Here is a 115,041-nt window from a genome sequence, read left to right on the forward strand (position 1 = left end):
ACGGGATATGAATAAAAAGCTCGCGTGGATGGGGTACGATGTGACTTGGTGGATTGGCCGAACGTTCCTGGGCATCGGTCCTAAGCACCTGCAGGCGTATCTTGATCAATTTTGCTATTATTACAATCGCGGCCGATCTACCCTCTACGTTCAATTACTCGCCGATTGCATCCATTCTTCTAGAATCACCTACCCGGAGCTCACTAAGACTGCCGGCGGTTCCCGATCTGGCAGACTGACGCGTGCCTCACGGCAACCATCGCTTAAACTCGGATGATCTGTTCCTTTCCGAATGGAACGAAGCCATTCCCTCACACTCCACAATCTCGTCTTTTTCAAAATAGGGCCTCAAACTGAGTCAGCGGGATACCCAACAAGCCGCTGAACGCTAATTCGCAGCCGGGAGGATGATCAACTGATTAAACGGGATACCCATCGCTAAACGCTATACCAGATTTCTGAGCTGTCGGGATACCGACAAATGAAGGATAGATCATAGTCGATCTCGCAGGAGGCATCCGACCAACCTGACTGGACGGGATATCGGCAAAAGGACGGAAATGGTACTATCGTACCTATTCAAAATGCGGCGCGGAAAAGCTGAGCGAAAGGGATAGCGGCAAAAGAAGAGAAAAGACACTACGTGCATATGCAGAATTTGGCGCAGGTACTTGCCGAATCGTGTACATAAGCCCCGCGGCTCTTGAATTTGGAGCTTCGTCCGATTACAGTAAAATTATCCCTAACGAGGTGAGCTCATGAATCTGCAAAAACGCAAAGACCGCGAAGAGCTTGAACGGCGCATTCCGGCCATGCCCTGGTATGTCGACAAGTTCATTAATTATAAGCTGGCCGATCTCTCCCCGTCCTCCCTGCTCGAATACGTCAGGGACTACGAGATTTTCCTCTCTTGGCTGATGGGCGAAGGGCTGACTTCGGCGTCGAAAATGTCGGACGTGCCCCTGGAGGATTTGGAGCGCCTGCATATGGACAGCGTTGATCATTTTCGGATGCATCTGGCGACGAAGCGCGACCACGCCAATACGAAAACGACGATCTCCCGCAAGCTGTCTTCCCTGCGATCGTTGTTCCATTATTTGAGCCAAATTGCCGAGGACGATAACTTCTACCCGCTGCTTAAGCGCAACGTGATGGCCAAAGTGTCGGTCAAGCGCACGCATAAACCGAAGGATACCGCCGCTAAGCTGGAAGGCAAGCTGCTGCAGGAGCAAGAAATCATCGAATTCATTAACTACATTAAACAAGATTACGCCCACGACGTCGCAACCAACAAGCAAGCGACTTATTCCCATGAGCTGAACCGGATCCGCGACTGCTGCATCGTCAGTCTCATTCTCAATTCCGGCTTGCGCGTATCCGAGTTGGTCAACCTGAATCTGGACGACGTGGACATCAAGAAGCGGCTCGTCTACGTCTACCGCAAAGGGAAAAACGACGATACGTTCAAGACGCCCGTCTATTTTCGCCAGGACACGATTCCCGATCTAGAACAATACATCGCCCAACGAGATACGAGATACAAAGCGCCCAAGCGTGAAAAAGCGATGTTCCTGGCGATCGCCAACGGCAAAAAGGAAGGCTCGCGCATGACGAAGCGGGCGATCCAGGCGATGGTGCTCAAATACGCCAAGCGTTTCGGCAAGCCCTACTTGTCCGTGCACAAGCTGAGACACTCCTTTGCCACCGATTACTACCTGAGCAACGATCTGTACAAAACGCAGGAGCAGCTCGGCCACGCCTCCCCGGAGACGACGCAAATCTACGCCCATCTCACCGACAAAACGATGGCCGAAGCGATCGATCGCCGCAGAGAAGAAGCATAAAAAAGGGAAAAGCGGCCAGACGATCGCTTTTCCCTTTTTATGCATTTCTGAAATAACATTTCGTAAAATAACACTGTATCTATCCAGGTAGCTTATTAAAAATAAAACTGTTTGTCATCTCCATTCAATATTTCATCGAATTCTTCTAACTTTGTTTTTAAAAGGTGGTATCCCCCCTCTTCATCTCCTACTTTCTCTAGTTCATTGAGGGAAATAGGAACAATTATCTTACCACCAAATAGTTGATGCTTAATCTCGTCTATTGCAACGGAAGTAAAGCCTGCTCTGCTAATAATCACCGCTCCATGAATTCCTTTAGCCTCCATTGTTGGGGCCAGATTTCGAATATCTGACACCTCAACTTTGGTTTTTCTATTTTTGCATTCGATTAGTATCAGCGCCCCGAGTCTCCAAAGCCAGGAATCATAAGAGATATTACAACAGTAGAGATCTACCTCAGCTCTGCCTCTTTTCGATCTAACGTCAACTACTTTTAAGCCTGGAATTAACCTAAAAAAATACTGAGCCAGCTCCTCTAATTTTTTTCCCTTTTCAAAAGCTTGGGGTTCTTCCTTCAATTGACGAAGGGAAGTTTTCCAATAAACATGATCAAACATTACTGAGCCCGTTTTATTCTTCACTGAAAGACCGGAAATATCACGAATAAACTTATTAACCGTTGGTAAAAAGGCATGTCGATTTCGCATCATCAGTAAAATGTTTTTGGAAATTCCCGGCTCTTCTTCCCCTTTTAGATACTCTCTTATTTTGATTAATCTCTTTTTTAACCCTGAAACAAATAGATTTACTTCTATGATTCTTGGTTTTATCAAACTAAAAGGACAAATATGTTTCCCTAGGTATTCACAATAACGGCAATATAGATGGCCGAGATCAATTGTTGCTAAATCTTCATCATCCATAGTAGCCAACGCATAAAGAAACACATAGATCCACTCGGAAATTAAATCTATGTTGTTGAAATAGTAGCCAAATGCGTAGACAGGGTTAAGCAATATTTCTTCTACTTCTCCTGCAGTCCATTGACCAACATGCTCACTTTTTAGTTTGCTTAGGTCATCTTCGAAATTGTCCGATAGAGGTAAGAACACTCCTCCTTCTAACAATGTTCCCCAGTTGCCCTGCCGATCAGGAAAAGTTCCCAATACTTTGCGACCGATCATGTTGCGTAAAATAAAGGGACGGGTTAAACACTGGTAACCCTTCAGTATTAGCCGTTCATTGTTTAACCAAAAAGTGAGCGATTGCTGCACTTCAGCTTTCAAGGTTTCATTTGGGTTGGATGACCAGTAAAAAACCAAAACCTCTAGTTCCTCTTGCTCTTCGTGTCTCACTTTAGTCATCTGAGGATAATAGATAGCTTCTGTTGTCATCAACTCTGACAAATAGAGCCAAAACATTGATTCTAGACAATAGCGATCCACTTCATTCACCTTATTTTTCACTCTTCGGAGAATCCGTTCACTCTGCAAATATTGCTCGAACGCCTGTTGGATTTTTGTTCTCCAAGCTTGCTCTACATAACTAATCTTATCCTTGTGCCCAGCAGTAACATACAGCCTTGGAGTTTGCACACCATTTTCAGTATCATCAACGGGAATAAGATGATTTGAACGAGCCTTCTCTACAAAATCACGAAAAGGATAATGGTAATTATCAATACATTGAATCATCATTTCCTCTTCCTTCATAACGCCATCGATAATGTTAAGCAATAATCCTGTGTCATTTGGGAATCTCATGTTTCCTCCTAGTATTAATCTGTCGAGACAAACTTATCCGGGCATAGTGTTTCCAGACAAATCGTGTATACTCAGTTGGATTTCATATTATAACAACAGGGTTTTATAAAAAATAACATAAATCACATAATTTCATTACTTTCATCCTTGAATAGAAAATTTCATAAGTTAAGTCATCTTAATTTAATTTTATATCTAAGGCTGACCAATTGGCATACATGGACAGGTGTCATTGAAGCTCTTCGCAAATCCAGATGTTCTAAAAAAATGGGACACCGTCTCCCGAATGGTGCCCTGACGGAGGACGTTGTTCTAAAGAGTCGCACATTAGCACTCAGACGTGATTCTGGCGAAAGGTTCTCGATATTTCGTCCCCCTCTCTCCAAGAGCTCACGGCGAAGAAGCTGTACGTCAATTGTACAGTCGTAGTTTTATACTTCAAACCATTCCCCTTTTCGCATAACGATGCTGGAACTCATCATGAAATATGGTAAAATGGTGTAGATGAGTTTCATTTTCATTTACATTTTGGCGGCCATGGTTATTTTGCTTCCAGATGTTAGATGCTACATCCGTGGTCGTGGCAGTTTCAGCTCAATTATGTAGAAGTCGAGGTGCATGAAGATGGATTACCGGATTGAAAAAGACTCGCTTGGCGAGGTGCAGGTTCCCGCGGATAAGTTGTGGGGCGCGCAGACGCAAAGAAGCTTGGGCAACTTCCGGATCGGCACGGAGAAAATGCCGCTGGAGCTCGTGCGCGTGTTCGCCCTGCTCAAGAAGAGCGCGGCTCTCGCCAACGCGGATCTGGGCAAGCTGCACGCGGACAAAGCGCAGGCGATCGTGGACGCGGCCGACGAGATCGTGCGCGGCGACTGGGACGAGCACTTCCCTCTCGCGGTGTGGCAGACGGGCAGCGGCACGCAGTCGAACATGAACGTCAACGAAGTGATCGCCAACCGTGCCAACCAACTGCTGGCCGACCGAGGCTCCGAGCAGCGCATCCATCCCAATGACGACGTCAACAAATCGCAAAGCTCCAACGATACGTTCCCGACCGCCATGCACGTCGCCGCGCTTATCGCCGTGGAGGATCTCGTGCTGCCTGCGATCGGCAAGCTGAAGTCGACGCTGCAGGCCAAGAGCGAGCAATTCGCGGACGTGATTAAAATCGGCAGGACGCATCTGCAGGACGCCACTCCCCTCACGCTCGGCCAAGAGATCGGCGGCTGGGTCGCGATGCTGGACAAGTCCGAGCGGATGATCCGCGATTCCGCCGAATATTTGCGCGAGCTGGCGATCGGCGGAACCGCTGTCGGCACCGGCATCAACGCCCATCCGCAGTTCGGGGACAAAGTGGCGGAGAAGCTGAGCGAGCTGAGCGGCAAGCAATTCCTGTCCGCGGCCAACAAGTTCCACGCACTGACGAGCCATGACGAACTGGTCCACGTTCACGGCGCGTTCAAGGCGTTGGCTGCCGATCTGATGAAGATCGCCAACGACGTTCGCTGGCTGGCCAGCGGTCCCCGCAGCGGCATCGGGGAGATTACGATTCCTGCCAACGAGCCGGGAAGCTCGATTATGCCAGGCAAAGTGAACCCGACACAATCGGAAGCGATGACGATGGTGGTCGCCCAAGTGCTGGGCAACGACGTCACGGTCGGCTTCGCCGCAAGCCAGGGCAACTTCGAGCTGAACGTGTTCAAGCCGGTCATCATCTTCAATTTCCTGCAATCGGCCCGCTTGCTGGCCGACGCGATTCATTCCTGGAACGACAACTGCGCGGTCGGCATCGAAGCCAATATCCCCGTCATTCAAGGACATCTCGAGCGCTCTCTCATGCTCGTGACGGCGCTGAATCCGCACATCGGCTATGAGAATGCGGCATCGATCGCCAAGACCGCGCACGCGGAAGGCTTGACGCTTAAGGAAGCCGCCCTGCGGAGCGGTCTGCTGACGGAGCAGCAATTCGACGAGATCGTCCGTCCGGAGCACATGATCCATCCCCAAGCCTAATCGGGATTCCGACGAGCATAATAAGAGAGCAGGAAGCAAGGCATCCTAGCCTTACTTCCTGCTCTTTTTGCTTGCGATCCAGAAAGCCAAAATAATGACCGGAATGAGAATGAACCACGGGACATTAATCGTGCTTTGTGTAATTGCCGCCAGAATCATCACCAGTACGACAAAACCGATCAAATAAAGACAACCTCTGCCGAACGTTTCCAAGCCCTCTCTCCTTTCCCGGAGATATTCCAAGGAAAACAGGTGACAACATGACCCGACAACTCGGAAAAATCGCGCTCCTGCTTGCGCTCTGCCTGATCTCCCCGCTCTCTCCGCTCGCGCTCCATCCTTCGTCCGTGAACGGACAAGCGGTCCAGCCCGAATACGCCAAGTGGGGCATCGTGGCGATGGAAGCGACCAAGGCCAAGTATGGCGTCCCTATCGTCGATTACCGTCACATCGGAAGATTCGCCTCCGCTCCGGGCACGGCCGAAGAAAGATTCAAGCTGTGGCTCAAGGACGGGAACCGGGAGTTCGGCGTTATCGTCTCCGTTCAATTCTATACGGCGAGCGACCGGCTTATCACCGTCAAGTTCCGGGAGACCGACCGTCCAACCTTTCGAAGAACGTAAGGCGGTTGCCGAACGGATCGCCGACCCGCACTTCCAGACAGCCGAAAGCTTTCTCCAAGCCGGGCCTGGCGTAGCCGTAATTTTTCGCTTTCAAGTACTCGTGATAGGCGGTCAAGTTCGACGTCTCGATGCGCAGCGCCGAGCCCGGCGTACAGTCTCCATGATGCTCCGTCAGATGCAGCGCGCAGCGGCCCAGCGACACTTGCGCGTACAGCGGCATGTCGGGCTCGTAGCGATGCTCCCAGTCCAGATTGAACCCTAAGTAACCGACATAAAACTCCTTCGCCTTTGCTACGTCGAAAATCCGCAGCAGAGGTGTTACCGCCGACAATTCGAATGCGGGGACTTCCATCCGCTCACCCTCTTCGCACTGGGTAAAATCGCCAATCGCATGTCAAGCCCATCGTACCATGCAAGCGACGGCAGATCAACGCCGCCGGCCGCGATACAGCAAATAGATGAAGAACGGGGCGCCTACTCCCGCCGTAAACACGCCGACCGGCAGGTCATACGGAAGGAACGCCGTGCGAGCGACGAGATCGGCGGCGACGACGATCAAGCTGCCGCAGATCGCCGCCATCGGGATCAGCCTGCGGGCTCCCGGACCGACGAGCCGCCGCGCGATATGGGGACCGATCAGGCCGACGAAGCCGATGACGCCTCCGATGGCGACCGCCGATCCGGCCAGACCGACGCTGATGGCGATCAGGATGAAGCGGCTGCGGCCGACGGCGTTGCCCACGCTGATGGCCGAATCATCCGTCAGCGCCAGCACGTTCATATTTTTCCCATGATAGATCGCCAACAGCAGAAACCCGATCGTCCACGGAGCGAGCATCAGCACGTGTTTCCACGAGCTGGCGTAGATCGTGCCGGTCAGCCATACGTAAGCGTCGGCAGCGGTGTATTGGTCGCCGAACACGAGCAAGGCGTTCGTGTACGCCCCCGTCAGCGCGCCGATGCCGATGCCGACGAGAATGAGCCTGCTCGGCGCGACTCCCTTCTTCCAGGCGAACAGATAGATGAGCATGGAGACGACGCCCGCACCGCACATCGCCGCAGCCGGCAGCCAGTGAATGCTGACCGCCGCGGATCTGAACGTCAGGAATGAAGCTGCCGCTGCCGCGGCCCCTCCGGTAATGCCGATCAAGTCCGGCGCGGCAAGCGGATTGCGGAAGACGCATTGCAGGATCGCGCCGGCTACGGCCAGAGACGCCCCGGTCAACACGGCCACGACAAGGCGCGGCGCGCGCAGCTCGCGAACGACGAGTATCTCCTCCGCCAATCCTCTGCCCAGCAGCGCCTTAACGACATGATCGATGCGAATCCGCATATCTCCGAATGCGATATAGAGAACGGCGAAGGCAATCAGAGCGCAGCCCAGCGCCATGAACCACCTGGCGGAACGGCTCATGCCCTCACCTTCCCTCTGCGAGCGATGTAGATGAAGAACGGCGTGCCGACCGCCGCCGTCATGACGCCGACGGGAAGCTCCTGAGGCGGAATGACGAATCGGGCCGCGAGATCCGCCAGCAGCAGCAGCGTCGCTCCCAGCACGGCCGAATACGGAATGAGCCAGCGGTGGTCCAGGCCGGCCAGGTAACGCGCCACATGGGGGACGACGATGCCGATGAAGCCGATCGGTCCGGCCACGGCAACGGAGCTGCCTGCCAGCAGCACGACGCACAGACCGCCCGCAATCTTAACGAGCGACGTTCTCATCCCGACGCCGACGGCCGTCTCCTCCCCTGCGGCGAGCACGTTCAGGTGCCTGGACAGCAGCCATGCGCCCAGCCAACTGATCGCCATATACGGGAAGACGTCGACTAGCAGTTCCAGCGGCCTGCCCGCGATCGAGCCGGCCAGCCAGAACAGCACGTCCTGCAGCGAGCTCTGGTTGCGCACGAGCAAGCCTTGCGTGGCGGACATGAACAGAGCGGACATCGCCGCGCCCGCCAGCACGATGCGCATCGGCGTCATCCCCTCGTAGCCGAGCGCGCTTAATCCGTATACGGTTGCGGCCGCGACGGCGGCTCCGGCGAACGCGAACCAGACAAGCGTGCTCTGGTTCTGCACTGCAAGCGCCGTCACGCCGAGGACGACTCCGAGCGCCGCTCCCGAATTGATGCCGAGTATCGAGGGCGAAGCCAGCGGGTTGCGGCTGATGGCCTGCATAATGACGCCCGCCACCGCCAGGCTTGCCCCTATCGCGGCCGCGATAAGCGCTCTCGGCAGCCTCGTCAGCTTCACGATCACTTGGTTCATCGAGCTCTCGTCGTAACGAAACAGCGCCGCCATCGTGTCGTTCCAGCTCAGACTCGTAAATCCCCACCGAATATTGGCGATAAAACCGAATGCAAGCAGGACCGCTCCCGCGAGCAGCCCTGCCAGCTTGTACCCGGATCCGGGCAAACCTTGTTCTGTCATTGCTCAAGCTCCTGTTCGTCGATAGGGAAAGACGCCGAAGAACGAGCGCTTGCGCGTCTCGTCCCCCGGCGATCCGTGAGATCGTCTAATTGCTATTCAAGATTGAAATAGAAGTACAGATCGTCCAGCATTTTTTGCGCCGCGAGCGGTCCGCCGGACAAGTTCCAGTTGACGGCGTTCACTTTGTAATACTTTTTGTTTTTGACCGCCTTCAGGTTTTTCCAGAGCGGATTGTCGATCCATTCCTTCTGCAACTTGTAGACGGCTCCGTCTCCATCCCAATCCACGGTGAAGTCGAAAATGTAATCGGCATCCAGCAGCGGCGTTTGCTCCTTCGTTGCCACGTTCATAATGTCTTGCGTCAGATCCGTCTGGGTTTTCGGGAATTTGAAGCCGAGATCCAGCAGGATGTTAGGCGCGAAACCTTCCACGTAGAAGCGGGCTGTGCCGTTCGGGTTCGTGCGAATAACCGATACTTCGGTCTGCGATACTTTCGAGCCCATTTTCTTCTTGAAATCCGCGACGCGTTTGTTCCAGTTGGCCAGGTAAGCGTCCGCCAGCGGCTGCTTGTTCAGCACGTCCGCCGCAAACTTAAGGTTGGCCTGCCAGCTGAATACGTCTTCCGTATGTACGGTAGGCGCAATTTTGCTCAGTTGATCGTTAATTTTCTCGTGTCTCATCTTGGAGGCGATGATCAGATCCGGCTTGAGCGCGGCGATGCCTTCGAGGTTCGGCTGCGTCTCGTCGCCCAGATCTTTGACCCCGATCAGGCTAGGGCGCAAGTATTCGTAGAAAGGCTGCTGCAGGTACGACTCCACCGCTCCGACCGGCTTCACGCCGAGCAGGACGCTCGTGTCCACCATGCCGTTGAACAGGATAACGACGCGTTGCGGAACTCCGTTCAGTTTCGTTTCGCCGAGAGCGTGCTTGACCGTTTTTGTACGGTTCAGATCTACCGTTTTCTTGGAGCCGCTCCAGGATACCCAGATGCCGAACGCGTCGCCGATCGAGCGAACCGGCACGAGCACCGACTTGTCTTTGGAGACCGGAGCGCCTTCCAGCTTAACCGCTTTGCCGTTGATCGTCGCGTTGACGGTGCCCGGCGTGAAGACGATCGATTTGCCGTTCAGGGAGATCGTCGTTTTTTTCGAAGCCGCATCCGTCTTGACGGTAGCTTTCAGCTGTGCAGCGAGCGCAGCGTAAGGAACGAAGATTTTGCCGCCGATCAGTTGGGGCTGGGCTCCGGTGAAGGCGACCTTCTTGCCGTCCAGGTTCAGCGTCACGTTCTGCGTCGTTGCGGCCGACGCGGCCGTAAACGGGATAAGTCCAAAGATCAGGGCCAACGACAGAGCGAAGCCCAGCAAACGTTTGTTCATGCGAATCATAATGCGAACTCACCTTTCTCAGGGGTAGATTTCCGAATCTTCGGCTTCGGGGACCGTTTCTTCATGCGGGAGAGAGCCTTCCGCCTTCTCCTTCAGGTCTCGGATCATCTGATAGAGGCTGTACGAAATGTCGACGAGCTGATCTTTGTTCTTGACCTCGCCGGATTGCTCCAGCAACAGGAACAAATCTCCGCGAACCGTCTCGGCGCGCTGCCCGTCCAGTTTCGCCGCCTCCTCCTCGATCGCTTTCCACGTTCCGGCAAGATCTTGCGCGGCTTGCTGCGCGGCGGACGTATCGTCCTCCTCGATCGCTTGCTTATACGCTTTGACGAATCCATTCATCTTCGTCAAGCCGTCCGCCGCGTCCGTTGACGGTTGCGGCGCTATCGCTTCGTATAGATCCTCGCCCTTGGAAGCGGGTTCGGATGTCGGAATCGCGGATACGCCGCTCTCCTTCGCGCTGCCGGAGGACGATGCGCATCCGGAAGCCAAGCCTGCGAAGGCGATCGCAAGAACAACCGCGCATAACAGTCGATGCTTTCGTGACAAACGTTAACCTCCGTCTCATGTTGATAATGATTTTCAGTATCATTTTATAGAGGGAGTGGCCGTATTTGTATACACGAATTTGTCATCTTCCCATGGACAAAATTTCCGAAAACCGTCAATAAGCGATTGATTGACGTCGCGCGTATTGATAGAATGTAATTGATAATGATTCTCATCGTTTTGTTGAAAGGAGCCTCCCTCTTGAATCGCATAGTCGATTTGATCCAGGCCTACCCGTTGTCCTTGAAGACGCACGAGCTTTCCGTTCGGGCCCGACGGAGAACGGTAAAGCTCGGCCAAAGCTCCATCGTCTATATACAAAAAGGAACCGGTCTTCTGCGCACCTCCGACGGCGCGGAGTTCCGTCTCGAGCCCGGCACCTGCTTGTCGTTCAAGGGCGCGGTCTCGTTCGATTGGAGCAACGACGACGGCATGCCCTTGCGGCTTACCCTGCTGCAGTACCGTACAATCGGAATCGTCGGCGATCGTTCCGGCTTAAACGCCCGTTGGGAAGAGCCCCAGCCGTATCCGGAGGCCGATCGCCTGCCGCCGGCTTTGGCCGCGCAAGCGGGCAGATTGCTCGAGAACGGCAAGCCCGCCCGGGACAACGATCCGCGCATGCATGTCCTGATGGCCGAGCTCTCCCTCCTGCTGCGCGAAGCCGAGTCGCTCTCCGCCTCGCCGTCCGAGGACCAGGGCATGCTTCGCAAAACGATGGAATACATGAGAGCGCACTATATGAAGCCGCTGCAGATGGCCGCGCTCGCCAAGATGGCCGGGCTGACGCCCAGCTCCTTCAGCCGCGGATTCAAGCAGCTCGCCGGCAAGACGCCCGGCGCTTTCCTGACGCAGCTGAGGATAGAACGCGCCAAGTCGCTGATGCGGGAGCCGGACATGAACTTCAAGCAAATTTCCGGTATCGTCGGATTTCAAGACGAGCTGTATTTCAGCCGGGTGTTCAAAAAACTGGAAGGCGTATCTCCCACGATCTATATGAAACGCAATCAACAGCGCGTCGCGATCGTAAGCGGGTTGAATTTGCAGGATCAGATGCTCGCGCTCGGCATCCGCCCGATCGCCGCTCCGAGCTTTCCGACCTTCTACGGCACGGCATCGGGTTTTCCGGTCTATCTGGACGAACTGCTGAAGGCGACGAAGCCGATCAACGCCGAACGGACGATTGCCGCCGACGAGGTGATCGACCTGTCTCCCGACCTGATTCTGAAAGCCGATTTTATTCGCAACTGGCACGACCCGGAGTGGAACGGAGCCGCGAACATGGTGCATCTGCAGGAGCGGGACAGCTGGGAGAGCTACCAGCGGGACATTGCCAGCCAGTTGAACAAGGAGCGGGAGCTCGAACGAATCGAGCGTCAAGTGAAGAAAGCCGAACGCGCCGGCGCGCGCGCCCTGTCTCCTTTCTCGCGCCAAGGCTCCTGGACGATCGTCCGTCTGCTGCCCGGGGATTGCCGCGTGTACGGCAGAACCGGCCATGCGTTCACCGACCTCTTTTATCGGGATCTTCATTTTCAACCGGACGACGGCCTCGACTATCGCTCTTACCGCAGCCGCTCGCTGGAAGAGCTGGTCGCGATGAATCCCGATCGGCTGCTCATCATCTGGAGCGATCCGGACACGGTCGCCGCCTTCGAGGCCCATCCGCTGTGGAGGGAGATGCGGGCGGCGCGCGAGCAGCGGGTGTATTTCCCGAACAGCAAACAATGGGACCCGTGGGGTCCCATTGGCCGGCAGTATATGATCAGAGAGATGACGAACTATTTCTTATCGCGTGCGTAGAGTATGCGCCTTCCTCATAGATGAGGCAGTTGAGCTGCGCTCCGTAAGCGCAGCCTCCGTCTATGGCGATCTTGTCTTCCTGGAACCACACTTCCGGCGCGCCGTGAATTTCTTCGGCTCTCGTATGTCCGAACACGACGGTGCGGTCGACCTTCGTCCTTGAACGGAAGAAATCCTTCTTTATATACATAAAATCGCGGGCAGGCTGTTCCTTCCAATTCGGGTAGGCGGGATTCAGCCCGGCGTGAACGCAAATATGCCGGTCGTCCTCGTAATACAGAGGCAGCTTGCCCAGAAAATCGATATGATGCCCGTAGTGGCGTTCGATATAGGAGATCGCTTCGCTGAGGGTGTCTCCGTTCATTTCGTCCCTGCCCAGCCCGCAGTAGCTGAAGATCGTCCGCTTGCCGCCATGCTCCATAAACTTCGATCGCACGTATGAATCGTTCGTCCGAATCAAGTCGACCAGCCTCTGATCGTGATTCCCCCTCAGCGCCACCGCCCCGTGACGTTCGACCAGCTCCATCACTTTGTCGACGACGTCCCTGCTCCTCGGTCCTCTGTCCACGTAATCGCCCAGCAGTACAAGCCGATCCTGGCCGGGGTCGTAGCGGATTTCCTCCAGCAGGCGCTCGAACGGCTCCAAGCAGCCGTGAATGTCGCTGATCATCAGCGTCCGCTTCATATCGTCACCTGCCCTTCGACGGGAATGCTCATTCGGATTCCCGCCAATTTGCGCGGCCCTTCCTGCAGACGGACTTCGTAGGGCGCAAACCCCAGGCCGGCGTAAAAAAGCAGTGCGCGCGTATTCGTATTGTGGCAGATGAGTCTGACCGTCTTGACGCGATGCTCTTCGGCCGCGCGGTTAATGAGTGTCTGGATCAAGTAGCCGGCCGCCCCCGAGCCTCTGCTCGAAGGGCTAACGATGACGTTGCCGATCCAGCAATCTTCCCCGTCGTTCACCTCGTATAGATTGCCGTATGCGATCACGGAGTCGGCATCGGTAACGACGGTCGGGCAGCTTCTGCCAGCGGCGGCTGCGCGAAGCTGTTCCGCGGTCAACGGGTAAGTCGCTTTCGGATACATGTAGAAAGCCTCGTCTTCGTTTTGCGGAAAAGATGCGATCACCGGGAAATCCGCGTCTGCAGCGTTGCGGTATTGAAACATAGCGGCCTCTCCCTTCTATTAACGTTATTAATTACCTACTATAACATTCTGCGCGCTCCCTCCCCATTCCTTTTTTCGTTTAATGGATTTTTACGCCGCGCAACGCCGAATAAGACCGCGAGCATCGCGGCCTTGACGTTGACGATCGATTACTCTTCGGGAACGAACGCGGCTCTGTCTCCCGAGCTGTCGTACGCTTCCAATTCCGAGATGATGTTCAACCTCGCCCTTCCCGACGTCGCCGCGGTTCCAGCGAAGCGTTGCGCTTCCCGATGCGCTCTGCCGCTTGGCTGCGGCTCACCGAAACGACGGCCATGATCAAGCTTAACACAGCGGCGGCGCTCGCCATCCAAGGGTGATATTGCACGGAGGACGCGGCTTCTGCGGCCAAACCTCCGATTCCCGCGCCGGCGGCGACGCCGAGATGAAGGATCGACGTATTGAGGCCGATCACCAGATTGGAGCGATCGGGCGCTTGCTGAATGAAATACGTCTGGATAGCGGGAATGACGAGCGCCATCGAGAACATCCAGAGCAGCAAGACGGCAAGCGCCGGAATGGCCGCTCCTCCGAGCGCAGGCAGCAGCGCAAGCGTCGCGGCGAGCGATACGAGCCCGCCGAAGAGAAGCCGCTTCGTTCCCCAGCGATCCGTCCATGCGCCTCCCGCCCGCGAGCCGATGACGCTGAGCACGCCCAGTGCCAGCATCATGTAGCCGAGTTCGACCGTATTCAATCGAACGACGCTTTGCAGATATGGCGTTAAGTAGCTGTTCATCGTGGAACTGCTCGTGCTGAAGAAGAAGGAGAAGACGAAGCCCGTCGCCAGCACGGGCGACTTCAATACCGCGAACTGGCGCAGAAACGGAACGGGAGCGTCTCCTGCGACGGCCGGGAACAGCTTGGCGATAAACAGCAGAGCGATTGTGGCCAGCAGCGCCAAGCCTGCGACGATGACGCGCCAGCTCGACCACTCCGTCAGCGCGATGCCCAGCGGAATGCCGATGACCATCGAGACGCTGACTCCGAGCGCTATCGTTCCGACCGCTCTGCCGACCTGCGCAGGCGCTACCAGCTTCGCCGCCGCGCCGAACGCAACGACGGTGAACACGCCCGCCGCCAAACCTACGACCGCTCTCGAAAATAAGATCATGCCGAGATCCCTGCTTGCAAACGAGATCAAGTTCCCGAGCGCGAATACGGCTAACGAATAGATCAGCAAAGTTTTGCGTCCGACGCGGGACGTCAGAGCGACGACGATCGGCGTGCCGATCGCGAACGCCAGCGAGAACGCCGTAATCAACTGCCCGGCCATGGCGATGGAGACGCCCAGATCGTCCGCAATCGGCCTCAGAACCCCGCCCACGACCAGCTCTGCCGTACCCGCCACGAAGGCGCCTATCGCAAGCAGCAGTACGCCTGTATTTTTCATGGATAACACCCTTTCAATGCTCTATTTTGTCGACTAACGGATCCGTTAATTGACATTATAGAATCGGCGCTATCATAATGTAAGAAGGCAAAGTCGTTTGATGTAATCCAGTGAAATTGATCAACTAACATTTTGTAAGCAGGTGATCGAATTGGCGAACAAACGCGCAGAGTCCGCTGAATCCGCTGTCCCCTTCCCCAATATTTGCAACGCGTTAATCATTCTGGGTTCCAAGTGGGCGTTTCCCGTATTGGCCGAACTGACCGCCGGTCCGCTTCGGTTCAAGCAGCTGCAGAGAAATACGAAGGTGATCAATACGCAGTCTTTGACCGATACGTTGCGCTTGCTGGAAAAAGCGGGCGTCGTGCGCAGGGAAGTATTCCCCACCGTCCCGGTTACCGTGGAGTACTCGCTGACGGAGAGCGGCAACGATTTTCGTTCGGTGCTCGGAGAAATGGATCGTTGGGCGACGAAGTGGGGCGCGCCTCGCGCGGAATTGCAATAAATCGCTGCATACGAATAAGCAGTCCCTCATGCCAATGGTCTTGACTTGGCCTGAGGGACTGCTTTGTTAATCCGAGCTGCCGGAATACAGCTCCGCGGGTTAGTCGAACAACGGGACTACTCGAACCTTTTCGTCCACATTGCCCACTCGACGAGCAGAGTCTCCGCCGACTTGAAGGAAGTTTGCTGGCTAGCGTTAGCAAAGTCTCCTCCAGCTTGAGGGAAGTTTGCTCGCTAGCGTTAGTCGAAAAATTAGAACAATTTTGTCTTGAAAGCGCTTTACATTGGGCCGTTAATCGAAAATTTAGAACAACGCGAGTTTGACAGCGCTTCATCGTCTGGCGTTACTCGAAAATCTAGAACAACACCAATCTGGAACCCCTTCGCTGGAGAGAGTTGCTCGAAAACCTGGAGCATCGCTAATCCAATCTTTCGAGAAATGACGATTCCGGCACGCTCTCCCGGCGCCGCCACTTCTCGATTGTCTCAGCTCCTAAATCATTTCAAGCTTCCGGGAACAAGCCGGAGGACAAGTACCTTTCTCCCGTATCCGGCAAAATGACGACGATCGTCTTCCCCTCGTTCTCCGGCCGCTTGGATAGCTGAAGCGCCGCGAACGCCGCTGCGCCGGAAGAGATGCCGACCAACAAGCCTTCGCTCTTGGCCAGCTGCCTCGCGGTTTCGAACGCCTCTTCGTTCTTGACCTGATAGATTTCGTCGACGACCGACGGATCGTAGTTGTCCGGCACGAAACCCGCACCGATTCCCTGAATCTTGTGAATGCCCCTGGAGCCGCCCGACAAAACGGGAGAATCGTGAGGCTCGACTGCCACGACCTGCACCTGCGGACGCCGCTCCTTCAACGCCTGGCCGACTCCGGCAATCGTCCCGCCGCTTCCCACTCCGGCAACGAACAGATCGACCTCCCCGTCGGTGTCTCTCCAAATTTCCTCCGCCGTCGTCGTTCTATGAATCTCCGGATTGGCCGGATTTTTGAATTGCTGAGGCACGTATGCGTTCGGATTTTCCGCGGCGATCTCGTCTGCCTTCCGGATCGCTCCGGCCATCCCTTCGTTTGCCGGAGTCAGCACCAGTTCCGCGCCCAGAGCGACAAGCAGCTTGCGGCGCTCGATGCTGAAGCTTTCCGGCAGCGTAATGATCAGCTTATATCCGAGCGCCGCCGCAGCGAACGCCAGACCGACGCCCGTGTTGCCGCTCGTCGGTTCGACGATGACCGAATCCTTGTGCAGCAATCCCTTATCTTCCGCGTCTCTGATCATCGCGTATCCGATCCGGTCCTTGACGCTGCCGGCAGGATTAAAGTATTCGAGCTTGGCGACAATTCTCGCACCGGCTCCGTTAACGCGCGCATAATTGGCAAGCTCGAGCAGAGGCGTATTTCCGATCAGTTCGGTCAAATTTCCCGCTATTCTGGACATCGAATTCCTCCCAAAGACGAAATTCCAACTAATATTGTCGGATATATACCCCATAGTAACATGGTTACCCCGGCTAAGCAACCTGGCCACTCGTTTGCGGCATAGTATCAAGAAAGAGACACCCTCAGCGGGGTGCCTCTCGTTTCCTGTTCATGTAGGAGTCGTCGATGACTTCCACGCGTACATGCCGGCGAATACCGCCAAGGCGCAACGCAGTCCTAGAGGGATTCTGCCCAGACTCAATACAGAGTCCGGAGGGATTCCGCCTTGAACGTCTGCAGCTCTTCGAAACGGCCGTCGCGAATTTTCGCCGCCCAGTGCGGATCGGCGAGCAGCGAGCGGCCGACGGCGACGAGGTCGAACTGCTCCTGTTCCAGCCGCTCGATCAGCTCGCCGATGTCGGCTACGTCCGAGTTTTGCCCGCGGAACGCTCCGTTGAATTCGACGTCCAGGCCGACGGAGCCGACCGTGATCGTCGGTTTGCCGGTCAATTTCTTCACCCATCCGGCGAGGTTCAAGTCAGACCCCGGAAATTCCGGTTCCCAGAAGCGGCGCGTCGAACAGTGGAAAATGTCGACGCCGGCTTCGACGAGCGGCGCGAGAAACTGCTCCAGCTCCTCCGGCGTCTTCGCCAGCTTGGCATCGTAAAATCCCGACTTCCATTGGGAAATGCGCAAAATAATCGGATAGTCCTCGCCCACCGCGCGTCTGCTCGCTCTGACGATATCGGCCGCGAACTTCGTGCGGGAGACGAGATCGCCTCCGTACTGATCGCCCCTGCGATTCGTCTGCTCCCAGAAAAACTGGTCGATCAGATAGCCGTGCGCGCCATGCAGCTCGATGCCGTCGAATCCGAGACGCTTGGCCTCCCCGGCGGCCCGGCCGAACGCTTCCACGATCGATTCGATCTCTTCTACCGACAGCGGCTCGTTCGTCTTCTCCCCCGTTAAAGTAAGACCCGAAGGTCCGACCGACGGCGCTTCCGGGTTCGGGAGCGAGCCGTTCTGGCGCGTCATGCCGACATGCCAGAGCTGCGGCACGATTTTGCCGCCGGCCTCGTGCACCTCGGAGACGACCTTCGCCCAGCCTTCCAACGACGCGTCGCCGTGGAACAACGGAATGTTGGGGTCGCCCGTCCCCGCCGGGTGATCGATGATCGTGCCTTCGGTGACGATCAATCCGACTCCGTTCTCCGCCCTGCGCCGGTAATAGGCCGCCACGTCCGGCCCCGGTACTCCTCCCGGGGACCGGCTCCGCGTCATCGGAGCCATGACGATCCGATTGGACAATTGAAGCTTCTCCGACGCGAATGGCTTAAACAACGTCTCTGCCGCACGCTGCTGCGCGCTATAGGTTTCTTTGCTCACTCCATAACCTCCAATTTAATTAATCTCTATATACATAAATATAGATATACACGAAGAAAAAAAGATACAGCCTGGGGCGTGCATGCAACCTCCGAGGATAGCAGATATGGCCGAATTTAAGGCGGTGAAAGATGCCCCTGAGCGGGTTTGCTTACACGCCCTAGAGGCAATCTTGAAGCTGTGCGATAAATTGACGGATTCCCTCTTCGTTGCGCCGATAGTACGTCCATTGGCAGTGCCTTCTGGACTCCAGTAAACCGGCCTGCTGCATCTTCACAAGGTAGCCCGATATGACCGATTGAGCGAGTCCTGCTTTATCCGCGATTGATCCTACGCATACCCCCCCTTGAAAATCGCAGTCCGCAGGCATATGGCTTTGCGGGCCGAAATGCCGTTCAGGCTCTTTCAACCACTCCAGTATGCGAATTCTCGTCTCGTTCGACAGCGCCTTGATGATCGATAAAGTATCCATGAGCTTAGTATATCTATTTTTCTAGAAATGTAAATATGTTTGGCTCCTAGCTCGGATTACAGCGCCTCGACGATATCGCCCGCAACGAGCGAACCGATCGAGACGCGGTTGGAGGCGGCGAGGTCTCCGGCCGCTCCGTGCCAGTAGACGCCGACCGCAGCGGCCTTCTCGGCCGAGAATCCTTGGGCGAGCAAGCTGCCGATTATGCCCGCGAGCACATCGCCCGAGCCGCCGGTCGCCATGCCGGCGTTGCCCGTCGTGTTAACCCACGCCGTCCCGCCGCTCCCAGTCGATCGAGCCTGGCGAATACTCCTCCTGAGCCAGTCCGATGCGAGACGCGATGTCCCGCTGCAGCGCCGCTTCCCCGGTCAGCGACTCTCGCGGCACCGCGTATACGATCCGCACTTCGCAGCCCCGATCGGCCAGATGCCTCGCGCAGACGAGTCCATCCCCGCCGTTGTTCCCTTTGCCGGCCAGAATGAGCCACCTCGGCTGTCGGCCGCCATGAATGGCCGCATGCGCTTGCGTCGTTCTCACCGCACTCGCTTGCAGCTTCTCCACTTCGTCCGCCACGGTTCTTCCTGCGTTCTCCATCAGCGACATGGCGGGAATGCCGATCGTATCGATCGCGTATCGGTCGATCCGCCGCATCTCTTCCGCAGTAACCAGGTACATTTCGGCTTCCTCCTCATTCCTGAGAGACGACAATTTATGACATTAAATACTTCCCGACCTTACTCGCCAACCGTTCGCTCTCTTCGTTCAGCTTCAGCAAATTCCGCGCCGCCGAAGCCGTCTGCTCCTTAACCGTCCCGATGCCGTCGACTCCGTCGAAGTACCGGTTCAGGAAGTGCAGGAACACGTCGAGCGTCCGCAGCCGGATCAAGCCCGGAACCGCCTCGGCTTCTTCCCGGCTCAGCCGCAGCCGTCTTCCCGCGCCGCGCAGAAACGCGTCGATCATCTCCGGCCCGTTGTCCGCGTCAAGAAATCCGGAGACGACGACGGCGATCTCCATCGCCCGAAGATCCCGCGTGCAAAACTCGAAGTCGAGAATCGCGCCGATCGTTCCGGCATCGTCCGCCGAGGCAAGACAGTTGGAGAAGTTGATATCCCCGTGGATCAGTTGATGCGGAAGCGAACGAAAGCGCGGCAAATACGCCCGGAAAGCGGCCAATTCCTCCCCGATCAGCCGCAGCGCGGCCGCTTCTTCCCGAAGCTCCGCAGGCGGCTCCCCGCAAAATGCGGCCACCTTGTCCGGCGTGCACCAGGAGTACGACGACTCCATCTCGTAGTACGGGGCGTAAGCAGGAGCTCCGGGCAGCTCCAACGCGGCCAAGGCATGCGCCAGCTCGCCGGTCGACTCGCCCAAGCTTTCCGCCGCTGCCACCTCTCCCTCCGCCGGCCGCTCTCCTTCAATGTAAGCGAACAAGCAGGCCAGCCGCTCCGTCCCATCCTCCAACCTAACGATCGTGCTCCCGTTCTCGCACACCGACGGATTCGGTACCCGAAACGAAAGATTAACCTCATTAAGTTTCTTCAGCAGCAAATGCTCGAAGCCGATTTTCTTCTCGTCCTTATGCGTCTCGTAAATTCTCAGCACCCATCTGCGCCCGTCCGCGCGGACGAAACGCGTCGTATTGTTCCAGCCCGAGTGCCCTCGCTCGACCTCCCAGCTTCCGTCCGGGAAGTAGCGTCGCAAAATTGCATCGAATGGCAAGCTTGTTCCCACTTTCCTGCGTTTTCTTCGTTTGATCACCGCTGATGATCGCGCCCCGCCGTTACCCCTCGTCCGAAGTGCCGTCCGAAGGCTCGCCAAGCAGCGGCGAATACATCATCAGCGCATCGTTTTGCGCGATTTGCTCCTCCTTCAGCCATTCGCCTTCGGCCGTATAGACGTCGCGGTAAAGCTCGTTGTGCCGAACGTAGCCGCCCCATGGCTCCAGCGTGATACGATGATTTCTCTCCCGCACCTCGTACCGGTAACGCCCCGGCTGCTCCGCATACCAGGCTCCGTGCAAATATTCGCTATCCATGCTTAAACGGAGCTGATACGTTGACGACGTGCGATTTGTAATCCGCAAATCCAAATAATTATAAGAGCAAGTGGCGCCGCTTCCGAAAGGCTGAGTCCGCGAAGCGTCGGGAAACACGTCGTAGCTGTGCCGGTGCCTCTCCGTCACGGTCAACTCGGTATGCAGCGTCATCCAATAGATCAGGTTGGACAGCTGGCACAGACCGCCGGCGAGTCCCGTGCGCACCTGGCCGCAGAACAGAATCATGCCGTCCACGTAGCCTTTGCGCCTCGTCGGCCTGCCGATCGAGCGCCAGTAGGACAGCGTCTCTCCCGGTTGCAGCACAATCCCGTCCAGCCGGGGCACCGCCGCCCGCAAATTGACGACTTTGCTGCGCTGCAGCTCCATGTCGGTATCGGCGAGCTTCCGCATAAGCGGCGTCCGGTGCTGCGCAACGACAAAAGGCAGCCGATCCAGGCTCCTCCGCTTGGCGAATCGAACTCCTCCGAACATCCATTCCCCATAGCGGCGCATCGTATAGTACCACTTGCCGGCTTTTAGCCGCAGAGGCGAACGCGCGATCGGCCGAAGCTGCGGCTTCACGGTCCATTCGCCCCTTTTTTCCAATCGGACCTCAGCAGCCCCATCTGAATGACGTCCCAGTAACGGCCGTTCTTATACTGGCGCTCGCGCAGCCGTCCTTCCTGCACGAATCCGCAGCTTGCGTAGCACCGGACGGCGCGCTCGTTGAAGTCGTACACTTCCAGCTCCAGACGGTTCAGGTTCATCTCGCGAAAAGCGAAATCCACCAGCAGCCGCATCGCCTCCGTGCCGTAGCCGCGCCCCATATGCTCGGTCGATCCGATGACAATGCCGATTTTGCCGACGCGGTTTTTCCAATCGATCGAATCCAGATTCACCTGTCCGATGTAGGCCTCCGTGGCGAGATCGGCAATGACGAAGCCTCTGGCGTCCGTATTGCCCTCCAGCATCGCTTCCAGATAAGCCTCGGTCGATTCCTGCGCATGGGGGTACAGAAAAATGTCCGACAGATGACAGACGATGTCCGGATCGTTCACCCATTGGCGAATCCACGGCAGATCGTCCCTGCGATACTCTCTCAGCATCACGTTTGTTCCCGGCAATCTCGGCATACTCAGTCCTCTCCCCTCTTCGGATCGTCGAGCAGCAAGCCCTGATCGATCGATTTTTGCACGATTTCCTGCGTAAACGCCCACAGCGTCTCCGACGTCTGCCGAACGGGCTCTAGCCGCTTCAGCACCTGCGAGCGCACGATGCCGTTTTTGCGCCAGCTCACGCCTCCGGTATAGTAATTATGGATGACAGGCTGCAGCCGGTCGAGCGCGGAAGCGTACCTCGCCTCCGCCGTCTCCTCGTCCTCGAACTCCCGCCACAGCGTCGTCCATTCCTCCCGCTGATCGTCCGGCAGCAGGCCGAACAGCCTGTCCGCCGCCGCTTTTTCGCGAGCCTCTTTATCTTCGTAACCCCGGGTGTCATAAGCGAACGTGTCGCCCGCGTCGATCTCCACGAGGTCGTGCAGCAGCAGCATCCGGATGACGCGATTCAGATCCAGCGACGGATCGTCGGCGTGCTCGAGCAGCAGCGCGGACCATATGGAGACGTGCCAGCTGTGCTCGGCCGAATTTTCAAGCCTGCTCTTGTCGATCAGATACGTTTTGCGAAGCACCGATTTCAACTTGTCGATTTCCACCAAAAAAGCGAGCTGAGCGCTCAACCGATCGTTGCCGATCCATACGTCTTTCGTCATCTCTATTCCCTCCGCTCTCTATTGCCCTATTGTACCATGCGAGAATGCGCCCGGCCCATCCTGCGGCCATGTTCATATTCAGTTCATATTCTCGGCGCACAATAGGAGCGAGATTAGGATCAATCTCCTGCGCGTGCCGATGGTGGCATTTCGGCTTCGTTAAGCGGATAATGAAACATATAAGGCAAGTTCGCATCCCAAACCGATGGAAAAAGGAGGCGCTGTCCATGACCCGAATACTCGTCGTCGACGACGACCCGCACATTCGCGAATTGGTGGAAGTGTTCCTCGTTCAGGAAGGATTCGAGGTCGTTACGGCGACCGACGGCATGCACGCGCTCGAGCAGCTCGAGTCGAGTCCGGCCGATCTGGTCATTCTGGACATCATGATGCCGCGCATGGACGGCTGGGAGCTGTGCAAGGAGCTGCGCGAGCATTACGATATGCCGCTGCTCATGCTGACCGCCAAAGGAGAAACGATGCAGAAGGTCAAAGGGTTCCAGCTCGGAACGGACGACTACATGGTCAAGCCGTTCGAGCCCGTCGAGCTGGTCGCGCGGGTCAAAGCGCTGCTGAAGCGCTATCGGATCTCGATCTCCCAGAACGTCACGGTCGGAGCCGTTGTACTGAACCGGCAGACATACACGCTGCAAGCCGGCGAGCAGGCGCTCACGCTTCCTCTTAAGGAATTCGAGCTGCTGTTCAAGCTGGCCAGCTATCCGGGCAAAACCTTCTCCAGAGAGCAGTTGATCGAGCAAATCTGGGGCTTCGATTACGAAGGGGACGAACGGACGGTGGACGTCCATATCAAGAGGCTGCGGGAGAAATTTCCGGACGGCCAGCACGGCTTCCGCATCGCGACGATCCGGGGCTTGGGCTATCGCTTGGAGGCAACGCCATGAGGCGACGTGACGCTCCCCCCAGGGGCAGGCCCGAATTTTCCGGGCACGGACGCGGACGCGGACGCCAGCATTTTAACGTATTCCGGGAAAACATGGAGCATAGACGCCGAATGAGGGAGCTGGGCAAAGATTTCCGGCCCTCCCGCAAATGGCTGATCCTCATCTTCGCGCAGCTCCATATCGGGCTGGCGATCTGCTGGCTGCTCTCCCACCTTGTGCTCGACGCCGTCTACGCCAGATGGTTTCCGCAATACGAGGATACGCTGCTTCGCCAATATTTCACGTTCGTGGTGACCTTGTTCTTCCTGTTCGTCGGCGCGAATCTGATTCGGCTGTTCTTTGCGCCCATCCGCCGCCAGATGGAATGGTTCATGCAGATGATCAATGCGATGAATCAGTTGGCCAAAGGCAATTTCAACGTCAACCTGGAGGCGAATCCGCGCTTCATGGGCCAATTCGGGCCTCTGGTCACCAGCTTTAACGAGATGGCCAGCCAGTTGAACCATATGGAGCAGATACGACAGGAGTTCATCTCCAACGTCTCCCACGAGATCCAGTCCCCGCTCACGTCGATCGCCGGCTTCGCCCGGGCGCTGCAGCGCGACGATCTGGCTCCCGAGACGCGCAAGCATTACCAGAACATCATCGAGACCGAGAGCAAGCGGCTGTCGCGGATGAGCGACAACCTGCTGAAGCTGACGTCGCTCGAATCCCGGCAGCATCCGTTCGAGAGAAAAGCCTATCGGCTGGACAGACAGCTCCGTCACCTCATTCTCAGCTGCGAGCCTCAGTGGCAGGACAAGAAGATCGAGATGGACGTCGACCTGCCGGAGTGCACGATTACGGCCGACGAAGACCTGCTGAGCCAAGTGTGGGTCAACTTGCTTCATAACGGCATCAAGTTTGCTCCCCAGGGCGGAACGATCGGCGTCCGCGTGTCGAAGGTCAACGACCGGATCCGCGTGCTCATTACCGACGACGGGCCGGGTATTTCCGAAGCGGCTCTGCCGTATATTTTCGAACGGTTCTACAAAGAAGACAAAGCCCGGACGCGCGCGGGAGGCGGCAGCGGTCTGGGACTGTCCATCGTCAGGAAAATCGTCGAATTGCACGGAGGAGAAACGTTCGCTTACAACCTCTCCCCTTCCGGCGCCGCTTTCGCCGTCGACTTGCCCTTCTCCCGGGCGGATTCCCCGCCATAAGGGGCTGTTCCATAAGTAAGAAGAGACATACCAAACAATTATCGATAGGTGAATGGTAATGGGCATCTATCTCCTTCCGCTGCGAGACACCCCACAAAGTGACGTTAAGCTTCGAAGCCTATTCCGATTACTTTGCGGGGGCCCCAAGAGCGTGATCCTGAAATGGGAACGGTAAACCCGTTAAGCGGTGATTTCAGGATCGTATGAGGCAGTCTCCAGGAGATAGATGCCCTTCTTTTTTCATCGATAATTTTGTACGTCCCTACTTATGGCCAGCCCCTTTGTCGGAGACGATGCAGACAATAAAAAATCAGGCTTCCGGCAATCTAGGCCGGAAGCCTGTTCAGCATATAACGAAGGAACAAAGCTTGAAGCTCCCGCGAGGTTCGCGTTCTCGTCTTGCCCATCATGCAGGCCAGCCGATCGCTCAACGCTTCCGGCTCCATTTTCGCGTACATCACGATCTCCTCGTCCGACAACCCGTACAAGAGACATAGCTTAAACGCCGTTGTCTCCCCTGCCGTAAACCCGTATCGTTCTCCGAACTCCTCGCACAATCGGACGGATCGAGCGTCATCCGTCGTCACGACTTCCCAATCCGTCATCATGGTCGCCACGATACCGAATCTCCTCTCGAATTTGCAAGATAAATCTGTCGAAATCTGTCTTCATTAGATATGATAGAATCAATGTATTAGAAGATTTAGGCAGGATGTATTTGTTTTGTATGAAATTGTCTAATAATTTTCCAACGATATCCTTAAATACGGGGGTTCACGACATGTTCCGCTCTCTTCGCTTCAAGATCGCCGTCGCTCTTATCGTCCTCAATTCGATCTCGTTCGTCGCGATGAGCTTTATCAACTACGAAACCTCCAATAAACAGATGAACGACCAGCTCGTTCGCCATCGGCTCGCCGGCTTAACGAGCACCGTCAGCAACTTGAGCGCCATGCTCTCCCTTCGCATGAAGGAAGCCGAGCTGCTCAGCCACTCGATTCCGATGCGCCTGCGAACCCCGGAAGAACGGCTCGCTTACTTGAACAGCGCGGTGTCTCGGACCGATCTTCCGGCCAGACATATCGGCTTCGCTTCCCTGACGGGCCGAATGACGTTAACGAACGGAGAAGTGCTACAGGTATCCGAGCTTGCCGCCTTTCGCCAGGCGCTTGACGGCAAGAGCGCTTTCGCCGCAATGATGCTGGACTCGACGGGGTATCCCGTGCTGTGGCAGATGGTTCCGTTCCATGACCCGGATAATCGTCTGATTGGCGTGATCGGCTTCGCGCTGGACGCCCCCCTGCTATTCTCCAGGCATCTCAACGTGGAATCGGGCGATTACAAGGACAGCTCGATGATCCTGATCGACCGGGACACGAACTTGCTTCACTATACGGACACCTCCCTCATTCTGAGAAGAAACTACATCACCGACGAACCCGCCGTTGTCGAATTCGCGAGACAGCTCCAGAACAGCGAGCAAGGCTACGGAGAATCGATGCTGTTCGGACGCGTGCTGAAAATGTTCTACGTCAAAGTGCCGAACACGGAATGGTATGCGGTCTACTCGGTGTCCAAGAGCGAATTCGAAGCGCCACTGCGCCATTCGCTCTGGCTGAACATCGTTCTGATCGCCGCCACGGAACTCCTTTTGGGCTTGTTCCTGTATGCCGTGACGCATCGATCGATTCTGCGAAGGCTCAAACAGGTCGTCGCCGTGACCCAGAAAGTAGCCGCCGGAGATTTCTACCCGAGTCCCTTGTCGATCAAGAGCAAGGACGAAATGGGCATGCTGGCAAGCTCGGTCAACGGCATGATCGACAATTTGCAAGAGCTGTTCGAACCCTATCAAGCTTTCATCCGGCACAATCAGTATGCTATGATTGTAACGGATTCCCATTTCGTAATTACCTCTTACAATCAACGCGCAGAGGAAATGCTGGGCTACGGAGAGCACGAAGTCATCGGAAGAAAGTCCCTGCTCCTCTGGCACGATCAAGATCAGTTGCAAGAACGCGCGACCTACTATTCGCACAAGCTGCAAATCCGGGTGAACCCGGATGAATCCGTTCTGTTTCTCATGCCGCGCAAAGGCTTTTTGCCGGATTGGGAATGGACCTGGATCAACCGCGAAGGCGCGCGCATGCTCGTATCGTTGAACACAAGCATCATCCGCCATCCGGACGGAACCGCCAAAGGCTATGTGCTCATCGCCAGAGATGTCAGCGAGATCAAACAAGCGGTCGCGACGAACACGAGGCTCTTCGAAATTATGGACAGCGCGCACGATATGATCGCTTCCTTCGACGTGCGCGGCCAGATCTTCTATTTGAACAAAGCCGGCCTCACCTTCCTCGATATCGCCGCTTTGAACGAGAACAACAATCGGCTCAACCAGTATATGCCCATTCCGATGACGGTCCGCTTCGCGGAGGGATTGTCGGCGGCGCGGGTGCACGGGTACTGGCAGGGAGAGATCGATTTCACGACCGCAAGCGGCCGCATTCAGACGACTTCGATTACCGTCGTAGCCCATCAAACAGATGACGAAAAGGAAATCTACTATTCCACGATTGCTCGGGATATTTCCCAGCAGAAGGAAATCCAGCTGCAGCTTCTAGGCGCCAAGGAAGAAGCCGATCGGGCCAACGAAGCGAAGAGCTCCTTTCTTGCGAGGATGAGCCATGAGATTCGCACCCCCCTGAACGGAATCATCGGCTTGACCCACCTTCTTCAACGGCTGGAGCATACCGAGCTGCAAGCGAACTATCTGAAGCAGATTGCCTTGTCCTCCGACAACCTGCTCAGACTGCTTAACGACATTCTCGACTACTCCAAGCTGGAGGCGGACAAGCTGACGATCGAGAACGTGCCGTTCGAGCCCGAAGATCTGCTGCAGAAGCTGAGCGGCCTGTTCTCCGTGCTGATCGGTCCGAAGCCGGTCGACTTCATTATGCGCGCCGATCCCCGTATTCCGGATTGGTTGATCGGCGATCCTACGCGCCTGAAGCAAATTTTGCTCAATTTGGGCAGCAACGCGATCAAATTCACGAACATTGGACTGATCGAGCTTTCCGTATCCGCGGTCCGCGTCGACGAGCGGCAGGCTAAGCTTGCCTTCTCCGTGAAAGATACCGGCATCGGGATGACCGAGGGGCAACGCGAGCGCCTGTTCGAGCCGTTCATGCAGGCCGATGAGAAAACAAGCCGCAAGTACGGCGGCACCGGGCTCGGACTCGTCATCTCCCACACGCTGGTCGAACGGATGGGCGGCACGATTGCCGTGACGAGCGAATACCAGGTCGGAAGCGAGTTTACGTTCGAACTGGAGTTTCCCGTGAGCGTGGATCGGCCGATTGCGGTCAAGCCGCAGTTTCCGGGACTGAAGGTCATCGTGCTGGAAGATCACGACCAAGTCGCCGAGCACTGGCGCGTTCTGCTCACCTCCTTCGGATGCGAGACGGTCGCTCTGTCTTCCTGGCGACAAGCGCGGCTGCTGCTGCAAGAATCCCGCTGGGACGCGATTGTCGTCGACATGGAGTGCGGCGATATGCACGGGGAAGACACGTGGATGGAATGGAAAACGGAGCTGGACGCGGCAGGCGTGAAGGCGATCGCGTCCACGACGCTCTCCGGACGCGATGCCCTCTATCAGCTTCCGGACGCTTATCGTCCAGAGGTCGTGCTTGTCAAGCCGTCTTCCGCGCTGCCGATTCGGCAAGCGCTGCAAGTCGTCACCAGTTCGTCTCGAACGTCGGCCGATCGCCGCTCCGTTCTGCCGGCTGCGGATTCCGGCAAGGCGGCGGGGTCCGCAGCCGACGCGAACGCCCGCATCTGGGTCGTCGACGATCAATCGATTAACCGGATCGTCGTGAAGCAGCTGCTGGATTCGCAAGGTTATGAGGCTTTATTGCTGGAAAGCGGAGCAGAAGCCGTCGAGCTGATCGAGTCGGATCAGGCCGAGGCCGACTTGATTTTGATGGATCTGCACATGCCGGACATGGACGGCATCGAAGCGACTGTGCGCATACGCAAGCTGCACGGCAAGGAACGCTTGCCCATCGTCGCCGTAACCGCCGACGTAACGCCCGAGATGCATGCCCGCTGCCGCGACGCGGGCATGAACGATATCGTGACGAAACCGATCGATCCTGGCGTCCTGTATGCCTCTATCGGCCGATGGCTGCTCGGCGCGGGCCTCTCTCCGTCCCTGCCGAGCCCGGTTGTCCCGGTCGGCGAGGCCGTCGGGCCGTGGCCCAATCTGCCCGAGCTGGAAGCCGGAGTCGCTGTGCAGCGGATCGGCGGCAAGGAACAGCTCTATATGAAGCTGTTGGACAAATTCATGGCGCAATATTCCGATTTTCAGCAGCAGCTGGACCGGCTTCGGGAGGACGGGAAGATGAACGATGCGATCCGGCTCGCCCATTCGCTGAGCGGTTCCGCGGGACACCTCGGAGCGTTGGCCATTCAGGAAGCCGCGGCGACGCTGGAGCGCTCTCTTCGCGACGAAGATCGGGCAGCGGAAGCGGAGGAACGGCTCAACCAGTCGCTGGAAACCGGATTAAAGACGATGAATCGTCTTCTTAATGAAAAAAGGAGTTAGACGAACGACTGACCGCATTATATAATAGACATGCGAGGGCAAATGTTAGCAAAATATGAGTATTCCTAACATTTTACTTAAAGGGTGTGACACGACGTTGACAAGAGTGCTTGTAATTGAAGATGATCCAATCATCGGAGAGATGCTCACCCTCTACCTCACCGAAGAAAATTTCGACGTTCAACGCGTGGAGACCGCGCGCGACGGCAAGCAAGCGCTCGACACCTTTCAGCCGGACATTTTGTTGCTCGACCTGATGCTGCCCGATGCGAGCGGGACGGAGCTTTGCGCGGAATTCAGGCAGCTGACCGCTATTCCGATCATCGTCATTTCCATGAAGCCGTCCGTTACGGTTCGCATTCAGGCGATCAGCTACGGCGCGGACGATTTTCTCGTCAAACCGTTCAGCATGCAGGAGCTTAAAGTTCGCATGGAAGCGGTGCTCCGCCGGACATTGAACATGACTCCGGGTGCCAAGGCGGTCGCCTACCTGCAGCCGCACGACCCGCATCAATCCGCCTCCTCCCCCGGAAGCGGATTGACGCTTGATCTGGAACGGCGCACGATCGTGCTCGACGGCGAACATATCGAGACGACGTTCTCCGAGTACGAGATTATGAAGCTCTTCTATCAGCATCCGAATCGCGTCTTCAGCAGAGAGGAATTGATCAACGCCGTTCGCGGCATCGACTCTTTCATTAACGATCGGGCAATCGACGTTCACGTCACCAACCTAAGGCGCAAGCTGGAGAGAAATCCTAAAGAACCGCAATACATCAAGACGGTTTGGGGAGTAGGCTACAAATTCATGAATCCATAGATCCATCGACTACATAGTTGCAAAAGAACTTCCGGATTTCGCCTTCGGGGTGCGAATCTGGAAGTTCTTTTCTTTTGTTAACGGCGCACATCTTTTCCTAACACTTTCCTTAATACTTTTCCTGTAATTTCCTTAATGATTAACGTTCAAACTGAAGTGGGCTTTCTATGTCCGCGACTCCGCCGGATTCGCACGCGGCGGATGCCGTTCATGCTTGGGGAGTGATGACTGTTGATGAACTGGCTTAATCTGATCGGGCTTATGCAGCATATGGCCGTCGTCATCCTGTTTCTCGTGATCGGTAATCGCCTGTATCCTTCGGTGATTCACCGAACGGTCGCGCTTAAGAACGGAATGCACGGTCTTCTCTTCGGCACCGCGGGCATTCTGACGATGCTTATTCCCTTCCAGGGAGGGGCCGGAACGCTCGCTCCCATGTATCATATCGTCGCCGCGTTGGCGGCTTGGGTCGGCGGACCGTTGTCCGCGCTCGTCTCCGCCGGACTGATGCTCGGCGTGCGGGTTGCTCTGGGCGGCGTAGGCTTGGAGACCGGCATCGTCGCGGTCGGGCTCGCCTCCGCGATCGGACTCGTCTACCGGCGTCTCCGACCGGCCGACCGCGACAGCTCCCTCGGCCTCGTCCACCCTGCGCTGATCGGCGTGCTCGTCTCTGCCGCAAGCATGGGCTTGGCCGCGATTATGCTGCCCGAAGAAATCCGTTCCGTGTGGCTCTGGCACAGCGCTCCGAGCACGCTCGTCGTCTTCCCCGTCTCCTCCATGCTCTTTCATTACTTCATGAATTCGGAATGGACGAGAAAACGCCGCTACGCCATCGACGAGAAGAGCGGCCTGATGTCCTCCGCGCTGTTCCTCCAACAGATCCGCAAATGGATAGACGCGCGCACACCTTTCTATCTCGCCTTGCTCGATATCGACGGATTCAAGATCATTAATGCCATTAATTGTGAGTCGTCGAGAGCCCATCTGCTCAATCAAGTCGGTCAGCGGCTCAAAAATTGGATGCCGGACAACGCTTTGGTATGCAGACTGGAGCGCGAAGAGTTTCTGATCGTCATGACCGATCCTTCCTTCCGCAAGCTTCCCGACGTCTCGCTGGAAATATGGGACGAATTGCAAACGCTGTTATCGTCCCCCTATTCAATGAACAGACAGCTCTATCATCTGACGAGCCATATCGGAGTGACGGCCTATTGGAACGAAGCCATTACGGTCGAGGAGCTGCTCCCGAGAGCCTATGCGGCGCTGCAGCACTCCAAGGATTCGGGCTTGCAGCAAGTCGTTCAATACCACGAGAAGCTGACGACGCAGATCCGGCGCCGCACGATGATCGAAGTGCACGTCCGCACGGCGCTGCAGCATAATCAGCTGCATCTGCAGTATCAGCCGCAATACGAGGTGCATTCGGGGCGGCTAAGAGGATTCGAAGCGTTGTTGCGCTGGGAGCATCCGGAGCTGGGCAGCGTCGAGCCCAAAGAATTCATCCCGCTCGCCGAAAGCACCGAATCGATGCTCGCGATCGGCGAGTGGGTAGTTCGGCAAGCGTGCCTGACGCTGATGCGGGTCGCTCCGTCCCCCTCTTCTCTGACGATATCTGTGAATCTGTCGGCCTCTCAGCTGCTTGATCCGGGATTTGCCGATATCGTCGAACAGGTGCTCTCCGATACCGGAATCGAACCGCAGCGACTGGAGCTCGAGATCGCGGAGCACACGCTGGCCGGCTCCTTCGACAAGGCCGAGCTGCCGATGAAGCGGCTCCGTGCTTTCGGCGTCAGACTTGCGATCGACGATTACGGACTCGGAGCGACGACGCTCCCCCACCTGCGCAGGCTGCCCGTTCAGGCGATCAAGATCGACAACCGCCTCATGCTGGAAACCGCCGGAGCTTCCGATCGGGAGCTGAACGATTCGTTGTTCGAATCGCTTAAGCTGCTTCCCTGCGAGATCGTCGCGACGAGATTGGAAACGTACGAGCAGCTCGCCTTCTACAAAAAGCACGAATGCCATTTCGCGCAAGGGAATCTGCTGGGACGGCCGATGGACGGCGAACGGCTGCCGGCTCTGATCGGCGGCGTGCAGCTGGCGTAGCCGCCGGCTCGCGCCAACCGTCTAGAGCCAGCCCATCCTCTCACGCAGAGACGTAATGTGCGCGACATGGTGCCGGCCGTGCCAGGCATACATTCCGATCGCATAATCGAGCCGGGAGACGGATTGCGACGCCGGGTGGAAGAACGTTCTGGCGAAATCCGCTTCTCTCATGCCTCTCAGCAGGAACACCCACCTGGCGTGCAGCGCCGTCGCGAAGTCGACCGACAGCTCAATCGGAGCCTTGAACGTATCCGGAAGATCGGCCCAAGCCCCCTCGTCATAGGGACGGATCGTCGGCTGCTCTTCCGTCAGCGCCAGCTTAAACCTCGCGAAGCTGTTCAGGTGGCTGTCGCCGATATGGAACGCCACCTGCCGCACCGTCCACCCTTCCGGCCGGTAGGGTGTATCGAGCTGCCGATCGTCCAATCCTTCGAGCGCCGAAGCCAGCTCCGATGGCAAGTCCGCGATGTCGGTAATCCAGTTTTCCCTCTGTTTCCCCGTAACCTCTCCTTCGGCATCGAAGCGCCCGATCGGATATTTCAGCTTCTCCATATCCATCTTCCTCTCCCCTTCGCTCTCGTGCTCGCCTGAATTAGGCGGCAAGTTCCCGCAACGCGTCCAGGAACGCATCCATCTCCTCGTCCGTGCCGATGCTCACGCGCAAGTAGCGGTCGATTCTCGGCTTGTTGAAGTATCGGACAAGGATGCCCCGTTCCTTCAACGCCGCGAACAGCTCGCGCGCTTCCTTGACCGGATGGGTCACGAAGACGAAGTTCGCCAGCGAATCGATCACTTCGAAGCCGAGCTCCCTGAGAGCTGCGGTCGTTCTGTCCCTCGTGGCCACCACTTTCCGGTTCGTCTCTTCGAAATATGCCCGGTCCTCGATCGCCGCGATCGCGCCGGCCAGCGCCAGCCTGTCCAGCGTGTACGAGTTGAACGAGTTTTTGATCCGGTTCAGCCCTTCGATCAGGTCGGGATGTCCGAAGGCCATACCTACCCGAAGTCCGGCCAGCGATCTCGACTTGGACAACGTCTGAACGACAAGCAGATTCGGATATTCGGCAACGAGCGGCACGACCGATTCCCCGCCGAAATCGATGTAGGCTTCGTCGACGATGACGACTTGCCCTCTGTTCGCCTCAAGAATTTCTTTAATGCCATTAGTGATTAAATAACGGGCCGTCGGAGCGTTCGGATTCGGCAAAATGACACCGCCGTTCGGTACCGAATACGACTTCGGATCGATTCTGAACTGTTCGTCGGTCGGTACCGTTTCGTATGGCAATCTGTACAGCTGCGCGTAAACCGGATAGAACGAATAAGTGATGTCCGGGAATAAAATCGGGCGCTTCGCCGAGAAGAACGCCGGAAAAGCGAACGCCAATATTTCATCCGAGCCGTTCCCGACGAATACATGCTCCTTCGTCAAGCCGTAATGCGCCGCGATCGTCTCGCGCAGCGAGTCGCAGGTCGGGTCGGGATACAGACGCAAGTCCGCTCCGGCCGCTTCTCTGATCGCTTCCAGCGCTTTCGGGGAAGGCGGATACGGATTTTCGTTCGTGTTCAGCTTGATGTAGGTCCGGTCCTTCGGCTGCTCTCCGGGTACGTAGGGCTCCAAGGATTCGGTCAGTTCGCTCCAGTATGTACTCATCGTCAGAACCTCCACTCTATTTTCTCCCTGATTATACCTTCAGCCGCTTTGCGGGTCTATATGGCGCATCGTCGTCGTCCCGCGCTAACCAAACGCTATTCATTGACGAAAACAAAACATTACTGTATATTGTCTATCATAAATACAAACGTAATTAGGATGTGTTTGCATAATGAGTAACTCAGATGTTTTCTGGAACAGTTCAGTGGAAGAGTTGAAGCAAGGTTACGTTCGCGAGGATGAACACTTCGTCTGCCTGCTGTGCGGAGAACGCACGGAGCTGGGCGTCGTCTATCCGGAGGACGGCCGTTATTACGATGCCGAGAAAGCGATCCGCAGCCATATCGGCAAGGCGCACGGCTCGGTGTTCGAATACTTGATCGGCCTCGACAAGAAGCTTACCGGCTTGACCGAGCACCAGAACAGCCTGCTCCATCTGTTCTATCAAGGCAGATCGGACGACGAGGTGCGCAAGGAGCTGGGCATCGGCAGCGCCTCGACGATTCGCAACCACCGATTTGTGCTGAAGGAGAAGGAACGCCAGGCCAAAGTGTATTTGGCTTTGATGGAGCTGCTCAAGGAGAAAGACCGCCACGCCCCCGACATCGTTCCCGTGCACAAAACCGCACGAATGGTCGACGAACGCTACCGGATTACGGCGGACGAAGCGGAGCGCACGCTGGATAAATATTTTCCCGACGGCCCCGACGGCAAGCTGACCAAGTTCGCCATTCAGGAGAAGCACAAGGTCATCGTCCTGACGGAAATCGCCAAGCGGTTCGAGCCCGGGCGCACGTATTCGGAGAAGGAAGTTAACGAAATTTTGCTGACTGCCTATGAGGATTATGCCGTCCTTAGAAGATATTTGATCGAGTACGGTTATATGGACCGAGAGCCCGACGGAAGCCAGTACTGGCTTAAATAGGTAGTTCATAAAGTCCGCCAACTTTACTTTACAGAACGGAGAGAGAAATAAGATGAAACCGAAAAGCAAAGAAGAACGAGCGCAGCTGATCGCGCAATATAAGGAGATTCCGATCGAAGCGGGCGTCTTCCAGATCCGCAACAATATCAACGGCAAGGTGCTCGTCGACACGACCCCGAATCTGAAGTCCTTGAACGGAAGGACGGCCAGCCTGAATCTGGGCACCTATCCGAACAAGGAGCTTCAGCGGGAATGGACCGAATACGGAGAAGAAGCGTTCGCGATGGAAGTGCTCGAAGTGCTGAAGCCAAGCGATAATCCGTTCGTGAACGTCAAGGACGAGCTAAAGCTGCTGGAGGACAAATGGATCGACAAGCTGCAGCCGTTCGGCGAGAAAGGCTACCATAAACTCAAATAGGCGACAAGTAGCGGCCCCCGGAGATGCCGGTTTCCTCGAAGCGATCGCCTGACGAGCGCAGAACCGTGAGATTTTCTCCCTCGGCGCCCAGCCACTGCACGCCCAGTACGATGCCGTCGTCGGCGCCGCGGGCGGCGAACAGGAACCGGAACATATCCGGCGAAATCTCGCCCCCGTCGTCGACTCTCCAGGTCGAATTCTCGTTGTATGCGGCCGGATAGTCCATCCATACGAGCCGTTCGCCGTCCTCCCATACGAGACTTGCCAGCATATCCTCGCCTTGACGTTGGAACTCAATGACGTAGATTCGCCGGCCGTCCTGAGCGTGGGCGAGCAGCCAGCCGTGCTCGATCGCGCGCCCTTTCGCCTCGGCGATCTTCTGCGCGACATCGTCCGGCATCTCGTGATCGGCGGATGGCTTAAGCGGGATAAGCGCCTGAACGTCGAACTGCTCTTCGGTCACGAGGTAGTAGCTCTCGTTGGGCGTCGCCTCCCCCTCTTCGATCGCGTAAATATCCCCTTCCATATTGTCGAAGTTATACGCCGCCTGTCTTCCGTTGTCCTGCTCCGAACGGGCTTGATGCTTCTCGTAGCGGATGCGCAGCACCTGACGGCCGCCTTCCCCGATCGCCAGACGATAGTCGCCCAGCGTCCCTTCCTTCACCGCGTCCGGCTCCTCCATCCCGTCTGTCAACGCCATCAGCCGCGTCCCCTCCTCGTCTGCGAATGCGAACAGCGGCGACAACGACTCCGTATTCAGCACGGCTTCGGGCGACTCGCCAGCCTCGGACGCGATCGGCGATTCGGAAGGAGATTCCGATGCCGAGCTTGTTGCCGTGCCGGTTGGCGAAGCCGTCGGTGATTCCGCGATCGGCGTTGCCTCGGGTGTATTCCCCGCTCCGCTGCACCCTGCGACGATCAATGCCAACAGGACAATCATTCCCTTTTTCATTCGCATATCCAGCGCCCCCTGAGTTATCTGTTTCTTTCATTATAACCATCAAGCGATCGAGAAGTAACTTAATTAGCGGGCTGCAGCCCGGGTGGTTCGCTAGACTTTTTCGACAAAGCCGTCGAAGCCGTTGAGTTTTTCGCCGTTCACCGCTTATAATGGAACTTAGTGTGTCAATAAAGGAAAAGGTGTCTGATTCATGAGCATATTAACTGTAACCAACCTATCGCATGGCTTCGGCGACCGGGCCATCTTCAACGACGTCAGCTTCCGCCTGCTCAAGGGCGAGCATGTCGGCCTCGTCGGCGCGAACGGCGAAGGCAAATCTACCTTTATGAACATCATCACGGGCAGCCTCGAGCCGGACGCCGGCAAAGTCGAATGGGCCAAAAAAGTCCGCGTCGGCTACCTCGACCAGCATTCTGCGTTGGAGAAAGGGATGACGATCCGCGACGCGTTGCGCGGCGCATTCCGCTATCTGGTCGATCTCGAAGTTGAAATGAACGACATGTACGAGAAAATGGGCTCCGTAGAGCCGGACGAACTGGAGCGGCTGCTGGAGGAAGTCGGCACGATTCAGGACATTTTGACGAATAACGACTTTTATCTGATCGACGCCAAGGTGGAGGAGATCGCACGCGGTCTCGGACTGGGCGACATCGGCCTCGACCGCGACGTGCACGACCTGAGCGGCGGACAGCGTACGAAGGTGCTGCTCGCCAAGCTGCTTCTGGAGAAGCCGGACATTCTGCTCCTCGACGAGCCGACCAACTATCTCGACGAGCAGCATATCACTTGGCTTACTCGTTTCCTGCAAAGTTACGAGAACGCCTTTATTCTCGTCTCTCACGACATTCCGTTCCTGAACAGCGTCATTAACCTGGTGTACCACATGGGCAACCAGGAGCTCAATCGATACGTTGGCGACTACGACAACTTCGTTCAGCTTCACGAGGCGAAGAAGCAGCAGTTGGAATCGGCCTACAAGCGCCAACAACAGGAGATCGAAGATCTGAAGGACTTCGTCGCCCGCAACAAGGCGCGCGTCTCGACGCGCAACATGGCGATGTCCCGCCAGAAGAAGCTCGACAATATGGACATTATCGAGCTGGCGCGCGAGAAGCCGAAGCCGGAGTTCAACTTCAAGGAAGCCCGCACGTCCGGGCGTATGATCTTCGAAGCGAAAAACCTCGTCATCGGCTACGACGAGCCGCTCTGCCGTCCGATCGACCTGCTGATGGAGCGCGGTCAGAAGGTCGCCCTCGTCGGCGCCAACGGCATCGGCAAGACGACGCTGCTGCGCAGTCTGCTCGGCGAAATCCCTTCCCTGTCCGGCGAAGCCAAGCAAGGCGACAATCTGTTCGTCGGCTACTTCGAACAGGAGGTCAAGGAAACCGCCGACGAGACGTGCATCGAGGCGGTATGGAAGAACTTCCCGGCGATGACCCAGTTCGAAGTTCGCGCGGCGCTCGCCAAGTGCGGCCTGACGACCAAGCATATCGAGAGCAAGGTCACCGTGCTGAGCGGCGGAGAGAAAGCAAAGGTCCGCCTGTGCAACCTGATCAACAAGCAGACGAACTTGCTCGTGCTCGACGAACCGACCAACCACCTCGACGTCGACGCCAAGGACGAACTGAAGCGCGCGCTTAAGGCGTACAAGGGCAGCATCCTGCTCATCAGCCACGAACCGGAATTTTATCGCGAAGTCGCGACCGACGTCTGGAACTGCGAGACCTGGACGACCAAAGTGTTCTAAATAGACAAAAAACCGATACGCCCGGGGGTTATCATCCTCCCGGCGTATCGGTTTTTTTCTGCTGTTGACCCATTCTCTTACATGGTCAATTGCCACTAGTGTTCTGGCGGCGCTGAAACGTCGGGCGTTGCTCTAAACTTTCGAGTATCGTCTCCCAAATTGTGCCCAAACGGCGAGCGTTGTTCTAAACTTTCGAGTATCGGCACTCCGACAAGCCCGCTGCAATGACAGCAAGTCGATTAAACAGCCGAAGGTTTTATCGCGTTCTCTTCCCCTCAGCGCCCTTCCCGCGAACGAATGGCGTCCCGGATTTCCTCCAAAGTCTGCTGCATCTTGTTCATTCTTTGCAGCCCGGAATACTGGTTGCCGATGATGCCCGCCAGGCCGATGATAAGCACGATTGCGATAAACAGCGTCACCGCGCTCCCCCCTCTCCTTTAGTTACTGCGGAGGCACTTTCAGCCCCATGTAGACGAGATCGCGGTCGATGCCGTCCAGCGTCGCCACGCCGGGCAGCAGCCCCCATTGCTCGAAGCCAAACTTCCGCAGCAGCGCCAAGCTCGCCTCGTTGTGGCCGAACACGAGCGCAATAACGTTGCGGATGCCCAGACGCGGACACTCCTCGATCGCTTTCCGGAAAAAGAGGCTGCCGATTCCCCGGGAGCGGTAAGCCGGATCGATATAGACGCTGATCTCGGCGGTCGCATCGTACGCGGCGCGGCTGTGGAACCTGGAGAAGCTGAGCCACGCGATGATCGCCTCCCCGTCCTTCATAACCCAGATCGGCCGATGATCCGCCGAATGCTCTTCGAACCATTGCATTCGATCTTCCGCCGTGACCGGTTCCAGATCGGCTGTCACACTGCGGCTGGCGATTGTGGTGTTATAGATGTCGACGATTCGTTCAAGATCTTCTTTCACGGCGTGTACGATTTCATACGATTGCTGCACGGGAACGGCCTCCAAGCTATGGATCTGATTGCGAAACGTTGTTACCTAATTATAACGCGTCCCGACAAGCAGGCCAATACGCCGACCCTGCGCACCGTCCAGCCGCAAGCCCACCGCGAAGGCAGCCGAACGCCGCGTCCCCCTGTCTCTCTCTTCTATCGCAGCGATTCCCCTAACTCCTGTAAGCTTTTCGTAAAATCTTGTCCAAACCATTCCATGCTCAGTTTGGCGATCGTGCCGTCCGCTTTCGCCGCTCTGACCGCTTCGTCCAGCTTTGCCGCGAGCTCGTCTTCTTCTTTGCGGAGCACGTAGTGGACTCCGCCCTCGAACAGCGGTTCTCCGACCAGCTTAAGCGCCTGATTGCCTTCCTCGTCGGTCTCGAACCGAACGGAAAAGTCCGTCTGAAGCGTCGCGTCGACCCGCTTCGTACGAATGAGCTCGACCAGATCGTGAGCGGCCCCGTTCCCGTACATGACTTCAATCTTTCGCTCCTGCCGGTTATTTGTAGTCTTCGATGTAATACGCGTTGTTGCTGGTGGATGAACCGAGATACAGCTTCCTTCCTCGCAGATCGTCGATCGAACGGATCGTATCGTTATCCATCCCGACGGCCACTCTTGTCATAAAATAGCTGTAGGGTTCCGCGGCAAACAAATACTTGGCTTCGCGCTCGGGGTTGCGGTTCATATGTTAAGTTTCTTGCGCACGGCAATCTCCTCCGGGTAGCCGCCCCATGCGACCGGAGCCAGCTCTCCTTCCGGTTTCAACGCCTCCAGCAGCCATCCGCCGCCGTTTCCTCCGACCGTATCGAGCACGACATCGACGGCCTTCTCCAGAGCGGCGGCCTGTCCCTCGCGGTCGTATGCCGCATACTCGTCCGCTCCAAGCTCCCGCACGAACGCTTCGCTCGCGGATGAAGCTGCCCCGATCACGCGAGCTCCGGCTTGTTTGGCAAGCTGTACCGCAAAATGGCCCACTCCTCCCGAAGTCCCGTTCACCAACACCGTCTGTCCCGGCCCGACGCTCGCCTGCTCGAATAACGCGTGCCAGGCCGTAAATGCCGACATCGGAATCGCTGCAGCCGCATCGTCGGCGAGGCTTGAAGGCTTGATCGCGAGCTGCGACGCCGGTACGGCGACGTATTGGGCTCAACCCCCGCTATTGGCCGTCATTCCGTACACCCTGTCTCCGGGCTTAAACCCCGTCACCTTTCCTCCCGTCCTCGCTACGATACCTGAAATGTCCCAGCCGGGAATGTAAGGCAAAGGGAAACTTTCCCCGGCCAGCCCCGACCGAATTTGCCAATCGCCGGGATTAACGCCCGTCGCCAGCACTTTGACGAGCACTTCGTCCTCCCCGATCTCCGGCAAGGGAACCTCCTCCAACCGCAATACCTCGATGCCGCCTCTCGCATGATAGCGAATCGCTCTCATCCGCTCGTTCGCCCGATTCCCCATCCCTGTTGCCTCCCCGTCTTTTTTCTCATGATCCTCTCGCAATCTGTTGTCGCCGAGCGGTTCATTGATTACAATCGTATTTAACAATACAATTCCGATCAATAAACAATGAATTTCACATTTCGTTTAAACGACAAAACCGACCGAATGTCGGAATAAGGAGGCTGCAACGTTGCGTACCCCTATCGAATCGACGGACAGACGCGTTCGAAGATCCAGTCGCATGCTGAAGGAAGCGTTCTTGGAGCTGATGAGGGAAAAAGGGTTTTCCTCCATCACCGTACAGGACATCGCGGATAAGGCGGATATGAATCGCGGTACGTTTTACGCGCATTTCCCGGACAAATACGCGCTGCTGGAAAGCTCGATCCGCGACAAGTTTCTGAAGGCGCTGAACCGCGAACTCCCTCCCGTCGCCGGATGGAACGCGGCACATCTGCGCTGCTCGTCCGATGCGTATTGGAACATTTCAAGAGCATGCACGGACGCTGCTATCCGGCGGATACGGTGAATCCGTTATTCGAACATGTCGTTCAGGAGGAATTGCGGGCGCTTCTGGCGCACTGGCTGCGAGAAGCCCGGGCGGACAGCGCGGAATGGCCGGTATCGACCGACGTGCTCGCTCTGATGACGAGTTGGGGAATCTTCGGGGCCGCGGTGGATTGGTCCAGAAGAAACGGCGGGCGGACGGCGGAAGAAATGGCGGAGAAAGTCGTCGAGGCGATTATGGACAGCGGAGGTTTAACGGAAGAATAGAAGGAGCTCCGATCAGTTCGACCGGAGCCCCATGTTCACAATGCTTCCGCGGAAATCTCCCTTATGGAACGAACCACGCGATCGGCCGCCGACAAATCCTGATTGCCCGAATTTTCGTTGACGTATCCGATGCAGGTCATGCCGGCCGCCTTGGCCGCGGCAATGCCGTTGCGGGAATCCTCCAGCACGACGCAGTGCCGGGGGTCAGCTCCGAGCTGGCGGGCGGCTTCCAGGTAGACGTCCGGCGCCGGCTTGCCTTTGTCCACTTCCTCCCCGCTCACCACGCAGGCAAAATGCGGGGCAATGCCGAATTTGGCCACCACTTCCTCAATAAACGATCTGGGCGACGAGGAGGCAATGCCGACCGGAATGCCTCGCCTTTTCAACCCGTCCAGCAGCTCCGCGATCCCGTCGATCGGCGTGTAGGAACGTTCGCGCAGCGCTTTGATTTTGGCCGCCAGCTGGTACTCGATAATCTCCTCCACCGTCTGGGGAAGGGACCGCTCTTGGCGAAGCGCCGCCCACATCTCCGGATTCGTCATGCCGACGAACCGTTCCAGCTCCTCCTTCGTAATCTCCGTGCCGAGATAACCCATCGTTTCCATATCGACTTCGAAATGCAGCGGTTCGCTGTCGATAATGACTCCATCCATGTCAAAAATAAAAGCCTGTATCATTCGAATTGTTCCTCCATTGAGATTGTATTGGCAGCTTGCATACATAGGCGTGCGAATCTGCATGCTAATCGGGAGTATGTTCGAGGAGCCGTGAACCGCATGACGACCGCTTCCCAAAACTGCGATTTCTCGCCCATGAAGAAGATGATCGCGGCCGACATTCGGCAAATGATCTCCAAGCTCGAAGTTCTCGCCTCGACGCTGGATCATGAAGGGAACTGCTTGCTGGGCGAACTGGAGCAGATCAAGAAGAACTTCCTTCAGATCGAGTCCAATGCGGCGACGTTTTATTTGAACTGCTATCTCTCCCCGTTCATCGAACGGTATACGGACTTATCGCTTACGATTCAGAGCTTGTCCGACAGACGCCACGGCGCGTTGATCGTCGTCGAGCGCAGCGATCCGCTGGAGCCGCTCCTGCAACCCGGCATTCCGGTCGGAGCGCCGATCAGCCACACGCTGCTCGAATCGATCTTCTATCCCGGCAGCCCGCTGCACGACGGAGCGGTGCTCATTCGCGCCGATCGGATCGTTTCCGCCAAGCACGTACTTCCGCTCGCCTCTGCCCAGAACGACGAGCGAATAACCGGCACGCGCCATCGCGCGGCGGTCGGATTGTCCGAGCGATGCGACGCCATCGTCCTCGTCGTGTCCGAAGAGACCGGCAAAGCCTCCTTCGCCAGCGAAGGTCAGCTGTACCCCGTCATTACGCCGTAGACGACGAGTAACCGGGCAATCGAAAGATCATACTAGATGCATTGCCTACTTAATCGACCGGATTATCCTTCATTTAAATGTCGAGATGTCTTACGGCCGCTTCATTCAGGAGGACTGCATGGAAAAGCGCAAAAAAAGAGATATTCTCTCCATCGCCACGGTCCCGCTCACGATGACTTTGGCCAATTCGATGCTCATTCCCGTCCTTCCCGCCATGCAGAAGGCGCTTCGCATCACTTCTCTGCAGGCGAGCTGGATCATTACCGCCTATGCGGCGGTGGCGATCTTGTTTATCCCGTTAGCGGGATACTTGTCCGACCGTTACGGCCGCAAAGCGGTCATTCTTCCGTCGCTGCTGCTCGTATGCGCGGCGGGAGCGGCGGCTGGCATCGTCGCAGCATGCGGCCTTCGCAACGCTTATGGGCTCATTCTCGGGGCGAGATTGCTGCAGGGTCTCGGCTCGGCGGGCTGCTTCCCGGTCGTGCTGCCGCTTGTCGGCGATCTGTTCAAGAGCGACGAAGACGTCAGTCAGGGACTCGGTCTGATCGAGACGGCGAACACCTTCGGCAAAGTCGTCAGCCCGATTCTCGGCTCGGCGCTGGCGATCTGGACGTGGTATGCTCCGTTCTTCGCCATCCCGGCCTTCGGCGCGCTCTCCTTCCTGCTCGTGCTGCTGTTCGTGAAGCCTCCCAAGCGTTCCGCGGAAGGCGGCTCGACCGCGCGGGTCGGATTGGGGGCCTTCATTCGCTCGGTGCTTGCTCTGATCAAGGCGGAAGGCAAGTGGCTTTACAGCATTTTCGCCATCGGCGGAATTGCCATGTTCGCAATCTTCGGCAACTTGTTTTATTTGTCCGAGACGCTGGAGGATCGCGGCATGAAATCCATATACAAAGGCTTGATGCTGGCGATTCCTCTCGGCGGCCTCTGCCTCGTTGCTTATCTGAGCGGCAAATGGATCGGGCAAAATAAAACCCGCATGAAGTGGACCAGCCTGGCTGGATTCGCGATCGCGACGGCGGCGCTGCTCGCCCTGGGGCTGATGAAGCGAGACGGCACTTGGTGGATTACGTCGATGCTGACGCTGATCTGTTCCGGCATCGGCGCCGCGCTGCCCAGCTTGGACGCGCTTATTACCGAAGGCATTGACAAAGATCAGCGCGGCACCGTAACGTCGCTGTACAGCAGCATGCGTTTTATCGGCGTCGCCGCCGGGCCTCCGGCGAGCGCTCTGCTCATGGACGTATCGAAAGGCGCGCTGTTCCTCGTCGCGGCGACGGCCGCCCTGCTCGCGACGCTGCTTAACTTGTTCGCGATCCGGCCCGAACGAGAACGGCAAGACGCTCGCTCATAGGATGAAGTCGCCGATCGTTCGATAGAGAAGCTCCTTCTCCGTATTCCGGAGATCGTGACCGGATCTTTCGAACTTGGCAAAAGAGACGTCGACGCACAACCGTTCGTACCGCCGGCAGTCTTCGTCGCTGAGCAAGCTGCCGGGCAGCTTGCCGCGCAGTACCATCAATTTCTTGTTGATGCCTTTGGACAGCCGGAGCTGCGTCGATTCCCGTTCGATTCCTCTGACCGCTTCGGGTCGAATGTTCCGTTGCCTGGAGAACTGGACCAGGTACCGGAGCAAGTAATCTTCCGCCCACCCTTCCGGCAGAGCCTTATGCTCCGCCGGATATTCCTGCAGAATGACCGACATGACGGCCAACGATTGCTTCTGGACATAGCCGAGCGCGTATGCGACTCCCCGGGAATTGGCGTATAGATGGAATCGGTTAAGCTGCGCCGCCTCCACGACGGACGCGATATCCGAGACATGGTGCTCCAGGTCGTACCCGCGCTCCGGCGTTCCGCTCTGTCCCCGGCCCCGGAACGACAGCGCGACGCACTTGCGGGGAGACAAATACTCCATCAGTTCGACGTACTCCTCGGCCGTCTCGGACAAGCCCGGGCAGATGAGCAGAGGAACGGACGTATCTTGTTCATTCGAGACGAGATAGTGGATTTCCACCTTGCCGTTGTTCGCGCGATACGATCTTACGTCCATGCCGTCCCACCGCCCGTTCGTTGGATTAGATAGCCGGCATAACGTTGCCGCCGTTAACGGGAATGTAAGCGCCCGTAATAAAGCTGGCCAGGTCGGACGCGAGGAAAGCGACCGCGTTGGCGATTTCCTGATCCGTGCCTCTCCGTCTTAACGGAACGGATTGCTCGTACGCTTCATTGCGCTCGGTATGGTTCTCCCGATCTCTCTCGCTGATCGTCCAGCCCGGAGCCACTTGATTCGCCGTGATGCCGTGCTCGCCGATTTCCTTGGCCAGTACGCGATAGATGCCGTCCATTCCCCGTTTGCCCGCTATGTACGCCGACTGCGTCGGAAAATTTTGCATCGCGCATTCCGTGTTGATGCCGACGAATCTGCCCCACTTCCGTTCGATCATGCCGGGCGCGAACGCCTTGGCCAAGTAGACGCTTTGCATGACGCAGGAGTCGAATTGGCTGGCGTAGTCCTCGGGAGCCTGTTCCAATATGCTTGTCCATTGATATTGGGCGACCGCATTGGCGACCACAATGTCGATCGGCGCGAGCTTGGCTTCAATCTCCTGCTTCATGCCGGCAATAGACTGCCAATCGGTAATATCCGCCTTGACGATCGCTGATCTCACGCCCAAGCTTGTCAATTCCTCTTGCAGAGCCCGCGCCTGATTCTCGTTGCTGCGATAATGAATCGCGACATTAGCGCCGCATTGCGCCAGAGTCTTCGCCATCACTCGTCCCAACTGTCCGGTCGCTCCGGTTACCAGCGCGGTTCGTTTGCCCAGATCGATCTTCATCTGCTGTTCCCCCTTCGTCACTCCCCTTCATCATAGGCAACATCCAACGCGTTGACAACAACAAATAAATCGTTTTCTTTTCGTCCGGCACGGCCTTCTGGACCCTTTGTTTCTTCGTGTCAAGAAAACGGAAGGCTTGAAGCATCGTACAAGAGAAAGCAGAAACCCGCCCCGAGGTTCAAGCCCCAAGGCGGGTTTCTGTCCCATTCATCTTCCGCGTTCTCGCAGCTGCGCAAGAGCAGCTTGTTCAAACATATTTCTCAAGCAAATTTTCGTACGCCGATTTCGGTCTGAGGCCGACCAGCTTCTCGACCGGTTCTCCATCGCGAAACAGCATCACCGTCGGCATCGACATGACGCCGTACTTGGCGGCCGTCTCCGGGGATTCGTCGCAATCCACTTCCAGCACGGCCACTCGTTCCTTATACTCGGCCCCGATCTCGATCATGATCGGCTTAAGCGTCTTGCAGGGCGGGCACCAGGCCGCACCGAAATCGACGAGCGCCAATCCATGGCTCGCAAGGCTCTCCGCCAAGCTTGCATCGTTAACTCGAATCATCTTTCAGATTTCCCTCCTTTCGCTTGCTCGTTTTGTTCCCGGATCGACCGAATGCGGTCCGTAAGGTTGGCGCGAATCTGGCTCAGCTCGACAAGCTGCGCGTCGATTTCCCGCAGTTTGCTTTCGTACAACGGAAGCACTTCCCGACAGAACGCCTCCTCATTTTTAAGCACACAATGAAGAAAGCTCGCAATCTGCTCCGTCGTCAGCCCCAAAGCCAAATAAAGCCGAATCGTGCGCACCTGCTCCACGGCGAGATCCGAGTATTCCCGGTAACCGTTGCTCCCTCGGACCGAGGTCAACAGCTTTTGCTTCTCGTAGTACCGGAGCGAACGTACGCTGACCCCGGTCTGGGCCGACAATTCGCCGATTTGCATGGCAGCTCCTCCCTTGACGGTCGATTCCAAACAAGCATAAACCCTGACATCAATGTCAGGGTCAAGGGAATTTTAATCCCGTTCGTAGATCGATCCGGAGCGGCTGGCGAAGAACTCGGCGTACACCTTCTCCGCGTAAGCGTCCGTCATGCCGGAGATATAGTCGGCGGCAAGCCGTTCCCACGGCCATTTCGCTTTCTGCGCCTCGTAGCTCTCCAGCCAGTCCCGGGGAACGATCAGACGACCTGTCTCGTAGGTTTTGAAGCTTCCCCACAGCCGTTCTATCATGACCTCGCTGCGCTTATGCAGCCGCTGTACGCGAAAATCCTTGATCAAGGTCACCCAGGCGAGCTTCTTCAAAATTTCCATCGTCCGCTGCAGCTCCCAATCCCGCTGTCCGTCGCGAACGAACGTCACCATTTTCCACCCGCTCGACGGCTCGTCGATAATACCGACCTCGCTGGCGAACTTGCGTACCCAGCGGGCCTTCATTTCCCGGCGGGTGCGCGAAGGCTCGCGATCGCATTCCAGGTAGATTTGCGCCCACTGCTCGTAGAAGTCGATCAGCACGCGCTTGACCATCGACTCCTGATCGACGCCCTGCCAGTTCGCCGCGGAGTAATTCGGATCTTCCGTGATTTCCTGCAGCACGTGCGCAACGACGCGATCGTCCTCGAAGAAGGCGCGGTCCATCAAAATTTTCCCGGCGCGAATGCCGTCCTCCAAGTCGTGCGTCGAATAAGCGATATCGTCGCACAAGTCCATCAACTGCGCTTCCAGCGTTGCGCAGCCTTTCGGCATTCCCCACGTATCCCGAAGGAATCCGATGCCTTCCCACTCCGTGCTGTAGACCCCTTTATGCCTGTCGGGATCGTCGATGCAGTACGGATATTTGTTGATCGCCAACAGCACCGCCGCCGTCAGATCCAATCCGCTGTCGCTGCCCGCCCGCTTCTCCAGAAACATGAGAATGCGGAAGTTCTGCGCGTTGCCCTCGTACTTCAGCCCGTGCTCGTCGCGAAGAAGGCGGTCCAGCACCTCTTCTCCCTTGTGCCCGAACGGCGGGTGGCCGAGATCGTGGGCGAGCGAAGCGCACTCGACGACCTCGGGATCGATCGTCAGGCCCGGATGTTCCTTCAGCGCCAGGAACGGATACAGCTTGCTGAGCCGTCTGGCCACTTCCCTGGCGATCTGGGACACCTCCAGCGAATGGGTCAGCCGCGTCCGGTAGTAGTCTCCCGAACCGGCTCCGAATACCTGCGACTTGCCCTGCAGCCTGCGGAAAGCCGGCGACTGGATCAGCCTCGCGTAATCCTTCTCGAACTCGTCTCGGTCATCGCCGGAATGGACGTTCTCCGTATCGTACAATCTCATCTTTCTGACGTTCATGCGATGACCTCCTTGCACACAGTTTCACTCAGAAGTTGAAAATGCTCGTCTTTTTCTCCATAAACTGATCCTGAATCAAATAAGTCCACGTTCGCGAAGGCGGCTTGAACCCCATCCGTTCCCATTCCGCGCGATCGCCGGAATCGGTTGCGCCCAGCCTGCCGAGCGCCCTGGCCGTCTCCTTCTCCAGTTTATCCGGAAGCTGCTCGAAGGCGTGAATGATCCGATGATGAAATTCGTCGACGGGATTGCGGTTCGCCAGGCTCTCCAGATGAATGCCCTCGCGAATGTAAGAGACGTAGGCGAGATGATCGGCCCATGCCTTGTCCATGAAATACAGGCGGATATGCTTCTCGCGCTCGCTCATGCCGCTTCGATCGCGCAGCACCGCTTCGCGCTGGTCGTGATGAATGCGCCGCTGCTCCTCCACCATGTCCGAGTATTTGTTAAGCGTCTTGCGCATCTCGAAATTTTGGCCCATCACGACGCGCTGGATATGATCCATCTTCTTGCTGAACACCGAAGCCGACAGTTCCTCGTCCTGCTTCCCGGTCCGATAAGCGGCCGGAATCGCCTTCTCAATGCCGAAGCGGTTGATCAGCTCGTCCTCCAGACAGACGTAGAACCGGGAAGAGCCGGGATCTCCCTGTCTGCCCGCGCGGCCTCTCAGCTGGTTGTCGATGCGCGCGCTCTCGTTCATGTGCGTGCCGATGACGTACAAGCCGCCGAGCTCGGCCACCGCTTCCGCTTGCGCGGCGTCGTCCGCGCCGAGACGGATGTCGACGCCGCGTCCGGCCATGTTCGTGGATACCGTCACCGCGCCCAGCTCTCCCGCGCGCGCGATAATCTCGGCTTCCTTCTCATCGTTTTTGGCGTTCAGCACGTGGCAGGCGACGTTCGCCTTGCCAAGCTCCTCCGCCAGCTGATCCGACTCCTCGACGCTGCTCGTGCCGATCAGAATCGGCCGCTCCGTTGCGTGCACTTCCGCGATCTCTTTCACGAGCGCTTTGAGCTTCGCTTCCTTGTGCGTATAGATGCGGCTCTCGTGATCAATGCGGATGCGCGGCCGGTTAGGCGAAATCTGCACGACGCTCAGCCCGTACGTCTCCTCGAATTCTTCCGCGGAGTCCTGGGCCGTCGCCGTCATGCCGCTGATTTTCGGATACAGGCTGAGCAGATGCTGCAGCGTGATCGTGCCGAGAATTTTGCCGGACGACTTCGTCTCGATCCCTTCCTTGGCCTCGACGGCGGCCTGCAAGCCATCCGGCCAATGACGGTTCTGGGCCACGCGCCCGGTGTACGGATCGATAATCTCCAGCTTGCCGTCCCGAATGACGTAATCGACGTCCCTCTTAAGCAGCGATTCCGCATGCAATGCACAATTTAATGACGTTAATAAATTGCTGTTGTGCGCTTCGTACAAATTGCCCGTGCCGAGCCGTTTCTCCGCCTTCTCCGAGCCCGACTCCGTCAGGAAGACGTTGCGCTTGTTCTCGTCGAAGTCGTAATCCTCGCCCAGTACCAGCTCCTTCGCCAGCTTCGCCATTCGTCCGCCGTCGCTGCCTCCGGAAGCGACTTCGCCGGCGATCACCAGAGGCACGCGCGCTTCGTCGATCAGCAGCGAGTCCGCTTCGTCGACGATCGCGTAGTGGAACGGACGATGCACGATGTCGCTCTCCGTCATCGCGATCGTATCCCGCAAGTAGTCGAAGCCGGCCTGCTTGGCCGTGACGTAAGTAATGTCCGCCGCGTAAGCCTGCTGGCGCTCTTCCGTCGTCATATCCTCTTTGACCGACGCAACCGTAAGCCCCAGATAACGATAGATCGGTCCCATCCATTGCGCGTCGCGACCGGCCAAATAATCGTTGAACGTCAGCACGTGGACGCCTTTGCCCTGCAGCGCGTTAAGATAGGCGGGCATGACCGCCGCGAGCGTCTTGCCTTCCCCCGTCTGCATCTCGACCATGTTGCCGTCGTGCAGAGCGGCCCCCGCCATGACCTGCACGTCGTAGGGACGCATGCCGAGCACGCGGCTTGCCGCTTCCCCGGCGATGGCGAACGCTTCGACCATGACGTCGTCCAGCGAAGAGCCCGCCCGGACTCTCTCCTTCAGCTTCGCCGACTCGGCCTTCAGCCGGCCGTCGTCCCACCCCGTCAAATCCCGCTCGGAGATCGCCGTCAGCTTGTCCGCGTACGCTTTAAGTTTATGTTGAACGAACCGGTTTTTGACTTTCTGTATGAGCCTGCTGGCAAAATTCATCGAAACAATCCCTTCCGACAATATTCGTTCCTGTTCCTATTATAGGGTCATCCCGGGCGAAATCCTAGCGATCGTTCCGGTAAAGCGCCGAACTCTCGTTCCAGGGCGTGTATGCAACCTCCGAGGATAGCAGATCTTGCCGAATACACGCCCTAGGGCGTGTTTAATCGCATTTTTCCAGCCAGATGTCCTTGAAGTCGATCCAGCCCAGCGAATTCAGGCCGACGCCCTTGACCGTAGGATGAATATACGTATTCAGCTTCTTGTGGAGCACGAACGTCACATGCGCTTCCTCCCGCAGCCTGTCTTCGATGGCGTCCAGCAGCTTCCGGCGTTCGGCAGGATCGGAGATGGCCAGCGTCTTGTCGATCTCTCCCCTCACCCACTTGCGAATGTCCGGGTGAAGATGCTCCTTCAGAAAATTGCCGGCTTGCTCGTAGTTTTCGATCTCGCACACGTCCTCCACGGCGAACACGAGGCAGAACAGCAGCGCGTCCGCGCTCGGCAGGACGCCTTCCTTGCGAACGGAGCAATGCGTCGTGAAATGGAGCTTGACGTTAACGCCGAACTCCGCGCAGCGCCGCTCGATCCACTGCGCGTCCGGAGCGTTGGACCCGTAGGTGGAGATAACGATCTCCTCTCCGTTATAGCCGGACTTGAGCAGCAGTCGTCTTGCCTCCTGTTCGTCCAGCTCTTCGTTCAGATAAGGCGTCTGCAGCGTCGGCCTGAAGCCCCGCGCTGGATAAATCCGATCCTCCCCCAGATCGCGGATCATCTGCTTGCGATTAAGGAAGAGGCCGAGCGCCCTGCGAAAATCCTCCGATTGCTGCGGGCCGTCCTTGCCCAGGTTCCATGTCATCAGCATGCTTCCCCGGCACAGCGCCTCGATCTTGTCCCAGCTGTCGTTCTGCCGGCGGTCGTAGAACTTCTTGCCGTGCAGCAGCTGACGCCATTCGGCGTTCTCCGACAGCTTCGCCGTTTCCTTGGGCATGAACGCGATAACGACGCGATCCAGATGGGCCCGGCCGCGGTAATACTCCCGATGAGCGGTCAGCTCGCAATGATCCTCCGTCAAGCTCGACACGCGGAACGGCCCGGTGCCGACCGGCTTGCTCCAGAACGACTCGCTGTCTGCTTCTCTCGGCAGAATCGACATTCCGTTCGCGCTGGCGAACTTGGGAAAAATCGCGTTCGGCTGGTTCAGCCGCACGCGCACCCCGCGAGTGCCGACGCAGACGACGTCCTTCATCGTTCTCACCATCCAGCTCGACGGCTGGTTTCCGCGCAGCCTCTCAAGCGTAAAGCGCACGTCCTCCGCCTGCAGCTCTCTCCCGTGGTGGAAACGGACGCCCTTGCGCAAATAGAACGTCCATTCCGTCGCATCCGCATTGGACTCCCAGTAGTGCGCCAGCCCGGGCATCAGCACGCCGGTGGAAGCGTCGTATTCGACCAGCCGGTCGTACACCTGCCTCATCATGTGCGCGTCGAACGAGAAGTAGACCTGCTTCGGGTCCAGCGTCAGAATCGGCTCGAACATCGGGAACTTGAGCGTATCCGCCACTTCATCCCCATGGGCCGGTTCGGACTGATAGCCGAATTGATCGTTGAGCCACAAAATAAAGCGGTCGACCGTCGCGGGCTCCGCGCCGAATTCGTGCAGCAGCTCGAACGCTTGCTTGTACTCCCCTTTGTGCGCCATCTCCTGTGCCTTGTCGACGAGAAAAGGCTCCTTCTCGGCCAAGAAGACGATCCGCGAGACGTTGCCGCGCCCTCTTCCCGCATGCCACTCGATCAAGCGCTCCTCGACCAGCCTGCGGATGATGATCTTCGCGTTGCGCGGCGTGCAATACAGCGCGCCGGACACCTCTTCGGCCGTCGCTTCGATTTCCTGGCCGACAATCGCCCGGTTTCCGAAATAGTTTAATAGCATTAAATATTTTTCCGCCGATATCGACATAATCCGCCTCCTTCATTCCGAAAAGGGGAAAAGAATGGATCTACCCGTTCAAGAACATTCCTCTTTTAACTTCAGAATAAAGAAAGAGAGCCGGGATAGCAATCTTAATCTGTCTCCTCGCTGAGGACCATAAACCAGAAATGACGGCGGGGTTGGTGGTATTCCTCCCTCCAGCACCGCCATTTTTTCAATTTCGCCGCTCCATCCCCGGCGCGGTTCGTTGACGCAGTACGCGCAGACGACGATCGGTCCCGATCTATCGAATATACACGCCGCCGAAAGGGAGAAGCTCCCTTAACGTTCTCCTGACGATGCTGTCCTTGTGCAGCTGGTCTTCCAGATGGCCGTCTCGAAAACCCGTCTGCATCAGGATCGGCCCGGTTCCTGTCATTTCCCACTGCACGTTCATATGCTGGGTAGCCAGCTGATTGCCGTACACGGACAGCTTGATGTTCGCGTCCTCCGGATAGGCGACGAGAGAGCCTGCCTCTACGTACAGCGGAACTTCCGGGTCCAACTGCAGCGTCGCGATCGAACCGGAGGACAGCAAGCCGATCCGCCCCGGCCCCGTAAAGCGCATGCGCACCCACTCCCGCGTAATCCAGGCGTTCTTGAACGTCTGCACTCTGCTCTTCATCGCCATCCCGTCCGTATAAAACAGCACGTGCCGAAAATCGAACAGCAGGTTGCTGTCTTCCGGAATGTCTGCCGCCTCCAGCATGCAGTTCGGGGGCATGCCGAGAACCAGATGCGCCGGACCGCGAAGAAGCGAACGGATCAACTTGCGCTTGCGGTACATCCCCGACAGATCCATGAACCGGTCCTCCCGGTGCCGAGGGTTTCCCTGGAAAGCCAGCAGCGCTTTCGGATGCAGCAGATGCAGCGCGTCCTCCCCTTCGAGTTCGATCCTCACATGGCCTGTATTCGGAGGCGTCTCCATCCGCATGTCAGATTCCTCCGTCCGTTCGTTTTCTGCTGCGCCATACCGAATACCGCCACAAGCGGATCGACAGCACGTACCCGGCGACCAGCGCGACGGCCGCCGCGATCGCCGTTATCCATTTGCGGTAGGTCGCCTGCTTGTCCGCTTTGTCTTGTTCCAACTGCTCCAGCCTGTCCGTCAGCAGCATGTTTTGCGCCCGCAGCTCCTCGTTCTGCTGCCGGTACAGTTCGTTCTCCTCCCGCATTCTTTGCTGCTGCGCAGCATACGACTCCAGCGAGCTTTCGGCTTCCGTCAGCTTCTGCCGCTGCTCCTCCAGCGTGCGGGCCGTCTCCTCGTACTGCTCGCGAAGCTCGTCCACCTTGTCCGGAGCGTTATAGATGTCCCGGATCCGATCCAGCATGTTCGCATCCGCCGGAAGCGGCCACGATACGAACAGGAGCAGCGCCAGAACGGACCGGATGAGCGTCGGTTTGCGTTGTCCCATCTCTTCTCCTCCTCTGCCGACTCTATCTTTTCGCAGATTTCGACGTTTCTCGATATTTTCCTACTATATCATATGACGGAGCAGCCCGGAGATTGGTTTCAGCAAGTCATCGGAGGAGTAGAAAAAAGAATTGTCCGATAAGCCGCCGTGTGGATGACTTATCGAACAATCCTTATGCCCAGTGCTTGTATAGGTTATGCTGCTTCATCGGGAAGGCCCGTCGGGCCGTCATCCATCGATGAATTTCAAGTATCGCAGCGTCCGTGCCAGCAGAACCGCGCTTTGCGCGCGAGTGGCAAGCTGCTTCGGCGCGAAGCTGGCGCCGTCGACGCCTTCGATAATGCCCGCCGCCAACAATTGCCCCGCCGCATCCTTGGCCCAACCGGCCGTTGACGCTTGGTCGGAGAAGCGATCCAGCGCGTTCGCGTCCGCCCCGGGGAGCTGTACCCCCGCAAACCGGATCGCCCGGGACAGCATGACGACAGCCTGCTCCCGCGTGACGGATGCGTTGGGTCTGAACGTACCGTCCTCGTATCCTTCGATCAGGCCCGCGTCCGATGCCGCTCCTACCGCGCCGCCGTACCAATCGGCTTCCGGCCGTACGTCCGAGTAGACGTCTCCGCCGAGCTTCCCGGCAAGCCCCAGCGCGCGTACGAGCATGGCTGCGAATTCCGCCCGGGTCACCGTACGGTCGGGCTCGAACTTATCCGGCGACGTCCCGCCCACGACGAGCTTGCTCGCGAGCAGCTCGATGTCGGCCCTCGCCCAATGCCGCGCTGCGTCCGTGAACGTCCGATCGGAGCGGATCGCCGTATACAAGCTGTTATGCGGCGAATAGAAAATCGCCTTCCCTTTCTCGAACACGGACGGCACGAACCGCAGCCGCCCGTCCCTATCCATCCACGCGACGGTAGAGCGGTCCGAGTCGACCGCAGTCACAAGCGAAAGGGTTCGCCTCGTGTACACGCCGTCGGCTCCGGACCATTCTGTTCCGTCCATGTACAAGGCGAAGTCCATCGGCTCCGCAAGCATCGCATAGCCTTGGCTGGCCAACTCCTCGTTCAACCTGGCTGTCTCGGCTGCCGACGGTCTCGAAATCGCGACAGTGGCGGTAGCACCAACCCGCACGCTGCTCCACAGGCGAAGCGGCGCCTCGTACCCGGCTCCGTTCACCTCGAGGCGAATGACGCCGTTCGGCCGCGACCGAAGCAGCGACTGCAGCGTCTCCGCAGACAAATCCGCCTTCACCATCGGGTCGTCATGATCGACCTCAATGACAGCCTCGTCTCCTGCCGCAAACAACGATCGCAACAGTTCGTCTCCGAACGCAAGCCGGATCGAAGAGCGGCCGTCGCTCTCCTGTTCCCTCTTCACGGGTACTCGCGCGTCAAGACCGTTCAGCTTGATTGCCAGCTCATTCGGAGCCGAAGGCTCCGGAGAAGCGGGCGAGCCGTTCGAGCCGCTTGAAGACCCGGGAACGTTTGCGACCGTCAGATTGATTCTCCCCGCATCGGCAACCTCTCCTGCGACCACGTCCACCTCGGCCGAATAAGAGCGGTAGCCCCCGGCGGACACGGCGAGCGTATGCGTTCCTTGCGCAACTCCGTGCAGCGCGAACATCCCTTCGGCGTCCGTCGCTCCGACGATTCCGCCCGCGGATACCGCCGCTCCGGAGAGCGGCGTGTTCCCTGCGCCATATACCGTTCCCGTCACGCTGCCCGCGGTCGGAGGATCCTCGTCTCGCAAGTGAGAGACTTCGATCCGAACGCTGCTCCATGCCCAAACGCGCCGATCCCCGTCCGTCTCGTAGATTTGAAGAATCTGCCCCGCGCTTACAGGCCAAATGTCTGCCCCGGGCGAATATGGAACCGCCTCGGACGGAACCTCTGACCCCGCAAATGGACGCACGCCCTCCGCATCTCCAAGAAGATAGGCGAAAACGCGATCCGGACCGCTCACGGTAGCCGCCAGCTTCGTCGATCCGACCGTCCCGCCCGGGCCGATGTCGAAGCCGGCAATGTCCGGCGCCGTCTCATCGACGTGCAGCGTCAGGGCTGCCTCGGCGGTTGTCGATCCTGCATCGGTCGCCGTTACCGTAACCGTGAACTCTCCCGCTTCGGCAGGAGCGCCCTCCAGCACGCCCGCTGCCGTCATGTGCATGCCCGCAGGGAGCGCGGCCGCGCTCCAGTTCAATCCGCCTCCTGCGCCGTCGAAAGCTTCGAGCGTTTGCGAATAATCCTCTCCTTTGAGAGCCCGGGGCAAATCGGACGTCAACACGGCCGGCCGCAAATACGGATAACCTCCGTTCACGCCGGGCCGAATCGCCCACGTATCCGTGAAGTCCCAGTTGCTGCCGGGCTCCCCGTAGTTGGCCTGAAGCTTCATATCGGCCGTCGAAAGGCCCGTAAGCTGAAGCGCGGCAGCGCCGGTTGAATCGCCCGCCCCGGTCGCCTGCGACGTGGCGACGTTGTCGAAATACGAGGAGAAGATAGAGGCTTCGAAATGGACGGAGCCAGAAAAACCGCCCATCGTGACGTAAGTCGAGCTTGCGGCCGCATCGACAGCGCCCGTGGCATAACTGTTCGTTATCGTTCCGAATACCAATTGTCCCGTCAAACCGCCGGCCGTATAGAAGAGACCTTCGGAATTGGCTACCGTTCCGGTCGCATAAGCGTCGCTGATGGACCCGGTTCCGTGAGAGCCGACGAGCCCGCCGGCATATTGATTGTCGGCTTGGCCGCTCTTGACGGCAGCGGACGAAGACGAGCGGCTAATCGTCGAATTGCCGTTCGCCGCCCCGGCGAGCCCGCCAGCCGCGCTTACTCCCGCGGGACCGCCATTGCCGCCGGTCACGATGCCCTGAGCGGAAGAGCGAACGATCGTGCCTCCGTCCAGATGCCCGGCCATTCCGCCCGCGTAATTGCCGCCTGCGGCTTGTACCGAGACGCTCAAATCCCGGACCGTCCCCGTCAGCTTGCCGAAGAAGCCGACAAACTGCAGCGAGCCGCCATCGATCGATACGCCCTCAATCCGATGCCCCCTCCCGTCGAAAATGCCGCTGAACGGCTCGGCATCGTTGCCGCCGAGCGGAATCCACTCGTATCCGGTCATGTCGATGTCGTTCGTCAGGCGAATGTTGCGATCGAGATAAGAAGCTTGATTCTGATCGATATAGATCAGCTCTGCCGCATTGGACACGAGCACCCATCCAAGCTCCTCGGACGGAACCGGCTCCCCCTCGGCCCGAGCGGTTGGCGCGGCGGGAGCCAGAAGGCCGAATATTAGCGTAAAGATGAGCAGAGCGGCGAACGGAACGTTTAAGCGGTTCATGCGGTTGATTTCTCCTTTGCATCGGTACGATCGGAATGGTTTTATCGCATACGCCCCTTAGTGTAAAATGAATAGAGAATAAACGGTGTTTCATTTTTGTTTCAAAATTTCACGATTCGGAAAGGAGGCGCGCACGCAATGGAACCGACATCGACGATGGCGCATCCGAACGCCCGACGGCGCGTCGTCGGTCTGGAGAAGGAATTGGCCCGTCTGGAGCAATGGCTGGCCGACCCAGAGGCGGAAACAAGGCTGTTTTCGGTATCGGGGATCGGAGGAATCGGCAAAACGACGCTGCTCGCGGAAATGGCCGCCCGGTGCAGACGTTCGACCGCCCTTACGCTGTGGCTGGACGGGCAAACCGAGCTCGTTTCGTCCGGTGCCTTTCTGGCAGGTCTGGAAACAAGTCTGGGAAACGAGTATGGAAAACATAGAACCCCCGGAACGCCGCTGCTGCCCTACATCGCGGACGAGTTGTCCAGGCAGAGAAGCGTACTCGTGCTGGACAACGGCGAACGTCTCGACCGGCTGGAGAGCTGGCTTCTGTCCAGCTTCCTGCCCCGGCTGCGCTCTACGGGCATGCTGATCGTAATCGCTTCGCGCGGCGGATTGCCTCCGAAATGGCATGCGCATCCGCACTGGGGCGGGCGGATCGAATCCTGCCCTCTCCGACTGCTCACCCGCGAGCAGTCGCTGGACTACTTGCGAGAGAGCGGCTTGGAGACGGAAACGCAGCTGGACGTCGCGCGGAAAACGGATGGACATCCGCTGCTGCTTGCCCTGACCGTCGATCTGCTCCGCTCCCGCGGGCAGGACGCCCCCTTCCGAACGGAAGATATTCCCGCGATCCTGACCGGCGATTGGCTTCGCGAAGCGGCCTCTCCGTCTCTTCACCAAGCGCTGACCGCTCTGTCTCTGTTGCCGGCGGCGGATCAGGCGGCTTTGAACGAACTGTCGAATGCGCCGCTCGACATTGCCGCTTATCACGAGCTTGGGAGATTGTCTTTCGTTCGCAGCACGCCTCAAGGCCTGTCGCTTCATCACGTCGTGTCGCGTCTGCTGCGGGAAGATTACTCGCGCCGTGCCTCCGGGCAGTTTCAGGCGCTGCGCCACAAGGCGTTCAGGCTGATGGCCGACAAATTCCACGACGCGGACAGACGAACGCAGACGCATATCGCGGCCCACGTGCTTGAGCTGTACCGCGAGAATTTGCCCTTCGCTCATGCTTACGCCGATTTCTCCGCGCCTCTGAGAGCGGACGAGCCTCCGCGGTACCGTTCCGAAGACTTGCCGTTCCTGCATCGCTTTCTGGAAGAGTCGCTCGCGCGATCCGACTGGCATTCCGAGCTGGTCCGCGCAGAGGACTGCCACGCCGTGCTGGACGAGATCGTCCGTCACAGTCCGGAAGGCGTCTGCGTCGTGCGCCGCGAAGACGGGACGCCGATCGGGTTCTGCGCCGGCTTCCGGCTGCACGCCTTGACCGCGCCTTACTTGGAGCGCTACGCTCCCTCCTTCCTGCCGATGCTCGGGGAGGAAGGCCAGCGGCTCGCCGAAGCTTCTCCCGATACGGCGGACAGCCTGTGCGTGCTGCTCGCCGCCGTCGATACCGGGCAGTCTCTCTATCGTCCGGAGGAGCTCGGCGCCTTGCTTATGCAGCAGTGGCTGATCCACATGACAAGCGGCTGGAGAGGCATCATGGCGTCGGCCGATCCGCAGCTAAACAGCTTGCTGCCCCTGATGGGCTTTCAAGAAAGCGGGCGCATTCGCCCCGAAGCCGACAACGCCCCGGAGATAATTCGCTGGGAGCTGGACTTCCGCCACACGACATTCGAACAATGGGTGCAGCTTGTCCTCCGGCAGACGAGCCCGGATCGGATGAACCTCGAATCGGCGCCGGCCGGCCGGGCCGTATTCGAGGCCGACGACGTCCTAAGCATTCTTCGCCATTGGCTCGATCCCGAACGTCTGCGGCAGCTTGTCGTCTTGCGGCAATTGCGTCTCTCGGCAGCCGACATTCAGGGCCGCATTCAATCCATCTTGAACGCGGAACCGCCTCCCTTCCCTCTGACGCAGCTCGAGCAGCGAATGATACGGGAGAGCTTCCTAAAAGGCGATCTGAACAAAAACGAGCTTGCCGAGGCTTTTCATATGAGCCGCACGACGTTTTACCGCCATTCGCGGCAGGCCGTCCGCCATCTGGTGCACGTACTGAACGGCGGCTGAAGAAGCGACTCGATAATGCCCTCGTTCTAGGCTAAAATAAAAACCAAACGTACCTTAAGGGAGGCCAACCGCATGCAGCCGATCACCCCGCACTTATGGTTCGACAGAGAGGCGAAAGAAGCCGCGCAGTTCTATTGCTCCGTATTTCCGGATTCCCGCATTACAAGCTCGACGGTGCTGTACGATACGCCGTCCGGGGAATGCGATCTCGTATCGTTCCGCGTCTGGGGACAGCCGTTCATGGCTATTTCCGCCGGGCCGCATTTCAAGATCAACCCTTCCATCTCGTTCATGGTGAATTTCGACCCTTCCCGGGAGGCGAACGCGAGGGAGATGCTCGACGAAGCGTGGAACAAGCTTGCGGAAGGCGGCACACCGCTTATGCCGCTGGACAAGTATCCGTTCAGCGAGCGGTATGGCTGGATCCAGGACAAATACGGCGTCTCCTGGCAGCTCATTCTGACGAATCCGGACGGAGAGCCTCGGCCCGCGATCATCCCCTCCCTGTTGTTCGTGGGCGACAATTGCGGCAAGGCGGAGGAAGCGAGGGAATTTTATCTGTCGTTTTTCCGCAATGCCCGGCCCGGCTCGCTGTTCCACTACGGCCCCGGCATGGAACCGGACAAGGCGGGGACGGTCATGTTCAGCGACTTCATGCTGGAGAACACCTGGCTGACGGCGATGGACAGCGCGCATAACCACCAATTCCAATTCAACGAGGCCGTTTCCCTGCTGATCAACTGCGAGACGCAGGATCAGATCGACTACTACTGGGAACGGCTCTCCGCCTTCCCCGAAGCCGAGCAGTGCGGCTGGCTGAAAGACAAATACGGCGTCTCCTGGCAGATCTCCTCTCCTCTGCTGGACGACGCGATGATCAACGGTACGGCGGAGCAAAAAGAACGTTTTACGAAAGCATTCTTACAAATGAAGAAATTCGACCTTGCCGAGCTGCAAAAAGCGTATTCAGGCAACTGAGCCTGTCCGCTCCGGGCATGGGCCGCAATCGCAAAGGAACCGTTCGAGCCGACATCAACGTCAGCCGAACGGTTCCTTTGGCATTCATGGGAAAACTCCGCGCCCGCCATTAGGCCAGCAGAGATTGAGCTACGTCGTCGACAATGCGGTTAATGCCTATAGGACCATAGGAGCCGATCCAGTTCGAAGCGTCTACCGTATACACATGTTTTTTCTTCACCGCGCTTAACGAATTCCACACCGCGCTGCGCTGCATGTCGGTTACCCGTTCCTTGAACAGCTCGTTGCTCAGCAGGAAATAATGGTTGGCATTAACTTCGGGCAGCTTCTCAAGCGAGATATGGTAAGCGGTATCCGAGACGAAATCCCCTGCGATAAAAAACGGAGCGGGCAATCCCAAATCCTCGTATAAAACGGCCCCCGTCCGATGAATGGCCGTATGCAAGCGAATAAACGTATCGCGCGGACGAATCAACGCCACGCGCTGTCCTCTCAGCTTCTCCGCAAGCTTGTCGGCCAATTTCGTCGTCTTGTCGCGATACTGTTGCAGCATTTTGCCCGCCTCGTGCCGTTTGCCCGTAATGTCTCCGAAAACACTCAGCATCGTGCGCCAATGCTCGTTTCGATGAAACATCAGCGTCGGGGCGATCCGGCTTAAGCGCGCGTAAATCTCTTCATGCATCTGCGTACATACGATGAGATCGGGCCGCAGCGCGGCAATGGCGTCGAGATCGGGCTGCTCGCATGTTCCAAGCGCCTTGAATCTCCCCAGCTTATCCAGCAAATAATCGGGAAAACAGCAGATCTCGGAGGCTCCGATCCCTACGCTGCCAACCGGCAATTCACCCAGCGTGATCAACTGGTCCGCATACTGAACGTCAAGCACGGCAATGCGCTTGGGCGGCTGCTGCAAGCGAAGCTCCCCTTTGGCATGCTTGATGACCATGCCGTCGTTCGCGCTGTAGCTGGACGCGGCTGCGCCGACCGGTATCGAAGCCGGCAGCTCATCGTCCGTATCGGTGACGACGGCGCGGCGGAAATCCAGCGGAGCGGTCCCGTAATATTTCTTGAAGGCGTTGCTGAAATAATACATGTCGCGGTATCCGATGCTTAGAGCGATTTCTTGGACAGTCGCCGCGGTATGCTTCAGCAGCCGAGCCGCATGCCCCATTCTGACCTTGATCACGTACTCCATCGGTCCAAGCTGCCGCTGCTGTTTGAACCATCTCTGCAGCTGCCTCGAGCTGCAATGCACAAGCTCCGCCATCGCTTCCAGCTTTAACGGCTTGTTATAGTGGGCTTCAATGTGCTTCGTCACAATACTTACCGCTTCCGAAGGCGTTTGATAGCCGTCCGTCTGCAGCTGCTTCAGCAGCTCATAGAGCAGGCTCTGCAGCAGCGCGTTGGCATGGAAGCTTTCCAGTCCTTGCCTCGCGCTCCACTTCCGCTCGATTTGCTCCACGATCTGATGGAGCGACACCCGCTTGGCCGGACTGAATCCGAACGGCAGCCGCAGCCAATCGCGTTCATCGCCCGGAGAGCCGAGTTCATCTTCGGAGGAGCGCATCAGCTCGGCCCTGTAATAGATGGCGATATATTCAATCGGTTCCGCGGCGGTCATAAGATCGACAACGGCATCCTTGCCTGCGTGACACACGAAGAAGGGGGCAATCGTATACGGCAGCCCGTCTACCAGCAGTTTTCCGTGGCCGCTTCTCGCCAAAAACAGCATGTTCGCCGGCAAGGCGTAATTGCGCAGATCGTTGCCGGGAAGCAGACTTAGACGCTGAACGTCCAGCAGTCTGATCGCCGTATCGTTCCATAGTGATAATTGTTTCTGCAACGGCATCTCCCACATCTCCAAACCTTTGGCTATACGATCGTAATGTCTCTTTCCTCTTCTGTCATTTTAATTGATAACGATTCTCACAGTCAATTTCAGAAGGGGGGACGAGCGATAATTCGCAAAAAAAAGCAGCCCGGCCGCTGCGGAACGCAACGCCGAACTGCATCAGTTGATTACGGCTTGGGACATTTCAAGCAATACTCGGGGGCCATTTGGTAATAAAGGCAGCAAGTGAGCCGCTTGCTCCGTCCCCTCAGCCGGCGGTTCTCGTCCAGCTCCGTCAAGGAGGCGAGCGGATTTTTCCTCATGCCGAACGGCTCGCCCGAACAGATTTGGGTCATATAGAAGAAATCGTCCCTTATTCGCCGGCGCAGCTCCCCTTCTTGCTCTTGGCCGTGACCGTACACAGGAGCGATGCGCGCCATTACATTTTCCCACAATATCGCCATCGACACCGAGCCCGCCGCCGCTATCGTTTTCATGACCGGGGTCAGACGTTCCGCGAACAATTGCTTGACCACCATCGCCCGCCACGCTTCCCGATCGCGGGTTTCGGGAGCCGTAACCTCGGCTGCGGACAAAGCCATAAACGGGAAAGCGGTGCCGGCAGCCGAAGCATCGGGATGAAAAAGCCGGCAGTGCTCCAACTGCACCCCGATTCCCCGGTTATAGTAAGTCATGGCGCTGAGAAGCGGAGCAACGAGCAGGCTGGCCATCCTTTTTACCAGCATGGAGGCCGCAACGCTCATGTTTGGAGAGCCGATGTGTCCCATCAGCCACTCCATATACGCTCTGCAAGTCTCCTCCTTCAGCAGTTCGCTCAGAGGCAGCGACTTGATGCTCTGCGGCAAAGCTTCACCGGTGGACAAGCTGTAATCGCCGGACAGTTCCCTCCAAGCGTCGGACGTTAAGAAGGGATCCATTCCTTACGGCTGGCCCAGCAAAGCCGCCGCGGCTTGGTCGATAATCAGGCTGTTCGCGATCGGTCCGTAATAGGCGATCCATAAGGTAGTATCGACCGGATATACACGGTTGTTCTTCACAGGCTCCAGGGAGGTCCAGATCTTCGTGCTCTCCAGCTCCTTGACCGCGTCCGCGAACATCGCGTCCGACAACAAGAAGTAATGGTCGGCGCCGATGTCGGGAACGGCCTCCAGAGAAATCTCGTAGGCGGTGTCGTCTACCGCCGCTACCGATTCGGGAACCTTCAAGCCCAGATCCGTATACAGAATCGACCCGGTGCGATGCTGGGAAGTATGAACGCGGATGCCTTCCGTTCTCGGACGAATAAGCGCCACCGTGTCGTCACCCAGCTTGTCGGCAAGCTGCTGCTTCAGTTTGGCGGTTTTTTCTTCATAGGCTTGCGTGACGGCTTGCGCTTCCGCTTGCTTGCCCGTTATTTTGCCCACCGTCTCCAGAGTCGCGCGCCAATCCTCGTAAAAGTCGAGCACGAGTGTCGGAGCGATTTTGCTGACGCTGTCGTACACCTTCTCCTGGAAGTCCGTCATGAGAATCAGGTCCGGGCTCAGCGCCAGCAAAGCTTCCAGATTGGGCTCGTCGCGCGTGCCCAACACTTTGACGTCCCCCAACCGGTCGCTCAAATACGCCGGGAAGTCGGTATCGGAACCGGCTGCCGTGACGCTTCCCGCCGGCTGCTCGTCAAGCGCGATCAGTTGGTCGACGAATTTCGTATCCAGAACCGCAATCGTCTCGGGCTTTTTGTCCAGCGTGTATTCGCCCTTCATATGCGTGATGGTGACCGGGAAAGAACCTTGATCTTCGGACGCCGGAGGAGCGCTCTGAGTCTCGGCCGACGGGGATGCCGCGGATGGAGATGCCGCCGGCGCTGCGCTTGGCGAACCTTCGTTATTGCTTCCGCTGCCGCCTGAACCGCATCCCGCGAGCAACAGTGTGAAACAAACGAACCACATTGCGAATTGAGCCAATTTATGAAATCTCTTCACTTTCAAATCCCCTTTTGCTAGTATGTGATAATGATTCTCATTATCGTGTTTTATTCTACTTGTTTTTCGGCTCCATTCGAATGAAAGTTCGCGACAGACTGCTTGTAATTTTGCGACAATCGGCATGGGAAACCGGAAATTAACTCTCCCCGCGCGCGGATAAATGCCTTTTTAAGATCAAAGTCGCCTTGGCCCGGTCGTTGGTGCCGAGCTTGGCGTAGATGTCGCTTAAATAGTTTTTGACCGTGCCCTGCGTCAGAAACAGCTTTTCGGCCATCTCCTTCGCATTGTGTCCCTCCACCAGCAGTCTGGCAAGATCAAGCTCTCTCGGCGAGAACTCCAGTTCCTCGCCGAGTCGGTCGAACCGATTGTTCTGCTTGCGGATGTTAAGCGCGAGCTTGTTCGCCACTTTCCCGGTCAACAGCAAATTGCCGGACAGCGCCTCGTAGATTGCCTGCACCAGCTTCTCCCCGTCGATATCTTTAAGCAAATATCCGGAAGCCCCGTTGCTTAACGCTTCTATAATATAAGCGTCGTCGTCGAACGTCGTCAGGATGAGAACGATGACGTGCGGATAACGTTCCAGAATCGCTTCGGTCGCTTTCACGCCGCCCATGCCCGGCATGCGGATATCCATCAGAACAACGTCCGGCACGACCTCGCGAAGCCGTTCCAGCGCTTCCTCTCCTGATTGGGCCGTCGCCACGATTTGGATGTTCGAGCGCAGCGAAATCAACGTCTCCAGACCTTCAAGCAATATTTTCTGATCGTCCACTAACATCACGCGGATTGCGGCCTCTCCGTCCATTATCCTTCCCCCTTTGCGACCGGCATTCGAATATGCAGCTCAAACCCCTTGTTCGGTTCGCTTTGCACGCTCAGCCGTCCGCCGACGGCCTCGATTTTTTCCTCCATCGATTGCAGACCGAAGCCGTAGACGATTGAATCGCTTCCTTCTCCATCGTCCTTTATTTTCATATGAATCGTTTCCTGCCGCTCTATCACGTCAATCTCGATGGCGCTCGCCCGACCATGCTTAAGAGCATTGGTGATCGATTCCTTAATGGCATTAATCATCACGTATTCTTGAAGCGAGATGAGCGCGGACGCCGCCTCGTACCGCAATTGAAAGCGAACGCCCGTCTGCTTCTCCGCATCGGTCATAAGGGTACGAATCCCTTGCTCCAGCCCCAGTCCGCCCGCAATGCCGTCCGCTGCTTTCAACGTTTTGACGACCTGACGGATGTTGCCGAGCCCTTGCTTCAACTGCTCGCGCGCGACGTGGATTTTGTGGCGGGCATCCTCCGGCCGTTGGTCGAACAGCAGCCCTGCGCCTTCCAGAGCGACGATCGCCGTCGTTAACGTATGTCCCACCGTGTCATGGACCTCTTCCGCGATCCGGGTTCTTTCTTTTAAGGCCGCCATCTCTTCCCTTGTTTTCGCTTCCTGCAGCAGCGCTTCGTTTAGTCGAAAATTCATCTCCCTTTGATTAAGCAGCAGCTTCGTGCTCCAGATCGGGATGATCAGACAGGAGTAGCTCAGTAGATCGAACGCATGCTGCCACAAGTCCGAACCGTCCTCGGGCCACAGCACCAGGTACGTCACAAATCCCCCATAGGCAAATGGGAAAGCGTACCACGGCTTGTAATGAAGAATAAGATCGGCGGCGAAGAGCACGAACACGATCGTCTCGATCCCCGTCCCGCTCTGCAGTAACAAGACGAACAGGATGACGATTTCGGCCAACGGGGAGACGACCGCGATCAAGTGATACTTGCGATGGTTCAATACCCGTTCCCAATGTCTGACGAAGTAGAGCGCAATAAGAACCGCAATCCCTGCGGAGCCGACGCCCTTCGACTGCGACAGGACAACGTACAGCAGAAGCAGAACGACGTACGCGCACGACAATCCGTAAAAAAAGACCTTCGACAATTTCGTATCGCTAAGCGTATGAACGGTGGAAATCTGCATCAGTCTCACACATCCCGTATCGGTGAATGGCTTCAGATCAAGCTCAGAACAACTGCGGTAACGGCTGCCAGCAAAGGAACGGCCTCCACCCCGTGAATGAGCACGGCCGGCCAGAAGCTGCGGTATTTGACGTTCAAGAAGCCGTAGAAGAGCGATCCGACGATAAACAAAGGGATTTCCGAGATTTTATGAAGATGGTAGGAGGCAAACAAGACGCCGTTCATCGCCCAATCCCATTTTCCGAACGCTCCCCTCATCTGCGGCAGCAGCACCCCGCGGAAAAACAGCTCTTCCCCCAGCAAGTAATTGAACAAACAACTGACGAGCGCGATGCCGAGCAAATACCAGGCGCCCTCGAATTCGGGAGTCGCCAAATTTTCGATCAATGTATAGCTCTCCGGCGCCAATGCGGGGAACAACCGGTTGATCCCTTCCTCAATGAACGAGAACAGGCCCGAGCTTTCGAAGAAAAAAGCGTAAAGGATGATCGGAATCGTAAAAGAGTAGGCCAGCTTGTAGATTTTCATCGTTTTCGGATGCACGGGATGATTCAGCCACAATCTCTTTTTCAGCTTCTGCCAGGACCAACCGCCCAGCTCTCTTCTCAGGATCAAGACGGACAAGACGAACTGCCAGATCATGCCGAGGATCATAAACAGCCAGTACAATATGCCGGGGTGAATGCTGGCCACCGGTACCAAAAGCGGCATCAATACGAATCGAAAGATCACCATCGGCAAGGCGACCAAAGCCCATAATCCTATTATTTTGCCGACGCTATACTGCTTTACTTCTGTTTCGTTATTCACTGTTCCAACTCCTTCTACGGCTCTTTTGTTTGTCATCAACAAACATAATAAAAAAGACCGTCATATGAGAATTGACGATCGTCATAAAGGGAAAAGGTGAAATGGAAAATAAAAACTGTTCACTTTTATTCCTCTTTTCCCTCCAGCATAATGAAGCTATAACAGAGAGCAAGGAGTGGAACCTTATGTTGAACTATCTGAAAGAATTGAACGATATTCGTCAAGCGGAGAAGGAGCAGCTAATCTGCGATCTCGAATTGGCGCGCGCGGCGCGTGAAGCGGCCCGCGAACACGGCAAACCGCGCCGTAAAGGCGCGGTCTGGTTTCGCAAGCTATTCGGCTTAGAGGGGGGAAACAGGAAGCGCGAGAGCGACTGCTGCCCGCATCTGGAATGCCCTCTGCGCTCCAGCCCCTCCTCTCCTCGGCCTTAAGCGCGTGACGACTGCACCCCGTTGTTTGCTCTAGAGACCTGTTGTCCAGCCCGACTCTTGAACCCTTTTGCTCACATACGCGTCATCGAAGTTCAAACCGAAGCCGGGTTCAGAAGGGACATGAACAAACCCGTCTTCAATCCGATAGCCGGAAGCGTCCATCCCTTCCACTTCTATCTGGTCCCATTCAACAAATTGGAACCCTTTAATAGCGGAAGCCAGATGACTTAAAGCGTAATTGCCGTAAGGCGTTCCATAACTGTGCGGGGCCGATTTCACATGAGCTGCGTCCAATTCCGGGCCGAGTTCCAGCCAATGGCTAAAGCCGGGGGCAAGCACGTCGTGCTGCACTACATCGATAATCCCCTCTTTGGCCCATTGAACCAACGTCGGCGCAGCCAAACCTTCCCCGTCGGCAATTAGTACGTTTATGCCTGCCTTCTGCATCCAGGCTTTGAGGTCTTTGTAGAACTCCTCATCTTCGTGGAACGCTTCCTCGACCCAATACAGTTTAACGTCTGCGGTTTCCTGCAGAACATGCTTGGTCAGATTCAGGTTATAGCCGTTGTTCGCGTCTATCATGATTTTGCCATACGGCCCGGCGGCTTCGCGGATGCCGCGAATGATCGCGATATCGCGCTCGGTTCCCTTCATCAGCGGCATATGGCGCGCCCCGCGGCCAACTTTGAGTTTGAAATTCGCATGCCCGCGATTCATTCCCTCAAGGGCTTCCGTTTTCATGAATTCGACGGCGGCCAGATCGTCCGATAAATGAAGATCGTCTAAATATAATGAAGTATCGTAACACGCGACTTTCTGTTGTGCGGAACTTCCCGCCGAGATCAACGAGTTAACGGGTTTGCCTTGTACACGGCCAATCCAGTCGAATAGCGGAAACTCGATTCCACGAAACTCCTCCCGAACAGTTCCCCGCTCGTTAAACATGTCTCTTGCCTTTTTGCCGACGAGCTCTTGCGCCGATTGCTTCGTGATACGCGACCAGCCGCAGCCTTCATATCCGGCGATGGTGACTCGGGCCAGGTGCAGCGGGACGTCGATCCCATGCTCGCCTTTTCGGGCATTGAAGCCGGCATGTCTAGCGCGTTTGCCGGGCAGAATAGCCCACTCGATTTTTTCGATTTGCCAATTCGGCTCGAAGTTGGAAACGTTCATGCTATCACATCCTCCTGTCGGCAAGCATTTCGATAATTTCCTAAGTTCCTCCAGTTTATCACACAGGCGCATAAATGGGAGCGGGCCCTGGTAGTGTTTCTACCGTCAAAGCCCGCTCCCCAACCTGTTATGGCTTCCGCACCAGCTAGTTGCCGATCAGATAAGGCAATTGTTCCTTCCAGCCGACCTCCCGCATGGACAAGTACCAGGAGCGGCCGCCATCGTTGTTGCCTTGAAAGAACAAATACGTTCGGTCGTCCGCGTCCTTGAACAGGAACGGATGACCGGATTCGCTCTCGTTCCAGCTTCCGGGCGCGCCGTTCGGCAGCAGCGGCTCGTCGAACAGACGCCGCCACCGGATGCCGTCTTCGCTCACCGCGCAGCCGATCTGCTGCGGCCGGTTGTTGTAGGCGCCGGCATAGAACATGTACAGCTTGCCGTGCCGCTCGCACATGGCCGCCGCTTCAATGCAGCTCTCCTCCCACGGGAGTTCCGGCTTCAGAATCGGCTCGTCGCAAGCTTGGGTCCAGGCGTCGCGTCCAAAATCCGAATCCAGCTCCGCCGTCGCCACGCCCTGCATCTGAACTTCGCCGAGCGGATCCCGCGTAGCGAAATAGAGGAACAGTCTGCCGTTATACGGAATGACGTCCGCATCGATTGCGCGCCCGTTGTTCCACTCGCCGTTCGGACGGAAGATCGGGTTCGATTCGTTCTTGCGAAACCGAATGCCATCGTCGGATACCGCATGGCAGATCGCATCTTGCGGACCGTTCCCGTAAGTTTGGTAGAACAGGTGAACCCGCCCTTCCAGCACGATCGCGCCCGGGGCGCAGATGCCGTTGCGTTCGCATGGCTGCTCCAGCGGCACTTCGCCGATTTTGCGCCACTGCGCCAAGTCGTCGCTCGCCGCGATGCCGATACCCCAACCGGTCGCTTGCGCCGGATCGATATGGGGAGCGATGGAATAGTACATATAATAGGTGTCCTTGTGCCGAACGACAGCCGGATCCTTCGCCATCGGTCTGCCTCTGTCCGTATCCGTAAACATCATCATTATCGATTGCGCCTCCCTTGTCGCCGCATGCGGCGACCTGCTGCAAGTCAAGCTGTTACATCCGCTGCGGTTAAGATTTGATCACGAACTTCCACATATCCTTCGCCAGGAAAGCCGTGTCCTTGTTGTTATCGTACCAATCCGAGTAGAAGCTTTCGAGCTGTTCGCCGCCGGACTTGTTCCACAGATCCATCGCTTCCGCGTAAGCCTGTTCAACGGTGTAAGCAGGCCCCGACACGATTGCCTTGTTATAGAAATCTGCCACCTTCGACACATTCGTCCGAATGACGCTCAATTCGTCCGGCAGCGTAGGCATATGCTCGCCGTGCGTGATTGGCGCGTATTCGACGCCTTCGCCCAAATTCGCTTCGAGATTTTGCTTAACCAGCTCCAAGAAATCCTTCTCAAGCGGGTTCGCGGGATCGAGTTGGCTCAAAATTCCGGCGCACGGCTCCAGCTCGATCTGCGACATCAGCAGTTGGAAGTCAAGGGCCCACGACAATTCCTTGGTGAAGTGAGCCGGATCCTTCGGCTTCAGACAGCCGTTGGAACCTCTGACGGAATCGGCGCCTTCCTGCCCGTATCGCAGCATCTCGCCAACTTCGGTCGATGCCATCAAATCGATATATTTCATGGCGGCTTCCGGATTTTTCGCTTTGGCATTAATGACGGTCGTCATTTGCACCGGGTTGTTCACCCCGATGGCGAAGCGGCCGTATTCCGATCTCGGCAGCTTGATGGCGATGACTTCGGCGTCCGGTACATTGTTTTTGAGCGGCTCATAGAATGTCGTCAAATTCACGGGATCGATGGTCCGGCCAACAAAGATGCCGATCTTCCCGCTGTTCCAGTCTTGCTGCGCCTTCTGTCCGTTCGTGTCCGCGAGAAAATCTTTGTCGACGAGCCCGGCGTCGTACAGTCTCTTCTTGAATGCGTTGGCCGCGTTTTTTTGCTCCCAGCCGCGCACCAGCTTGCCATCCTTCAAGACCCAATCCACATCGCGGAACATCGTATTGATGGCACCGCCGGTCTCGCCGCTCAGCGCAATTCCGAACGTGTCTTTCTGGCCGTTGCCGTCGGGGTCGTTTTCGGTGAACGCCTTCACCACCTCGAACAGCTCCTCGGGCGTCTCCGGAACGCTCAGATTAAGCTTCTTCAACCAGTCGTTGCGAATAAACAGCGCCTGGAAACCCATTAACTGCTGCACGCGCCCGAATTCATACATCTTGCCGTCCGGCTTCGTGGCCGCCTTCTTCATCTCCGGATACTTCTCCATTAACTGCTTGTAGCTGACGCTGTATTGGTCGACCAGTTCATCGACCGCCAAAATTTGCTTCTGTTGGTACAGCTGATGGCGAAAGCTAGTATCGAATTCGGCTACGACGTCAGGAGCGTCGTTCGATGCGAACAGCAGGTTCAACTTCTGCACCGATTCGCCTCGGGGGATCGGCACATATTGCGCCTCCACCGGCCCATTATCGTTCAACCACTGCGTCCAGCGGTTGTTGCCGATCGTCCCCATCTCCTGCGGAACGTTGCCTCGATCATAAATCGATACTGAAATCTTCGGCTTCGCCGCTTGCTCTGAAGCCGCTCCCCCATCCTTCGAGGGCGCGCTTGACGCGTTTGAATTTCCGTTTCCGGCATTATTCGAGCAAGCCGCGACGAGAATCGCCGCGGAGGCCAGCATGCAAGCAACGACCGTCCCCGTCCTGATCTTCCATGTTTTCATAGATTCAGTCCCCTTTTTCATCGGTTTCGTTATCCTTTCACGGCGCCGATCATGACGCCCTTGACGAAGTACTTTTGCAGCAACGGATACACCACGAGCATAGGCAATACCATCACCACAACGGCGGCCGCATTGACCATCTCCGGCGACAGCTGCAACTGCTCGGACGAACCCAGCGCATTTAACTGCGACAGCATCGTCTGACTTTGAATCATCTGCTGCACGAGTACCGCCATGTTGAATTTCGCCGGATCGTTGATGAACATCAGTACGTTGAAGAACGAGTTCCAATACCCCACGCCGTAAAACAACGCCAGCGTCGCCAGCACCGGCATCGACAGCGGCAGCACGATGCGCAGCAAGTAACGCCACTCCCCGCAGCCGTCAATCCGCGAAGCTTCGTCGATCTCGCTTGGAATGTTCTCGATGGAGGTACGGAGCACCAGCATGTTGAAGACGCTGACCAGACCGGGCAGCCACAGTGACCAATAGGTGTTGATCAGCTCCAGACTGCGGATCGTCATGTACGTGGGAATAAGTCCTCCCCCGAACAGCATCGTGAACACGATAGCGAACGTGTACATTCTTCTGCCGATAAAATACGAACGCGTTAGCGGATAAGCGGCAAGCACCGTGAACGTCATGCTGAACAGGATGCCTGCGACAGTGATGTACGCGCTGTTCCACATGGCCCGAACGATCGGCGTTCCGTCGATCAACTGCCGATACGCCTCCAGCGAAGCATCGATCGGGAAGAGCGTCACCCGGCCAGATGCGACAGCTTGCAAGGAACTGGTGGACACCGATACGATATGTACGAGCGGCAACAGACACATGAGCGCCGCAACCGTCAACACCATGTAGACGCCAATCAGATAAATTCGTTCCCCCAGCGACGGTTTCATAAGCACCTCCCGTTACCACAGTCCATTTCCGTATTTTCTTGCAATGGCGTTGGCGCCCAGCACCAGAATCAGGCCAACCAGCGATTCGAACAACCCTATGGCCGTAGTCAAGCTGAATTGAGCGCCCATCAGGCCAATCTTATAAATATAAGTGCTAATGACCTCGGAAATATCGGATACCGTCGAATTTTGCAGCATGTACACTTGATCGAAGCCCACTTCCATGACGCGTCCCATCGATAAGATAAACATCAGAGCAATGGTCGTGCGAATGCCCGGCAGCGTAACATGCCATAATTGCTTCCAGCGGGACGCGCCGTCCATGCTCGATGCTTCGTACAAGGACGGTTCGATGCTTGTCAGCGCTGCCAGATAGATGATCGCGCTGAAGCCCGCTTCCTTCCAGATGCCGGACCCTACGAAGATGGCCAGCCACGAGCCTTCCCGGTATAGGAACGGATAGCTCCGGCCGGTAAGGCTCTCCCATAGCCCGCTCACCACGCCGTTCTGCTGCGAGAAGATCGTCACCACAATTCCGCTCACGATAACCCATGAGAAGAAATGCGGAAGATATACCAGCGTCTGCACGATCTTCTTGAACCACATGCGGCGGACTTCGTTCAACAGCACCGCCAGCAGAATCGGAAACGGAAATCCCGCCACGATGGACAGCAGGCTGAGCGCAAGCGTGTTGCGAATAATCTGAATCGTGGTCGGCGTACTGAACAGCAGCTTGAAGTTGTCCAGTCCGACCCATGGACTATGGAGAATGCCGTCAGTAAAGTTGTATTTCTTGAAAGCGATAATCGCCCCGTACATCGGAACATACTTGAATATTATGAAAAAGATAATGACTGGCGCAAACATCAAAATCAGCGGAACGTTCCTTCGCCAAACCCGGTGAATAGCGCTTCACCTCCCCCCAACGCGATCGTGATCGGTTATCCTGCAGGAATCGTCCGAACAACTCCGACTATAAGGCACCGGCCTTTCCCTTTCAATTTTCAATTTTCCCCGAATAAACAATTGCGGCGAAGGCGGCCAACAACGCCAAACCGAAAAGCCGTCCTCATCTGCGGAAGAGGACGGCTTTTCGGCCTGGAGTGCGCTTACCGGGGCCGCTCTTGGAGGGCCGGGCAATTAACCTTTTTCCCCGATTAACAATTTCGTCATCCCATCGTGCGCTTCTTCCGGTACTCGCCGGGAGTCGTGCCGACGCACTTCTTGAACGTGCGGATAAACGAGATGACCTGCGGGTAACCGACTTGTTCGCCGATCGTCTGGACGGAAAGCTCGGTTTCGTTGAGCAGTCGCTTCGCTTCCGCCATGCGAAGCTCCATGACGTAATCGACGAACCGTTCGCCGGTGCTCGCCTTGAACAGCTTGCTGATGACTCGCGGAGCCAGCCCGAACTCGTCGCTCAGATGATCGAGGGAAATATCCGGGTTGGCGTAATTAAGTCGTAAATACGCGATAATCTGTTCCGTAGGATGGGATTGCGGCTGGTTATAGCGCCATTCCTTCAACGCTTCCGCCAACGAACGGAGAAATTCGCCCAACTCGCGCTGGATATCGTTGATCAGCTCTTTCTTTAACAAGGCAGCCGGGGAACAGCGCCGGAACGGTTCCATCCAGCACGCCACCAGTTCCTCCGGCATCTCGTTCATTTCCTTCTCGAGCGAGTAAAAAATATAATTGACGACCTCCACCGTCTGTTCGCGGGAAAGCCCGTCCTCCCTGATCTCCCGAAACAGCCGATCGAACGCGTCTGTCCAGCCCGCATCGGCGGCGCGAACCAACTTCACCGTCGTCTTGGCCGTCTGCAGGTGCGCGTACAGATCCCCCTGGTATTTGAGCTTCCATTCGGACGCCGGATATACGCGGTTGTATCCGTGCAGCGTCCGGTACTGACCCGCCTGCATCGCGTCCAAGTAGGACTGGCGAACGTCTTCCATGTCGTTAGCGGTCGTTCCGATAGAGATCGATACGGTAAACTTGAGATTCGTCGCTACCCAATCTTTGAGCTGGGCGGCGATGTCCAGCACGTTCGCCTGGTCACGCGCGTCGCCCAAATAGACAATCGAGCACAATTGGTCGGCTTCCTTCCATTCCGACCAGACGGAAACGCCGTGATTGCGGCAGATTTCCTCCAGCACGCCCTGCACGACGAACTTAAAGAGCGTCTGATCCCGCTTGCTGTATTCGCCGCCGAACTGCTCCCGGTTATCGAGCACCGTGACGAGTACGATGGTCGAATCGAACGTCCCGGGAAGACCCAGCTCGCTTGCTTCCGTCTCCCATTCCGAATTCGACAGGGAGAAGGCCCCGGCAAGCAGCTCGTTAAACCAGTATCTTCTGCGGATGATGAGATCATCCTTATGCTTCGCCTCGAATTCGTTCGACTTCTCCATCAGATTGTCCAGCGCCGTGGAGATGAACTGAAATTCGTTGTGATCCGAGCTTTTGCCCAACTGCAGCGTTCTCTTCAAGGCGTAGCGATCGATTCTCATCATGATTTCTTCGATCGGCTTATAATTGCGGTGGGTTACGTAAGTAAGAATAAGAATGCTCAGCAAAATGACGATCAACGCGGGCAACGTCCAGCCGTTCAGAAAAACGGACATCAACTGCTGCTCGGATTCGGGAATGCCTACGGACAACGTCCAGCCGGTGTAATCCGATTCGATCCGGCTGATTCCCCACGACGATTGCGGAGGCGCAGCGTTGACGAACATCGTCGAACCAAGAGCATCCGTCAGCTCCATGTAGCCGGCCGTATCCGAATTGATCCCTTTCAGGGCGCGCTGAACGGCGGAGAGCTGTACGTTGACGATGACCAGCCCTTTGCCGACGGCCGAAGTGATCGGCAGCGGCTTAACAAAGGAAACGACGTTCGTCGGAGTGTCCAACTGAAATTGGCGATACACCCGCGGAGACGTCCAGCCCTCCGATCCCCGAAGCTCGATCGATTCGGACAGGAATGCGCTGTCGGCGAACGCGTCTCCCGACTTGAACAACCCTCTGCTCGAAATCACTTCGTTATTGGAGGACTTGTACAAATATACGTCTCCCGTAAACGGGAACAGCGTTTTAATATCGGTCAACCGGTTGGAAATCTCCAGCATCGCATACGGCGGCAGCGTCTCCGGTTCATTCATGTAATCGATGATCGCCTCGTCGGTCAGCATTTGCTGCAGCACGAATTCCTCGATCGTTTTCATCGAGGAATCCAGTACGCTGACAACGTGCGAAGCAAACAGCGCATTCGTATTTTGGATGCGAACCTTCGTCTCCGAAACCCATTTGAGGTAGAAAAACAAAATCAGCAGGAGCACGAGAAACAGAAGAATCGGCGAATAGGAGAGCAGCATGCGGTAGAACCACTTTTTTCTCATGACGAACCTCGCTCAATCTTGGCAGATTAACAGTAGATTCGTCACAATCCGGCATTTCCCTTCCTGACGCCGAGAAATCTTTTCGCTGCCCTGTGCGTCTAGACGGTCTCCTCGCCTCCTAAATCCGTTGCTCCTTGATCCGCATGGCCAACGACAACCGCCTTCTGAACCATCGGCTCGTCGCCGATGAGACGCCCCCTGCCGCCCTGCTCGGGCGATGCCGCTTGACACCCTGCCAACGCCAAACCAACCAAACCTATGAGCACGATCGCACGCGCTTTTTTCATCCGTTATTCCTCCACCGCCGCCTTCCGTGAGCAGCCGTTTTATACTTTGGTACGCTTATAGACGCGCTGTTCAAAGAAAGGTTGCCGTTCGGACGATGGTAAGATTATCATTGGAAATCCGCATAAAAACAGGGCCGCTCCCCTCGTCTTCCGACGAAAAAGGAACCGCCCCTCGAACGTTAAATATACTTCGTCAAAATGTTCTCCACATGCTCCAGATGGCGCTTCATCGTCTGCGAGGCCAGCTCGGGATCGCGCAGACGAACGGCCTCGTAGATCGCGGAATGCTCCCGGTACAGCCGCTCGGCGACTTCCTGATTGGAGTAAATCTCGACTCTGCGGATGTCGCGGATCGCCGTCTCCAGCTGGCCGACGATCGATTCGAACAGTCGGACCATGATCGAATTGTGCGTCGCCTTGGCCAGCGTGAGATGGAACAGCACGTCCGTCCGCTCCCCTTCCAGCTCCTGTCCGATCGCCTGCCCCATCGCGCTCATCAACGCTGCGAATCCGGCCAGATCGGCGTCCGTGCGCTTGACGGCCGCGATAGCGGCGTTGGACACTTCCAGCGATTGCCGCGCTTCGAGCAGGTCGAGCAGAACGCCGCGGTTCAGCCGCAGCGAATCCAGCTCCGGCACGGCGACCTCTGCCGGAGCGTTATGGACGACCCGGCAGCCGCCGCCTTGCCGAATCTCGATGAGACCCATCGCCTTCAGTGCGCTTAACGCCTCGCGGGTCGTCGAGCGGCCTACGCCGAATCGCTCCGACATTTCCTTGGTCGAAGGAAGCTTGTCGCCGACCTTAAACGTGCCGTCCAGAATCATCCGCATGAGCTGATCCTTGATCTCCTCGTAATGATTCCGTTTCGTCAACCGGGTCATTTCCATACGCTCGCGCGCCTCCCTCTAACCGACGAGCAGAGCGTATACGATGCCGGGACCATGCACGCCGATCGTCAAGTCGTTCTCGATATCCGAAGACCGGCTCGGCCCGGAAATAAAATGAATGCCCGCCGGCAGGTTTTCCCGTCCGGCCGCATCGAACTTCTCCATCACTTCGCCCAGCCTCGTCTTCAGGCGGTCAAGCGGAATAATCGCGATCAGCACGGTCGGCAGCAAGCTGACCGAACGTCCCTTATCCTTCGAAGACAGCACGACCATCGAGCTCGTGTACGCCGCCGCATGATCGACGAGCACGACGCCGATGTCGGCTTCCGCGGAACGCGCCTTCCAGTTCTCTTCGGTATCGGTGTTCCACACCGAGATTTTCGCCTCCGGCAGACGCTCCTCCAGTCCCAGGGCGGCAAGCCCCGGCTCGTTCTGGCGGATGATGTATTTCGCGTCCAGTTCGTTCGCCTTGTCCGTGATGAATCTTTGCACGTCCTCCATCGACGACAACCGTTCGACGTGTCCGCCCACGCTTTTGAAGTTTTCCGTAAACCGCTCGATGCGTTCCTGCTCGGTCCACTCGTAGGCGTTCCAGAAGTCCGGAGCGCCGCGGAACGGATGCTTCGGCGCTTCGTTGACCATGGGCCGTCTCAGCTTGGATGAGATGTGGCCAATGAACTTGAGCTGCTTGGCGCGGGATTTCTCTTCCATCTCCTTCAACCATTGCTCCTGCATATTAGCTGTGTCCATGTCCGTGCGTCCCTCCGTTCTTGCGGCTCTGAACCGCCTGCTCCATCCGCCGCTTGATATCCGGCGACATCTCCTTGAGGCCTTCGCGGATTTCAGCGTCGAGCGTCGCCCACTGCTGGCGGAAGCTCTTCTTCGGCAGCGTAGGCGTCACGCGGTACGTGTTCCAGCCTTTGAGCGGACCTATCTTCAGCCGGATGCCTCCGTCTCTGGCTACGAACTTCTGTCCGATCTTGCCGAGCTTCAGCACCGTGCTCATCCGTCCGGACTTCGAGAACAACGTTGCGAAGCCTTTCATTCCCGCGTCCTCCAGCTTGTTGCTGTGGCCGGCTTCCACCTTGCGCCTGCGCAAATAGACCAGCATATCATGAAGCGGAATTTTCACAGGACAAGCCTCGTAGCAAGCTCCGCACAAGCTCGAAGCGTTGGCGATGTCGTCCCATTCGGCGATGTTCTTGTTGAGGGACGGCGTCAGCACCGCGCCGATCGGACCGCTGTAAGTACCGCCGTAGGCGTGGCCGCCGATATGACGGTACACCGGGCAGGCGTTCAAGCAGGCTCCGCAGCGAATGCAGTTCAGCAGCTCCTGGAACTCCGGGTCCCCGAGCTGCAGCGAGCGTCCGTTGTCGACGATGATGATATGCATTTCGTCCGGACCGTCGGCGTCTTCGGAGCGCCGCGGACCGGTAATGCCCGACATGTACATCGTCAGCTTCTGGCCGGTCGCCGAACGCGGAAGCAGCGTCGCCATGACCTCAAGGTCGGCCCACGACGGAATGATCCGCTCCATGCCCATCAGCGTAATTTGCGTCTTCGGCAGCGTCGTCACCATCCGGGCGTTGCCTTCGTTCTCGAACAGCACCATCGAACCGGTCTCCGCGATCGCGAAGTTGCAGCCCGTCATGCCGATATCGGCTTCGAGAAATTTCGAGCGCAGCCTTCTGCGCACGTATCCGGCCAATATTTTCGTATCGGCCTCGAGCGTCTCGCCTGCATCCTCCGACAGCAGCTCGGCGATCTGGTAGCGGTTTTTATGGATGGCCGGGATAATAATGTGGGAAGGCGGTTCGTCGGCCAACTGGATAATGTACTCTCCGAGGTCGGTCTCAATCGCCTCCACGCCGATTTTCTCCAGCGCCGCGTTCAGATGAAGCTCCTCCGACACCATCGACTTCGATTTAACGACGGTTTTTGCGCTTACCCTTTCGGCAATCGCCATCGAGATGTCGACCGCCTCCTGCGCGGTTTCCGCGAAATGCACGTGAACGCCGTTGGCGCGCGCGTTCTCGACGAACAGGTTCAAATAATAATCGAGATGCGCAATCGTATGAAGACGGATCTGGCGGCCTCGTTCGCGCCATTCCTCCCAGTTGCCGTGCTCCTTCATCGCTTGCAGCTTGCCGTTCTTCAGCCGCTCCGTCGTGAACTTGACCGCTTTGCGCAGGAAGTCGTTGTTCAGCGCCAGCTCCGCGCGTTCTTTGACCGTCGCTCCGCCCTTGGCTCCATGGCTCATCTTATCGCACCCCTTCGTAGAGCAGCTCGGCCAAGTGCATCACTTTGACCGGCTCGTTCCGGTAACGCAGGTTGCCCGCGATGTTCATCAAGCAGGCCATGTCGAGCCCGACGAGCACTTCCGCTTCCGTCTCTTTGACGTGATCGCTCTTCTCGCTCACCATCGCGCCGGAAATGTCCGACATCTTGACCGCGAACGTTCCCCCGAACCCGCAGCAATCTTCCGCATGCGGCAGCGGAACGAACTCCAGCCCTTTGACACGGGTCATCAGCGCCATCGGCTCGTCCTTGATGCCCATCAGGCGGCTGCCGTGACAGGAAGGATGATACGTGACCTTGTGCCGGAACGTCGCGCCCACATCGGTCACGCCGAGCACGTTCACGAGAAACTGGGTGAACTCGTACGTCTTGCTCTGCAGCGCCAGCGCCTTGTCCAGCATCGCCGGATCGTTCTCGAACAGCTTCGGGTAGTGATGAATCATGCCCGTGCAGGAGCCGGACGGCGCGATGACGAAGTCGCTGTCTTCGAACGCTTCGATAATCGTTTTCGCGGTCGTCCGCGCTTCGTTCCAATACCCGCTGTTGAAGGCGGGTTGACCGCAGCACGTCTGGATAGGCGGAAATTCCAGCGTGACGCCGTATCTGGCCAGCAGGCGGACCATCGCTTCCCCGACCCGGGGATAGATGGCGTCGCTCAGGCAAGTAATGAACAAAGAGACTTTCATGCTGCCGCACCCCTTTCGTATCTCTTTTCATATTATCAGGTTATCAGACAAGTTGATAGCGTAATTATAACAAATGGGCGCTTTCGCTGCCCCCGACATCGCGAAAAAGCGTTCCCGAAGCACGCGCCCCTGCCTATCCTTTCATTTGCCTCGGACAAGTATGCGCGCCTCTCGGGAATCGCTTATTCCGGTCGCCGTTACACCGTAACGACGGCGATGCCGCGTCCTTCCAATTGCTCGATCATCTCCTTCGGCATGCGCTTGTCGGTGATGATCGTGTCGACTTCGGACAGATCCGCAACGTGCGCGAACGCCTGCACTCCGAACTTGCTGGAGTCGGCGAGCAGAACGACTTCATCCGCCATGCCAATCATTCGTTCCTTGATTCGGGCCTGCAGCTCGTTGGATTCGCTAATGCCGCGCTCCAGATGCACGCCCTTGCAGGAGAGGAACACCTTGTCGACATGGTAGGCGTCCAGCGAACGCTCCGCCAGCGGACCGACGAAGGACAACGAACGCTGGGCGAGAATGCCGCCCGTGGAGATGACCTGAATCTTCTCCTTGCTGCTGAGCTCCGTCGCGACCTTGATCGAATTGGTCAGCACGGTCAAGTCGATGTCGGGCACGTCGGCCGCCATATACCAGGCGGTCGAGCTGGCGTCCAGCAAAATGCGGTCCTTCGGCGAGATGCGCTTGATCGCCTCCAGGGCGATCCGCTTCTTCTCGTCCGCGTTCGTGATTTCGCGCACGGCATAAGGAATTTCCGGATGCAGCGCCGCCGTCTCCTTGACGCTGACCGCGCCCCCGTGGGAGCGGCGCAGCCGTCCCGCCCGCTCGAGCCGGTCCAGATCGCGGCGGATCGTCTCCTCCGTCACCTGGCACAGCTCGCTCAGCTCGGATACCCGGATGCTTCCTCTTTCGTTGACCAGGCTTACGATTTTCTCATATCGCTCCGCAACCAGCATGTGTACCCTCTTTTCGCAAACCGAATTTAGTCCGGCAGCCCCGTCAGCGTCCGGAAGCGCTCATACGCGCGAGTCCACGGCTCGGAATCGCCCGGCTCGTACGTCTCCACCGGGAACGACTCCCGGATCGCCTTGCGGGCTTCCCAAATATCGGCGAAAGCGCCCTGGGCGATCCATTGAACGGCCAGGTTGCCGATCGCGCTTCCTTCGGAAGGACCGGCCCATACGGGCTTGCCGATCGCATTCGCCGTCCATTGGCAGAGCAGCGTATTCTGAATGCCTCCGCCAACCATGTGCAGACCGCCGAAGCTCTGTCCGGACAGCCGCTCCGTCATTTCCAACACGTAGCGATATTTTAACGCCAAGCTTTCCAAGATGCAACGCACGATTTCGCCTACGCCGTCCGGTTCCGCTTGCCCTGTCTGCCGGCAATACTCCGCTACCCGCGCGGGCATGTCGCCCGGAGGCAGGAACAGATCGTCGTCCGGATCGATGAACGTCGCCAGCGGCTTCGCTTCGGAGGCGAGCTGTACAAGCTCCGGGAATGAATACGAACGCCCTTCCCGTTCCCATTCTCTCCGGCACTCCTGCAAAATCCACAAGCCCATAATGTTTTTCAACAGCCGGAACGTGTCGCCGAATCCGCCTTCGTTCGTGAAGTTAAGCTTCTGCGCCAGATCGTGAAGGACGGGCTTGTCGACCTCCGTGCCCATCAGCGACCATGTCCCGCAGCTTAAGTAGGCGAACGACTTCTCCGTCGCCGGAACGGCAACGACCGCGGAGCCCGTATCGTGCTCGGCCACCGCGTAGACGGGAATCGAATCGATGCCCAATTCCTCGCACACCGACGGCTTCAGCTTGCCCGCAAGCTCTCCCGGCTTCAGCACGCCGCCGTTGCCGAACCAATTCCTCGGCAGGTCAAGCAGACGCAGAAGCTCGGCATCCCAATCGTCCTCGACCGGATTGTACAGCTGCGTCGTCGTGGCGTTCGTGAACTCGTTGTGCATTTCCCCGGTCAGGAAGTAGCGCAGCAGGTCCGGAATCATGAGCAGCCGATTGCTCTCTTGGAGGAGCGGAGACTTCGCCTGTTTCAGCGCGTAGAGCTGGTAGATCGTGTTGAAAGGAAGAAACTGAATGCCGGTCCGGGCGAAAATGACCGATGCCGGAATTTCGGCCATGGCCCGTTCCATCGCCCCTTCCGTATGACGGTCGCGGTAATGGTACGGATTGCCGACCAGTTCCCCGTTCTTGCCGATAAAGCCGAAGTCGACCGCCCAGGAGTCGATGCCCATGCTCTGCAGGTCGACGCCCCGGTGCTTGGCTTTCAGCAAGCCTTGCTTGATTTCGTGATAGAGCCGCAACATGTCCCAATACAGGCGGTCGCCCACCTGTACGGGATCATTGGGAAAGCGATGCAGCTCCTCGACCTCGATCTTGCCGTTCGTCAGCCGTCCGAGCAGCGCCCTTCCGCTGCTTGCGCCCAGATCGAACGCGAGTACGCTCGACATCTCTCATCATCCTCGGTTGAATTAATTGCCGCGCTTCAGCAGCACGTCTTGCTCGTACGTCTTCACTTCGCCCAGCCATTCCTCGCGAACGGGAACGCCGTTTTTCTCGCAGTAGTAATCCCATACCGCGCCGAACGGATAAGACTTGAACTCTTCCGTCAACGCCAGACGCGTCGTGTAGTCGCCTTCCAGCTCCGCTTTCTTGAGCGCTTCGATCGGATCGAGCATGGCGCGAAGCAGCGATTTGATCGTGTTGCGCGTGCCGATGACCCAAGCCGCGACGCGGTTGATGCTGGCGTCGAAGAAGTCGAGGCCGATGTGCGTCTTGCCGAGCAGGTCGCCGCGCACAAGCTCGCGGCCGATGTCGATCAGTTCGTCGTCGAGCGTGACGACGTGGTCGCTGTCCCAGCGCATCGGGCGGCTGACGTGGAGCAGAATGCCGTCCGCGAACAGCGACAGCGAGCTCAGCTTGTTGGAGATCACTTCCGTCGGGTGGAAGTGGCCGGCGTCGAGGCAGATCAGCTTGTTGTTGCGCAGGCCGTAGCCCATGTAGAACTCGTGGGAGCCGACGACGTAAGCTTCCGAACCGATGCCGAACAGCTTGCTCTCGACGGCGTCGAGGTTGTGCGACGGGTTCAGCTCTTCCGCGAACACTTCGTCGAGCGCGTCTTTCAAACGCTGTCTGGGAGCCAGGCGATCCGCCGGAACGTCCTTGAAGCCGTCCGGAACCCATACGTTCGTGACGCACGTCTGACCGAGCTGCTCTCCGAAGTAAGCGCCGATTTTGCGCGACGCTTTGCAGTGATCGATCCAGAAGCGGCGGATTTCCGGGTCCGGATGGCTCAGCGTGAAGCCCTCGCTGGACTTCTCATGGGAGAAGCAGGTCGGGTTGAAATCCATGCCCAGCCCTTGCTCCTTGGCCCAATCGACCCATTTCTGAAAATGCTTCGGCTCCAGTTGATCCAGCTCGACCTTCTCGTCGGTGTCGGCGTAGATCGCATGGAGATTGACTTTGTGCTTGCCCGGAATAAGGGAGAAAGCTTTCTCCAAGTCCGCGCGCAGCTCCTCAGGCGTTCTGGCCGCTCCCGGATAGTTGCCGGTGACGGAAATGCCGCCGGTCAGATCCTGATCCTTGTTCAGAAAACCTCTGACATCGTCGCCTTGCCAGCAGTGCATGGAAATTTTGATTTGCGCCAGCTTCTCCAGCACTTGATCGACGTCGATGCCGTGCTTGGCGTACAGCTGCTTGGCGGCTTCGTAGTTGTTGACGGTGGATTGTTGCATGCGCCTTCCTCCTCGGCTTCTTTCATTTATTTTACGGGATATGCAATGACGGACATAAGAGCATTCTCGGATTGCGTCGAATCGAGCCGGCTGTATTGCACGATGACCGGGATATCGCTTACAACCTCGATCGCGTAAGGAACGCCGACCGGAATCGGCGCCCCTTCCTTGTGCAGCGAGCTCGTTCGGATATGCTTCGTTCTTCTGGCCCCGACGACGACCATAATGTCCTCCATCGGTTCGCGATCCTCGAAGAAAATCGTGAATTTCAGCAGGGCGTCCTCCGACGCCGTGTTGAGCACGCAGACGGACTCGTGGCTCGTCAGCTGCCCGGAGCTGATTTCGGGAATGTAGCCGTCCGGTATGAACCAGACCTTCTCCCCTTGCGGCCTATGCATGTGAACGATCCCTCCGAATAATGGTTATCGAGTGAACGCCGCGGGTACGCCGCCGTCGATCGTCAGCATGCAGCCCGTCGTCTTGGCGGACTTGGACGATGCGAAGAATGCGATGCCTTCCGCGATGTCGCTCGGATAGATATTGACAAGCAGCGTCGTGCGCTTGCGGTAGTATTCTTCCAATTGGTCCGGCTCGATGCCGTAAGCGGCGGCGCGCTCGTTGCGCCAGCTGCCGTTCCAGATCGCGGAGCCTTGCAGAATCGCATCCGGCAATACCGTATTGACGCGGATGCCGAACTCTCCGCCCTCGGCTGCGATGCAGCGCGCCAGATGAGCTTCCAGCGCCTTGACGGAGCTGTAGGCGGTAGCGTTCTTGCCGGCGTATACCGTATTCTTGGACGCGATGAACACCATGTTGCCGCCGATGCCTTGCGTCTTCATCATCTTGAACGCTTCGCGGGCGACGAGGAAATATCCCGTTCCCAGAACGTTCATGTTCAGGTTCCATTCCTTGAGGGACGTTTCGTCGAACGGGCTGGAAGTCGCCAGACCTGCGTTGTTAACGATGATGTCCACGCCGCCGTAAGCGAGCGCCGTCGCGTCGTATGCCGCTTGCACCAGTTCCTCGCTCGTGACGTCGACTTTAACGGCCAGCGCGCGGTTTTCTCCCCATTTGGCGTTGATCTCGCTCGCGACCTTCTCTGCGCCTTCGAGGTTCAAGTCGGCCAGCACGACGTGAGCGCCTTCCGATACGAGGCGGCGCGCCGTTTCGCTGCCGATGCCGCCCGCGCCGCCCGTGATGAACGCGACTTGGCGGGAGAATTCAGCTTCCGGCGGAGCCAGCGACAGCTTGTAAAGCTCAAGCGGCCAGTACTCGACGTTGTAGGACTCGTTCTCGGACAGCGAGACGAAGTTGCCGAGAGCCGTAGCGCCTCTCATGACGGCGATCGCGCGGTGATACAGCGCGCCGCTCACTTGCGACATCGCCCAGCTCTTGCCGGTATTGATCATGCCGACGCCCGGAATCAGGATAACGCGAGGCGCGGCTTCGAACATGACGTCGCCCTCGTTCTTGTTGCGCTCGAAGTAGGCGGTGTATTGCTCCTTGTAAGCGGCGACGCCTTCCTTCAGCTTGGCGATCAGGCCGTCGATGTCGTTCGCGTCAGGCGTCCAGTCGATGAACAGCGGCACGACCTTCGTGTGAACGAGGTGATCCGGGCAAGCCGCGCCGACTTGGGACAGCTTGGCGGAATCGTTGCCGGAGACGAATTGCAGCACGTCGTCCGCATCGTCGAAGCTCAGAATCATCTTCTTGGCGTCGCTGACCGCGCCGCGGATCGTCGGCATTACTTTGGCCGCGATGTTTTTGCGAACGTCGGACGGCAGCGTCTCGTATTTCGCGCCGCCGAACACTTTCGCCTCGTCGATGCGGGCTTCGATGAACGCTTCCGCTTCGGAGATAATCTTGATCGTCTGCGCGTAGCATTCCTCGGACGTCTCGCCCCAAGTGACAAGGCCGTGTTTTTCCATGAGCACGAGCTCGGCTTTCGGATTGTTCAGCACGCCTTCGGCAATCATCTTGGAGAGCGTGAAGCCCGGACGGATGTAAGGAACCCATACGAAACGGTCGCCGAAAATCTCTTTGGCCAGCGCTTTGCCGTTATCCGCGCAGCACAGGCTGATAATCGAATCCGGGTGCGTGTGGTCCACATGCTTGAATGGCAGGAATGCGTGCAGCAGCGTCTCGATCGAGGCGCGCGGGTGCTTCGGATCGATCATGCAGTTCGCCAGGTAGGCGACCATGTCCTCGTCGGGCATTTCCGCTTTCTCGAACAGCGGACGGATGTCATCCATGCGCAGGCCCGTGAAGTTGCCCGCTTTCATCGTTGCGAGGTCGGAGCCGCTGCCTTTCACGTACATCACTTCGACGTCGCGCCCGCGGAAATCCTTCTCGATCGTTTTCGAGGACGTATTGCCGCCGCCGAAGTTGCACACGCGGCGATCCGCGCCGATAATGTTCGAACGGTAGACGAGCTGATCCAGACCGGATTGCTGTTCTGCTGCTTTCGATGCTTGCCACAAGCTTTGTACCATGAGATTACCTCCGGATGTTGTTTTGTTTGATTTTGAATTCATTCTATCACACCCGTTTGTTTTTGAATACATTTAAATCAAACATAAACAAAAATAATAAACGGATAAATTCCCACTTGATTCCGGACATAAGTAAAAGACGTCCTGAACGATCGGGAGGCGAGATTCGGATCTCTCGCGCTCTCCGACTGAACATTCAGGACGCCTTGGGTCCGCTGCGGGACAGCCCTCTGCGTAGTTTAGGAATTAATGAACTTTTTATTCGGCAAATAATGCAGCGCTCTGACGAAACGGATCGTTCTCGTCTTCGCGCGCATGACGATCGAATGCGTCTCCGCGCGATCGTCCGGCAAGTAGCGGACGCCGCCGAGGAACTCGCCCGGAGTGACGCCGGTCGCGGCGAAGATGACGTCGTCCGTGCCCACCATGTCTTCCATCGTCAGCACCTTGTACGGATCTTCGATGCCCATCTGGATGCACCGTGAATACTCGTTGGCGTCGGAAGGCATCAACCGCCCTTGGATCTCGCCGCCGAGACATTTGAGCGCCGCCGCCGCAAGCACTCCTTCGGGCGCTCCGCCGGAGCCGACGTACAGGTCGATGCCCGCTTCCGGGAATGCCGGGGCCATCGCTCCGGCGACATCCCCGTCGGTCAGGAACTTGATGCGGACGCCGACTTTGCGCAGCGTCTTGATCGTCGACTCGTGGCGGACGCGGTCGAGAATCATGACGGTCAGCTCGGAGACGTTCTTGTTCAGCGCCTCGGCCGCTTTCTTGAGCGTCAGCTCCAGCGGGTCCGTCAGCTTCAGCTTGCCGACGAGCTGCGGTCCTACCGCAAGCTTCTCCATATACATGTCGGGCGCGTGCAGCAAGTTGCCCTTGCCCGCGATCGCGATGACGGACATCGCATTGTTCAACCCTTTGGCCACGATCTCCGTGCCTTCGAGCGGGTCGACGGCCACGTCGACTTCCGGTCCGTTCATGCTGCCCACCTGCTCGCCGATATAGAGCATTGGCGCTTCATCCATTTCCCCTTCTCCGATGACGACCGTGCCGCTGACCGAGATCGAATCGAACATCGCCCTCATCGCCGAAGTGGCCGCTCCGTCCGCGTTGATTTTGTCTCCCCGCCCCATCCACGGCGCAGAGGCCAGCGCGGCCAATTCCGTTACGCGAACGATCTCCAGTGCCAATTCCCTCTCCATGATGACCCCTCCACATCAATATCACTCGCATTTAATATATATCATATTATTATATGTGACACTATATATACAAGGTTATTTTTCAATGTAGTGTGTCACAAATAAAAAAATGTCGACATAAGGTTTCTTTTATACATGGAGTATTACGCCTCTTGAGCTGTGCTGCACTGGGACCGACGCCCTCCTTTCTACAAAATTCGATTCGGGCTTATCGCCTTATTTTTATAATCATTTAGTCCCTTCTGTGTTGTAGGCAGCGAAAATATTGAATATGATTGTTGAAGTTATTTCCAGAAGCTGTGATTTTTTGAATCCCGATACTTACAATCAGGAGCGTGAGAAGGATGAAGAAGAAGCTGCTTGCAGGAGTCATCGGATTGTCCATGCTGGCCAGTATGGGTGCGGGCGCCTATGCCGCCTCCAATCTGCAAGAAATACAAGCCTACTTGAACAGCGGTCTGAAATTCAAAGTGGACGGCCAGCCGGTTCAACTCAGAGACGGCAACGGCAATGCCGTTCTTCCGATTACTTACAAGGGGACAACTTATTTGCCCGTTCGGGCCGTGTCCGACGCGCTGGGCGTTGCCGTCAACTACGATGCGCAAGCAGCCACAGTACACCTTGGCGAGAGATCCGAAGGCGTAGCGATTCTGGACGGGTTCAGCGATATGTACCACACGAAAGACACGTCCAAGACGTCCTACAACGGCAAAGATTATAAGGAAGTCTACTTCAACGATGCTTCAGGCAATCGCTCCGGCTCCTTCATGCTGTATCCGAAGAAGAAGTACCAGAAGCTCTACCTTCAGGTTGCGGCCGTCGGCAAGGATATTGAGGAGCTGACGATTCAGGAAAACGGTTCTATGAAGGAACTGCTGCAAACTTCCGTTGCGTTGGGCGAGGGATTAAAAACGATCGAGGTGGATATCGGCGGGGTTGAAGCCTTGTACATCCATGCGGACTTGGTCGACGGCGGGGCGATGTTCGTTCCTCTTATTGCGTCCTACTACAAGTAAACTTGCGAAGCGGCTGTTCCATAAGTCGGTCAAATTGCAACTCTGCTTATGGGCAGCCGCTCCTCTGCTCTCCCGGTTCGTCAGGGAGCTTGCAAAACCAGCTTCAGCCGGATGATCTCGCTGCGGCTGCCCAGACGGATCGGCGGCCCCCACGATCCGAAGCCGGAGGAGACGACGACGTGCATCGCGCCCTTGCGCATGTAGCCCCAATCCAGCTCGAACAGCCTCTTCGTGAACAGATGGTTCGGCCAGAACTGCCCGCGGTGCGTATGACCGCTCAGCAGCACGTCCGCCCCCGCCTCCGCCGCTTTCTCGAACTGCGTCGGCTGATGGTCCATCAGCAGCACCGGCTTGCGCGGATCCGCATTTCGCAGCAGCTCCCGAACGGCAAGCCTGCCGTCCGGCCCGGACGCTTCGGCGGTTTTGTCCTTGCGGCCGGCAACGTAGAGCTTGCCGTCGATTTCGACCGTTTCGTCCCGCAGCACCGGTATGCCGAGAGCCTTCATTTCCTCCACGTAACGTTCCGTATGCCCCCCATAGTATTCATGGTTTCCAAGCACCGCATAGACGCCGTGTTCGGCTTGAAGCCGGCCGAGCAGCTCGCCCATCCGGTTGCGCAGGAACGGCTCGATCGAATCGTCGATCACGTCGCCCGGGAGCAAAATCAGATCCGGCTTCATCGCGTTGATCCGCTCGACGAGACGGCGCAGATGCTTGCGTCCGACCAGATTGCCGAGATGAATGTCGGAGGCGACCGCAACCGTCCACTCCGTCTTTCCCCCGTCCGCAGGCTTGTCGATACTCAGCTCATGAGAGCGCACGACCGGACTCCAGGCGTTGCGCGAGCCGACGAGCAGCAATAAGGCGATCAAGCCCAGCACGACGGTCCCCGAGCCGACGATATAAGCTTCGGACACGCCATTCGTCAGCCATAGCACCAGGCGAACCGCGTCCGCCAGCAGAAACAGCAGCAAGCCGATCTCCATGACGAATATATACACCGATCCCGCGACCTTCAGCAGCCTTCCGGCCGGCTTGAGCGCATTCGGAAGCGGTATTCTTCCCAGCAGAAACCCGTAAGCGAGCAGCGCGAACGGAATCCAGAATCCGTAGGGCGAGTAGCCGATGCCGACTGCTGCCGACCACTCGGCAACATGCCAGCCGATGTAGAAATTAAGTGCCGAATACGCCGTGAGCAGCAAAGAAACAAGGACGATAAACCGAGGTTGAACTTTCATCTGCGAACAGGCCCCCTACTTTCCCTATCAACTTATAAGGAAATTATAGCACAGAACAAGCCTTGAACCGAAACGGCCCAAGGCTTAAGCTGCCATCGAGAAAATCATACGCCCTCCCCAAGCAGGCAGCCCGGAAGATCCAGAATGACGGCCCTGGACCACCGTTCCACCTCCGGACGGAGCGGACTGCGGCGCGTTGCGGGCTCGCTCCGGCCGCGCAGCACGCTCCTCGTCCGGAACAGCACGGACTTGACGGTGGGAACGGTAACGCCCGTCGCCTCGGCCACCTCCTGCAGCGAATAGCCGAAATAGCGGGCCAGCAGCCACATCTCGACGTTCCGCCGGGGAAACCGTTCGGCCAGCCATTCCAGCGTGCCGCGAATTTCGGCGTAATCGCTGTCCGCATGAACGACTTCGGGAATTTCCGGCGCGGCCTCGCGCCTGCGCCGCCGTCTGCGGCACTCGTCGATCCACAAGTTCCGGGCGATGCGCAGAACGAAAGCTTTCATAGGTTCGCCGGGCTCCGTCTGAACGAAGTAGACGAACGCTTTCAGCAAGGTGTCCTGAAGCAAATCTTCCGCGTCCCAGCTCGAACCCGTCAAATAGCGGCAGTATCTTTCCAACTCGCGCAGGTGGGGATTCACCCAAGCTTCGTATGCAGATGCGGCATCCACACGATCCCCCCTTCCCGCATGAACCAACGCTCCGATCATCGCTCTACAATCTGTCCTTCCTCCAGTCCGTGCTGGCCGCTTGTGACGATCGACTCGCCTAAGGCAACCCCGTCCAGCACTTCCTGGTAAGAGCCGTTCACCCGGCCGAGCTCGACTTGGCGCTTGATCGCTTTATTCCCGTCCAGGACGAACACGAAAGCGTCGGTTCCTTCCTTCACGATGCTGAGCGCCGGTACGGCTACGACGTTCTCTTCCTCCTGCGTCGTTAATTGGATGCGCACCCGCGAGGCCGGCTTCAACGCTCCGTCGGCATTGTCCGCCTCCAGCTCCAGCGCGTACAGCTTCGTGCTGGCATCCGGCACTCCGGCCACATACACGACTTTCGCTTTCCTTGGTTGGCCGGTTCCGCTCGAGTCGACGTAGATCAGCTCCTGCTTGTTGCCGACGAGCTCGACCGCCGATTGCGTCAATTGCGCTTTGATTTTCACTTTGTCGGTATTTTGGACGATGCCGAACGTGCTGCCCGGCTGCACGTTCATCCCGACATCCGCACTGACATCCGTCAGCACGCCATTCGTCGGAGCGATGATCTGACCGCCGTTCCACGCCTTCTCCGCCTGCTCCAGCGCGAGCCTTGACGTCTCGACGTTGGCTTCCAGCGAAGCAAGCGTCTTGCCGGAGTCCAGCATATTCAGCTGCTGCATCGCGGCCTGGAGAGAGCGCTTCGTCTTCTCGACTTCAATCTCCGGGCTGCCTTGAGCCGTCTGCTCCTTGAGCGCCAGTTCGAGATCCTTGATCGTATTCGTAAGCGAAATGCGGGAGGACGCGATTTCCGCTTTGGTCTTCTCCAGCATCGCTTCATCGGCAATTAATCTGGCTTGGGCGCTTCCTCGCTCCAGCTTCCCGCTCTTGCTCTCAAACTCGGCGATCACGTCACCCGCCTTCACGAGCTCCCCGTTGCGTTTCTCCAGCTTGAGCAGCTTGCCGCCGGATTCGGCCACGATGTCCGTCTTCGTCGACGCGTTCACCTCGGCGATCTGCTCGCGCGGATCTCCCATGCTCCGCTTGACCGCTTCCTCTGTCTTAATCGTCGCTTTCACGTCCTCCGCGCTCTCGACGGCCGGAGTAGAAGCTGCCGAACATCCTGTAAGATAAGCCGCGCACGCGAGGACGAGCGAAAGTCTCATCGCCCTTGCGTAGACGGTTATTTTGGCGCCTTGTGCATTCATCTTCAGTCGCTCCTTCATGCGATTTATACGTTGAGTTGTTGTCCGGGCGATACTTTTTCTTTGCGCTTGAACAGACGGCCCATGCGCGTCTTGAACGATTCGATCATCTCGTAGATGATCGGCACGACGACAAGCGTCAGAATCGTGGACGTGATCAATCCGCCGATGACGACAACGGCCAGCGACTTGGAGATCAACAGCCCCTTGGTTAAACCGAGCGTTAACGGAACCATTGCCGCGATGGTCGCTCCTGCCGTCATGATGATCGGGCGCAACCGCACTTTGCCGGCTTCGATGAGCGCATGCCGCGCCAGATAGCCTTCTTTCCGCAGCTGTTGGGCACGGTCGAGCAGCACAATTGCATTCGTAACGACGATGCCGATCAGCATAAGGAATCCGATCATCGACGTCATATTGAGCGATTCCCCCGACACGACCAGCCCCAGCAAGCCGCCGATGACCGCTAGAGGCAGGGAGAACAGGATGGCGAACGGAGTGCCCGCGTTGCCGAAGCAGAGAACCATGATCAGATACACGATCGCGACGGCAACGCCCATGGCGGCGAACATCTGCTGGAACCCTTCCATCATATCGATGTTGGCGCCGCGGATCGTATTCGTTACCCCTGACGGAAACTCGACCTCCGAGATCGCGCTCATCACCGCGTTCGTTACCGCAGCTTTGTCGGCGGAATCGATCTTGGCCGTCAACGACACCATCAGCTTCTGGCTTTCCCGCTGGAAGGCTGTCGGAGCATCCACTTCTTCGAGATTGGCCACTTCGTTCAAATACACGGTGCCGCCGTCGACCGTCCGAATCGGCATTTGTCCGAGCTGCTCCAGCGAGTTTTTGTCCTCGGGGGCAAGCTCGATGACCGCCTGATACAGCGTGTTGTCCAAGCGGACGTCGCCGAGCGGAGATTTGCCGATCCATTCGGCCGTCAAGCCTTGAATTCTCGGCACGTCCAATCCGAATTGACGCGCCTTGTTCGGATCGACCGTAATCTGCACTTCCTTCTTCCCGTCTCCCAGGTTGTCCTTGATTTCTTTAAGCTCGGGAAATTGTTTCATTTTGTCTTTGATCTGCTCGGCGACCTGCGCCAGCGTTGTCTGATCGTCCCCGAACACGACGTATGTAAAATCGGGACCCGTCGACCCGCTGCTGCCCCCCGAGAACGAACCGGGCATCACTTCCGTGCCTTTCGGCAGCTGGGCCAGTATGAGCTTCTGATAGCGATCCTGGACGGCTTTCGTATCCGCCTCCGCATGGACCTCCGTAATGATCTGCAAATAACTCGGCACGCGTTCCTGCGCGTCTCCCGCATATCCGACGAGCGCCTCCACGAATGTAAATTGCGGTTCGCCGCTCTCGGTTTTGGCTTCGCGCAGCAGCGCTTCGATCTGCCTCGCCTGAAGATCGGTGCTGGCGAAAGTCGTGTCGTTCGGCAGCTGGATCGAATAGTTCATTTGCTTCGGCGGCGGCGAGTACGGCAGAAGCCCCATCGGCAGAAACGGAATCGTGCCCGCGATCGTTGCGATCAGCATAAATCCGGAGAGCAGCAGCGTGACGGCTCTGTGCTTCAAGCTCCATACGAGCGTCTTTTCATACCAGCGCTCCATCTTCCCCTCGCCGTGCTCCGCAGCGCCCGTCGCCTTGACGTTGTTCAGCACCATGAGCTTGGCCAGCATCGGAATGACCGTTAATGAAACGAGCAGCGATGCGAGCAAGGCGATCGACACCGTTATCGCGAACGGACGGAACAAGGCGCCGATAAACCCCGTAACGAGACCGATCGGCAGGAACACGCCTACCGTGACCAGTGTGGACGAACTGATCGCCATCGCCACCTGCTTAACGGCAAGAATAATGACCGACTCGTTTCTTTTCTGCGCCTTTTGCAAATTCGCATAGATGCTTTCGATCACGACGATGCTGTCGTCCACGACCCGACCGACTGCAATGAACATGCCGCCAAGCGACATAATATTCAACGTAATGTTCATGTACTTCATCACGACAAGGGTCAGGAGGATCGATAACGGGATCGACACGACGACGATCAGCGTCATCCTCAGATCCCGCAAGAAGAACAAGATCATCAGAGCGGCCAGAACGATGCCCAGAACCCCTTCCTTGACCAATCCCTTGATCGAGCCTTTCACTTCGCTGGCGCTGTCGTACAGCGTCTTGAACGTCACCTCCGGGTTCGTCTGCTCCCATTCGCGGATCAAAGCTTGTACCGCATCGGAAAATTCGACCGCGTTCGTATCGGCCGTCTTGTACAGGTGGATGCCGATTGCCGGCTTATCGTCCAGGCGGGCGATAAAATTGGATTCGTTCACCGCCGCGATCTTCGAAATATCCTTGAGCTGCACCGTCGTTCCCGCAGCCGTCGGGATTTCCAGATTTCTCAGCTCGTACAGGCTTTGAAGCTGTCCCGTTACGCGGGTCATTTGCGTGTTCCCGTTGAACTTCACGACGCCTACCGAACCGTTCGCCACGGCGGCCTGGATCGAAGCGTTCACATCCGAAGGGCTTAACTGATACGAGATCAAAGCGCCTGCGTCCAGTTGGATATCGAGCGAGGATTTGCGCGCTCCGATCGCATCCATATGGTCAATCCCGCCGATGGCATCGAAACGGGGCTTCATTTCCCGCTCGAACAATTGATCCAGCTCGGTCTGGGACATCGCATCCGTCGCGTACATCGCCATATAATACACAGGCTCCGAAGACATTCCGAACGTAGAGACTTTGGGCCTGCTTGCCGACTGCGGCAAGCTTACGTCCTGAACGAGACTCTCCAAATCCTGCTTCGTTTTATCGATGTCTACCTTTTCGTTGAACTGAAGAAAAATGCTCGAGAAGTTATCGCTTGAAGTCGAGGAGAGCATTCTCAGTCCCGGAGTATTCGCGATTTTGTCTTCGAGCGGTTTCGTCACCTGACTCATGACGTCCTGCGGCGAGGCTTGATACGTCGTGGAGATCCCGACGAACGGAAACGAAAATTCCGGCATGTTCTCCACCTTCAACGAACTGCCCGAATACGCCCCCGCCCCGAATACGATGACGATCATAATGACCATCGCCGCTACTTTGTTCATGGAAAAATCAATGATTGCCTTCAATCGGCGACCCTCCTGCACATTTCAAATTCGATCATTCCGCAGATTTCAGGTAAAGCTTTCCTGTATCCTTGATCAGTGTAATACACGAATATGAATAAACTATGACGCACAGGCAAGCAAAAAAAAGCCAATGGAGACGGGAATGAAATTCCCTTGTCCATTGGCTAAAGTACCGTTTGTTTAATTTTGCTGCGGCAGCGCGACGGTTACGGTCGTTCCTCCGTCGGGGTTGCCGCCTATCGTAACCGTGCCCTTATGGCCCATCACGATTTTGCGGACGATGGCCAGTCCAAGGCCGCTCCCGGTTTTCATTTTGTTATGGGATTCGTCCGCCTTGTAAAATCTCTCGAACACTTTGGTCCGCTCCGCGATCGGAATTCCGATCCCGGTATCCGAGACGACGATCTCGATCCACTCGGAATGCCGGACGATGCGGATGCCGATCCGTCCGCCTTCCGGCGTGAACTTGATCGCGTTGCCGAGCAGATTGACCCACACCTGGTTCAACTGGTCCTCGTCGGCCTTGATCTTCGTCTTCGGAAGCTGAAGTTGCCATTCGATCGCTTTGGCCGCCCAATGCGGCTCGCAGGCGACGACAGCCTTGCGGAGCTGCTCGTCCAGATCGAAGACGCGCGGCTCGAACGGATGATGCTGACTGTCCAGCGAGGCCAGCTTCAGCAGATTATCGCTGAGGCGGGAGAGACGCTCGCTCTCGTTCTGGATAATGCTTAAGTAGCGGCTTCTTTCCTCCTCGGACAATCCGCTCTGTTGGAGCGCCTTGGAGAAGCCCGAGATCGACGTCAGCGGCGACTGGATTTCGTGCGACACGTTCGACACGAAGTTTTGCCGCATCGTCTCCAGCTGTCCGACTTGGGCGGCCATGCCGTTGATGCTCTGAGCGAGCCGCCCCAGCTCGTCCTTGCGCTTGGCCCATTTCAGCTGGATGTTGAACTCTCCCTTGGCCATCCTTTCCGCTGCGGCTTTCATGCCGAGCAGCGGCTTGACGATATAGCGGGCGGCCACGAGAATGATCAGCCCTCCGACGAGCAGATTGATCGCCAAGGCGAACAACAGCAGCTTGGAGATCAGCGACAAGGCCGTCCGCTCGGACACTTGCACGAACAGCGCATAGCGCTCGCCGTCGTAATCGTAAGGCAGTCCTACGAACAGCTCCTCCACCGAGATGTCCGCGCCGAGATACGTTTCTCCGTTCAGCACCGTGCGAACGGTCTGGTTCGAGATGTTGTACAGCTCCTGGGGCGTGTCCCCGGCCGTATTCTCCAGCAGGCGGCTGGAAGAGTCGTAGATCAGAATATCGTACTTGCCGTCCAGATCCCGCTCCTTCAACTGATCCCGCACCTTCTCCATTCCGTTTGACCGGTACAGCTCGTGAATCGTTCGGCTGTCCTTGAGCAGCTGGCTTTGCAGCTTCTCGGCATATTGGTCCCCGAACGACGTCAGAAAAAGCAGCGTTAAGAAATAAGTGCTGACCAGCCCGATAATGACCGCGATCATATAGGAGAGAACGACTCTGACGTACAGCGACTTGATCATTCCGTAACCTCGAGCTTGTAGCCGAGCCCGCGCTTCGTCTCGATGGCGAAACGGCAATCGAGCTCCGCGAACCTGTCCCTGATCCGTTTGATATGTACGTCCACCGTTCGGTCGTCGCCTTCGAAGTCCGCGCCCCACACCTGCTCGATCAGATCGTTTCTCGTGAAAATCTGACCTGTATGGCTTGCGAGCTTGAACAGCAGATCGAATTCCCTGAGCGGCAGCGAAATCGGCGGCGAAGGAGCCTCTCCCTCCGCTTCGACAACGGCGACGTAACGATGTTTGTCCAGAAGGACGTTGCCGATCTGCACCTTCATCTGGGACTGGATGCGGTAGCGCCTTAACAGGGATTTGACGCGGGCCGCCAGCTCCAACGGCTCGAACGGCTTGACCAGATAATCGTCCACGCCCAGATGAAAGCCCTTCAGCTTATGGCCGGTCTCCCCTTTGGCGGTCACCATCAGGACGGGCATGTCCGGATGCTCGGCCTTCAATCGCTGGCAGAGCGCCCAGCCGTCCATGCGGGGCATCATAATATCGATCACGGCCAAGTCGGCCTTCCCTTGCTCCGCCGCCTCCAGCGCCGCGAGACCGTCGGTAGCGGAGACGACCGCAAGCCCTTCCCGCTGCAAATAAAACCGCATTAACTCCACGATATCCGGATCGTCGTCGACAATCAGGACGTTAGCCGCCATATGCATAATCCTCCCGTATCCGAGTTTCCTCTTGGTAATACGGCAAGATTCGGGATTCGGTTCCAATCGCTATTCTCCCGACAAGACGGCTTGAGGCCTCATCTGCATGACGGCCCGGGACCATCGGTCAACGTCGGGACGAACGACCTTGCGCCGATCGGAAGGCTCGCTATCGCCGCGAAGCGTCTCGCGCGTCCGGTGCAGCAGCGATTTGACCGCGGATACGGAGACGTTCGTCGCCAGGGCGATCTCCTGCATTGAGTACCCGAAATAATGGAACAGCAGCCAAATTTCGATATTGCGCCGGGGCAGCCGCTCGGCCAGCCATTCGATCGTTCCTCTGACCTCGGCGTAATCGCTGTGTTCGAAGACGCCGCTCGCGCGCTCGCGCTCCGCGAACAGACGCCTTCGCTGTCGCTTGCGGCAAGCGTCGATCCACAGATTTCTCGCCACGCGGATCAGGAACGGCTTCACGTCCACGTACGGTTCGGTATGAAGGAAGAAAACGAGGGCCTTCAGCAGCGTCTCTTGAAGCAGATCTTCCGCGTCCCACTTCGACTTCGTCAAGTAACGGCAATAGTTTTGCAGATCGCGAAGATGAGGCAGCACTTTGATTTCATATTCGGAGTACGCGCCCATGTCCGTCTCCCTCCTTCCCGCACGCGAGTGACTTTATTCGAACCTGAGCGCGTCGATCGGCTTCAGCTTGGCCGCCTTGTTCGCCGGGAACATGCCGAATGCGACCCCGATGCCGACGGAGAACGCGAAGGCGATCAGAATGACGTTCGCCGAGAACGCGATATCCATGTTGAAGGCGGAAGAAGCGCCTTGCGCCGCTCCCACGCCGATACCGATGCCCAGCAGCCCGCCCAGGCCGCTCAGCACGATCGCCTCGATCAGAAACTGGATCAAAATGTCGCGTTTCTTCGCGCCTATTGCCTTGCGGATGCCGATCTCCCTCGTTCGTTCGGTGACGGACACGAGCATGATGTTCATAATGCCGATTCCCCCGACGAGCAGAGAGATGCCGGCTATGCCGGCCAGAGCGAGCGTCAGCGTATCCGACACGGAAGTGAGCGCCGACAGTGCGTCGCTCTGGTTGAAGACTCGGTAGCTGCTCGTATTGCCGCGGAAACGGTTGCTGAGCGATTTCTCCAGTCCCGCCACAACCGCGTCCATCTGCTCGGTCGTCTCGACCTGCACGTAGATCGTCCGCACGCCCTTTGTCTTGAACAGCCGCTCGAACGAAGTTTCCGGAATGATAACGACCTCGTCATTGGAGCCCGTCATTGAGCTGCCCTTCTCGGCGAGCACGCCGACCACTTTGTAGCGCGTGCCTTGGATGAGCACGTATTCTCCCACCGGATCGGCGAAGCCGAACAGATCGGTTGCCGTCGTATAGCCGAGCACGGCGACTTTCTGGTAGACGTCCAGATCGATCTGGGCGACGAAACGTCCCGACGCCACCTCGTACTCCCTGACGTGGGCGTAGTCGGCGTTCGTCCCGACTATGCTGACGCTTTCGCTCGACGAACCGAACTTGACCGTCGCGTTCTGCGTGTTCGCCGGGGCGACATATTGAATGCCTTCGACTTCCTCGCCGAGCGCGGCCGCTTCCCCGGCGTCCATCGTATTCGCGGACCCGCGCCCGAGAATGTTCACTGTCAGCAGGTTCGTTCCCAGGCTGCGCACTTGCTCGGTGACGGATTTCGTCGCTCCCTGCCCCAGCGCGACGAGGGAGATGACCGCCGTTACGCCGATAATGATGCCCAGCATCGTCAGCAGCGATCGCAGCTTGTTGGACAGAATGCTCTTGATCGCCATCTTGAAAGCTTGAAAGACGCTCATTCCGGCCCCGCCTCCTCTTCGTTCAGCCGGCCGTCCTGGATGCGGACGATTCTTCTCGCCTGCCGCGATATGCCGGGATCGTGCGTAATGAGCACGATCGTATGCCCGAGCGAATTCAGCTCCCGAATGAAGCCCATCACTTCGACGCCCGTCTTCGTATCGAGCGCCCCCGTCGGCTCGTCCGCCAGCAGAATCGGCGGATTTCCGGCCAGCGCGCGGGCGATCGCCACGCGCTGCTGCTGGCCGCCGGACAGCTCGACCGGGCGATGGTGCACGCGGTCGGCCAGCCCCACCTTGCCCAGCGCCTCGATGGCCTGCTGCCTGCGCTGCTTGGCGGGAACCCCGCGGTAGACGAGCGGCAGCTCCACGTTCTCGATCGCGGTCAGCTTGGTCAGCAGGTTGAAGCCTTGGAAAATAAACCCGATTTTGCGGTTGCGGATTTCCGCAAGCTTGTTCTCGCGAAGCCGGCTGATCTCCTCTCCGTCCAGCCAATACTCTCCGGAGGAGGGCGTGTCCAGGCAGCCGATCACGTTCATCAGCGTCGACTTGCCCGAGCCGGACGGGCCGACGATCGCCACGAAATCCCCCTCGTTCACCGTCAGGCTGACGTTGTCCAGCGCATTCAGCGTCTCTCCGCCCATGCGGTAGATTTTGTTCAGATTACGAATTCGGATCAATGCCTCGGACGACGCACGCTGCTTGCTTGCCATCAGCGGCCACCGCCCATGCCTGCTCCCGCTCCGCCGCCTGTGAACTGCCGTGCGCCGCCTGCTCCGCCCGGCATGCCTCCGCCTCCGGACGGGACGGCTGCGCCCCCCAAGCCGGGGAAGCCGCCCTGCATCATGTTCGCGTTCGACGAGCCGGAGCTGGACGTCGTCGGAAGCACGACGAGATCCCCTTCCTTCAGGCCCGACAAAATTTCGATGTTGTCCTCGTTGTTGACGCCGACCTCGACCTCTACCCTGGACGTGGCGACGGCGCTCGCTCCCGCGGCGGCTCGTGCCGCTCCCTGTCCGCGTTCGGACATGAAGCGCTCGCGCATCGCCTCCCGCTCTTCCTCGGACATATTCCCGAACCGGTCGGCTCCGCCGCCTGCGCCGAAGCCCGAACCGGCCGGCGGCGCCTCCCCGGAAGCGTCCGGGACGGCTTGTCCCTGCCTGCCCGGGCGCTGCCCCTGCTGATCCTGTCCGCTTGGAGCTGTGCCCTCCGGCACGGCTCCGGCCTCCGCCGCTCCTCCCGCAGCGACGGAAGGGACAAGCACGAAATATTTGCCCTGCGACGACTGGACCGCCTCGACCGGCACATACAGCGCGTCCGCCTTCTGCGCGGTCAGAATGCTCGCCTCGGCCGACATGCCGACCTTCAAATTGTCTGCCGCCGTCAAGGCGATCGTCACGTCGAAGGAAGCGACGCCGTTGCTGGACGTTCCTTCGTCGGCGATGGACACTACTTTGCCCGTAAACGTCTGATCGGGCAGCGCCTCGACGAGTATCGACGCCTCTTGATCCAGGTCCACCTTCGGGATGTCCAGTTCGTCGATGCCCACGACCATCTGCAACTGCGCGTAGTTGACAATATCCGCTACTGTCGAGTTCGGGTTAAGAACATCGCCCTCCTTGACGTTAAACGACGTCAGCATTCCGTCGATCGGCGCCACCACCGGATCGGCATTGTCTGCCGTCTCCTCCTTCAGCGAAGCAATATCCGCCTGTACGCTTTCGATGTCCAACTCCTGCTTCTGAATGCTGAGCGCGATCGACTCCCGACTTTCGTCGTCCGCGGCGCTCTTGAACTTCGTCTGCAAATCCTGAAGCTCCAGCTTTTTCTTCTTCAAGTCGATCTCCTTGCTTCTGATCTGGTTGGCATTGTCGATTTCCTCTTCCTCGTATGTAACGAGCACATCGCCTTTCTTGACCGTATCGCCCTTCTGCGCATGCACTTTCTTCACCGTGCCGCTGGCGCCGGCCGTCACCGTCTCCCTCGCGGACGGCTGAATGTTGCCCGTTCCGCTCACCTTCACCTCGATCGTTCCTTTACGGACCTGGGTCGTCGCCGGAGCGGCCGCCAGGGGGACCTCCTTGTTGCCTTCGTAATACCGGTAACCCGCCCATGCGCCCGCCGCGATCACGGCAAGGGAGAGCGTCCACCACACGATTTTCTTTTTCATCCGACTGGTTCACCTTCGCTTTTCCTCATCTTGCCGCCTATTATGCAAGCGGAACCTTAGCTTCAGATGAGGGCGCGCTGAATGTTTGCTGAACATCCCGGTTTGTAAGGTAGTTGAACATCTCTGCTTTTTCAGCATTCTTTCAGTTTTCTCTCAGCACAAGTTAAGCTGGATCGCTCATAATGCAAGGAACGAGGCACAAGCCGCCGGGAGGACAACTATGGTTACGCAAACGCAAGCGCAAGGAATCCGAGTGATGCTCGTCGACGACGAGCCGAATATTTTGCAATTTATCGAGCTGGGGCTCGTCAACGAAGGCTACAAGGTGGCGACGGCGCAGGACGGGCGCGAAGCGCTCTCCCTCGCGGAGAGCTTCGCGCCCCACGTCGTCATTCTCGACGTGATGATGCCGGGAATGGACGGCTTCGAAGTGTGCCGAGCGCTGAAAAGCGAGAGACCGGTAGCCGTCATCATGCTTACGGCCAGGGAGGAAGTCGAGGATCGGGTGAAAGGGCTGTCGATCGGAGCGGACGATTACATGCCGAAGCCGTTCAGCTTCGCGGAGCTGCTGGCCCGGATTCAGGCGAGGGTGCGCAATCAATTCCCTCATCTGCTGGAGAAGGTGACGATCGGGCCGTTCGCGGTCGACGCCGCGCGCAAGGAATTCCGTTACCGCGACCGCGCGCTCGATCTGTCGCCGACCGAATTCGAGCTGCTGAAGCATCTCGTCTTCCATCACGGCCACGTGCTGAGCAAAAGCGCGATTTTGGATCGGGTGTGGGGCTACGATTTCGGAGGGGAGGACAACATCGTGGAGGTGTACATACGCTCGCTTCGGGACAAGCTTCAAGACCGTGAACACAGGGTAATCCGCACGATCAGGGGCGCCGGATATCGGGTGGATCTCGCATGACCCGGCTCGCTTCCTGGCTGCGCGGAGTCCGGCCGATTCTGTTTCCCCGCTCGCTCCGCTACCAGCTCGTGTCCCGTCTCCTGCTCATCCTGGCCGGACTGCTGCTCGTCATCGGACTGTCGCAGTACCTTTTCATGGAGCGGTTTATTTACCAGAACCGGGCGGCCGCCATTCAGCGGCAAGTGCTGTCCGTGCCCGGCGAGTTCTGGGAGCGACTGACCGATTCCGGACGGCGCGGTCCGGCGGAATCGTTCGTCTTCTTCCCCTCCTCGTCCGTCGCGTACTTGAACAAGCAGGGCGGCTTTACCGTCCTCACGACCAACGGAGCCGAATCCGAGAGCGCCGTCCCCCGCCTGTCCGCCGACGATTACCGCCTCGCTGCGGAGCGGCAGCGCAGGGACAAGCCGCTGTTTCGCATCGTGAGAGGAGCAAGCGGCGACCAGCTTGTCGTGCTGCAAGCCGTCCGCTCGTTCCAGGGCAGCGGCGGAGTCGTGCAGGTCGCCACCGGCACGTCTCCTCTGAAGGCGGAGCTGTACCGTCAATTGAGGCTGTATTCGGCTCTCGCGTTCGCGGCTCTCCTCGGGGCGCTGCTGCTGTTCCTTCCCGCCATCCGGCGGACGCTGACGCCGCTCTCGCGCATGGTCGAGACGGTCGAACGAATCGATTCGGGCAAGCTGAACGAGCGGCTGCCGGAGCCTGCCGGACCGGCGGAGATCGATAGGCTCTCCCACTCCTTCAACCGGATGCTGGAGCGTCTCGAACGGTCGTTCAGAGCCGAACAGGAAGGCCAGGAACGGATGCGCCGCTTCGTGTCGGACGCTTCGCACGAGCTGCGGACGCCGCTGACGTCGATTCACGGCTTCCTTGAAGTGCTGCTGCGCGGAGCGGCGGCCGACCCGGAGCAGCTCGACAAGGCGCTGCGCAGCATGCACGGCGAGTCCACACGGATCAACAAGCTGGTGCAGGATCTGCTGCTGCTCGCCAAGACCGACCGCGCCTTGGATGCGCAGCTCGTCCCGACGCAGCTAGGCTCCATCCTCGGAGAGATGGAGCCTCAATTCAAACTATTGGCCGGCAATCGCCGGATTCGGCTGGACTTGTCGGAGACGGCGGAACTGCCGCTCGACGCCGACAAGGTGAAACAAATCGCGCTGAACCTGTTCCAGAACGCGGTCCAGCATACGGATCCGTCGGACGGAATCATTACGGTATCGGTGGAGCCTCGCCCGGACGGCGCGGAGCTGATCGTCGCGGACAACGGACCGGGCATTGCGCCGGAGCACCTGTCCCGGTTGTTCGAGCGATTCTACCGGATCGACGACTCCCGGGCCAGGAAGCACGGCGGCGCGGGGCTCGGTCTGTCGATCAGCCGCTCGCTCGCCGAGCTGCACGGCGGATCGATCCGGGCGGAGAGCCGGATCGGCGAAGGCAGTTCGTTTATCGTGTTATTCCCTTACGCGGACAATACGGGCGATACGGCCGACGCAGACAACGCTTGAACCCCCAGGCGCCCCCCCCCCCTCTGCGATTAGCGGGCCATACACTGAATGCCCTCGAACAGCGTTGCCATATAGTAGCGCTGGTCGTCCACATCGACGTCCGTCACCTGGCAGCCGATTTTTAACGCCATTAAAGAGATGCGGCCGCCGATCGAGCTGACGCGGTACAGGCCGCGATCGGTGCAAGCGAATATTTCCTGTCCACGGGACACGATCGAGAAGATGAAAGCTCCCGACAGCCGGTACCGATCGAACCCGCCGCGCCGGTTGCCTGCAAGCAGCTCCCCGTGCTCCGTCGCGCCGATAATCGTGCCGCGGTGCACGGCGAGGCTCGTTACGGACGTATCCAGCTTGCAGTTGATCCAGCTCGTCGTCATCCGGTCCAGAATCGACACGCCTTCGTTCGTCCCGAGCACGACGTATTGCGGCAAATACAGAAAGTCGTAGACGGTCACGTCCGAACGCATCATCGTGCGCCACTCCTCGCCCTCCGTATACCAGAGGCCGCATACCGTCGCCGCCAGCCCCACCTGTCCGTATTGCTTGTAATGGTAGCAGCCCAGCGACAGCCCCGCGGGATGCCACGTTCCGTCCGAGCAGAGGAACAAGCCTTTGTTGGAGCAAGCGTACAGTTGATCCTCGTACGATTGCAGCCGATTGATATGCGTCTGATCGGTCAGTCCCTCGCTGATCTCCACCCAATCCTCGGCCGCTTCCTTCTTATAAACAATGCCCTTCCCCAACGGGGCGGCAACCAATTCGTCATCCGACAATCTCTTGACCGAGGAGAAATGAAAGGCCAATCCTCCCGGATTTGTCGATAGCTGCATCGCGAATCCCCAACTCCTTTTAACCACCTTCTCCTAGTCTAAGTGATAATGATTATCAGTGTCAACTTTATCTCGCCAACTTTCGTGCAAAAAAAAGCCGTCCCCGCGGGAGGAAATCCGTCTCGACGATATCCGAGAGCGATTTCCTGGCGGGGACGACCTTCTAGTGAGTCGGCATCGGCATGAATAAGAGATTGATAGGCAGCATGCTGCCGCTTGCCGGGGTAAACGTAATCGTCACCGATTCCGCCGAATCCCCCGTTTTGTACAGCATGCCGAGCTCGTTGGGGTTGCGGAGAATGCTCGAGTTCGTCATGTACACGACTTGGCCGTTCACCGTGAACGCGCCGGCATAGTGGCCTCCGCGCGGGCTGAGCACGATCGCCGTATGCGGCAGCACGTTGTTCAGCTGAATCGTATACAGCACGCCGTAGTTGCCCGCGTTGAGCACGGGATTGCCGGTCGTCTTGTCGATGCCGGAGATTCTCGTATCGACGACGTTGTCGGCCAGCACCATGCGGCTCTTCACGTCTCCGATCAACTGGTTCACGTACATGATGCGGTTGGCGTTGTCGAACGTGCCGCGAACGTGGCTGTCGTTGCTCGGCAAAATGCTCAGGTCCGGCAGCGCGCTCATAACGTCGCGTTCCGCGTCCACGACAACGACTTTGAAATCAAGAGAAGAGCTCATCCATACGTCCGCGAACATGGAGTACACATCGCCCGGTCTGACCGGCTTATCGCTGTACTCCTGGAAAATGAAGCGGCTCTCGCCCGAAGGGATCTGCAAGTACGAATATTGCGGAGAGAGCAGCGATTCCAGGAATCTTCCCGTCACCGCGCGCCCTACCGTCGATACGATCGGATTGGGACCGGCCATGCCTTTGGCGCCCATGCGCACCGTTGCCGGCTCCTCATTGTTGTTCGTCAGGATGATATAGATTTTGACCGCCTTGGAACGTCCGTTCTGATTGTGAAGCAAGAACCGAACGTCGCCCGACACCGTGTCCTCGTAATAGATGCCTTCCTCGCGGATCGTCTCCGGGCTGTTGGCGCGAATCAGCGTCTGCTGGCGATCGTTGATGTTGTACTTCATAACCGGCCATTGCAGCACCGTAGAGCCGTCCATGTCGAACTTCTCTCCGATATCCGTATAGAGCAGGTTGAATTCTTCCTTCGTATACAGCGTCTCGTCGAGAATCGTAATCTTCTTGGACACTTCGTCCACCTCGCCGAGCGCGTCGGTCACTCTCAACGTGACGGTCTGCTCTCCCGGCTCGAAAAATCCGCGCTGAGCGTTCGTCCAGACACGGCTCACGATCCTGTTCTCGTCATCCGTGCTCCAGTCTCTGTACGTAATGAATTCGCCCATTTTGTACGTCGACTTGTCGGTCGTAAAGCTTGCGACCGGAGGCTGGTTCGGCGGTTTGACCGTAATCGTCACCGAATAAGGCTCGCTCCATCTGCCGGATTCGTCCTTGACCCAGTGCGTGACGACGTAGGTTCCCGGCTGCTCGAAGATCGAATAATTGTTCTCCCAACGTTCCTCGATAATCGCCAGACCGCTGGGATGGTAAGATTCGTTGACATAGCGGACTTCCGTCTGTTGAGCATAAGGGTTCAGGTCCGATACGGAAAACTTGGCGATCGGAGCGTTGGACCACGTCAGCTCGATCTGCTTCGTCGCCGGCAGAGATTTCATCGTCAATCCGAAGCTCTGAGCGGCTGCGCGCACCGGCAGCATCAGCGTCCCTTTCAGCACATAGGGAGCGCCGGTCATACTCTTCGTTGCGCCGTTGATCGTGTAGGACGACTTGCCTGCGACAAGCTGCAGTACGTTGTCCCCGCTCGTCAGCGTATACTTCTTGCTCTTCGAATCGTAAGTCGTCGTGCCGTAAATTTCGGTCATGAAAGCTCGCGCGGCAACGTAAGTGACGCCCTTGACTTCGGTCAGAGGCTGAGGAGCCGTGACGGAGACGCCGTTGTGCCACATTTCGTTGGATTCCCGGGTGAGCACCAGCTTCTCCAAGCCGCTTGCGCTGCCTTCGGCATGCGCGGGCTGAGGCAATTGGAACGATAACAACATGAGTGCCGAAAGCAACAAAAGCGTAAAACTCTTCTTCATACTCTGCTCCTTCTAATCTAGTTGGCTAATGGATTAACCACTCCCGTTTACCGGACCATATGATATAACGCCAAAAACGGATAAAGGTTGCTAGATTTCGCGAAAAAATAAACCGGCCGGATACGCCGATCCGGCTCTTCCGTCATTCCGCCAGCCTTTTGCGCATGCGGACGTGCGGTATGCCCGCGTCCAGGAACGGCTCTTCGGAGACGGTCTCGTATCCCAGTCTGACATAAAAAGGCTCCGCAGAGCACTGGGCGTCGAGAATAGAGGCCCGATAGCCCTCTCCCCTCGCCTCGTCTTCCATCGCCTTCAGCAAGAACGATCCCACGCCCGTCCCACGGCAGCGCTTAACGACGGCGATCCGCTGCATCTTGGCGACTCCGGGCTCGTAGGCGCGATATCTGCCCGCCGCGATCGTCTCCTCTTCGGATCGGACGATATAGTGACGGCATGCGGCCGGCGAATCGTCGTACTCGTCCAGCTCGATGTCGGCCGGCACGCCCTGCTCTTTCACGAACACTTCCATGCGAACGGCGAACGCTTCCCGCAGCTGCTCGTCCGTTTCCACCCGCATCCATTCCATTCTGTTTCCCTCCTGCCGGCAAATCCGTATTGTTCCCGGGCTCATCCGGCGAGAGCGCCGGACAGCCCGCATTTCTACAGCATAACCGAGCCTCCCGCAATGATCAACGGCAATGCGGTTCCATTATTTGCATACGATTCCAGCCATCCGCTCATACTACCGGAACATGGAGGAAGGGGAGGCTGCCCATGGCTATGCCGCAGATCAGAATCAACGTGATCCAAACGATGCTGATGTTCAATCTCGCTATCGGAATTACGAACCACGTCATCATCGTCCCGCTTATTTTGCAATCGGCTTTCCGCGATTCCTGGATCAGCGCGCTGCTGGCCGTTCCGGCGGTCATCGTCTGGACGATCGTCCTCTTCTGGGTGATGAAGCTGACCGGACAGCGGTCTCTGTTCCGCTGGTTCAGAGAGCATTACAACGCCGTCATCGCCTGGCTCGTCATTCTGCCGCTGGTCGTGCTGTGCATGATGATCCTGTTCGTGACCGTCAGAGATACGACGATCTGGACGAAGGTGACTTATTTGCCCAAAACGCCTTATCCGATCACCGTCACCCTCTTCGTCGCCTCGGGAATGGCGGCCGCCTTGTGCGGACTCAGGACGATCGCGATCGCGTCCGGCATTTTGCTGCCGGGCGTCATCGTCTTCGGCCTCTTCGTCATGAGCGTTAATTTTCAGTTCAAAGATTACGGCTATCTGCTCCCCCTGCTGTCCAACGATGCCGCTTCGATTGCTCGCGGAACGCAGTATACGTTGGGCGGCCTGGTCGAATTCATCCTGCTGATCGGCCTGCAGCATCATCTGAGCAAGAGATTCCGGCTGCGCGCGCTGCTCGTGCTGACTTTGGCCGTAACCGGACTCGTGTTCGGTCCGGTACTCGCGGCCATTACGATCTTCGGTCCTTTCGAAGCCGCGGATCAGCGCTATCCGGCTTTCGAGCAATGGCGGATGGTCATGCTCGGCAAATTCATTTCCCACTTGGACTTCCTGTCCATCTACCAATGGCTCTCCGGCTCGTTGATCCGCGTCGCGCTCGCCTCCTATCTCTTGTTCGATCTGCTTCAGCTCACCCGAAGCAGATTCAAGCTTCCTCTCATGACGCTCGCCGGCTTCTTGCTCGTCCTCGTCTGTTCGGATGCGAGAATCAGCGATGCGAACTTTTTTCATTTTATCTCCAAATATTATTTTCCGAATGTCATGTTGTTCTTCTACGCCTTCCCGTTCGTCCTGCTGCTGATGATCATTCCGAAACGGGGGAAAACCCATGAATCGCAAGCATCCGCCACATGATAGCCATCATCCGTCCCATGCCCATGCGTCGAAAGATCGGCGGCGGAGCGCAACGCTCTCGCCGGAACAATTGAACCGGGAGACGCTGTCCGAGCTGTTCGAAGCCTCGGGGGATGTGAACATGCACTCTTACTACGAGGAAGGCGAAGCGCCTTCCGGCCTTAACCCTCTGCTCATCTACTGCGAAGGAATGATCGACTCCAGCCAGCTCAACGACTTCCTGTACGTCCAGCTTCGCCGTCTGCTCTCAGGCTCGTCCGACAAAGGGGGGATTGCCGGCAACGCCCTTCCCTTCCACTCGCAAAATGTGTATCGCATCGAGGGCGACAACGCGGTCGAAAGCATGTGCATGCAAGTGTTCTCCGGCAATCTCGTCCTGTTCTTCGAAGAATCCAAGAGCATGCACGTCGTACAGATGGCCTCGCCGCCGCAGCGAAATCCGGAAGAATCGAACACGGAGATTTCGATCAAAGGGCCGCGGGACGGATTTACCGAAGCGATCGAAACCAACGTCGCGCTCGTCCGCAAGCGGCTGAAGACGCCCAGCCTGGGCGTGGAGTACTTCCATATCGGCACGCGCAGCGTGACCTCCGTCGCTTTGCTCTACATGGCGGATATCGCGAACAAGGACTTGCTGGAAGAGGCGCGCCGCCGCATCCGCAAAATCGATATCGACGGGGTTCTGTCCAGCCAATTGCTCGAAGAAGCGCTCGCGGACAGAACCTATTCCCTCTTTCCGCTTATCGAATATATGGGGCGCCCCGACTATATCTCCGCGGGACTGCTGCGGGGCCGGTTCGCGATCATCGTCGACGGATCGCCCATGGTGCTCATGGCGCCGTCGAATATTATGACGATGCTCAAATCCCCGGAGGATATGCATCTGCCTTACTACTACGTCGCCCTGGAGCGCGTGCTTCGCGTGATCGGGCTGGTCGTGGCGATCTTCTTCCCCGGGTTCTGGGTGGCGATCTCCGCCTTTAATCTCGATCAGATCCCGTTTCCGCTGCTTGCCACGATCGTCGTCTCCAGACTGGGACTGCCCTTGTCCGGTCCTGTGGACCTGTTTCTGATGATCGGCCTGTTCGAATTGTTCCGCGAAGCGGGCATGCGCTTGCCGAAAGCGGTCGGACAGACCGTAGCGGTCGTCGGCGGGTTGATTGTAGGAGAAGCTGCAATCAATGCCGGGCTGACCGGGCCGACGACGCTGGTCGTATCCGCGATGACGGCGGTGGCGACGTTTACGCTGGTCAACCAATCGCTCAGCGGCTCCGTCACGTTCATTCGCTTGTTCGTGCTTACTTTAAGCTGCCTGTTCGGCATGCTGGGCTTCTTCCTGGCCGCTTTCCTCATCGTGGTCTACATGTCCTCGCTGACGTCTTTCGGCATTCCGTTCTTCTCCCCCTTGTCTCCGATTCGCTGGAAGGAAGCGATGTTCGCCTTGTTTGCTTTCCCCAAGAGCCGGTACAAGAAAAGACCGAGCCTGCTCGGTCCGAGAGACTCCACCCGCCAAGGAGAGGACTCGTAAGATGAGAACGGGGCTGAAGATCGCATGGGCAATCGGCATCTGCTGCCTGCTCGCGGGATGCTGGGACATCAAGTCGCTGCAGGACGTGAACTACTTTACCGGCATCGGCATCGATTACGAGAACGAGCGATACGAAATGTACATCCAGCAGCTCGATTTCTCCAGCGTCGCCAAGAGCGAAGGCGGCAAGAGCGATCGACCGGCCGTCGTCTGGGTCGGACAAGCGAGCGGGAAGACGCTCTCCGAAGCGATTATCGAGCTGTATCAGACGACCCAGCAAGCCGTATTCTGGGGTCATCTCAATTCGATCGTCTTTTCGAAGAGAGCACTGGAGCATGCCGACCTGCTCGGGGTCATCGACTCTCTGATCCGGTATCCGGAAATCCGCTATACGCCGTGGGTTTACGGTACGGACAAGCCGCTCAGAGAGCTGTATACGACCCGGCCTTTCTTCAACCTGTCTCCGATGAACTCGATCCTGTACGCGCCGGAGACGAACTACAACCAGAGGCCGATCATCGCTCCTATGCGGATGTCGAGTTTCATCCGTTCTCTGCGCGAGCCGGGTCAGACGACGCTGCTGCCTTCTCTGTCCATAACAAGCCATACGTGGACGCAGAACCGTAAACCCGATCCGAAGCTCGAGATCAACGGCGTGTACGTGCTGCGGAACACCAAGTACTTGGAATGGCTGCCCGCAGAGAAGCTGCTGGGCGTCCGCTGGCTTGTCAACAAGAAGCAAGGGTCTCGCATTATGCTGACAGAAGGCGACGAACGCGTCGCCACCGTCCGTCTGTCGAGGCCGAAGACGAAGGTGCGAATAGAAATGGGAAGCGGCGAGCCCGTCTTTAACGTCGAAGTTGAAGCCGTCGCCACGGTGCTGGAGATGTGGAAGGAAAAAACGGAGGCAGAGCTGGAGAAGATGGCCGGGGAGCAAATGAGAGATCAGATCCGCTCCTCTCACAGCCTTGGCCTGGAAATTCATGCGGACATTCTCGGCCTGGAGCACCGCCTCTACCGCCGCGACTACGCAGCGTGGAAACGGCTGACTGCGGACGGGCACACGCCGCTCGCGTCCCCCCGTCTCGGAGAAGTGAAAACGACCGTCAAGATCGCCAACAGCGGCATGTACAAAATGAAGCACCGAAGGTCCGAATACTGAGTTTTGCGTGAACCGCGCATGCGGGTTACTTGGATTCCGTCAGCCGCTGCAGCTGCTCCAAGAGGCTTTCCCGCGGAAAATGCTCTCCGATCAGCACGACGACGTCATGCACGGTTCCCTGCGGCGTAATTCGCATGAAGTCGCTCTCCCGATAGGCGTATTGAAACAGGAAGCGGCTGCCCGTATCCCGGAAGGTAACGATCCCCTTGCCCCGGTAGACGCTTTCCGGCAAGCCGGCGACCCATGCCTCGAAAGCGCGGCTGTCGACCGGGCCGGGCAAATAATACGTCAGGGCGTTGACGTGGTCGTGCGCGGCATGTCCGTGATGTGCATGGGAATGCGAATGCGCGCCGTGGTCAGGCGTGGAATTTCCGTGATGGGCATGCGAATCGTGGTCATGGTCGTGGCCGCAGCCTGGAGGGCAAGCTTCGCTATGTTCGCTTCCGATGGTCGGGGAAGTCCGTTCATGACCGTAGATCAGGTCCGGATTGAGCTGCGTCCGCACGGTCGTGACGAGCCTGGCCGCCGGATTCCAATCGGCGATCAGCCGCTCCAGTTCGGCCAGTTCGGCGGCTCCGACGAGATCGGCTTTGTTCAGCACGACGAAACTCGCGGCCGAAATCTGCTCTCTCATCAGCTTGTAGGTTTTGCCGGCGCCGATCCGGACCCGATCGAGCAGATGGCGGGCGTCCGCTACCGCGACGACGCCTCTAAGCTCCAGCTTCTCGTACATCGAGGCTTCCGTGACCGAGTCCATAATTTCGAGCGGCTTGGCGATTCCGGTCGTCTCGATCCATATCGCGTCCGGACGATGTTCGCGGGCGAGCTTCGTCAGCTCCATGCCTAGGTCCGCCCGAATCGTGCAGCAGATGCAGCCTCCCAGCATCTCCGCCATCGGAACGTCCGCGCCCAGCATTTGCCCTTCCACGTTGGCGTCGCCGACTTCGTTAAGCAGCACCGCAACCTTTTTGCCCGACGAGCGGGCCTCTTCCAACATCCGGTTCAGCAGCGTCGTCTTCCCGCTCCCGAGAAACCCGGTTAGCACGTATACAGGAACAAGCGAATCCATATGGGATGAAGCCCCTTTGCAAATCTATGATAAATACTGCGAGCTGCCGTACACGCGCAGAAACTGCTCTTTGGCGCGCTCTCTCATCTCGTCGTCGAAGCCTCTCACTTCGCTCAGCAATTCGAACCGGTCGCCGTCATGGGCTCTGGGCTCCGCGTAGAGCAGCCATTGCGCCAGATCGTCGACCGCGCGAGTCCGATCAAAATATTGATGGTACCATAGAGAAGCTCGCTCCAGATACGCCTGGGCGTCGAACGGATTCAGCGCGATCGTTTTCGTGAACGCGGCGATCGCTTCGTCGTGCCGGTCCAGGTGGCTGTACAGATGGCCGAGATTGTAAAAGCCTTGCGCGTCGTCCGGAACAAGCTCCGTGTAAGTCCCGATATCGATCAGAGCTCCCTCCAAGTCTTCCATCCGGTATTGGATCAAGCCGCGAAGCCACGTGAGCCGGGGATTCGTCCCCGTCAATTGCAGCCCGCGGTCGCAGTCTTCGAGCGCCGCTTGCCAGCGTTCCGCCGCAAACCGGCAGCGCGCGCGTCGATCGTAGATCTGCGGATTGTCCGGCTCCAGCGCGAGCGCCCGGGAATATTCGGCATCCGCCAGCTCGTGGTTGCCCATCCCCATGTACAGCTCCGCCAGCGCGTAAGCCGTCTTGCTTTCCTTCATCAGGCTTTCGTCCAGCGCTACGGCGGCCTGAATGTCGAGCATGGCCTCCTCGTACCGGTCCTCCATATAGCGCGAATAGCTGCGGCGCATATAGCATTCCGCCGATTGCTCCAGCAGCAGAGCCTGCGTATAAGCTTCGTCGGCGTCGCCGTACGCGGCGGCGTCGATCAGAATTTCGGCGCGCTGCTTCCAGTTCAGCGGATCGTCGGGCTCCAGCTCCGTCAAATCCGCGTTTTCCTTAAGCGCCTCTTCCCCTCGGCCGGCTTCGCGATAGGCGTCCGCCAGCCAGTAACGAACGACCGGATGCTCCGGATATCGCTGCTTGGCCTCCAACAGGACGCGCACCGTCTCCTCCGGCCGCTCCTGCGACCGATGCAGGGCGCTTAGCTCCATATAGCCGGGCAGCCACAGCGGATTGTCGGAGACGAGACGCTCCAGCGCTTCCTCCGCTTCCTCTGGACGATCGAGCAGGCGCAGCAGCTGTCCGTGGCGAAGCTGAACGTCGGCCCCTCCCGGATACTGGTCGATCGCTTGGCGAATCGAATCGAGGGCGCCGGACAAGTCGCCTTCGGCTTCCCGCAGCTTCGATTCATAGACGAGAAAGCCGTATTCTTCCTCCGCCCCCTGGATAAACGTGTCGATCGCGGCGGGAGAATACCTCGTCCTGGCTCTGTATTGGTCGGCGCCTCGCCGCTCTTCGGCGCGCCAGCTCTGCTGCATCTCGATCGCTTGCGACAGCGCGCGCCGGGCGTCGTCCATCCGCTCCAGCATTTCCAGCGCTTGCGCATGCCGGAAATAGTAGTGGGGAATCGTCTTGCCCGCGTTCGAGCAGGCGTTCGCGTAGCTGGCTTCCGCAGACTCGTATTTGCCCATTTTCATATAGACGTTGCCTAATTCGTAATGCGTGGAAGCTTTGGAATCTTCCCTTCTGCGAAGCACTTCCAGAAAATCCCGCACGGCCAGCTCGTAGTTGCCGCGATTGTTATGCGAAATCGCTCTCGTATACCAGACGATGTAAGATTCCGGATCCAGCTCGATTGCGGCGTCCAAGTCCGCGATCGCTTCCTCTTCCCGGCCTATTTCGTTGTAGATATGGGCTCGTCTTTCATAAGCTTGCGCATATCGCTTTCGCTTCAAGAGAGCTGTCAGCAGCTCGACGGCTTGCTCGGATTTCCCGCATTCGTGAAGGAGCCCGGCGTAATCGATCCGCTCTTCCAGGCTCATCCTGTCGACTCCCCAACGCTCGTGCCAGCGGATCGACTGCCCCAGCTTCCTCTGTTGTCTCAGCCGCTTGGCCATCCAGCGGGCGATCGGATACAGCATCGGCTTCGTCCTCCCTCCGGCTTGACGCAAAAGCTGCCGAGCGACTCGGCAGCTTCCTTATTCTTTGTACTCTTCCGCGGCGTCCGCTTCTTCCTCGACGGCATACTCGAAATCGTCGATATCGAACAGCTGCACGGGAACCGCGTTCTGCACGACCTTGTCTTGGAATTCGATCTGATCGGTCAGAATCGGGCACTGCAGCTTATTCGCCAACAAAATGATCTCCGTCTCGATCGGATCGAACGCTTCTCCGTACTGCATGTTCTCCGCCGCGTTCACGATGATGAGCGAGACGTTGTCGTTGATCGGCAGAGGCGGGCTTTCCCGCCAAGGCGCCATCAACGCCCGCTCGATCTTCTTTTTATTAAACGAATCCTCGAAGTAGGCAATCATCTCTCCGATCTTCGTCTTTACGTACGCATCGTCCTCCGCTTCCGGCATAACCGGTTCCGGACTGTCTTTCATATCGTAGAGCTCCATGACCGAAGTGTAAGGTATCCTGTACTCGACAGGACGTTTCGGCAGAAGCAGTTGACCGTAGATGGCGATCATGACGGCCTCGATGACAAAACGCCGACTCATCTTTGCATTTCCCTCCCACAAATCTTCCCGCGCCTTGCGCATTGTTTTACATTATATCACAAGCCTAAACGGCTGTCGCCGTTCTTTGAATGGCGGCGCGGCTGCGGTATAATAATTCATGATGTTTTCCATATTATTGCCGTTAAGGGGCTGTCGGAGATGTCGGAGTCTGCCTTCCACCAGTATATGCGGGCCGAGCCGGAGGAATTAGAGCAAACGTACAGCGAACGGGTCGCGCTGGGAGGATATTTTTCCTTCTACCGGTTTATCGAGGATTTCCGCGATTGTTTGAAAACGTATGCCGATGACGATGCCGTTCTGGTCCGCCGCAAGCTGTCCCGCGCTCGCGAGCTGTTCCCCGATCCGGAACGGTTCAGCCCTTCCTGGGCGGCCGTCTGGGACGAATTCGAACTCATCTTCGGCATCAAGAACGACGTGCTGGCGGCCATCCCGGTCGCGGAACGCGGCGGGGAATGGCAAATCCTGCTCGACAACCCGTACTCGCACCAGCAAGTCGTCTGCTATCCGGGCCTTCCGTTCCTCGAAGCGGCCTATTTGTACGGCTATTTTCAGCGGGAACTGAAGCCTAACGAATTGCTGCGCCTGCAGAGAGTGTCGGATCTTCTGTCCGTCAACGGGAGCAAGGCGGCCTCGCTGCTGCCGGAAACTTGAGGTTCTGAACTGCCCGTCCTGAACGCTACGCGGAATCGAATTCGGCATGACAATCAAGCGCATCCGCATCACGAACAAGCGTCCCTCGATATCCGAAGGACGCTTGTTTGTTGTTTAATGCCGTTAAGCTTCCGTGACCGTTGTACCGGATCCGAGCGCGCCGTCCCGATAGTAGACGACTCTGCCCGGATCGTTGCGCAGCTTGACGTTGGCCAGCTTCGCCTCATGCTCCGGCAGCCGGAGCGCCTCCCAGGCGTCCAGCCTCCCCGCTTCGTCCTCCGGAGAGACTCCGGCACGGGCCAGCGCTTCCGCGATCGCCGGAACGGCCGGCTCGTCGTCCCACGTTACGATTCCGTAATAACTCAGCTTGTATCCGTTCGTCTGCGTGCAGGCCAGCAGCGTTCCCGTGGCCGCATGGCGTAGCGCGTACGGCATCGTCTCAGCTCCCGTCCGATCAGAGATACGGATTTTCGTGCTTCGCCTTCAGCGCGTTCCAGCGCCGCTCGATCTCGGATTCGAACTCCCGCAGCGTCT

General features: G+C 57.6%; 106 protein-coding genes and 2 pseudogenes (1 of these 108 only partly in view). 27 read left to right on the plus strand and 81 right to left on the minus strand.

What is annotated here, in order from left to right:
* Positions 1-758: 758 nt before the first annotated feature.
* Positions 759-1,844, plus strand: a complete 1,086-nt coding sequence (xerS, locus tag B0G52_RS04925) for a tyrosine recombinase XerS (RefSeq protein WP_094042426.1) — start codon at positions 759-761, stop codon at positions 1,842-1,844.
* Positions 1,845-1,939: 95 nt separating this feature from the next.
* On the opposite strand, the gene B0G52_RS04930 is transcribed toward xerS, so the two are convergent.
* Positions 1,940-3,607 carry a restriction endonuclease gene (locus B0G52_RS04930; protein ID WP_094042427.1) on the minus strand — a complete coding sequence of 556 codons (1,668 nt, stop codon included), beginning with the start codon at positions 3,605-3,607 and terminating at the stop codon, positions 1,940-1,942.
* A 624-nt stretch (positions 3,608-4,231) separates the two neighbouring features.
* On the opposite strand from B0G52_RS04930, the gene fumC reads away from it, so the two are divergent.
* Positions 4,232-5,620 carry a class II fumarate hydratase gene (gene fumC, locus B0G52_RS04935; RefSeq protein WP_094042851.1) on the plus strand — a complete coding sequence of 463 codons (1,389 nt, stop codon included), beginning with the start codon at positions 4,232-4,234 and terminating at the stop codon, positions 5,618-5,620.
* A gap of 51 nt (positions 5,621-5,671) precedes the next feature.
* On the opposite strand, the gene B0G52_RS35865 is transcribed toward fumC, so the two are convergent.
* Positions 5,672-5,833 (minus strand): hypothetical protein, encoded by a 162-nt coding sequence (locus tag B0G52_RS35865; RefSeq protein ID WP_198960599.1) that lies wholly within the window; start codon positions 5,831-5,833, stop codon positions 5,672-5,674.
* Between the two features lie 47 nt (positions 5,834-5,880).
* On the opposite strand from B0G52_RS35865, the gene B0G52_RS04940 reads away from it, so the two are divergent.
* A complete protein-coding gene (locus B0G52_RS04940) occupies positions 5,881-6,243 on the plus strand; it encodes a DUF3889 domain-containing protein (RefSeq protein WP_094042428.1) in 363 nt (120 codons plus the stop codon).
* Here B0G52_RS04940 and B0G52_RS04945 read toward each other — a convergent pair.
* The 5 genes from B0G52_RS04945 to B0G52_RS04965 form a co-directional block, all read right to left on the minus strand.
* A complete protein-coding gene (locus B0G52_RS04945; RefSeq protein WP_094042429.1) occupies positions 6,200-6,595 on the minus strand; it encodes a glyoxalase superfamily protein in 396 nt (131 codons plus the stop codon). The genes B0G52_RS04940 and B0G52_RS04945 overlap by 44 nt on opposite strands.
* Positions 6,596-6,670: 75 nt before the next feature.
* Positions 6,671-7,657: a FecCD family ABC transporter permease gene (locus B0G52_RS04950; protein ID WP_094042430.1), complete on the minus strand. Its 987-nt coding sequence runs from the start codon at positions 7,655-7,657 to the stop codon at positions 6,671-6,673.
* Complete coding sequence (locus B0G52_RS04955; RefSeq protein WP_094042431.1) at positions 7,654-8,670, minus strand: FecCD family ABC transporter permease; 1,017 nt, start codon at positions 8,668-8,670, stop codon at positions 7,654-7,656. The genes B0G52_RS04950 and B0G52_RS04955 overlap by 4 nt, the downstream gene beginning before the upstream one ends.
* A 92-nt stretch (positions 8,671-8,762) precedes the next feature.
* Positions 8,763-10,055: a stalk domain-containing protein gene (locus B0G52_RS04960; RefSeq protein ID WP_094042432.1), complete on the minus strand. Its 1,293-nt coding sequence runs from the start codon at positions 10,053-10,055 to the stop codon at positions 8,763-8,765.
* An 18-nt stretch (positions 10,056-10,073) separates the two neighbouring features.
* The gene (locus B0G52_RS04965; protein ID WP_094042433.1) at positions 10,074-10,604 is read right to left on the minus strand and encodes a hypothetical protein; all 531 of its coding nucleotides are present in this window, start codon (positions 10,602-10,604) and stop codon (positions 10,074-10,076) included.
* 201 nt (positions 10,605-10,805) lie between these two features.
* On the opposite strand from B0G52_RS04965, the gene B0G52_RS04970 reads away from it, so the two are divergent.
* Entirely contained in the window at positions 10,806-12,401 is a 1,596-nt protein-coding gene (locus B0G52_RS04970) for a helix-turn-helix domain-containing protein (RefSeq protein ID WP_158223589.1), read from the plus strand.
* Here B0G52_RS04970 and B0G52_RS04975 read toward each other — a convergent pair.
* From B0G52_RS04975 to B0G52_RS04985, 3 genes are all read right to left on the minus strand, one after another.
* Positions 12,364-13,086 carry a metallophosphoesterase family protein gene (locus B0G52_RS04975; RefSeq protein ID WP_094042435.1) on the minus strand — a complete coding sequence of 241 codons (723 nt, stop codon included), beginning with the start codon at positions 13,084-13,086 and terminating at the stop codon, positions 12,364-12,366. The genes B0G52_RS04970 and B0G52_RS04975 overlap by 38 nt on opposite strands.
* Entirely contained in the window at positions 13,083-13,568 is a 486-nt protein-coding gene (locus tag B0G52_RS04980) for a GNAT family N-acetyltransferase (RefSeq protein ID WP_094042436.1), read from the minus strand. The genes B0G52_RS04975 and B0G52_RS04980 overlap by 4 nt, the downstream gene beginning before the upstream one ends.
* A gap of 217 nt (positions 13,569-13,785) precedes the next feature.
* Positions 13,786-14,997, minus strand: a complete 1,212-nt coding sequence (locus B0G52_RS04985; RefSeq protein ID WP_094042437.1) for an MFS transporter — start codon at positions 14,995-14,997, stop codon at positions 13,786-13,788.
* A 151-nt stretch (positions 14,998-15,148) separates the two neighbouring features.
* On the opposite strand from B0G52_RS04985, the gene B0G52_RS04990 reads away from it, so the two are divergent.
* Complete coding sequence (locus tag B0G52_RS04990) at positions 15,149-15,502, plus strand: winged helix-turn-helix transcriptional regulator (protein ID WP_094042438.1); 354 nt, start codon at positions 15,149-15,151, stop codon at positions 15,500-15,502.
* Positions 15,503-16,004: 502 nt separating this feature from the next.
* Here the strand turns inward: B0G52_RS04990 and cysK are convergent.
* The 9 genes and pseudogenes from cysK to B0G52_RS05035 form a co-directional block, all read right to left on the minus strand.
* Complete coding sequence (cysK, locus tag B0G52_RS04995; RefSeq protein ID WP_094042439.1) at positions 16,005-16,940, minus strand: cysteine synthase A; 936 nt, start codon at positions 16,938-16,940, stop codon at positions 16,005-16,007.
* Between the two features lie 239 nt (positions 16,941-17,179).
* Entirely contained in the window at positions 17,180-18,307 is a 1,128-nt protein-coding gene (locus B0G52_RS05000; RefSeq protein WP_094042440.1) for an NADH:flavin oxidoreductase, read from the minus strand.
* Positions 18,308-18,467: 160 nt separating this feature from the next.
* Complete coding sequence (locus B0G52_RS05005; RefSeq protein WP_094042441.1) at positions 18,468-18,779, minus strand: ArsR/SmtB family transcription factor; 312 nt, start codon at positions 18,777-18,779, stop codon at positions 18,468-18,470.
* 56 nt (positions 18,780-18,835) lie between these two features.
* A pseudogene (locus tag B0G52_RS05010) lies at positions 18,836-19,057 on the minus strand (ADP-dependent NAD(P)H-hydrate dehydratase); the annotation flags it as partial.
* Positions 19,041-19,454, minus strand: a complete 414-nt coding sequence (locus B0G52_RS05015; RefSeq protein ID WP_094042443.1) for an NAD(P)H-hydrate epimerase — start codon at positions 19,452-19,454, stop codon at positions 19,041-19,043. The pseudogene B0G52_RS05010 and the gene B0G52_RS05015, both read right to left, overlap by 17 nt.
* A 34-nt stretch (positions 19,455-19,488) precedes the next feature.
* A complete protein-coding gene (locus B0G52_RS05020) occupies positions 19,489-20,496 on the minus strand; it encodes a phosphotransferase (protein WP_158223590.1) in 1,008 nt (335 codons plus the stop codon).
* 61 nt (positions 20,497-20,557) lie between these two features.
* Positions 20,558-21,325: a VanW family protein gene (locus B0G52_RS05025; protein WP_094042852.1), complete on the minus strand. Its 768-nt coding sequence runs from the start codon at positions 21,323-21,325 to the stop codon at positions 20,558-20,560.
* Positions 21,326-21,390: 65 nt separating this feature from the next.
* Positions 21,391-21,945: a GNAT family N-acetyltransferase gene (locus B0G52_RS05030; RefSeq protein ID WP_094042445.1), complete on the minus strand. Its 555-nt coding sequence runs from the start codon at positions 21,943-21,945 to the stop codon at positions 21,391-21,393.
* A 2-nt stretch (positions 21,946-21,947) separates the two neighbouring features.
* Positions 21,948-22,580, minus strand: a complete 633-nt coding sequence (locus B0G52_RS05035; protein WP_094042446.1) for an HD domain-containing protein — start codon at positions 22,578-22,580, stop codon at positions 21,948-21,950.
* A 227-nt stretch (positions 22,581-22,807) separates the two neighbouring features.
* Here B0G52_RS05035 and B0G52_RS05040 point away from each other — a divergent pair, with 227 nt between their 5' ends.
* Both B0G52_RS05040 and B0G52_RS05045 read left to right on the plus strand, forming a co-directional pair.
* On the plus strand, positions 22,808-23,482 hold the full coding sequence (locus B0G52_RS05040; RefSeq protein WP_094042447.1) for a response regulator transcription factor: 675 nt from the start codon (positions 22,808-22,810) through the stop codon (positions 23,480-23,482).
* Positions 23,479-24,684: a HAMP domain-containing sensor histidine kinase gene (locus B0G52_RS05045; protein ID WP_233162392.1), complete on the plus strand. Its 1,206-nt coding sequence runs from the start codon at positions 23,479-23,481 to the stop codon at positions 24,682-24,684. Before B0G52_RS05040 ends, B0G52_RS05045 begins: the two co-directional genes overlap by 4 nt.
* A gap of 326 nt (positions 24,685-25,010) precedes the next feature.
* Here the strand turns inward: B0G52_RS05045 and B0G52_RS05050 are convergent, their stop codons facing one another.
* Positions 25,011-25,301: a hypothetical protein gene (locus B0G52_RS05050; RefSeq protein ID WP_094042449.1), complete on the minus strand. Its 291-nt coding sequence runs from the start codon at positions 25,299-25,301 to the stop codon at positions 25,011-25,013.
* Positions 25,302-25,465: 164 nt separating this feature from the next.
* On the opposite strand from B0G52_RS05050, the gene B0G52_RS05055 reads away from it, so the two are divergent.
* The 3 genes from B0G52_RS05055 to B0G52_RS05065 all read left to right on the plus strand — a co-directional run bounded on the left by B0G52_RS05055 (position 25,466) and on the right by B0G52_RS05065 (position 32,213).
* Positions 25,466-29,287, plus strand: a complete 3,822-nt coding sequence (locus B0G52_RS05055) for a response regulator (RefSeq protein WP_158223591.1) — start codon at positions 25,466-25,468, stop codon at positions 29,285-29,287.
* Between the two features lie 106 nt (positions 29,288-29,393).
* Positions 29,394-30,107: a response regulator transcription factor gene (locus B0G52_RS05060; protein WP_369827022.1), complete on the plus strand. Its 714-nt coding sequence runs from the start codon at positions 29,394-29,396 to the stop codon at positions 30,105-30,107.
* A gap of 234 nt (positions 30,108-30,341) precedes the next feature.
* Positions 30,342-32,213 (plus strand): putative bifunctional diguanylate cyclase/phosphodiesterase, encoded by a 1,872-nt coding sequence (locus B0G52_RS05065; RefSeq protein WP_094042452.1) that lies wholly within the window; start codon positions 30,342-30,344, stop codon positions 32,211-32,213.
* Between the two features lie 21 nt (positions 32,214-32,234).
* On the opposite strand, the gene B0G52_RS05070 is transcribed toward B0G52_RS05065, so the two are convergent.
* Both B0G52_RS05070 and hisC read right to left on the minus strand, forming a co-directional pair.
* Positions 32,235-32,765, minus strand: coding sequence for a YfiT family bacillithiol transferase (locus tag B0G52_RS05070; protein ID WP_094042853.1), 531 nt, complete (start codon positions 32,763-32,765; stop codon positions 32,235-32,237).
* A gap of 40 nt (positions 32,766-32,805) precedes the next feature.
* Positions 32,806-33,864 carry a histidinol-phosphate transaminase gene (gene hisC / locus B0G52_RS05075; protein WP_094042854.1) on the minus strand — a complete coding sequence of 353 codons (1,059 nt, stop codon included), beginning with the start codon at positions 33,862-33,864 and terminating at the stop codon, positions 32,806-32,808.
* Between the two features lie 172 nt (positions 33,865-34,036).
* On the opposite strand from hisC, the gene B0G52_RS05080 reads away from it, so the two are divergent.
* Positions 34,037-34,789 (plus strand): DUF2087 domain-containing protein, encoded by a 753-nt coding sequence (locus tag B0G52_RS05080; protein ID WP_094042453.1) that lies wholly within the window; start codon positions 34,037-34,039, stop codon positions 34,787-34,789.
* Between the two features lie 52 nt (positions 34,790-34,841).
* Complete coding sequence (locus tag B0G52_RS05085; protein ID WP_094042454.1) at positions 34,842-35,207, plus strand: GIY-YIG nuclease family protein; 366 nt, start codon at positions 34,842-34,844, stop codon at positions 35,205-35,207.
* Here the strand turns inward: B0G52_RS05085 and B0G52_RS05090 are convergent.
* Positions 35,200-36,165 carry a hypothetical protein gene (locus B0G52_RS05090; protein WP_094042455.1) on the minus strand — a complete coding sequence of 322 codons (966 nt, stop codon included), beginning with the start codon at positions 36,163-36,165 and terminating at the stop codon, positions 35,200-35,202. The two genes, B0G52_RS05085 and B0G52_RS05090, sit on opposite strands and share 8 nt — an antisense overlap.
* A gap of 193 nt (positions 36,166-36,358) precedes the next feature.
* On the opposite strand from B0G52_RS05090, the gene B0G52_RS05095 reads away from it, so the two are divergent.
* Positions 36,359-37,915 carry an ABC-F family ATP-binding cassette domain-containing protein gene (locus B0G52_RS05095; RefSeq protein WP_094042456.1) on the plus strand — a complete coding sequence of 519 codons (1,557 nt, stop codon included), beginning with the start codon at positions 36,359-36,361 and terminating at the stop codon, positions 37,913-37,915.
* Between the two features lie 275 nt (positions 37,916-38,190).
* On the opposite strand, the gene B0G52_RS35870 is transcribed toward B0G52_RS05095, so the two are convergent.
* The 6 genes and pseudogenes from B0G52_RS35870 to B0G52_RS05120 form a co-directional block, all read right to left on the minus strand.
* A complete protein-coding gene (locus tag B0G52_RS35870) occupies positions 38,191-38,334 on the minus strand; it encodes a hypothetical protein (protein WP_198960600.1) in 144 nt (47 codons plus the stop codon).
* Between the two features lie 22 nt (positions 38,335-38,356).
* Positions 38,357-38,893 (minus strand): annotated as a pseudogene (locus B0G52_RS05100) (GNAT family N-acetyltransferase); the annotation flags it as partial.
* Positions 38,894-39,021: 128 nt separating this feature from the next.
* Positions 39,022-39,339: a substrate-binding periplasmic protein gene (locus B0G52_RS05105; RefSeq protein WP_094042458.1), complete on the minus strand. Its 318-nt coding sequence runs from the start codon at positions 39,337-39,339 to the stop codon at positions 39,022-39,024.
* Between the two features lie 25 nt (positions 39,340-39,364).
* The gene (locus B0G52_RS05110) at positions 39,365-39,553 is read right to left on the minus strand and encodes a type 2 periplasmic-binding domain-containing protein (RefSeq protein ID WP_094042459.1); all 189 of its coding nucleotides are present in this window, start codon (positions 39,551-39,553) and stop codon (positions 39,365-39,367) included.
* Positions 39,550-39,933 (minus strand): zinc-binding dehydrogenase, encoded by a 384-nt coding sequence (locus B0G52_RS05115; protein WP_094042460.1) that lies wholly within the window; start codon positions 39,931-39,933, stop codon positions 39,550-39,552. The genes B0G52_RS05110 and B0G52_RS05115 overlap by 4 nt, the downstream gene beginning before the upstream one ends.
* Before the next feature lie 81 nt (positions 39,934-40,014).
* Positions 40,015-40,323 (minus strand): alcohol dehydrogenase catalytic domain-containing protein, encoded by a 309-nt coding sequence (locus tag B0G52_RS05120; RefSeq protein WP_094042461.1) that lies wholly within the window; start codon positions 40,321-40,323, stop codon positions 40,015-40,017.
* Between the two features lie 172 nt (positions 40,324-40,495).
* Between B0G52_RS05120 and B0G52_RS05125 the strand changes: the two genes are divergently transcribed.
* Positions 40,496-40,834 carry a TetR/AcrR family transcriptional regulator gene (locus tag B0G52_RS05125; RefSeq protein WP_094042462.1) on the plus strand — a complete coding sequence of 113 codons (339 nt, stop codon included), beginning with the start codon at positions 40,496-40,498 and terminating at the stop codon, positions 40,832-40,834.
* A complete protein-coding gene (locus B0G52_RS05130; protein WP_143762521.1) occupies positions 40,831-41,079 on the plus strand; it encodes a hypothetical protein in 249 nt (82 codons plus the stop codon). Before B0G52_RS05125 ends, B0G52_RS05130 begins: the two co-directional genes overlap by 4 nt.
* A 35-nt stretch (positions 41,080-41,114) precedes the next feature.
* On the opposite strand, the gene B0G52_RS05135 is transcribed toward B0G52_RS05130, so the two are convergent.
* A complete protein-coding gene (locus B0G52_RS05135; protein ID WP_094042464.1) occupies positions 41,115-41,756 on the minus strand; it encodes an HAD family hydrolase in 642 nt (213 codons plus the stop codon).
* Between the two features lie 99 nt (positions 41,757-41,855).
* On the opposite strand from B0G52_RS05135, the gene cdaS reads away from it, so the two are divergent.
* Together cdaS and B0G52_RS05145 are read left to right on the plus strand one after the other, a co-directional pair.
* Positions 41,856-42,473, plus strand: coding sequence for a sporulation-specific diadenylate cyclase CdaS (gene cdaS, locus B0G52_RS05140; RefSeq protein ID WP_094042465.1), 618 nt, complete (start codon positions 41,856-41,858; stop codon positions 42,471-42,473).
* A gap of 118 nt (positions 42,474-42,591) precedes the next feature.
* Positions 42,592-43,824, plus strand: a complete 1,233-nt coding sequence (locus B0G52_RS05145) for an MFS transporter (RefSeq protein ID WP_094042466.1) — start codon at positions 42,592-42,594, stop codon at positions 43,822-43,824.
* Here the strand turns inward: B0G52_RS05145 and B0G52_RS05150 are convergent.
* The 10 genes from B0G52_RS05150 to B0G52_RS05195 all read right to left on the minus strand — a co-directional run bounded on the left by B0G52_RS05150 (position 43,819) and on the right by B0G52_RS05195 (position 56,609).
* The gene (locus B0G52_RS05150) at positions 43,819-44,523 is read right to left on the minus strand and encodes an alpha/beta fold hydrolase (RefSeq protein ID WP_094042467.1); all 705 of its coding nucleotides are present in this window, start codon (positions 44,521-44,523) and stop codon (positions 43,819-43,821) included. The genes B0G52_RS05145 and B0G52_RS05150 overlap by 6 nt on opposite strands.
* Positions 44,524-44,548: 25 nt before the next feature.
* A complete protein-coding gene (locus B0G52_RS05155; RefSeq protein ID WP_094042468.1) occupies positions 44,549-45,310 on the minus strand; it encodes an SDR family NAD(P)-dependent oxidoreductase in 762 nt (253 codons plus the stop codon).
* 247 nt (positions 45,311-45,557) lie between these two features.
* A complete protein-coding gene (gene trxA, locus B0G52_RS05160) occupies positions 45,558-45,869 on the minus strand; it encodes a thioredoxin (protein WP_094042469.1) in 312 nt (103 codons plus the stop codon).
* A complete protein-coding gene (locus tag B0G52_RS05165; RefSeq protein WP_094042470.1) occupies positions 45,866-46,246 on the minus strand; it encodes a MerR family transcriptional regulator in 381 nt (126 codons plus the stop codon). Before B0G52_RS05165 ends, trxA begins: the two co-directional genes overlap by 4 nt.
* Positions 46,247-46,318: 72 nt before the next feature.
* A complete protein-coding gene (locus tag B0G52_RS05170) occupies positions 46,319-47,635 on the minus strand; it encodes a deoxyguanosinetriphosphate triphosphohydrolase family protein (RefSeq protein WP_094042471.1) in 1,317 nt (438 codons plus the stop codon).
* Between the two features lie 28 nt (positions 47,636-47,663).
* Positions 47,664-49,895 (minus strand): preprotein translocase subunit SecA, encoded by a 2,232-nt coding sequence (locus B0G52_RS05175; RefSeq protein WP_094042472.1) that lies wholly within the window; start codon positions 49,893-49,895, stop codon positions 47,664-47,666.
* Positions 49,896-50,058: 163 nt separating this feature from the next.
* The gene (locus B0G52_RS05180; protein ID WP_094042473.1) at positions 50,059-51,852 is read right to left on the minus strand and encodes an ABC transporter substrate-binding protein; all 1,794 of its coding nucleotides are present in this window, start codon (positions 51,850-51,852) and stop codon (positions 50,059-50,061) included.
* A gap of 256 nt (positions 51,853-52,108) precedes the next feature.
* A complete protein-coding gene (locus B0G52_RS05185; protein WP_094042474.1) occupies positions 52,109-52,798 on the minus strand; it encodes an AIM24 family protein in 690 nt (229 codons plus the stop codon).
* 1 nt (position 52,799) lies between these two features.
* Entirely contained in the window at positions 52,800-53,279 is a 480-nt protein-coding gene (locus B0G52_RS05190; protein ID WP_094042475.1) for an SH3 domain-containing protein, read from the minus strand.
* 228 nt (positions 53,280-53,507) lie between these two features.
* Positions 53,508-56,609, minus strand: a complete 3,102-nt coding sequence (locus B0G52_RS05195; protein WP_094042476.1) for an S-layer homology domain-containing protein — start codon at positions 56,607-56,609, stop codon at positions 53,508-53,510.
* 138 nt (positions 56,610-56,747) lie between these two features.
* On the opposite strand from B0G52_RS05195, the gene B0G52_RS05200 reads away from it, so the two are divergent.
* Together B0G52_RS05200 and B0G52_RS05205 are read left to right on the plus strand one after the other, a co-directional pair.
* Positions 56,748-58,832, plus strand: a complete 2,085-nt coding sequence (locus tag B0G52_RS05200; RefSeq protein WP_233162394.1) for a bacterio-opsin activator — start codon at positions 56,748-56,750, stop codon at positions 58,830-58,832.
* A 72-nt stretch (positions 58,833-58,904) separates the two neighbouring features.
* Positions 58,905-59,810 (plus strand): VOC family protein, encoded by a 906-nt coding sequence (locus B0G52_RS05205; protein ID WP_094042477.1) that lies wholly within the window; start codon positions 58,905-58,907, stop codon positions 59,808-59,810.
* Between the two features lie 109 nt (positions 59,811-59,919).
* Here the strand turns inward: B0G52_RS05205 and B0G52_RS05210 are convergent, their stop codons facing one another.
* From B0G52_RS05210 to B0G52_RS05235, 6 genes are all read right to left on the minus strand, one after another.
* On the minus strand, positions 59,920-61,659 hold the full coding sequence (locus B0G52_RS05210) for a helix-turn-helix domain-containing protein (RefSeq protein WP_158223592.1): 1,740 nt from the start codon (positions 61,657-61,659) through the stop codon (positions 59,920-59,922).
* A 170-nt stretch (positions 61,660-61,829) separates the two neighbouring features.
* A complete protein-coding gene (locus B0G52_RS05215) occupies positions 61,830-62,579 on the minus strand; it encodes an IucA/IucC family C-terminal-domain containing protein (protein ID WP_094042479.1) in 750 nt (249 codons plus the stop codon).
* 3 nt (positions 62,580-62,582) lie between these two features.
* Positions 62,583-63,620: an ABC transporter substrate-binding protein gene (locus B0G52_RS05220; RefSeq protein ID WP_233162395.1), complete on the minus strand. Its 1,038-nt coding sequence runs from the start codon at positions 63,618-63,620 to the stop codon at positions 62,583-62,585.
* Between the two features lie 139 nt (positions 63,621-63,759).
* Positions 63,760-64,428, minus strand: coding sequence for a response regulator transcription factor (locus B0G52_RS05225; RefSeq protein ID WP_094042480.1), 669 nt, complete (start codon positions 64,426-64,428; stop codon positions 63,760-63,762).
* Positions 64,428-65,594 (minus strand): sensor histidine kinase, encoded by a 1,167-nt coding sequence (locus tag B0G52_RS05230; RefSeq protein WP_094042481.1) that lies wholly within the window; start codon positions 65,592-65,594, stop codon positions 64,428-64,430. Before B0G52_RS05230 ends, B0G52_RS05225 begins: the two co-directional genes overlap by 1 nt.
* Before the next feature lie 32 nt (positions 65,595-65,626).
* A complete protein-coding gene (locus B0G52_RS05235; RefSeq protein WP_158223593.1) occupies positions 65,627-66,403 on the minus strand; it encodes a CPBP family intramembrane glutamic endopeptidase in 777 nt (258 codons plus the stop codon).
* A 185-nt stretch (positions 66,404-66,588) separates the two neighbouring features.
* Between B0G52_RS05235 and B0G52_RS05240 the strand changes: the two genes are divergently transcribed.
* Positions 66,589-66,834 carry a hypothetical protein gene (locus tag B0G52_RS05240; RefSeq protein ID WP_094042483.1) on the plus strand — a complete coding sequence of 82 codons (246 nt, stop codon included), beginning with the start codon at positions 66,589-66,591 and terminating at the stop codon, positions 66,832-66,834.
* A gap of 30 nt (positions 66,835-66,864) precedes the next feature.
* Here B0G52_RS05240 and B0G52_RS05245 read toward each other — a convergent pair whose 3' ends face one another.
* The 17 genes from B0G52_RS05245 to glpX all read right to left on the minus strand — a co-directional run bounded on the left by B0G52_RS05245 (position 66,865) and on the right by glpX (position 86,705).
* Positions 66,865-68,007: an enolase C-terminal domain-like protein gene (locus B0G52_RS05245; protein ID WP_094042484.1), complete on the minus strand. Its 1,143-nt coding sequence runs from the start codon at positions 68,005-68,007 to the stop codon at positions 66,865-66,867.
* Between the two features lie 145 nt (positions 68,008-68,152).
* Positions 68,153-69,061 (minus strand): family 43 glycosylhydrolase, encoded by a 909-nt coding sequence (locus tag B0G52_RS05250; protein WP_233162397.1) that lies wholly within the window; start codon positions 69,059-69,061, stop codon positions 68,153-68,155.
* Between the two features lie 70 nt (positions 69,062-69,131).
* Complete coding sequence (locus B0G52_RS05255; protein ID WP_094042485.1) at positions 69,132-70,793, minus strand: extracellular solute-binding protein; 1,662 nt, start codon at positions 70,791-70,793, stop codon at positions 69,132-69,134.
* A 29-nt stretch (positions 70,794-70,822) separates the two neighbouring features.
* Positions 70,823-71,698 (minus strand): carbohydrate ABC transporter permease, encoded by an 876-nt coding sequence (locus tag B0G52_RS05260; RefSeq protein ID WP_094042486.1) that lies wholly within the window; start codon positions 71,696-71,698, stop codon positions 70,823-70,825.
* Between the two features lie 12 nt (positions 71,699-71,710).
* The gene (locus B0G52_RS05265) at positions 71,711-72,565 is read right to left on the minus strand and encodes an ABC transporter permease (protein WP_094042487.1); all 855 of its coding nucleotides are present in this window, start codon (positions 72,563-72,565) and stop codon (positions 71,711-71,713) included.
* Between the two features lie 302 nt (positions 72,566-72,867).
* Entirely contained in the window at positions 72,868-75,093 is a 2,226-nt protein-coding gene (locus B0G52_RS05270; RefSeq protein WP_094042488.1) for a helix-turn-helix domain-containing protein, read from the minus strand.
* A gap of 98 nt (positions 75,094-75,191) precedes the next feature.
* On the minus strand, positions 75,192-75,380 hold the full coding sequence (locus B0G52_RS05275; protein ID WP_094042489.1) for a hypothetical protein: 189 nt from the start codon (positions 75,378-75,380) through the stop codon (positions 75,192-75,194).
* Between the two features lie 179 nt (positions 75,381-75,559).
* Positions 75,560-76,267: a FadR/GntR family transcriptional regulator gene (locus tag B0G52_RS05280; RefSeq protein ID WP_094042490.1), complete on the minus strand. Its 708-nt coding sequence runs from the start codon at positions 76,265-76,267 to the stop codon at positions 75,560-75,562.
* Positions 76,268-76,285: 18 nt separating this feature from the next.
* Positions 76,286-77,017 carry a LutC/YkgG family protein gene (locus B0G52_RS05285; RefSeq protein WP_198960601.1) on the minus strand — a complete coding sequence of 244 codons (732 nt, stop codon included), beginning with the start codon at positions 77,015-77,017 and terminating at the stop codon, positions 76,286-76,288.
* Positions 77,004-78,527, minus strand: coding sequence for a LutB/LldF family L-lactate oxidation iron-sulfur protein (locus B0G52_RS05290; RefSeq protein ID WP_094042492.1), 1,524 nt, complete (start codon positions 78,525-78,527; stop codon positions 77,004-77,006). Before B0G52_RS05290 ends, B0G52_RS05285 begins: the two co-directional genes overlap by 14 nt.
* A gap of 1 nt (position 78,528) precedes the next feature.
* Positions 78,529-79,251 carry a (Fe-S)-binding protein gene (locus tag B0G52_RS05295; RefSeq protein WP_094042493.1) on the minus strand — a complete coding sequence of 241 codons (723 nt, stop codon included), beginning with the start codon at positions 79,249-79,251 and terminating at the stop codon, positions 78,529-78,531.
* A gap of 197 nt (positions 79,252-79,448) precedes the next feature.
* Positions 79,449-80,216, minus strand: a complete 768-nt coding sequence (locus B0G52_RS05300; protein WP_094042494.1) for a DeoR/GlpR family DNA-binding transcription regulator — start codon at positions 80,214-80,216, stop codon at positions 79,449-79,451.
* A 26-nt stretch (positions 80,217-80,242) separates the two neighbouring features.
* Positions 80,243-81,724, minus strand: a complete 1,482-nt coding sequence (locus tag B0G52_RS05305; RefSeq protein ID WP_094042495.1) for a rhamnulokinase — start codon at positions 81,722-81,724, stop codon at positions 80,243-80,245.
* A gap of 21 nt (positions 81,725-81,745) precedes the next feature.
* A complete protein-coding gene (rhaA, locus tag B0G52_RS05310; RefSeq protein ID WP_094042496.1) occupies positions 81,746-83,008 on the minus strand; it encodes an L-rhamnose isomerase in 1,263 nt (420 codons plus the stop codon).
* Between the two features lie 26 nt (positions 83,009-83,034).
* The gene (locus B0G52_RS05315) at positions 83,035-83,406 is read right to left on the minus strand and encodes a sensory rhodopsin transducer (RefSeq protein WP_094042497.1); all 372 of its coding nucleotides are present in this window, start codon (positions 83,404-83,406) and stop codon (positions 83,035-83,037) included.
* Between the two features lie 24 nt (positions 83,407-83,430).
* Entirely contained in the window at positions 83,431-85,500 is a 2,070-nt protein-coding gene (locus B0G52_RS05320) for a bifunctional aldolase/short-chain dehydrogenase (protein ID WP_094042498.1), read from the minus strand.
* Between the two features lie 239 nt (positions 85,501-85,739).
* Positions 85,740-86,705, minus strand: coding sequence for a class II fructose-bisphosphatase (glpX, locus tag B0G52_RS05325; RefSeq protein WP_094042499.1), 966 nt, complete (start codon positions 86,703-86,705; stop codon positions 85,740-85,742).
* Positions 86,706-87,049: 344 nt separating this feature from the next.
* Here glpX and B0G52_RS05330 point away from each other — a divergent pair, with 344 nt between their 5' ends.
* The gene (locus tag B0G52_RS05330; protein ID WP_094042500.1) at positions 87,050-87,721 is read left to right on the plus strand and encodes a stalk domain-containing protein; all 672 of its coding nucleotides are present in this window, start codon (positions 87,050-87,052) and stop codon (positions 87,719-87,721) included.
* Between the two features lie 80 nt (positions 87,722-87,801).
* Here B0G52_RS05330 and B0G52_RS05335 read toward each other — a convergent pair whose 3' ends face one another.
* From B0G52_RS05335 to B0G52_RS05380, 10 genes are all read right to left on the minus strand, one after another.
* Positions 87,802-88,959, minus strand: coding sequence for a metallophosphoesterase (locus tag B0G52_RS05335; protein ID WP_094042501.1), 1,158 nt, complete (start codon positions 88,957-88,959; stop codon positions 87,802-87,804).
* A 104-nt stretch (positions 88,960-89,063) separates the two neighbouring features.
* Positions 89,064-89,633, minus strand: a complete 570-nt coding sequence (locus tag B0G52_RS05340) for an RNA polymerase sigma factor (protein WP_158223594.1) — start codon at positions 89,631-89,633, stop codon at positions 89,064-89,066.
* Positions 89,634-89,668: 35 nt separating this feature from the next.
* A complete protein-coding gene (locus B0G52_RS05345) occupies positions 89,669-90,862 on the minus strand; it encodes an efflux RND transporter periplasmic adaptor subunit (RefSeq protein ID WP_158223595.1) in 1,194 nt (397 codons plus the stop codon).
* A gap of 23 nt (positions 90,863-90,885) precedes the next feature.
* Positions 90,886-93,990, minus strand: coding sequence for an efflux RND transporter permease subunit (locus B0G52_RS05350; RefSeq protein WP_094042504.1), 3,105 nt, complete (start codon positions 93,988-93,990; stop codon positions 90,886-90,888).
* 180 nt (positions 93,991-94,170) lie between these two features.
* A complete protein-coding gene (locus B0G52_RS05355; RefSeq protein WP_094042505.1) occupies positions 94,171-95,544 on the minus strand; it encodes a sensor histidine kinase in 1,374 nt (457 codons plus the stop codon).
* Positions 95,541-96,239, minus strand: coding sequence for a response regulator transcription factor (locus tag B0G52_RS05360; RefSeq protein ID WP_094042506.1), 699 nt, complete (start codon positions 96,237-96,239; stop codon positions 95,541-95,543). The genes B0G52_RS05355 and B0G52_RS05360 overlap by 4 nt, the downstream gene beginning before the upstream one ends.
* Positions 96,240-96,308: 69 nt before the next feature.
* Positions 96,309-96,878 (minus strand): RNA polymerase sigma factor, encoded by a 570-nt coding sequence (locus tag B0G52_RS05365; RefSeq protein ID WP_094042507.1) that lies wholly within the window; start codon positions 96,876-96,878, stop codon positions 96,309-96,311.
* A 33-nt stretch (positions 96,879-96,911) separates the two neighbouring features.
* On the minus strand, positions 96,912-98,087 hold the full coding sequence (locus tag B0G52_RS05370; RefSeq protein WP_094042508.1) for an ABC transporter permease: 1,176 nt from the start codon (positions 98,085-98,087) through the stop codon (positions 96,912-96,914).
* Positions 98,084-98,797, minus strand: coding sequence for an ABC transporter ATP-binding protein (locus tag B0G52_RS05375; protein WP_094042509.1), 714 nt, complete (start codon positions 98,795-98,797; stop codon positions 98,084-98,086). Before B0G52_RS05375 ends, B0G52_RS05370 begins: the two co-directional genes overlap by 4 nt.
* A complete protein-coding gene (locus B0G52_RS05380; RefSeq protein WP_094042510.1) occupies positions 98,797-100,254 on the minus strand; it encodes an efflux RND transporter periplasmic adaptor subunit in 1,458 nt (485 codons plus the stop codon). Before B0G52_RS05380 ends, B0G52_RS05375 begins: the two co-directional genes overlap by 1 nt.
* Positions 100,255-100,474: 220 nt before the next feature.
* Between B0G52_RS05380 and B0G52_RS05385 the strand changes: the two genes are divergently transcribed.
* Both B0G52_RS05385 and B0G52_RS05390 read left to right on the plus strand, forming a co-directional pair.
* Positions 100,475-101,167 (plus strand): response regulator transcription factor, encoded by a 693-nt coding sequence (locus tag B0G52_RS05385; RefSeq protein ID WP_094042511.1) that lies wholly within the window; start codon positions 100,475-100,477, stop codon positions 101,165-101,167.
* Positions 101,164-102,666, plus strand: coding sequence for a sensor histidine kinase (locus B0G52_RS05390; RefSeq protein ID WP_094042512.1), 1,503 nt, complete (start codon positions 101,164-101,166; stop codon positions 102,664-102,666). Before B0G52_RS05385 ends, B0G52_RS05390 begins: the two co-directional genes overlap by 4 nt.
* Before the next feature lie 29 nt (positions 102,667-102,695).
* Here the strand turns inward: B0G52_RS05390 and B0G52_RS05395 are convergent, their stop codons facing one another.
* From B0G52_RS05395 to B0G52_RS05405, 3 genes are all read right to left on the minus strand, one after another.
* Entirely contained in the window at positions 102,696-103,496 is an 801-nt protein-coding gene (locus B0G52_RS05395) for a hypothetical protein (protein ID WP_094042513.1), read from the minus strand.
* Positions 103,497-103,659: 163 nt separating this feature from the next.
* Positions 103,660-105,621, minus strand: a complete 1,962-nt coding sequence (locus B0G52_RS05400; RefSeq protein ID WP_094042514.1) for a copper amine oxidase N-terminal domain-containing protein — start codon at positions 105,619-105,621, stop codon at positions 103,660-103,662.
* 142 nt (positions 105,622-105,763) lie between these two features.
* Entirely contained in the window at positions 105,764-106,207 is a 444-nt protein-coding gene (locus B0G52_RS05405) for a GNAT family N-acetyltransferase (protein WP_094042515.1), read from the minus strand.
* Between the two features lie 194 nt (positions 106,208-106,401).
* Between B0G52_RS05405 and B0G52_RS05410 the strand changes: the two genes are divergently transcribed.
* From B0G52_RS05410 to B0G52_RS05420, 3 genes are read left to right on the plus strand one after another with little or no spacing between them, the layout of a single operon-like run.
* The gene (locus B0G52_RS05410) at positions 106,402-107,505 is read left to right on the plus strand and encodes an endospore germination permease (protein WP_158223596.1); all 1,104 of its coding nucleotides are present in this window, start codon (positions 106,402-106,404) and stop codon (positions 107,503-107,505) included.
* Complete coding sequence (locus B0G52_RS05415; RefSeq protein WP_094042517.1) at positions 107,480-109,033, plus strand: spore germination protein; 1,554 nt, start codon at positions 107,480-107,482, stop codon at positions 109,031-109,033. The genes B0G52_RS05410 and B0G52_RS05415 overlap by 26 nt, the downstream gene beginning before the upstream one ends.
* Position 109,034: 1 nt before the next feature.
* Entirely contained in the window at positions 109,035-110,195 is a 1,161-nt protein-coding gene (locus B0G52_RS05420; RefSeq protein WP_094042518.1) for a Ger(x)C family spore germination protein, read from the plus strand.
* Between the two features lie 25 nt (positions 110,196-110,220).
* On the opposite strand, the gene B0G52_RS05425 is transcribed toward B0G52_RS05420, so the two are convergent.
* The 3 genes from B0G52_RS05425 to B0G52_RS05435 are packed head-to-tail and all read right to left on the minus strand — an operon-like array spanning position 110,221 to position 113,835.
* The gene (locus tag B0G52_RS05425; protein ID WP_094042519.1) at positions 110,221-111,264 is read right to left on the minus strand and encodes a CobW family GTP-binding protein; all 1,044 of its coding nucleotides are present in this window, start codon (positions 111,262-111,264) and stop codon (positions 110,221-110,223) included.
* Between the two features lie 24 nt (positions 111,265-111,288).
* Positions 111,289-113,253: a tetratricopeptide repeat protein gene (locus tag B0G52_RS05430; protein ID WP_094042520.1), complete on the minus strand. Its 1,965-nt coding sequence runs from the start codon at positions 113,251-113,253 to the stop codon at positions 111,289-111,291.
* Positions 113,254-113,310: 57 nt separating this feature from the next.
* Positions 113,311-113,835: an ADP-heptose synthase gene (locus B0G52_RS05435; RefSeq protein ID WP_094042521.1), complete on the minus strand. Its 525-nt coding sequence runs from the start codon at positions 113,833-113,835 to the stop codon at positions 113,311-113,313.
* A gap of 159 nt (positions 113,836-113,994) precedes the next feature.
* On the opposite strand from B0G52_RS05435, the gene B0G52_RS05440 reads away from it, so the two are divergent.
* Positions 113,995-114,507, plus strand: coding sequence for a hypothetical protein (locus B0G52_RS05440; RefSeq protein WP_094042522.1), 513 nt, complete (start codon positions 113,995-113,997; stop codon positions 114,505-114,507).
* A 123-nt stretch (positions 114,508-114,630) separates the two neighbouring features.
* On the opposite strand, the gene B0G52_RS05445 is transcribed toward B0G52_RS05440, so the two are convergent.
* On the minus strand, positions 114,631-114,942 hold the full coding sequence (locus B0G52_RS05445; protein ID WP_094042523.1) for a hypothetical protein: 312 nt from the start codon (positions 114,940-114,942) through the stop codon (positions 114,631-114,633).
* 19 nt (positions 114,943-114,961) lie between these two features.
* Positions 114,962-115,041, minus strand: partial view of a thiamine pyrophosphate-dependent enzyme gene (locus B0G52_RS05450; RefSeq protein WP_094042524.1) — the end only. Its footprint extends 2,230 nt past the window's final position; 80 of the gene's 2,310 nt are visible here — the last part of the coding sequence; its start codon lies beyond the right edge, outside the window — the gene reads right to left on this strand; the stop codon is at positions 114,962-114,964.

The sequence above is a fragment of the Cohnella sp. SGD-V74 genome (assembly GCF_003001675.1).
In the GTDB taxonomy this organism is placed as follows: Bacteria; Bacillota; Bacilli; order Paenibacillales; family Paenibacillaceae; genus Cohnella.

What these genes read in the sequence shown, in the direction of transcription:
- xerS (WP_094042426.1), top strand. Translation starts at nt 759, where the DNA reads ATGAATCTGCAAAAACGCAAAGACCGCGAAGAGCTTGAACGGCGCATT.
- B0G52_RS04930 (WP_094042427.1), bottom strand. Translation starts at nt 3,607, where the DNA reads ATGAGATTCCCAAATGACACAGGATTATTGCTTAACATTATCGATGGC.
- fumC (WP_094042851.1), top strand. Translation starts at nt 4,232, where the DNA reads ATGGATTACCGGATTGAAAAAGACTCGCTTGGCGAGGTGCAGGTTCCC.
- B0G52_RS04940 (WP_094042428.1), top strand. Translation starts at nt 5,881, where the DNA reads ATGACCCGACAACTCGGAAAAATCGCGCTCCTGCTTGCGCTCTGCCTG.
- B0G52_RS04945 (WP_094042429.1), bottom strand. Translation starts at nt 6,595, where the DNA reads ATGGAAGTCCCCGCATTCGAATTGTCGGCGGTAACACCTCTGCTGCGG.
- B0G52_RS04950 (WP_094042430.1), bottom strand. Translation starts at nt 7,657, where the DNA reads ATGAGCCGTTCCGCCAGGTGGTTCATGGCGCTGGGCTGCGCTCTGATT.
- B0G52_RS04955 (WP_094042431.1), bottom strand. Translation starts at nt 8,670, where the DNA reads ATGACAGAACAAGGTTTGCCCGGATCCGGGTACAAGCTGGCAGGGCTG.
- B0G52_RS04960 (WP_094042432.1), bottom strand. Translation starts at nt 10,055, where the DNA reads ATGATTCGCATGAACAAACGTTTGCTGGGCTTCGCTCTGTCGTTGGCC.
- B0G52_RS04975 (WP_094042435.1), bottom strand. Translation starts at nt 13,086, where the DNA reads ATGAAGCGGACGCTGATGATCAGCGACATTCACGGCTGCTTGGAGCCG.
- B0G52_RS04980 (WP_094042436.1), bottom strand. Translation starts at nt 13,568, where the DNA reads ATGTTTCAATACCGCAACGCTGCAGACGCGGATTTCCCGGTGATCGCA.
- B0G52_RS04985 (WP_094042437.1), bottom strand. Translation starts at nt 14,997, where the DNA reads ATGAAAAATACAGGCGTACTGCTGCTTGCGATAGGCGCCTTCGTGGCG.
- cysK (WP_094042439.1), bottom strand. Translation starts at nt 16,940, where the DNA reads ATGTCCAGAATAGCGGGAAATTTGACCGAACTGATCGGAAATACGCCT.
- B0G52_RS05005 (WP_094042441.1), bottom strand. Translation starts at nt 18,779, where the DNA reads ATGGATACTTTATCGATCATCAAGGCGCTGTCGAACGAGACGAGAATT.
- B0G52_RS05015 (WP_094042443.1), bottom strand. Translation starts at nt 19,454, where the DNA reads ATGTACCTGGTTACTGCGGAAGAGATGCGGCGGATCGACCGATACGCG.
- B0G52_RS05025 (WP_094042852.1), bottom strand. Translation starts at nt 21,325, where the DNA reads ATGCGCCGCTATGGGGAATGGATGTTCGGAGGAGTTCGATTCGCCAAG.
- B0G52_RS05030 (WP_094042445.1), bottom strand. Translation starts at nt 21,945, where the DNA reads ATGCCGAGATTGCCGGGAACAAACGTGATGCTGAGAGAGTATCGCAGG.
- B0G52_RS05035 (WP_094042446.1), bottom strand. Translation starts at nt 22,580, where the DNA reads ATGACGAAAGACGTATGGATCGGCAACGATCGGTTGAGCGCTCAGCTC.
- B0G52_RS05040 (WP_094042447.1), top strand. Translation starts at nt 22,808, where the DNA reads ATGACCCGAATACTCGTCGTCGACGACGACCCGCACATTCGCGAATTG.
- B0G52_RS05045 (WP_233162392.1), top strand. Translation starts at nt 23,479, where the DNA reads ATGAGGCGACGTGACGCTCCCCCCAGGGGCAGGCCCGAATTTTCCGGG.
- B0G52_RS05055 (WP_158223591.1), top strand. Translation starts at nt 25,466, where the DNA reads ATGTTCCGCTCTCTTCGCTTCAAGATCGCCGTCGCTCTTATCGTCCTC.
- B0G52_RS05065 (WP_094042452.1), top strand. Translation starts at nt 30,342, where the DNA reads ATGAACTGGCTTAATCTGATCGGGCTTATGCAGCATATGGCCGTCGTC.
- B0G52_RS05070 (WP_094042853.1), bottom strand. Translation starts at nt 32,765, where the DNA reads ATGGAGAAGCTGAAATATCCGATCGGGCGCTTCGATGCCGAAGGAGAG.
- hisC (WP_094042854.1), bottom strand. Translation starts at nt 33,864, where the DNA reads ATGAGTACATACTGGAGCGAACTGACCGAATCCTTGGAGCCCTACGTA.
- B0G52_RS05080 (WP_094042453.1), top strand. Translation starts at nt 34,037, where the DNA reads ATGAGTAACTCAGATGTTTTCTGGAACAGTTCAGTGGAAGAGTTGAAG.
- B0G52_RS05085 (WP_094042454.1), top strand. Translation starts at nt 34,842, where the DNA reads ATGAAACCGAAAAGCAAAGAAGAACGAGCGCAGCTGATCGCGCAATAT.
- B0G52_RS05090 (WP_094042455.1), bottom strand. Translation starts at nt 36,165, where the DNA reads ATGCGAATGAAAAAGGGAATGATTGTCCTGTTGGCATTGATCGTCGCA.
- B0G52_RS05095 (WP_094042456.1), top strand. Translation starts at nt 36,359, where the DNA reads ATGAGCATATTAACTGTAACCAACCTATCGCATGGCTTCGGCGACCGG.
- B0G52_RS05105 (WP_094042458.1), bottom strand. Translation starts at nt 39,339, where the DNA reads ATGTACGGGAACGGGGCCGCTCACGATCTGGTCGAGCTCATTCGTACG.
- B0G52_RS05110 (WP_094042459.1), bottom strand. Translation starts at nt 39,553, where the DNA reads ATGAACCGCAACCCCGAGCGCGAAGCCAAGTATTTGTTTGCCGCGGAA.
- B0G52_RS05115 (WP_094042460.1), bottom strand. Translation starts at nt 39,933, where the DNA reads ATGTCGGCATTTACGGCCTGGCACGCGTTATTCGAGCAGGCGAGCGTC.
- B0G52_RS05120 (WP_094042461.1), bottom strand. Translation starts at nt 40,323, where the DNA reads ATGGGGAATCGGGCGAACGAGCGGATGAGAGCGATTCGCTATCATGCG.
- B0G52_RS05135 (WP_094042464.1), bottom strand. Translation starts at nt 41,756, where the DNA reads ATGATACAGGCTTTTATTTTTGACATGGATGGAGTCATTATCGACAGC.
- cdaS (WP_094042465.1), top strand. Translation starts at nt 41,856, where the DNA reads ATGACGACCGCTTCCCAAAACTGCGATTTCTCGCCCATGAAGAAGATG.
- B0G52_RS05145 (WP_094042466.1), top strand. Translation starts at nt 42,592, where the DNA reads ATGGAAAAGCGCAAAAAAAGAGATATTCTCTCCATCGCCACGGTCCCG.
- B0G52_RS05150 (WP_094042467.1), bottom strand. Translation starts at nt 44,523, where the DNA reads ATGGACGTAAGATCGTATCGCGCGAACAACGGCAAGGTGGAAATCCAC.
- B0G52_RS05155 (WP_094042468.1), bottom strand. Translation starts at nt 45,310, where the DNA reads ATGAAGATCGATCTGGGCAAACGAACCGCGCTGGTAACCGGAGCGACC.
- trxA (WP_094042469.1), bottom strand. Translation starts at nt 45,869, where the DNA reads ATGATTCGAGTTAACGATGCAAGCTTGGCGGAGAGCCTTGCGAGCCAT.
- B0G52_RS05165 (WP_094042470.1), bottom strand. Translation starts at nt 46,246, where the DNA reads ATGCAAATCGGCGAATTGTCGGCCCAGACCGGGGTCAGCGTACGTTCG.
- B0G52_RS05170 (WP_094042471.1), bottom strand. Translation starts at nt 47,635, where the DNA reads ATGAACGTCAGAAAGATGAGATTGTACGATACGGAGAACGTCCATTCC.
- B0G52_RS05175 (WP_094042472.1), bottom strand. Translation starts at nt 49,895, where the DNA reads ATGAATTTTGCCAGCAGGCTCATACAGAAAGTCAAAAACCGGTTCGTT.
- B0G52_RS05180 (WP_094042473.1), bottom strand. Translation starts at nt 51,852, where the DNA reads ATGTCGATATCGGCGGAAAAATATTTAATGCTATTAAACTATTTCGGA.
- B0G52_RS05185 (WP_094042474.1), bottom strand. Translation starts at nt 52,798, where the DNA reads ATGCGGATGGAGACGCCTCCGAATACAGGCCATGTGAGGATCGAACTC.
- B0G52_RS05190 (WP_094042475.1), bottom strand. Translation starts at nt 53,279, where the DNA reads ATGGGACAACGCAAACCGACGCTCATCCGGTCCGTTCTGGCGCTGCTC.
- B0G52_RS05195 (WP_094042476.1), bottom strand. Translation starts at nt 56,609, where the DNA reads ATGAACCGCTTAAACGTTCCGTTCGCCGCTCTGCTCATCTTTACGCTA.
- B0G52_RS05200 (WP_233162394.1), top strand. Translation starts at nt 56,748, where the DNA reads ATGGAACCGACATCGACGATGGCGCATCCGAACGCCCGACGGCGCGTC.
- B0G52_RS05205 (WP_094042477.1), top strand. Translation starts at nt 58,905, where the DNA reads ATGCAGCCGATCACCCCGCACTTATGGTTCGACAGAGAGGCGAAAGAA.
- B0G52_RS05210 (WP_158223592.1), bottom strand. Translation starts at nt 61,659, where the DNA reads ATGCCGTTGCAGAAACAATTATCACTATGGAACGATACGGCGATCAGA.
- B0G52_RS05215 (WP_094042479.1), bottom strand. Translation starts at nt 62,579, where the DNA reads ATGGATCCCTTCTTAACGTCCGACGCTTGGAGGGAACTGTCCGGCGAT.
- B0G52_RS05225 (WP_094042480.1), bottom strand. Translation starts at nt 64,428, where the DNA reads ATGGACGGAGAGGCCGCAATCCGCGTGATGTTAGTGGACGATCAGAAA.
- B0G52_RS05230 (WP_094042481.1), bottom strand. Translation starts at nt 65,594, where the DNA reads ATGCAGATTTCCACCGTTCATACGCTTAGCGATACGAAATTGTCGAAG.
- B0G52_RS05240 (WP_094042483.1), top strand. Translation starts at nt 66,589, where the DNA reads ATGTTGAACTATCTGAAAGAATTGAACGATATTCGTCAAGCGGAGAAG.
- B0G52_RS05245 (WP_094042484.1), bottom strand. Translation starts at nt 68,007, where the DNA reads ATGAACGTTTCCAACTTCGAGCCGAATTGGCAAATCGAAAAAATCGAG.
- B0G52_RS05250 (WP_233162397.1), bottom strand. Translation starts at nt 69,061, where the DNA reads ATGATGATGTTTACGGATACGGACAGAGGCAGACCGATGGCGAAGGAT.
- B0G52_RS05255 (WP_094042485.1), bottom strand. Translation starts at nt 70,793, where the DNA reads ATGAAAACATGGAAGATCAGGACGGGGACGGTCGTTGCTTGCATGCTG.
- B0G52_RS05260 (WP_094042486.1), bottom strand. Translation starts at nt 71,698, where the DNA reads ATGAAACCGTCGCTGGGGGAACGAATTTATCTGATTGGCGTCTACATG.
- B0G52_RS05265 (WP_094042487.1), bottom strand. Translation starts at nt 72,565, where the DNA reads ATGTTTGCGCCAGTCATTATCTTTTTCATAATATTCAAGTATGTTCCG.
- B0G52_RS05270 (WP_094042488.1), bottom strand. Translation starts at nt 75,093, where the DNA reads ATGAGAAAAAAGTGGTTCTACCGCATGCTGCTCTCCTATTCGCCGATT.
- B0G52_RS05275 (WP_094042489.1), bottom strand. Translation starts at nt 75,380, where the DNA reads ATGAAAAAAGCGCGTGCGATCGTGCTCATAGGTTTGGTTGGTTTGGCG.
- B0G52_RS05280 (WP_094042490.1), bottom strand. Translation starts at nt 76,267, where the DNA reads ATGGAAATGACCCGGTTGACGAAACGGAATCATTACGAGGAGATCAAG.
- B0G52_RS05285 (WP_198960601.1), bottom strand. Translation starts at nt 77,017, where the DNA reads ATGGACACAGCTAATATGCAGGAGCAATGGTTGAAGGAGATGGAAGAG.
- B0G52_RS05290 (WP_094042492.1), bottom strand. Translation starts at nt 78,527, where the DNA reads ATGAGCCATGGAGCCAAGGGCGGAGCGACGGTCAAAGAACGCGCGGAG.
- B0G52_RS05295 (WP_094042493.1), bottom strand. Translation starts at nt 79,251, where the DNA reads ATGAAAGTCTCTTTGTTCATTACTTGCCTGAGCGACGCCATCTATCCC.
- B0G52_RS05300 (WP_094042494.1), bottom strand. Translation starts at nt 80,216, where the DNA reads ATGCTGGTTGCGGAGCGATATGAGAAAATCGTAAGCCTGGTCAACGAA.
- B0G52_RS05305 (WP_094042495.1), bottom strand. Translation starts at nt 81,724, where the DNA reads ATGTCGAGCGTACTCGCGTTCGATCTGGGCGCAAGCAGCGGAAGGGCG.
- rhaA (WP_094042496.1), bottom strand. Translation starts at nt 83,008, where the DNA reads ATGCAACAATCCACCGTCAACAACTACGAAGCCGCCAAGCAGCTGTAC.
- B0G52_RS05315 (WP_094042497.1), bottom strand. Translation starts at nt 83,406, where the DNA reads ATGCATAGGCCGCAAGGGGAGAAGGTCTGGTTCATACCGGACGGCTAC.
- B0G52_RS05320 (WP_094042498.1), bottom strand. Translation starts at nt 85,500, where the DNA reads ATGGTACAAAGCTTGTGGCAAGCATCGAAAGCAGCAGAACAGCAATCC.
- glpX (WP_094042499.1), bottom strand. Translation starts at nt 86,705, where the DNA reads ATGGAGAGGGAATTGGCACTGGAGATCGTTCGCGTAACGGAATTGGCC.
- B0G52_RS05330 (WP_094042500.1), top strand. Translation starts at nt 87,050, where the DNA reads ATGAAGAAGAAGCTGCTTGCAGGAGTCATCGGATTGTCCATGCTGGCC.
- B0G52_RS05335 (WP_094042501.1), bottom strand. Translation starts at nt 88,959, where the DNA reads ATGAAAGTTCAACCTCGGTTTATCGTCCTTGTTTCTTTGCTGCTCACG.
- B0G52_RS05345 (WP_158223595.1), bottom strand. Translation starts at nt 90,862, where the DNA reads ATGAATGCACAAGGCGCCAAAATAACCGTCTACGCAAGGGCGATGAGA.
- B0G52_RS05355 (WP_094042505.1), bottom strand. Translation starts at nt 95,544, where the DNA reads ATGATCAAGTCGCTGTACGTCAGAGTCGTTCTCTCCTATATGATCGCG.
- B0G52_RS05360 (WP_094042506.1), bottom strand. Translation starts at nt 96,239, where the DNA reads ATGGCGGCTAACGTCCTGATTGTCGACGACGATCCGGATATCGTGGAG.
- B0G52_RS05365 (WP_094042507.1), bottom strand. Translation starts at nt 96,878, where the DNA reads ATGGGCGCGTACTCCGAATATGAAATCAAAGTGCTGCCTCATCTTCGC.
- B0G52_RS05370 (WP_094042508.1), bottom strand. Translation starts at nt 98,087, where the DNA reads ATGAGCGTCTTTCAAGCTTTCAAGATGGCGATCAAGAGCATTCTGTCC.
- B0G52_RS05375 (WP_094042509.1), bottom strand. Translation starts at nt 98,797, where the DNA reads ATGGCAAGCAAGCAGCGTGCGTCGTCCGAGGCATTGATCCGAATTCGT.
- B0G52_RS05380 (WP_094042510.1), bottom strand. Translation starts at nt 100,254, where the DNA reads ATGAAAAAGAAAATCGTGTGGTGGACGCTCTCCCTTGCCGTGATCGCG.
- B0G52_RS05385 (WP_094042511.1), top strand. Translation starts at nt 100,475, where the DNA reads ATGGTTACGCAAACGCAAGCGCAAGGAATCCGAGTGATGCTCGTCGAC.
- B0G52_RS05390 (WP_094042512.1), top strand. Translation starts at nt 101,164, where the DNA reads ATGACCCGGCTCGCTTCCTGGCTGCGCGGAGTCCGGCCGATTCTGTTT.
- B0G52_RS05395 (WP_094042513.1), bottom strand. Translation starts at nt 103,496, where the DNA reads ATGCAGCTATCGACAAATCCGGGAGGATTGGCCTTTCATTTCTCCTCG.
- B0G52_RS05400 (WP_094042514.1), bottom strand. Translation starts at nt 105,621, where the DNA reads ATGAAGAAGAGTTTTACGCTTTTGTTGCTTTCGGCACTCATGTTGTTA.
- B0G52_RS05405 (WP_094042515.1), bottom strand. Translation starts at nt 106,207, where the DNA reads ATGGAATGGATGCGGGTGGAAACGGACGAGCAGCTGCGGGAAGCGTTC.
- B0G52_RS05410 (WP_158223596.1), top strand. Translation starts at nt 106,402, where the DNA reads ATGCCGCAGATCAGAATCAACGTGATCCAAACGATGCTGATGTTCAAT.
- B0G52_RS05415 (WP_094042517.1), top strand. Translation starts at nt 107,480, where the DNA reads ATGAATCGCAAGCATCCGCCACATGATAGCCATCATCCGTCCCATGCC.
- B0G52_RS05420 (WP_094042518.1), top strand. Translation starts at nt 109,035, where the DNA reads ATGAGAACGGGGCTGAAGATCGCATGGGCAATCGGCATCTGCTGCCTG.
- B0G52_RS05425 (WP_094042519.1), bottom strand. Translation starts at nt 111,264, where the DNA reads ATGGATTCGCTTGTTCCTGTATACGTGCTAACCGGGTTTCTCGGGAGC.
- B0G52_RS05430 (WP_094042520.1), bottom strand. Translation starts at nt 113,253, where the DNA reads ATGCTGTATCCGATCGCCCGCTGGATGGCCAAGCGGCTGAGACAACAG.
- B0G52_RS05435 (WP_094042521.1), bottom strand. Translation starts at nt 113,835, where the DNA reads ATGAGTCGGCGTTTTGTCATCGAGGCCGTCATGATCGCCATCTACGGT.
- B0G52_RS05440 (WP_094042522.1), top strand. Translation starts at nt 113,995, where the DNA reads ATGTCGGAGTCTGCCTTCCACCAGTATATGCGGGCCGAGCCGGAGGAA.
- B0G52_RS05445 (WP_094042523.1), bottom strand. Translation starts at nt 114,942, where the DNA reads ATGCCGTACGCGCTACGCCATGCGGCCACGGGAACGCTGCTGGCCTGC.